We start from the raw sequence: 115343 nt of genomic DNA, 5'->3' as shown, positions 1-115343 counted from the left end.
CAGATTCACCGCAGTCGTCGTCTTACCGACGCCACCCTTCTGGTTCGCGACCGTCATGACGCGGGGCTGTGGGGGCCGGGGGAGTTGGCCTGCTCCGCCAGGAGTCAGCACCTGACTGGCTCGTGCTGCTGCAGCAGCGATGGGCGTGTCGTCGAACTGGTCCGCTGTCGGCGCGGACGGCGGGATGGTTTCACGTGAAACCTCCGGCTGTGGGTCGGTCACGCTCTGGCTCCTCTGTGGTATCTCGTAAGCTTCGTCGGCGTCCACAATCGTCTAGCCCCTCCACCCGTGCATGGCACACGGTCCCTCGCTCGCACACCCATACTCTCGTTCATTTTGCTCCCTCATGGCATCCCGAACCAACCGCACACGTCAGGCATACCCGGGCCCCGCCCTCACTTCACTCGACGGCGCTGAGGAGTTCCGCGCTTGTCACCGATCACGAGCGTCGTCGCCGGGTCGACAATGGACTCACCTACGGATTCGACGCGCAAACCCACGATTCCGTTCCGCTCGGCAGCCTTGCGATCCCGCTCTATCTCATCAGCAGCCGACGATCCCTTGAGCGCGATCAGCCGTCCGCCGTCCTTGATCAGCGGTGCCGACCATCTCGCCAATCGCTCCAGCGGTGCAACCGCCCGCGACGTAACCACATCTGCACGAGCCACGTCCGACCGAACCGCCTTCTCCTCCGCACGTCCCCGGACGACGTCGACCGTCAGACCCAATGCGGAAACCGTGCGCAGCAAGAAATCGCTGCGACGGAGAAGGGGTTCGACGAGAGTGATCCTCAGGTCCGGTCGCGCTATTGCGAGAGGGATTCCCGGGAGTCCGGCCCCGCTGCCGATATCGATAACCGACTGCCCCTCGTCGATGGCCTCACCCAGAACTGCACAGTTCAGTATGTGGCGGTCCCACAGTCTCGGAACTTCGCGCGGGCCCATGAGTCCATGATCGATGCCCTCGGTGGCGAGGATCGCGCAGTACCGCTGGGCGAGTCCCAGTCGATCGCCGAACACAGCCGCCGCAAGTGGGGGAGGGGATGACGCCACCGCGGCGCGCTCGGCGTCATCTACGTCTGGGTTCTGTGTCGTGCCAGCTTCGTCTCCCGAACCGTCGTGTTTCACGTGAAACCACGCCTTTCCGTCCAGCACCGCCAGGCCTGTGTTTCACGTGAAACCACCGACCCGCGAACTACATGAATGTGATTCACTCGCCCCAAATGACAAAGTCCCGGCCATGACCGGGACTCTGTCGGTTGCGGTCCTCCCGGGTTGGTCGGACGGACCGCCTCGCACGCGGATCGTTGGATCCTCGTGCCTCTGTTCAGTTCTTGATGACGACGACGCGACGCTTGGGCTCGGCGCCTTCGCTCTCACTCATCACACCATCGACCGCCGCGACGGCATCGTGGACGATCTTCCGTTCAAACGGAGTCATCGGGTCGAGCTGCTCGCGCTCACCAGAATCCCGGACACGTTCAGCTACTTCCCGACCGAGGCGCGCCAGGCGCTCGCGACGATCCGCGCGCCATCGAGCGATGTCCAGCATCAGGCGGCTCCTGTCACCGGTTGCCTGCTGCACCGCGAGGCGAGTCAGCTCCTGCAGTGCGTCGAGCACCTCACCCTTGCGTCCCACCAGCTTCGTCAGATCGTCACCGCCATCGATGCTCACGACCGCGCGATCGCCATCGACATCCAGGTCGATGTCGCCGTCGAAGTCCAAGACGTCGAGGAGTTGCTCGAGGTAGTCACCGGCGATCTCTCCCTCTTCGACGAGTCGATCCTCCTCGTCCTCATCCTCGTCATCCGCATCGTCGACTTCATCCGCGGCGACGTCATCCGTGTCCTCGACGCCGACAGCAGTCGTCTCGACGGCACTGTCGTCTGCACCTGTGGCCTCGGAGCCGGCATCGAGCGTCGAGTCCTGTTCCGTCGACTCGGCGTCTGCGTGTGTTGCAGTCTCGGCTGTCATTTCAGTTGCACCTCGCTGTGTATTCATCGGTGAAGTATTCGGTCGGGGAGGGGAGGGGTCGCGCCTTCACGGGAAACTCCCGGCGCGCTGTGCTCGGTCGCCGCTACCGCGCGGCCGGGCCGATCACCGTCGACCCTTCTTCCCGCCCCTCTTGTTGCGTTGATTCGATCCCTGTTTCTTAGGACCTGACCCCGAGTTGCTCGTACTCTTCGACGACGCCCCGCCAGACGGTTTCGCGCCCGGCTTCGGTTTGCTCCCCACCACGTGCTGCGTCGACGACTGCCCTGCGTCCTTCGTGCCATTCCCGGCAGCAGAATCCGACGAAGCATCCCCTGAATCGGTCACATCGGCATCTGGTGCGGCACCGTCGAGAGCGACGGCATCTCTCTGAGCGGTCCCACCGCCCTTGTTCTTCTTGGCCCGGTCGGGGCGTGCCCCCGGCTTCGGAGCGTTCGCTTTCAGCTTCTCCTGCTTCGCCAGGCGAGCCTCTTCTTCCTCCTTGGCGATTCGTCCGAAGACGATGTGCTGCTGACCGTAGGTCCAGATGTTGTTACTCATCCAGTAGAGAAGGATCGCGACAGGAAAGAACGGTCCCGTGACGAGGATGCCCAGGGGGAAGACGTAGAGCGCCAGCATGTTCATCATGCGGGTCTGCGGGTTCTCCAGCGCGGCTTCGGGCTGGCGCGCCACCGATGCGCGGGAGTTCATGTGCGTTGCGATCGACGCGATGATCATCATCGGGATCACCACGATCGCGATGTTCATGCGGGTGAAGTCGATCGCATGACCCTTTTCGACGAACGCCTGGAATTCGGTCGTCGGTTCGGTGATGTAGGAGGACAGCGGAACCCCGAACAGACGCGAATCCAAGAAGTTGCGCACCTGCTCGGCACTGAAGGCGTAGTTGCCCGTGCTACGCGTCTGCTCGGCGGTCATGTGCAGCTGACCCATACCGGTCGCCATGCGGTTGAACGAACGCAGCACGTGGAACAAGCCGATGAACACCGGGATCTGCAGCAGCATGGGCAGACAGCCGAGCAGGGGATTGAACCCGTGCTCCTTCTGCAGCTTCTGCATCTCCTCGGTCATCTTGACCCGATCCTTCGCGTACTTCTTCCGGATCGCCTGGAGCTGAGGATTGATCTCCTGCATCTTCTTCGTGGTGCGGATCTGCTTCACGAAGGGCTTGTAGAGAATGGCGCGCAGGGTGAACACGAGGAAGATCACCGACAGCGCCCAGGCGATGCCGTTGCCGCCCGGCGTGTTCGGCGTGATGTGGTCGAACACCCAGTGCCAGACCCACATGATCCAGGAGACAGGCCAATAGATGAAGTTCAGCACGGGCTGGTTACCCCTCACTCTTCGCGGAGACACCCACGCTGGTCGTGGTGTTCTCCGTGATTACACGTCCGCGCACATCCGAACCGCCGTCAGCGGACTCGTCGCGCGATGATGAAAAATCTTGATCCCGGTCCTGCTCACCGCTACGCGCCGACCACGGCCAGCGGAACGATTCCTCTGGCACCGGGTCGTAACCCGGCTTATGCCAGGGTCCGCATTTGAGCAGCCGAACCACTGCCAGTGTGCCGCCGTAGAAGAATCCGTGTCGCTCGAGCGCCTCGACGGCGTAGCCCGAGCACGTCGGTTCGAAACGACAGGTCGGTAACCGCAGCGGCGACACCCAGGTCCGATACAGCTCTATCAGGAAGATGACCGTACGCCGTGGCAACAGATGGCAGAACCTGATGAACGCTTCGGTCGACATTCGATTCGACATCACGACGCCCCGGTCCGGCACTCGACACCCGTCAACGGTTGTGCTGTGGTGGTGCTCTCGGCACCCGTGTCGACGAGCCGACGGACCTTTCCACTACGAAGCGCCTTGCGGAGTTGCGCAGCGAGTTCGTCACTCGACACACTCACGGCACTGGGAAGGGCGCGCACGACGACCGACGTCTCTGTCGGGCACTCGTCACGGACCTCGTCGAACGCAGCACGGATCCGGCGGGCCACCCGATGTCGCATCACGGCGTTGCCGACAGATTTGCTGACGATCATGCCTAGCCACGGTCCACCGGAGCTGGCGATGTCGATTCGACGACCCGTCGGATCCGGCCACTGTGCCGGCAGCACCGACACCGTGAGCTGGAGGTCACGCGACGATACCCGCACGCCCTTCTTGAGCGTGCGGGAGAAGTCGGATCGTGTGGAGATCCGATGGATTGACGCCATCACCGACCCAATCGCCACCGAAGGGTTCCGACGACCGGCGTTGCCGGAGTCGAGACCTGCGGTGTTGCGCAGATCAGGCCGAGAGCTTTGCGCGGCCCTTGCTGCGACGGGTGTTGATGATCGAACGCCCCGCGCGGGTACGCATACGCAACCGGAAACCATGCACGCGAGCACGACGACGGTTGTTCGGCTGGAAAGTCCGCTTGCCCTTGGCCACGGCTGGTACTCCTTGTGTTCGTACGTGAGCACGCCGAATACACGCGCACCCACGATCCTGAGTGGTCTGCTTATCAAGGCAGCGGTGCCGGACTCGTGCCGGTTAGGTGGCCCCGCCCCACCGACGAGCCCGGAGTGGGCCGCCGATCAGCGACGGGATTGTCACCACGCAAATCCGCATACCTGGATGACCAGTCGAGACTACTGGACCGGCCGTATTCAAATCAAACGAGCGGATCCTCACCAACCCCGTGACCAGCAGTGACAGGCGCCACCATGTGCATCGATGCAGCTGAGCGGCACATCTCAGAACGTGGCATCCTCGCGCGAAATCACCACCTTTGGGATCGACACGAGCGAATTCGACACTTGCGTTGTCGCCTTCGGAAGCGGTCTGTTAGCGTCGACTCCCAGTGACGGCGACCGATCCGCCATTCACATCACCACGACGCGTGCACGGCGTCACCTCTTCTGCCCAGGTTGTACACATCTGTGGATAAGTGTGTGGACAAGTCGGTTCCCGTCCCGGCATCGTGAGTCCCCGGTATCTGATCGGTGGTAATTTTCTCCGGGTGGGAAGGCCTGACCGTGACTTCTGATCGCGACTCGTTCGGCGAGGTCTGGCAACAGGTCGTCGCAGAGCTCAACAACGATTCCGCCGGTGGCGACCACGAGCCTCTCACACGGCAGCAGAAGGCGTGGCTGTCACTTGTCCAGCCGTTGACCCTCGCGGAGGGATTCGCCCTCCTCACGGTGCCGACGCCGCTGGTCCAGGAGCAGATCGAACGCACGCTACGCGACACCATCCGCAGTGCCCTGTCACGCCACCTCGGACAGCCCGTCGACCTCGGGGTTCGGATCGCGACCCCGCCACCGACCACCGAAACACCAGTCGAGCAGACCACGCAGGTTGCGACCTCGACGTCTGCCGCCGCGGCACCCTCTGTCGAAGTCGCAGGATTCGGCGTCAACCAATTCGGGGGCGATTCGTTCGTCGGCCAGCAACCGAATCCCGCGTTCACCTCGCACGGTGTCGGCGGTGCCGGACAGGACACCGCGACACGCAGCGGTTCCGCCAACTGGCCGTCGTACTTCGCCGAGCGACCCACCGCGGCGCCGACACCCTCGGGCGCCAACCTCAACCCGAAGTACACCTTCGACACCTTCGTGATCGGCGCCTCGAACCGTTTCGCACACGCCTCGGCGGTCGCCGTTGCCGAAGCACCCGCGCGCGCGTACAACCCGCTGTTCATCTGGGGCGAGTCCGGCCTCGGCAAGACACACCTGCTGCATGCGGCCGGCCACTATGCGCAACGACTCTTCCCCGGCATGCGCGTGAAGTACGTGTCCACCGAGGAGTTCACCAACGACTTCATCAACTCTCTGCGTGATGACCGCCGGGTCGCCTTCAAACGTCGCTACCGCGACGTGGACGTGCTCCTTGTCGACGACATCCAGTTCCTGATCGGCAAGGAAGGTATCCAGGAAGAGTTCTTCCACACCTTCAACACGCTGCACAACGCGAGCAAGCAAATCGTCGTTTCCTCCGACCGACCACCGAAACAGCTTGCGACACTTGAAGATCGACTTCGCACACGGTTCGAGTGGGGTCTGATCACCGACGTCCAGCCGCCCGATCTGGAAACGCGCATCGCAATCTTGCGCAAGAAGGCGCAGATGGACAGCATCGCGGTGCCCGACGACGTGCTCGAGTTGATCGCGTCGAAGATCGAACGCAACATCCGTGAGCTCGAGGGTGCTCTGATCCGTGTCACCGCATTCGCATCCCTGAACAACGCCGACCTCGACAAGTCACTCGCCGAGGTCGTTCTCCAAGCGCTGCTGCCGAATTCGGGCACGCTGGAGGTCAGCGCGGCGTCGATCCTGGCCATCACCGCCGAGTACTTCGACATCTCGGTCGACGAGCTCCGCGGCCCCGGAAAGACCAGAGCCATCGCCCAGGCTCGTCAGATCTCCATGTACCTGTGCCGTGAACTCACCGACCTCTCACTGCCGAAGATCGGCGAGACGTTCGATCGCGACCACACCACGGTCATGTACGCAGAGCGCAAGATCCGCAAGGAGATGGCTGAGCGCCGCAAGGTCTACGACCACGTCCAAGAGCTCACCGCGCGTATCAAACAGCGCGCCGACGGCTGACCCGCTCCACCCAGCCCGGCCGTCGACGACGGACCCTTGCATGTCTGCCACCGCGCAGATGCCTGTCTCTGTGGCCTCGTCTCGTCCATCTCCCATCTGGGCGAAGGGGAGATGGCATCCTCACGACACCTCATACCCGTACCCGTCACGCTGTCAGTAGGCCCGGTGTCCGCGGCGTGCTTCGGTAACTCTCAACTACAGCAACCCTCAACCACAGCCCAAGGGTCTTCGACGGTCATTTCACCTCGATTCACACCGCCGGGTGACGTCGACTCGGGCCGCCGCAATCCACTCGAAGTCTTGTGGATGGGTTGTGAGTAACAGACGAACAGATGTGTACAGAACGTGGACCGCGCTCGAACAGAATCCGACATGTGCACAACCATCCTCGCGGACGACCAATCGGTGCACGCTCGATGCACAGCGTCGCAGTGCTCTGACATGGGATCCGACGTGTTGTCCACAGATTGCACAGGACCTACAACTGATATGGATCCCTTTCTCTAAAGAACTTCTTTTAAGAAGCCCTTGTGCACACTCGCCCTGAAGGCCGGGTCTCAGCGGGCGCGGCCGTCGCATGCCGGCCGACGTCAGCGGCGTGGCGACTTGACCCCAACGACTCCCCGTCACGCGATCGCGCTCTAGAGTGGGAACTCCTGGCGGATACCGAGAGAAGGGCAACCACCGAGCATGAAGTTCCGTGTCGCGCGTGACGAGTTCGCCGATGCCGTCGCCTGGGTGGCGCGCAGTCTGCCGTCTCGCCCGCCTGTTCCCGTGCTCGGTTGTGTGGTTCTGCTCGCCGACGACGCAGGGTTGACCGTCTCCGGCTTCGATTACGAGGTCTCCGCCCAGCAGCAGATCGCTGCAGAGGTGGCAGAACCCGGCCAGGTCCTGGTCTCCGGTCGGCTGCTGGCAGACATCACCAAAGCACTGCCGAACAAGCCGGTCGACGTCTCGCTCGACGGCGCCCGCGTGGCCATCACCTGCGGCAGTGCGAAGTTCTCATTGCCCACGATGCCGGTCGAGGACTATCCGCAGCTTCCCGATGTGCCCGCCGTGACCGGGGTCATCCCGGCGCAGGTGTTCGCCGAGGCGATCTCCCAGGTCGCTGTCGCCGCTGGTCGCGATGACACGCTGCCGATGTTGACCGGTGTCCGTGTGGAGATCGACGGGAAGACCGTCGTCCTCGCCGCCACCGACCGTTTTCGTCTGGCCGTGCGTGAATTGGAATGGGAGCCAGCCGATACCAGCGCGTCGGGTGCGGTTCTCGTCCCCGCCAAGACACTGTCCGACAGCGCACGAACAGCGAGTTCGGACTCCGGCGACGTGAAGCTCGCCTTCGGCAGCGGCACCGCTCTCGGTGGCGAAGGGATCCTGGGCATCGTCGGTGCGACCAAGCAGAACACCACACGTCTGCTCGATGCGGAGTTCCCGAAGTTCCGCCAGCTTCTGCCTGCCAGTCACACGGCGATCGCAACCATCGAGAGTGCACCGTTGATCGAGGCCATCAAGCGTGTGGCCCTCGTCGCCGAACGCGGCGCCCAGGTGCGCATGGAGTTCCGCGACGGATCCGTGCTACTCACCGCGGGCGGTGACGAAGCCGGGCGTGCCGAGGAAGAACTCCCGGTGCAGTTCTATGGTGAGCCGCTCACGATCGCATTCAATCCCACGTATCTGCAGGACGGACTGTCGGCGATCGGGGTCGCTACGGTCGACTTCGGTTTCACGACGCCGAGTCGTCCAGCTGTGCTCCGGCCGTCGACCGGCGATGAGCCGGTTGCCGACGAGTCCGGTGCGTTCGTTGCTCCTGACAGCGTCTTCACCTACCTACTGATGCCCGTTCGACTACCCGGATAACGCATCGGGCCGGCGTCGAAGCGCAGGAGTCGACACACGACGGCTCCGAACCACCAAGCCAGCACTGATCTTTCACGCACACAAGCGAAGGGAAGCCATGCAGCTCGGACTGATCGGCCTCGGCAAGATGGGCGCGAACATGCGCACAAGGATCGAACGTGGGGGTCATACGGTCGTCGGCTACGACCCGCGACCGGAGGTGTCTGACGTCGCGTCGATGGCCGACATGGTCTCCGCACTCGACGCGCCGCGCGCCGTCTGGATCATGGTGCCCTCCGGCGAACCCACTCAGCAGTGCGTCGCGGAGCTCGCCGGTCTTCTCGCCGTGGGCGATGTGGTTGTCGACGGCGGCAACTCGCGGTTCACCGACGACGCTCCGCACGCGAAAACCCTGGGCGAGAAGGGAATCGGCTACGTCGATTGCGGTGTGTCCGGCGGTGTGTGGGGGCTGGAGAACGGCTACGGTCTCATGGCCGGCGGATCCGACGCCGACATCGATCGTCTGATGCCGATCTTCGATGCATTGCGACCGGAAGGCGAACGTGCCGACGGTTTCGTCCACGCAGGGCCCGTCGGGGCAGGGCATTACGCGAAGATGGTGCACAACGGCATCGAATACGGACTGATGCACGCCTACGGCGAGGGGTACGCGTTGCTCAGTGCCGAGCCGCTCATCACGGATGTCGAAGGCACGATGCAAGCGTGGACTCACGGCACCGTCATCCGGTCGTGGCTGCTCGACCTGTTGGTTCGAGCGCTCAAGGAAGACCCAGGGCTCACCGAGATCTCCGATTACACACCGGATTCCGGCGAAGGACGGTGGACGGTGGAGGAAGCGATTCGGCACGCGGTCCCGGCAAATGTGATCTCTGCGGCGTTGTTCGCCCGTTTCGCGTCGAGGGAGAAGGGCGGCTCACCCGCGCTGAAAGCCGTGTCGGCACTGCGTAACCAGTTCGGGGGCCACGCCATGCACAACACGGCGGGCAAGAATGTCGGCGAAACCGGATCACCCGTGTCGGATCAGTCGAAAACCTCGCCGCCCAACTGATTTCGGCTCTCTTGTGTTTGTTCGTGAACTGCATCTGCGTGACTACCGGTCGTGGCCCTCGGCTGATCTGACGCTTGGTCCGGAACCGACGATCTTCACCGGACGTAACGGTTTCGGTAAGACCAATCTCCTCGAAGCTCTCTTCTACGTGGCCACGTTACGGTCGCATCGGGTGAGTTCGGATGCGCCCCTTGTGCGTTCGGGTGCGAGCTCGGCGTCGATCGGTGCAACGGTGGAGAATTCCGGGCGCGAGTTGAGTGTCAGTCTGCAGATCGCCACCGAGGGATCGAACAGGGCCTGGCTCAACGGATCCCCCTGTCGACGTCCTCGCGAGATTCTCGGCGTGCTGCGAACCGTCCTTTTCGCCCCGGAAGATCTGTTGCTCATCCGCGGTGATCCGGGTGATAGACGTCGATTCGTCGACGAACTCGTCGCCCAACGCGGACCACGTTGGGCTGCAGCACGTTCGGATTACGACCGTGTGCTCAGACAGCGCTCGGCGCTGTTGAAGACAGCCGGTGCCTCGCTGCGTCGCGGCGGATCCGACGCCGAGTCGGTGGTCAGCACCCTTGACGTCTGGGACGGCCAGCTCGCCGACCTCGGTGGACAGGTGACTGCTGCCCGTGTCGAGGTACTGCGTGAACTCGAACCCCACTTCACACAGTCCTATGCCTCGATCGCCCCTCACTCCCGACCGGCAGCGTTGCGTTACCGATCGTCGGCAGGACCCGACATGGTTCCACCACTCGATGTCGAACCCGATGCCCGGGCGATGGCGACGCAGCTGCTCGAGCGATTGTCCGAGACCCGCACGAAAGAGATCGAACGGGGTGTGAGTCTGGTCGGGCCGCATCGAGACGACATCGACATCGTGCTCGGTTCGGAAACGGCGAAGGGTTTCGCCTCGCACGGCGAGTCGTGGTCGCTGGCCCTGGCACTACGACTCGGGTCGGTCGAACTGGTCCGCGCCGAGGGCATCGAACCGGTTATCATGCTCGACGACGTCTTTGCCGAACTCGACGCCGCGCGACGTCGGAAACTCGTGGAGTTCACTGCCGGCGCCGAACAATTGCTCATCACCGCAGCTGTCGCAGAGGACATCCCCGACGGAATCGGCGGCAGACGGATAGGCGTGGACGTGGTCGACGAGCCGGACGGCACACGCCATTCCGAATTGATGTCCGACGTGACTGAGAGCATGGACTCATGACGAACCCCGTCGGAGCGCAGAACACGGGAGAGCCCGACAGGGACTCAGACCGATATGACCGGGCCGGAAGCGAATACATCGGGCGTGACCAGCACAACAGCGGTTCGCCGACCGCCGGCGTGCCGGCCGAGTCATCCAGCGGCTACGAGCGCGCGCGGCGCGCGCTCGAGGAGGCACGGGCTTCTGCGCGTGCGGCTGGCAAGTCCGTCGGTCACGGAAGGGCCTCGCCCGTCCGGCGGCCTCGAGGATCGTCGAGTCGGCGTCGCTGGTCGGGAGCGGGCCCGGACTCACGCGACCCGCAACCCTTCGGACGGCTCGTCGGCAGTCTCGCCCGGGACCGCGGATGGGAGCCTCAGATCGCGGAGGGCACCTTGTTCGGGCAGTGGCTGCAGATCGTCGGACCCGACATCGCTGCGCACGCCCAACCAGAAGCTTTGCGCGACAAAGTACTTCATGTGCAGGCTGAGTCGACCGCATGGGCGACTCAGCTTCGCTACGTGCAACGACAGATCCTCGCGAAGATCGCGGCGGCCGTCGGCGACGGCGTCGTGACGTCGCTCCGGATCTCGGGACCCAAGGCTCCCTCGTGGCAGAAAGGCCGCCGACACGTGCCGGGCCGAGGCCCCCGCGACACATACGGGTGATGCTCGTCCGGGTGGTCGAGTCGACATCATGGTCGACGCCACCGACAAATCTGGTCCGGTGCCCCTGTGAGCCGAGTTTTATCCTCAGACCACCGCCGATCGCGCAAGATGTGGAAAAAATCGATCTGAGCGCGCGTTAGCGGCCCCAGATGGTGCTTCCTGGGTGATTGAGGCAGTACACTGAGGAGAGTTGTCCCGGCAGGGGAGATCAGCGGCCGTGGCCGGCGGTCACACATCGGAGCGGGCGAAGGCCCCGTTCTCGTCGTGTGCTCGTTGGTCGCCGCCTGGTCTCGACCCCCTGCCGACCGTGACCGACTGGAACCCCAGCCGTGACCGAGGCAGCGCACAACTGTGTGAGCGCATCAGGTTATAGCCAGCCCTGAGGCTGAGTACAGCGCACACGCGTCGTGACCAGCGCAGCCGAGAGCAGAAGAGGAGCGGACGCACCCCGTGGCCGACACGAATGACAAGAAGAGCCGGAAGAAGCCGGGCGAATACGGTGCCGAGTCGATCAGCATCCTCGAAGGTCTCGAAGCAGTCCGCAAGAGGCCCGGCATGTACATCGGCTCCACGGGTGAGCGGGGCCTCCACCATCTGATCTGGGAGGTCGTCGACAACTCGGTCGACGAGGCCATGGCGGGTTATGCCAGCAAGGTCGACGTGACGCTCCTCGAGGACGGCGGCGTCGAGGTGATCGACGACGGTCGTGGAATCCCGACCAGCATGCACGCGACGGGCGTGCCCACCGTCGAGGTCGTCATGACCCAGTTGCACGCCGGTGGCAAGTTCGACTCCGACGCATATGCGGTGTCCGGCGGTCTGCATGGCGTCGGCATCTCGGTGGTCAACGCCTTGTCGACCAAGGTCGAGTTGGAGATCAACTACGGCGGCTACCACTGGGAACAGACGTACAACTACGCGAAGCCCGGCCCGCTGATCAAGGGCGACGCCACCCGCAAGACCGGGACCACGGTGCGCTTCTGGGCCGATCCCGAGATCTTCGAGACGACGACGTACAGCGCCGAGACCGTGGCGCGACGTCTGCAGGAGATGGCCTTCCTCAACAAGGGCCTCACCATCACGCTCACCGATCGTCGACCCCAGACCGCAGCCGCAGATGCTGTCGTCGAGGGTGACGAGGATACGGCCGAGAAGCCCAAGACCGCCGAGGAGGAGACCTCCGCTCCGGCCGTCAGCAAGCCGCGGACCAGGACTTATCATTACCCGGACGGTCTCGTCGACTACATCAAGCACCTCAACCGCACCAAGACCCCGATCCACCAGTCGGTGATCGGGTTCACCGCGAAGGGTCCCGGACACGAGGTCGAGATCGCGATGCAGTGGAACTCCGGATACTCGGAGTCCGTCCACACCTTCGCGAACACGATCAACACGCATGAGGGCGGTACTCACGAAGAAGGTTTCCGCGCCGCGCTGACGTCGACGGTCAACAAGTACGCGCTCGACAAGAAGCTCCTCAAGGAGAAGGACGGCAAGCTGACCGGCGACGACATCCGCGAGGGTCTCGCAGCTGTCATCTCGGTGAAGGTCGCCGACCCCCAGTTCGAGGGACAGACCAAGACCAAACTCGGCAACACCGAGGTGAAGAGTTTCGTGCAGCGGACGTGCAACGAGCACCTCGGACACTGGTTCGAAGCGAATCCGGCCGAAGCCAAGATCATCGTGAAGAAGGCCGTCGACTCCGCCCAGGCGCGTATGGCTGCCCGCAAGGCGCGAGAGCTGGTGCGTCGCAAGACCGCGACAGATATCGGTGGCCTTCCCGGCAAGCTCGCCGACTGCCGCAGCAACGATCCCACCAAGTGTGAGGTCTACATCGTGGAGGGCGACTCCGCAGGCGGCTCGGCCAAGTCCGGCCGCGACTCGATGTACCAGGCGATCCTGCCGATCCGCGGAAAGATCATCAACGTCGAGAAGGCTCGCATCGACCGTGTTCTGAAGAACACCGAGGTGCAGTCGATCATCACGGCTTTCGGTACCGGTATCCACGACGAGTTCGACCTCGCCAAGCTCCGGTATCACAAGATCGTGCTCATGGCCGACGCCGACGTCGACGGTCAGCACATCTCGACGTTGCTGCTGACCCTGCTGTTCCGCTTCATGAAGCCCCTCATCGAGAACGGGCACGTCTACTTGGCGCAGCCCCCGCTGTACAAGCTGAAGTGGCAGAAGCGCGAGCCGGAGTTCGCATACTCCGACCGTGAGCGTGACGGTCTGCTCGAGGCAGGCAAGGAAAAGGGTTGGAAGATCAACACCGACGACGGCATCCAGCGGTACAAGGGTCTCGGTGAGATGAACGCGAAGGAACTCTGGGAAACCACCATGGATCCCGCTGTGCGCGTGCTCCGACAGGTCACCCTCGACGACGCAGCTGCCGCGGACGAACTCTTCTCCGTGCTGATGGGCGAGGACGTGGCCGCGCGCCGCAGCTTCATCGCCCGCAACGCGAAAGACGTTCGCTTCCTTGACGTCTGACGCATCTCTCACGTGAGTGAGGGACGCGCGACGTCTACCCATAGATTCGAAAAGGATGACAGATGACTGACACCACACTCCCGCCGAGCGGGGGAGCGGGCGATCGCATCGAGCCGGTCGATCTCGGCCAGGAGATGCAGAACAGCTACATCGACTATGCGATGAGCGTGATCGTCGGTCGCGCACTACCCGAGGTGCGTGACGGGCTCAAGCCCGTCCACCGCCGGCTGCTCTACGCGTCCTACGACGCCGGCTTCCGCCCCGACCGTGGATACGTGAAGTCGGCGAAACCCGTTGCGGAGACGATGGGTAACTACCATCCGCACGGTGACAGCGCTATCTACGACGCCCTGGTGCGCCTCGCACAGCCGTGGTCGATGCGCTATCCACTCATCGACGGCCAGGGCAACTTCGGTTCCCGCGGTAACGACGGCGCCGCAGCCATGCGGTACACGGAGGCCCGCCTCACACCGCTCGCGATGGAGATGCTGCGCGACATCGACGAGGAGACAGTCGATTTCACGCCGAACTATGACGGCAAGACCAACGAGCCCACGGTTCTTCCTGCGCGCATTCCAAACCTGCTGATCAACGGGTCCGGCGGTATCGCCGTCGGTATGGCCACCAACATTCCGCCGCACAACCTCAACGAGGTTGCCGACGCAGTGTTCTGGGCGCTGGAGAATCCCGAGGCCGACGAGGAGACGACCCTCGCAGCGTGTATGGAGGCCATCAAGGGACCCGATTTCCCCACGGCCGCACTGATTGTCGGCAGTCAGGGTATCCGCGACGCCTATATGACAGGTCGCGGCAGCATCCGTATGCGCAGTGTCGTCGACATCGAGGAGAACAAGGGCACCACAACCCTCGTCGTCACCGAGCTGCCCTACCAGGTCAACCCCGACAACCTGATCGCGTCGATCGCCGAACAGGTCAACGAGGGAAAACTCAAGGGAATCAGTCGAATCGAGGACCAGTCGTCGGACCGCGACGGCATGCGCATCGTTGTCACGCTTCGCCGTGACGCCGTCGCCAAGGTCGTGCTGAACAACCTCTACAAGCACAGCCAACTGCAGACGAGCTTCGGCGCCAACATGCTGTCCATCGTCGACGGCGTGCCGCGCACGTTGCGACTCGACCAGATGATCCGGCTGTATGTGGCGCACCAGATCGACGTCATCGTGCGTCGGACCCGGTACCGGTTGCGCAAGGCCGAGGAGCGCGCCCACATTCTGCGCGGACTGGTGAAAGCCCTTGACGCCCTTGATGAGGTCATCGCACTCATCCGTGCGTCGGCGAACACCGACGAGGCGCGACAGGGCCTGATCGGGCTCCTCGAGATCGACGAGATCCAGGCCGACGCCATCCTCGCAATGCAGCTGCGTCGATTGTCTGCCCTCGAGCGACAGAAGATCATCGACGAGTTGGCCGAGATCGAGCTCGAGATCGCCGACCTCAAGGACATCCTCGAGAAGCCCGAGCGTCAGCGCGCGATCGTGCGCGACGAGTTGAAGGTCGTCGTCGAGAAGTTCGGCGACGAGCGTCGCACCAAGATCATCGCCGCCGACGGGGACGTCACCGACGAGGATCTGATCGCTCGCGAAGACGTCGTCGTCACCATCACCGAGACCGGGTACGCCAAGCGCACCAAGACCGACCTGTATCGCAGTCAGCGACGCGGCGGCAAGGGTGTGCAGGGCGCCGGACTCAAACAAGACGACATCGTCAAGCACTTCTTCGTCAGCTCCACGCACGACTGGATCCTGTTCTTCACCACGAAGGGCCGCGTCTATCGGGCAAAGGCCTATGAGTTGCCCGAGGCCAACCGCACCGCCCGCGGTCAGCACGTCGCCAACCTGCTGGCTTTCCAGCCGGAGGAGCGCATTGCACAGGTCATCCAGCTCAAGACCTATCAGGATGCGCCGTATCTGGTGCTCGCGACCCGCAACGGCCTGGTGAAGAAGTCCAAGCTCGAGGACTTCGACTCCAATCGTTCCGGCGGTATCGCGGCGATCAACCTGCGTGGCGAGGACGAGTTGGTCGGTGCACAGTTGTGCAGCTCCGACGACGATCTGCTGCTGGTGTCCCAGAAGGGGCAGTCCATCCGGTTCCACGCCGACGACGAGACACTGCGACCGATGGGTCGTCAGACCTCCGGCGTCCAGGGCATGCGCTTCAACGGCGATGACGAACTGCTCTCGCTGAACGTCGTGCGCGAGGGCACGTACTTGTTGGTCGCGACGTCCGGCGGCTACGCCAAGCGCACGCCGATGGACGACTACCCGGTCCAGGGCCGTGGCGGCAAGGGAGTGCTGACCATTCAGCACGACCGCAGGCGCGGCGAGCTCATCGGCGCGATCATCGTCGACGACGATTCGGAGCTGTACGCGATCACCTCCGGTGGTGGTGTCATCCGCACAGCGGCCAAGCAGGTGCGCAAGGCAGGGCGACAGACCAAGGGCGTCCGTCTGATGAACCTCGACGAGGGCACCACGGTCATCGCCATTGCACGTAATGCGGACGAACCCGAAATCGACAGCTCGGAGTAACGGCTCACCGCGGCGTGACGTTGCAACTCCGCGGTGAGAGGTTCAGCCGACGAGCGCGGTTCACCCGTTAGTGTGGTGTGCAACGCCAGCCTCGTTGTGCTCGGTGACCCCGCTGTGTTCGACAGCGCGGTGTGGTCAGCGAAGTGCAGTTGGTTGGAAGTGCACGCGTAATGGAGTGAGGAATACGAGTGAGCACACCGAACGACCCGGACGACAAGACGTCGACGACCGGCCGGCCCGCGGGGCCCACTGACTCCGGTAATCCCGGTGGGGCGGCGCGGTCGTCGGGTCCGGGTTCTTCGGGCGCGCAGTTGTCGGGATCCCCGAAGACAGAACCCGTCGCTCATCCGTCCATGCCGTCGAAGGATCATGGCCCGGTCGGAGGTCCCACGCAGCGCGGTCTGGTTCCGCCGTGGCAGCGCGGCGGAGTACCCCCGCAGGCGGGTAAGCCCCAGGGCGGCAATCCGGTCGCCGGGTCAGGTGCAGCGCCGGTCAACGGGCAGTCGAGTGGCCCTGCGCAGGGGCCCAACGGACGCAGCGGACCGCCGCGTGGCCAGGTGAGCTCCGATCCCGCGTCGGGTCAGGCCCCGGTCACGAAGCTGGGCAACACGCCTCGGCCGTCGGCGCCGAATCGCCCCGGGGACTCCGGCACGGGCGCTCGCACCGGATTCGTCGAGTCTCCGACGCGGACGATCGTGCGGGATCCCTCCGAGGACGATCAACTGCCCGACCTCGACGAGATCCACCACACCGCGGAGGTCCGCCAGCCCGCCGAGGCTGTCGCAGCGCCGGCCCCACGGTCGGCGCCGGCGCAGGTCGGTCCGGCAACAGCACTGCGTGCCGCGGTCCAGGTCCGTCGTATCGACCCGTGGGCCACATTCAAGATAAGCGCGGTGCTCTCGATCGTCGGTTTCTTCGTCTGGATGATCGCCGTGGCCGTGCTGTACCTGATCCTCGACGGCATGGGTGTGTGGGATCAGATCAACAGCTCGTTCGGCACACTGGTGACCGCGGACGGGTCGTCGAGCGAAGGCGACATCATCGGGGCGGGCACGATCTTCGGTTACGCGGTGCTGCTCGGCGCGATCAACGCGATTCTGCTGACAGCCCTCGCCACGGTCGGCGCCTACATCTACAACCTCTGCGCCGACCTCGTCGGCGGCGCCGAGGTGACTCTCGCCGACCTGGATTAGCTCACGTTTCGCCGGTCGCCGTCCTAGCGTGGTCGCGTTCCAAGCAACCGCTCTGACCAGCCGTTTTGGTTGTTGGTGACCTCGTCGGGTAACCTCAATCCTCGGTTCACGGGCCTATAGCTCAGGCGGTTAGAGCGCTTCGCTGATAACGAAGAGGTCGGAGGTTCAAGTCCTCCTAGGCCCACTGCGAGTGGTTGACTTGCTTCAGCCCTTTTTCGCAACCCACGCCGGGTGATCTCGGCACGGGGCCTTAGCTCAGTTGGTAGAGCGCTGCCTTTGCAAGGCAGATGTCAGGAGTTCGAATCTCCTAGGCTCCACAGTTCAATTCCAGAAATGTCCCCGTTGATCGCCGAGCGCAATGCAGGCTTGGCGCCCCGGACTTCTCCGAGAGCGCGATCTCGACCGGATCCGCGCATCCGCAGCCGTCGTTTCACCGCCCCGTGCCCGTGTAGCAGCGTCGTTCGTCACGGCGGTCACACGGCAGAGGACAGCGTCGTCGACATCGAGCCGGGAAGTGGCTGTCAGCACGTACTCTCATCGCATGCATTTCGAGGACGTGTTCAACGGTGTCGCCGTGGGGTTCGAGGCGATAGGCGCGCTGACCATGGTGGTCGGGTTCGTCATGTCGCTGGTGCTCGCAGTCCGAGCGCTACGGCGTGGCGAGGGTGGCCAGATCGCGTATTCGACGCTGCGCAACACCCTTGGTGCCGCGATCCTGTTGGGTCTCGAGGTTCTCGTCGCCGCCGACCTGATCCGGACGATCACCTCCAAACCGTCCATAGAGGATGCGGTGATCCTGGGGATCATCGTGCTCATCCGGACCGTGCTGTCGATGTCGATTCAGATAGAGATCGAAGGCGTGGTTCCGTGGAAACGCGCACTGCTGACCAGTGGCGCGTCGGTCGCAGGACGAGAACTGGCACGTGACGCGGCCGCGCAGGCCGCGTCACGCACGCGCACCGACTAGAGTCGCGCGGCCGCGTACTGCGCAGCCTGGACGTTCATCCCATTCACGCCATAGAGGACATGTAGTGCGTTCGGTTGGCCGACGGGTGCACCGTCGCATACGACATCACCGGGGATGCAGTACGTGACGGTCTTCGGTCGGTACCGCGGCCCGACATTCATCTCGGGTGCGCCGATGTCGCGAATCCAGCGATCCGACGGCGGCGCGAACAAGACGACGGCCTTCACGCGCGGCTCGACCGACTCGGGCATGGGCTTGGGAGCCTGGGAGGCGTACTCGGCGTAGCGGGCGGGCACTGCGATCCCACTGTTCGCCGCGTAGGCGGCGACGGCAGCGCCCTGCGAGTAGCCACCGAGCACGATCCCGGTGTTCGGACAGCGAGCCGCGGTGGCCTTGATGTGGTCCTGTGCCGCGGTGATGCCGTCGACGACGTTGCGTACGAAGGCAACGCGATTGTTGAAGTTATTGCTGGCCGGGTAGTCGACTCCGTACACCGACACCGTCTTGCCCGGTAGTTGGCTGCGCAGCGCCTGCGCGAACGACAAACCCGTCAGTCCGACCGGGGGTGCCGTTTCGGCGGTCCCGCGCGCGAACACCACCTCGACGTCGGGGCACGGAGCTGCGGCGGCCTGAGGTGCGGCAACAAGAGCCCCACTTGCGGCGACGAACAACGACCCTGCGAGCACTGCAACCCGGCGTGCGGCACGCAGGGTTCTAGCAGTCGGAACACCGTGGTCCCGAGAGGTTGGTCGGTCAGAACGTGCGCGGGGAAGAGCGAACTTCGGCATGGAGATCCTTTGCGGAGGTCGTTCGCCGGCAAACGTCGAGCACAGCCGACTGTGGATGAGAGTACTCACGGTATTCGGCTGATGTGCGGCTCCGGATGGGACTGCGCGCAGATCAGACCACAAACTCGTGAGCAGGATGCCGTCGCCGCTCACCGGAAGACCCTCGACGTTCGTTCAGCCCGTCAGAACACGAAGATGAACAGATACACCAGCACCGCGACCACCGCGACCGCGATCCAGGCCCAGCCGAGGCGAATGGCGACTGTCGCGAACGGTGCGCCGTACTGTCGAGTTTTCTCGATCTCGTCGCGCGACTTGTATCCGAGGTAGATCCCGACGGGCGACGTGATACCCAGCAGCGACAACACGAAAGCCCAGATCGCTGTGCGATTCATCGTCGGCGACGACGTTGATCCTGCGGTCCGAGGCGGGGCCACGGGCTCCTCCTGGTCTTCGACACGAGAACCGATGGTCTGCCGGTTCGACGGTTCTTTCACGGCCGAGTATGCCTGGGTCGCGGATTCCGCTCGTGCAGCTTGCTGCCCACCACGGACGGAATCGTTCGACGGCTCGGGGCGCCTGGGCGGCACGAACAACTTCTGTCCAGACTGGCCGTAATCGTTTGTTTCAGAACGCTTTTCGGTCGGGTTGTCTGTGTTTGCCGACGGGTTCCGCCCCACCGGAGAGTGTGGCCCAGGCGGGCCGACAGGCCGGCCTGGTGCGCTGGTGCGGTCACCCGAGCGCGGCGGGAGCCCTGCCGGAGCGGCGGTGTTCGGGCCTCTCATGCCCGGCGGCGGGGGTAGCGGGGCGCCGGGGCGCCGGGGAGGACCACCGGGACCCGATGTGCCCGGCCTGTTCGATGGCTGTCCTGCGCCGTACGCCTGCGCAGGACCCGCGGCCCGTCCGGTACCCGGTGGCTGTCCCTTGCCTGCCGGCTGTCGGGGGCCGGTGTGGGGGCCTCGCGAGGGCTGCCGCTGCGACGGCGGCCCGACCTGCCAACCCGGTCGAGGCCCCGCATTCGGCGGCAGTGGACGATCGGCTTGCGAGGGTTGGTCACCGTGTGGCGGGCGGGGGCCCTGCGACGGTCGCCCCTCCTGTGTCGGCCGGGACGGTCCACCGCTGGTGGGGCGAGGCGTCGACGTGTCGGCACCTGCTTTGTCCGGGGTCGCGCTCCATCCAGCTGTGCTCGACGGGCCGGTGGCACGCTCCCAGGGGGCCGGCGAAGCAGGCGCCACATCACGCTGAGGCCCCGATTCACGTGCGGCAGTGTCTCGTCCCGCCGAGTCACGCTGTGGGGTGTCTGTCGGAGGTGCCGGCCGTGGCGGCAGCGCGGATTCCGGCTGTGACGGCTTGTCAGCGGCCTGCGCATCGTCGCCCGACGCGGGAGCAGACCACCCTGACGCTCGATGCGCGCCGGACTCGCTGTCGGCGTCGTCGGCTCGGGTGTCGTCGGAGTTCACGGGTCCAAATTACCTGCACCGGTGTCGTGTGACCGCACGGACCGTCGACAACAGCGACTCGACTGCGGCTTATCCGGCGTCGGAATCCACGCTGATCGTCGTGGGCAGTTCGTCGATCCGGGGGACCGTCGCCGAGATGGGCGGCGGCTCCTGACGGCTACGCCGCACCACGACGAGAACGACGGCCACCACGGCCGAGAGCAGCACGAGTCCCCCCGCGACGGCAAGCACCTGCTTCTTCTGCATGTGCACAGCGTGCCAGTTCGCTGCGGGCGGATGCCACTTCTGACACCTGCCGCTGCTGAGGTGGTTGTATGGAGGGCGTGAGTATTGAAACGCAGACCGCGACCATCCACACCAACCGCGGTGACATCGTTGTCGACCTGTTCGGAAATCACGCACCCAAGACCGTTGCCAACTTCACCGGCCTCGCCGACGGCAGCAAGGACTACTCCGAGCCCAACGCATCCGGGGGCAACTCGGGACCGTTCTTCGACGGTTCGGTGTTCCACCGCGTCATCGAGGGATTCATGATCCAGGGTGGCGATCCGACGGGTACCGGCCGCGGTGGCCCCGGGTACCGCTTCGAGGACGAGTTCCATCCGGAACTGTCCTTCGACCGCCCGTACCTCCTCGCGATGGCCAACGCCGGGCCGGGGACCAACGGCTCGCAGTTCTTCATCACCGTCGGTCCGACGCCGCACCTGAACCGTCGCCACACGATCTTCGGTGAGGTCACCGATCCGAAGTCGCAGCAGGTCGTCGACGCGATCGCGACGACCGCCACCGACCGCGCCGATCGACCGCTCGAGCCGGTCGTCATCGAGAAGATCGAGATCAACTGAACGCACCGCAGCAACCGGCGCACACCACCCAGGTCTGCTACCGGCACCCCGACCGCCCGACCCTGCTCTCCTGCAGCAGGTGCGGGCGGTCGGCGTGTCCGGAGTGTCTCGAACCTGCCGCGGTCGGGCAGCACTGCGTCGAGTGCCGCCGTGGTGACGGCACACAGCGCGCGGCGCCGGCGGCTGTCGGCGCGCAGACGATCTCTTCGCCTGCGGTCGCTCGCAGATCACCGATCGGTACGTACGCACTGATCGCGGTCAACGTCGTGATCTTCGCACTGTGCGTGATCCAGGCGAAGTCGTTCGACGCCGGCCTCGCTCCGCTGTTCCAGCACGGGGATCTGGTCCGTGCCTACGTCGCCGACGGTGAGTACTGGCGGCTGCTCACCGCGGGTTTCCTGCACTTCACCGTCGCTCACATCGCGCTCAACATGATCTCGCTCTACATTCTGGGACGCGATCTCGAAGCCGCTCTCGGCCTGGGCCGATACCTGATGGTCTACTTCATCGCATTGTTCGGTGGAAGCGCCGCGGTGATGCTCTTCGAAGCCGCCAACGTCCGCAGCGCGGGAGCGTCGGGAGCCATCTACGGGCTCATGGGCGCAGTGCTCGTGGTGGTGCTCAAGGCTAAGGTCTCACCGACCGGGGTCATCACGATCATCGTCATCAATCTGGTGTTCTCGGTGACCATGCCGGGAATCTCCCTCGCAGCCCACGTCGGCGGACTCGTCTTCGGTGCCGCAGCAACCGCAGCGATCATCTATCTCCCGGGCGTTGTGCTGAGCCGGGAATCGCGCACCCAACAGAACGCGTCGCGCGTTGGTTGGATCGCCCTCGTGGTTCTGCTCGTCATCGCCATCGGGCTCGGTGTGGCTGCCGGCAGCTCGGTGTCGGGATTGGTCTGACGCCGACCTCGCTGAGACGCGTACTTTTTCATCGAAAACCCCTGTGGACCGCAGTTGTCCACAGGGGTTATTCACAGTGGGGATGAATTACACACATGTAATTCACTTGTTCACGCCGAGCGACGTGAAGATGAAAGCAGGCGCTCAGCGCGCGTCGTCGACGTCGAATCCGGCTCGACGGAGCTGCTCGGCCACCGATGAGGGTGTTGCGCCGAGATCCCATCGGCCGAACACATACAGCTTGGTGTCGAGTCGGAGAGCCGGGTCGTCTGGGTCGTGGGGCGGGCCGTCGTCGGGGATCACGTCGATCTCGAGCTGCCCGCTGCGTCGGCCGATGCGTCGAATGTCGAGCACCTTGATCTGCTCGATCTGCGCAGGCGCGCAGTGCCGAGTGCCGGAGAGGGTTCTGATGTGCAGGATCGGCCCCGCGCTCACCGACAGTCGTGGCCGGATCGTCCAGGCATAGGCGCCGAACCCGAGAAGCAGGATGCCCGCGAGGCACATCAGCACCATTCCGGCGGGATCCGACGCCGCGACCACACCCAGGACCACGAGCAGCGCCCCACCTACCACCAGGGCCGCAGCGGCCGAGCGGGGCGTCGACCATTCACCTGTGGACAAGTCGGCATGGTTATCCACAGGAGTTACTCACAGTGGGGATGAATTACACACATGTCATTGGCATGCGCGACGAGGTGAATACAGCTGTTGACGCAGGTCAGCGCCATCTCATCGTCATCAACAGACCGGCGACCATCAAGGCGAAACCGATGAGGAAGTTCCACGATCCGAGGTTGGCCATCCAGTGGAGAACCTGGCCCTCGCCGCCGTACGTGGTCGAACTCGCCGCGAGGTAATAGACGATCAGCCAGGCGAGGCCGAGGAGCATCAGCCCGAGCATGACGCCCACGTAGATGCTGCTGGAGGGCCCGGTCTTGACCTTCACCGGCGTACGCGACGCCGGATTGATCGTGTAATCGGTCTTCTTCCGGACTTTAGACTTCGGCATGACTTCCTCTGTTGGGTGCAGATCACTCGACACCTACGGTATCTCACCTGGTCGAGCGTGCTACCCCGCTGGTCGAGCTTGTGTTCGTTCGCGGGGCGGTCCAGAGCCCACGTCCTGGTGGTGCCCGTCGCGCCCCCGCAGGCCGGGGCCGGGCCCCCGTGCCACCGCTGGTCGGGACCAGCCTCCCAGACGCCCGGGTAATCTGTCGTCTGTGAACAAGCCCGACGATGAGTCCGCGCCAGCGCGCGGCCGTGTTCTCGTCATCGACAACTACGACAGCTTCGTCTACAACCTGGTCCAGTACTTGGGTCAATTGGGCGGCTCCGCCGCGGGACAGTTAGGCGGCTCCGCTGGTCAGTTGGGCGGCTCCGCCGCGGGGCAACCGGGCGGGCTCGACGTCACGGTGTGGCGCAACGACGATCCCGCACTGACGGACGAGAACGGCGAGATCACCCAGGAGTCGCTGCGGCAGGCGGTCGACGGATTCGACGCCGTGCTGCTGAGCCCCGGACCGGGAACGCCGCAGCGCGCGGGCGCCACGATCCCGATGGTGCAGCTGGCGGCGTCGGACGGCATTCCGCTGCTCGGGGTCTGCCTCGGACACCAGGCGATCGGTGCCGCGTTCGGCGCGACCGTCGATCGCGCCCCGGAACTGCTGCACGGCAAGACGTCTCAGGTCATCCACGACGACGATGGTGTCCTCGCCGGACTGCCGGATCCGTTCACCGCGACCCGGTACCACTCGCTCACGGTGCTCCCCGAGACGATTCCCGACGAACTCGTGGTCACCGGCCGCACCGACAGCGGCATCGTCATGGCGATGCGGCACCGCGAGCTGCCGATCCATGGGGTCCAGTTCCACCCGGAGAGTGTGCTCACCCAGGGCGGGCATCGGATGCTCGCCAACTGGCTTGCCGTCGCCGGTATCGACGTCGACGCCGGCTTGGTCGACGCGCTCGAGTCGGAGATGGCCGCCGCACTCGGGTGACGCGGGGCGCGGCAGTGTCGGTAACCCTGCCCGACGGCGCGCTCGGTCGGCGGCGTGACTAGTTCGGCAGCAAACTGAGCTGTCCGACCGTGACCGACACTGCGTCGTCGCGCGAGATCTGCGACCCGGCGGCCGGTTGCTGAGAGACGATCTTGCCTATGTCGGGACTGCCGAGCGGCACGCCCTTCGTCGACTGCGTCAGCGTCGAATCCGACCATCCGCGCGACTGCAGCGTGGCTCGTGCCTGTTCCGGGGTTTGTCCGCGCAGGTCGGGCATGGTGAACTCGTTGCCGCGTGAGACGGTCACCTGAACGGTGCTGCCCTCGTCGACGGACGTTCCCGCCGACGGCGAAGAGCTGATGACCTCGCCGACCGGGCGGTCGGAGTCACCCTGCACGACGACCATCTTCAGGTTCGACTGCTCGAGCAGACTGCGCGCCTGGTCCTCACGCATACCGACCACGTCGCGCACGGTGACCTGTCGCGGACCGCTTCCGACGTGGAGCACCACCGGACTGTTGACGGCAGCATTCGTACCCGACGCCGGGGTCGTGTTCACGACCTTGCCGTCCAGTGCGGCAGTCGAGTCGACGGTGTCGGTGCGGATGTTGGTGAACCCGAGCACCTTCAGTGCCTCGGTCGCCTCCTCGGGCGTCTTGCCCTCCATCGACGGCACCTGATGCCGCGGCGGACCCGACGACACGTACAGGGTCACCTCCGACCCGTCTGGCGCGAGCACGTTGGCACCCGGCGCCGATCGGGTCGCGGTGCCCGCCTTCACGTCGAGACTGGGCTCCTGAAGTTGTTTGACCTTGAACCCGGCGCGCAGCAGATTGTTCTCGGCGTCCTGTGACGACAGTCCACTCACCGAGGGCACCGCGATCTGACGTGCACTCTCCGTCGCCCACGGCGCCCACCAGAGCAACAGTCCGGCAAGCAGCAACACGACCGCAGCAACCGATCCGAGGATCAGACCCCGCGAGCGTCGTCGAACAGGGGTGTTGTCGGACGTGTCTCCGGGCTCGGAGCCGCCCGTACCGCCCCCGGAGCCGTCGCGGCCACTGCCGCCGCCCCCGTCACGGGAGGCCCGACGAGGCCCGGTGTCGAGGAACTCGGTACGGTCCTCGTCGGTGAGCAACAGCGGTGCGGACGGGCGGCCGCCCGCGAGTACCCGGATCAGGTCGGCGCGTAGCTCCGCGGCCGACTGGTATCGGTTCTCCTTGTTCTTGCTCATCGCCTTGAGGACGACGGAATCCAGCTCGCGTGGGATCTCCGGTCGGATCGACGACGGCCACGGCGGATCCTCGTGGACGTGTTGGTGCGCGACGGCCACGGGCGAATCCCCGGTGAACGGGGGCTCGCCGGTCATCAGCTCGAAGAGCACACAGCCCATGGAGTAGATGTCGCTGCGCGGGTCGACCTTGATGCCACGCGCCTGCTCGGGCGAGAGGTACTGGGCGGTGCCCATCACGGTCGACGTCTGCGTCATCGTCGACGTCGAATCGCTGATTGCGCGGGCGATGCCGAAGTCCATCACCTTCACCGCGCCCGCCTTGTCGATCATGACGTTGGCGGGCTTCATGTCCCGGTGCACGATCCCGTTGCGGTGGCTGAAATCCATGGCGGCGGCGACATCGGCCATCCACGTCATCGCTTGACGAGGTGAGACCGGACCGTTGGCTCGCAACACGTCTCGCAGCGTCTCGCCGTCGACGTACTCCATCACGATGAACGGCAGCGGCCCGTCGGCCGTCTCGGCTTCGCCGGTGTCGAAGACCTGGACGATCGTCGGGTGATTGAGTTTCGCCGCGTTCTGCGCCTCACGGCGGAAACGCAGATAGAACGACGGATCGCGCGCGAGGTCGGCGCGCAGCACCTTGATCGCGACGTCGCGGTTGAGCAGGAGGTCACGCGCGAAGTGCACCTCCGACATGCCGCCGAATCCGAGCGTCTCGCCCAGTTCGTAGCGGTCGGAGAGATGGTGCGGTGTCGCGGTCATCGGCTCGGCAGACAGAAGGGCGGACAGAACTGCCCGGTGACGGTCGGCGCCCCGGTGTCGCCCGCCGTCGTGGTGGGCTCCTCCGGTTCCGGTTGTGTCGTCTGTTCCTCGGTCGTCGGTTGTTCGGTCGTTGTGGGGCGTTCACGCGTCGTGGTGGTGCGCTCGCGCGTCGTCGTCTGCGGCTCCCGCCGTTCGACGGTGGTCGGCTCGGCAGTGGTGGTCTGGGTAACCGTCGTCGACGGCACCGGCGTCTGCGCCGAGCCGGAATCGAGGTTCGCCAGCCAGTAACCGATGAGTCCGATCGCGCCGAGCAGCAGCACACCGGCGATACCGGCCAGCACCTTCTGGCCGGTGGTCCATCCGTTGTTGTTACCGGGAGGCGTCGAGGTGGTCTGCGTGTACGAGGTCGGTGTACGGCCAGTTCCCTGCGCGACACCGGCGGTTCGCGCGGTCGCGGTGGGCGGCACACCGCCTGTCATCGCGCGGGTCGCACCAGTGCCACGAGCGAGAGCGGCACCACCGGCGGCCCCGGCAGCAGCGGCTCCGGCAGCACCCGCCGCACCGATCCCACCGGGCGGCGGAGGTCGACGTCCCGCGCGGACGGCGGCGACGGCATCGGCGAACTCACCGCCGTTGGCATACCGCTGCTTGGGATCCTTCGACAGCGTAATGTCGATCAGTTCACGGACCGACGCGGGGATGTTCGCCGGCAGCGGTGGCGGTGTCTCCCGAATGTGCTTCATCGCGACGGTGATCGCGCCGTCCCCGAGGAACGGTCGACGCCCCGTCAGGGCCTCGTAGCCGACGACGCCGAGCGAATAGACATCCGACGCCGCGGTCGCCTCGTCACCGGTCGCCTGCTCGGGCGAGATGTACTGGGCGGTGCCCATCACCATGCCCGTCTGGGTCACCGGGGCGGCGTCGACCGCCTTGGCGATACCGAAGTCGGTGATCTTCACCTGACCCGCGGGCGTGATGAGGATGTTTCCCGGCTTCACGTCGCGGTGCACGAGTCCGGCGCTGTGCGCGGCCTGCAGGGCGCGTCCGGTCTGCTCGAGCATGTCGAGCGTGTTGGTCAGCGACAGTCGGCCGAGTCGGGAGATGACCGAGTTCAGGGGCTCGCCGTCGACGAGTTCCATCACCAGGTAGGCCAGCGGGCCACCGCCCGCGCGGTCGGGGGTCTCGCCGTAGTCGAAGACGTTCGCGATCCCGGGGTTGTTCAGTTTGGCCGTGGTCTGCGCCTCGGTGCGGAACCGGGCGGTGAACTCGGGGTCGTCGGAGTACTCGGCCTTGAGTACCTTCACCGCGACACGACGATTGAGCCGTGTGTCGATGGCCTCCCAGACCTGTCCCATTCCGCCGGTCGCGATGAGCCTGATCAGGCGATACCGGTCGGCGATGATCGTGCCGTTCTGCAGGCTCATCGTCCACCTCCCACCAGTGAGTTGATCACAGCTCGTCCAATCGGCGCGGCAACGGTTCCGCCGACCGAATTCACACCGTAGTCGCCGTTCTCCACGATCACGGCAACGGCGATCTGCGGATTCGACGACGGTCCGAACGCGATGTACCAGGAGTACGGGGTCTCCGAGTCGCCACCCGCGCTCGTGTCGGAGTGCTCGGCCGTGCCGGTCTTCGACGCGATCGAGACCGGACCACCCGCTCCCGCGGTCGCCCGTTCCGACTCGACCATCATGCTGGTGAGCGTCGCTGCCTGGTCGGAGGTGATCGGTTCGTTGATCGTCGTCGGCTGAGTTGTGCTCAACGTGCGCAGATCTGCCGATTGCAGTTTATCCACCAGGTAGGGCTGCATCCGCACCCCTCCGTTGGCGACGGTGGCCGCGATCATCGCGTTCTCCAGCGGGGTCAGGCGCACGTCACGCTGTCCGATCGCCGACTGCGCCAGGGCCGGGCGGTCGGGGATGGCTCCGACGGTCGAATCCGCGACGGGCATCGGTATCTCCGGTCCCGACTCGTCGAGGCCGAAGCGTCGAGCGGTGTCCTTGAACTTCGACGTCGCGTCGGGCATCTTGTTCGTCACCAGATCGGCGAAGGCGGTGTTGCACGAGTACTTCAACGCCGTGGCCATCGAGACAGTGCCGCCCGACGAGTCGGGGCACGTCTCACCGCCGTAGTTCGGCAGTGAGATCGTCGTGTCGGGCAGCGGGAACTGCGAGGCAGACGTGAGTCGGACATCCTGCGACACACCGTCGCGCAGCGCAGCCGCCGACGTCACCACCTTGAACGTCGAGCCGGGCGGGTAGAGCTGGTTGATCGCCCGGTTGAGCATCGGCTCGTTGCCGTTGGGATCGTTCCACCCCGCCCATGCCGTCTCGCGTACCGACTGGTCGTGGCTGGCCAGCTTGTTGGGGTCGAAGCTGGGCGTCGAGACCATCGCCAGGATCTTGCCGGTGTTGGGCGCGATCGCGACGACCGCACCGCGACATCCGCCCTGGCAACCGTTGCGCATCTGGTTGTAGGCGACGCGTTGCAGTCGGGGGTTGATGGTCGTCACGACGTTTCCGCCACGGGGATCCCGACCCGAGAACATGTCGGTGAAGCGCTGTCCGAAGAGCCGGTCGTCGCTGCCGGAGAGGAACGAGTTCTCGTAGCGCTCGACCTCGGTGCTCCCGTATTGGTAGGAGAAGTAGCCGGTCACCGGTGCAAACGCCTCGGCGCCCTCCGGCGGATAGCTGCGCAGGAACTTGAGTCGGCTGTCGGTGGGCACCGACACGGCGATCACCTCACCGCCCGCGGTGATCGCACCGCGTTGGCGCGAGTACTCGTCGAGCAGTACACGATTGTTGCGTGGATCGGACTTCAGCGCGTCGGCTTTGAAGACCTGGACGTAGGTGGTGTTCGCGAGCAGCACCACGATCATCACGATGACCACCATGGACACCCGGCGGATCGGATTGTTCATGCCTGCCGCACCGCCTGGGTGGGTAGGGACTCGATGGGCTTGGGCGTGGGTCGACGCTTCGTCGGGTCGGGTTCACGAGCAGCGTTGGACACACGGATCAGCAGGGCGAGCAGGATGTAGTTCGCGAGCAACGACGACCCGCCGTACGAGATGAACGGTGTTGTCAGGCCTGTCAGCGGGATCAGCTTGGTCACGCCGCCGACGACGACGAAGATCTGCACGGCCATCGTGAACGAGAGGCCTGTCGCGAGGAGTTTGCCGAAGCTGTCGCGGACCGCCACGCCCGTGCGCAGGCCGCGCATCACGAAGATCAGGTAGAGCATCATCACCGCGGTCAATCCGACGAGGCCGAGTTCCTCACCGATGGTGGCGATGATGAAGTCGGTGTTGGCGAACGGCACGATGTTGGGTCGTCCGGAACCGAGGCCGGTCCCGAACAATCCTCCGGTCGCGAGCCCGAACAGGCTCTGGCCCACCTGATATCCGGTCGTGTCGAAGGTGGCGAACGGGTCCTGCCACACCTGCACGCGGACCTGCAGGTGGGGGAACAACTGGTACGCCAGTACCGCTCCTGCGGCGAACAGGGTGACGCCGATCGCGACCCAACCCGCACGGCCGGTGGCGACGTAGAGCATCGCGAGGATCGTCGAGAAGATCAGCAGCGGGCCGCCGAGGTCGTTCTCGAGAGCGAAGATGCCGATCGTCACGATCCAGGCGATGAGCAGTGGTCCGAGGTCGCGGACACGCGGTAGGTCCATACCGAGGAAGTGCTTGCCCGCCGTGGTGAACAGGTCACGCTTGGACACCAGCAGAGCCGCGGTGAAGATGATGATCAGGATCTTGGAGAACTCACCCGGTTGGATGTTGAAGATCGGGGTGCGGATCCAGTTCTTCGATCCGTTGATCTCCGACATCGACGCGGGCAGGATCGCCGGGATCGCCAGGAAGATCACACCCCCGAGACCGAGCGTGTAGGCGTAGCGCGAGAGTGTCCGGTGATCGCGGATGAAGATCAGGATGACTGCGAACGCGATCACGCCCAGCAATGCCCAGAGCAACTGCTGGTCGGCATTGTTCGTCTGCTCCGTCGGGCTGATCTCCTCACCACGCGGGCCCGACCCGAGGTCGAGACGGTGGATGAGCACGAGTCCGATCCCGTTGAGCGCAGCCACAATTGGCAACAGCACGGGATCGGCGTGCGGTGCATACCGCCGTACGACGAGATGCGCGATCGCGAACAGTGCTGTGTAGGCGGCCACGTACTTGAGCAGATCCCAGGTGAGTGACTGCTCCTGCGCGGCCTGCACGATGATCAGCGCGACCGTCATTATCCCGATGGCGAGGACGAGAAGGATCATCTCGGCGGTGCGACCGGTTTGGCGGGCGGGTTCACGTGGCGGAGCGTGCTGGGTGGCGCTCGCCTGCGGATTCGACGGGTGCGACATCTACGGTTCCCGACACGGTCCGTCGTCGAACCCCGGCTGGGCTGGCGTGGATTCGGCTGGGGTGGACGGCGGCGCCGACGTCGCAGGACTCGACGGATCGGCAAGCGGTTCGAGCGGGTACCTGGCGGGCAGCGCGGTGTTGGGCGCGGGGCTCGCAGGAGGCGGCGCGCCGGGTGTCTGTTGTCCGGGTTGGCCCGGTGTCTGGGGTGCCGGTTCGCTGGTCGACGGCGCGGGAGTGCACAGGGGAAGGAACGTCAGGCGACGCACCCGGTTGCGGGCGTCGTCGAGGTCGACCTTGCTCACCCCGAAGGTCCGCACTGTGTTCACGCTCGCCGAGTCGAGGTCGGAGAGCGCGAGTCGACGACATTCGTTCTTGTCGTCGAACGACTGGAAGCTCACCGTGGGGGCGTCGGTCGCGGCGTTGGTGACGCACACCTTCTCGGCGGCGCTACTCGATGAGAAGAACAGGATCTTGTCGGGCGAACCCTGGAAGATGGTGACCTTTCCGTTGTCCTCGCCGACGTAGTACGTGCTGCGCAGCAGTCCGCGCGTCAAGAAGAACCCCGCGATCAGCGCGGCGATCACCAGCGCGACGATCCCAGCGAAAATCCAACGGCGCCAACGGCTTTTGCGTGGCTGCGGATCGGGGTCGTCGGTGAGGATCGTCGGGCGCTGCGGTGCTGCGGCTGGTGGGCGCAGTGCCGCGGCCCTGCCGGCTGCGGTGGCGGGGTCGGGGGTATAGCTCTGTTCGGCGTCGTCGCCCGCAGCTCCGCCGACGATGGGCCGCGACTCGCCGTATTGGGTGTCGACGACGTCGGCGAGCACGACGCTGACGTTGTCAGGGCCACCGCCGCGCAGCGCGAGCTCGATGAGACGGTCGGCGCACTCCTTCTCGTCCTCGATCGAGCCCAGGGTCTCGGCGATCGTCTCTTCGCTCACCACGTCCGACAGTCCGTCGCTGCAGAGCAGGTATCGATCACCTGCGCGGGCCTCGCGGATCGTGAGGGTCGGCTCGACCTCGGTGCCGGTCAGCGCACGCATGATCAACGAACGTTGTGGGTGGGTGTGTGCCTGTTCGGCGGTGATGCGGCCTTCGTCGACGAGGGTTTGCACGAAGGTGTCGTCGCGGGTGATCTGGGTCAGCTCGCCGTCGCGGAACAGGTAACCGCGTGAGTCGCCGATGTGGGCGAGTCCGATTCTGCTGCCTGCGAAGAGGATCGCTGTCAGGGTTGTGCCCATACCGTCGAGGTCGGGGGAGCGCTCGACCTGTTCGGCGATCGCCGCGTTGCCGCGGTGGGTGGCACGGTCGAGAGCGGCGAGCAGATCGCCGCCCGGCTCGTCGTCGTCGAGGGTGCGCAGTGCCTGGATGACGAGCTGGCTGGCAACTTCGCCCGCCGCGTGGCCCCCCATGCCGTCGGCGAGTGCGAGAAGTCGGGGTCCTGCGTAGAAGGAGTCCTCGTTGTTCGCACGGACCAACCCACGATCGCTCCGCGCGATGTAGCGCAACACCAGTGTCACGGGCGCAGCTCGATCACGGTCTTACCGATGCGGATCGGTGTGTTCAGCGGGACCTTGACGGCGGTGGTGACCTTGGACCGGTCCAGGTAGGTGCCGTTCGTCGAGCCGAGGTCTTCGACGTACCAGTCGTCGCCGCGGCGCGAGAGTCGCGCATGGCGCTCGGACGCATAGTCGTCGGTCAGGACCAGTGTGGAGTCGTCGGCGCGGCCTATGAGGACCGGTTGGGTGCCGAGCGTGATGCGAGTGTTGGCGAGTGCGCCGTGCGTGACGACGAGGTAGCGCGCGGATCCCCTGGCCGTGGCGGCTTTCCGACGACGACGGTCGGCCCCGGTGTAGCGGGAGAGTGTCGAACCCGACGCCGTCGCGATGTCAGCACGGACGACGCGGATCACTGCGTAGACGAACAACCAGAGGAGGACCAGAAACCCGATACGGGTCAACTGCAGAACCAAGCCCTGCATCTGGTCCTCACCTCCCTATGCCATCTCGTCTGTGAACGTGGGTCGCGAGCCGACGCTTAGCGCGCCACAACGGATCCCGACTGCATCTTATGGGCCAGAGTCGCGATCGCCGTCATTCGGAAGTGACAGTTGTGTATCGACGCCCGGCCATCACGAGGATGCCACGGGCGTCGATCCGGCGAACGTTGCTGGTCTTGTCGGTCTTATTGGAAGCGGACGGTGATGTCCGAGTGGCCGATGCGAATCCGGTCACCGTCGGCGAGTTCCCAGCTATTGACCTGGACGTCATTGACAGTGGTGCCGTTGGTCGAGTTGAGGTCGGTGAGCATCGCGGTGCTGCCGTCCCAGCGGATCTCGACGTGTCGACGCGAGACACCGGTGTCGGGGAGGCGGAACTGCGCGTCCTGGCCACGGCCGACGACGTTGGAGCCCTCACGCAGCTGGAAGGTGCGGTTGCTGCCGTCCTCGAGAAGCAGGGTGATCGCCGCGGGAGCGTAGCCGCCGGGGTGGCCGTAGCCCTGGTCGTATCCGTAGCCGGGTTGCTGAGCGTAGCCCTGGTCGTACCCCTGCTGTGCGTAGCCCTGGTCGTAGCCCTGCTGGGGGTAGCTCTGCGCGTAGTCGTAGTCCTGCTGGCCGTAGCCGGGCTGCTGTGCGTAGCCCTGGTCGTAGCCCTGCTGGCCGTAACCCTGCTGCTCGTAGCCCTGGTCGTATCCGTAGCCGGGCTGCTGGCCCTGCGCCGGGTAGTAGCCGCCTTGTTGCCCGTAGCCGGGAGCCTGCTCGTATCCCTGGCCGTAACCGCCCTGCTGGTAGTCGTAGCCCTGCTGGGCGTACTCCTGACCGTATTCCTGCTGGCCCTGGCCGTAGCCCCGGGCGTCGTCGTAGGCGGGTTCTGCGCCTCGCCGCTGGTCGTAACCGGGATTCTGCGTCATGGCTGGGACTCCTACTTGTTGTGATGCATGTGGTTGTGGTGGCGGACCAGGTGTCGGCGGTAGCGGTTGCGGCACCTGGGGCCGACCACGTGTGGACTGTGGTGGCTGCCCGACGTCGCCAAGCTGGTCGGACGCGGTCGGAGCCGGACGTGGTCTCGCATCCGGATCGACGCGACCACGCGCACGGAAGATACCGGTGTGCAACGCGGGGGACTGGTCGAACTCTACGACGACCTTCCCATACGTTTGCCAACCATTGTCGGCGATGAAGTTCTCCAAGTGTTTGGAGAACGTCTTGCGATTCAGCTCGTACTCGGCTGCGATGTGGTCATGGTCTGTCGGGCTGAACAGCAAGGAGTAGCTGTTCGCAGCCAGGATCGTGCCGTCGCCGAGTGATTCCAGAGACTCCTCCGCCTCGCGCTGCAGACCGTTCTCGATCTCCTGCGGAGCCACCTGACCACCGAAAACGCGCGCAAAGCCGTCGTCGACAGCTCCTTCTAGTTTGCGCTCAAAGCGTTGCAGGATTCCCACCGTCGACCTCCCTTCGCAGCAGTGGTGGCGTGTCGTCGTGCATGTGACCTTGATTGATGATACCGATACTTACGGCTAACACCGTCTCAGATCAACTGCTGCACCATCAACACCAGAACTTTCAGAGGGCAGCACCAGTCGCCGTCCTCCCGCTTCCCGAGCGGGTTGGCTCGCCGGGCGCGCCTTCGCTTACTGGGCGCGTCTTCGCTTGGCGAGCCCGTCTTCGCTTGTCGAGCCCGTCGAGGCACCCCGCAGCATCGAGTTTTACATCGACGCCGCATTGTTGCTATCGTTCTCCAGTCGTCGGGCAACCCAGTTCGACGGCTTGCCCGCCGAGTCTTCGGCGGCCACGGGCGAGTGGCGGAATGGCAGACGCGCTGGCTTCAGGTGCCAGTGTCCTTCGGGACGTGGGGGTTCAAGTCCCCCTTCGCCCACCACCACGAGCAGTTCAGCTCAAGGCGGTACATGAGGTCAGGTTGCGGAAGTGCAGCCTGACCTTTTGTCGTTCCGTCTGCAGTACTCATCCGAGTTCAGTCGCGAGCCCAGCCGGCGGGTGTTGCCGTGCCGGTGGGCCATCGAGCTCGGTGATCAGATCCAGTCCACGAGTCGCCCACTCTATTTCGGAGTTGCTGCGGGCGATCATGCCCTCGTAGGTGTGTGCCTTGTACGCGATGATCCGTTCATGCTCGTGTGTGGGTCGGGCTGCGAGCCGACGAATGATCGCCGGATCTGTAGCCGCTTTGATCCCATCGCGAACAGCGGTCAGCAACTGCACCTGTGACGTGTGGTGTTCGATATGGCGGCGCAGTATCTCGCGCGCTTCATCGGGCTCCGCCCATTCGAAGTACGCCGCCTGCAGGTGATGGGCATCGCGCTCAGGTGCGAAGCCGTGCGGTGTGTTCATCCATTCCCGGAAGTCGGCAAGACCCTCCTCGGTGATCCGGTACTGGGTCTTGGTGCTGTTGGGGCCCCAGCGGACTTCCTCGCCGTCGATGAGGCCGGACTTCTGCATCTTCCGCAACTCGGGGTAGATCTGCGAGTCGGGTGCCTGCCACAAATGCCCGACCGACGCTCCGAAACGCTTTGCTGCGTCGTAACCGGTGAGTGGGCCCGCGGTGAGCAGCGCGAGAAGTGCGTAGCGAAGACTCATGTCTCCCTAGGATCGGGGGTGTGTTGCAAAACACTATATCGATAGATAGTGTGTGCGTCACATCACCGACTACCTATCAACATAGTTATTCGGCGATGATCACACAGTCACATGTCCAAGGACTTCACATGACCGATCTCGGCCCTGGCGGCGCGACCGCCAAGAACATGGCATTCCCCCTCAACGCCTGGTACGCCGCAGCGTGGGACTACGAGGTGACCTCGTCGAATCTGCTGGCCCGCAGGATTGCCGATACACCGCTGGCGTTCTATCGCACCAGCGATGGAAGACCCGTCGCACTGGCCGACGCCTGTTGGCATCGGCTCGCGCCGTTGTCGAAGGGCGTCCGAATCGGCGCGGACGAAGTGCAGTGCCCCTATCACGGATTGCGATTCAACTCTGCTGGCCGCTGTACCAAAATGCCCGCCCAGGAGACCATCAATCCCTCGGCGATGGTCACCTCGTACCCCGTCGAAGAGCGGTACCGCTACGTGTGGGTGTGGCCGGGGGACCCGACGCTCGCTGATCCTGCTGATATCCCCGACATGTTCCAGATGGACTCACCTGAGTGGGCGGGTGACGGTCGCACCATCGAGGTCGAGGCCAATTATCAACTGGTACTGGACAATTTGATGGATCTGACCCACGAAGAGTTCGTGCACTCCTCCTCGATCGGGCAGGAAGAACTCAGTGAGTCGGACTTTGAGGTCACCCACGACGACCGCACTGTCACTGTCACCCGCTGGATGCGCGATATCGACGCGCCTCCCTTCTGGCTGAAGAACATGCGCGACAAGTTCCCCGGATTCGACGGTCGTGTCGACCGCTGGCAGATCATCGAGTTTCAGGCCCCGAGCACTATCCGGATCGATGTGGGCGTGGCAAGAGCCGGGACCGGAGCGCCCGAAGGCGACCGTAGTCAGGGAGTCAACGGTTTCGTCATGAACACCATCTCACCCGTCGACGAGAAGACCGCCCTGTACTTCTGGGCATTTCAGCGAAACTACCGTCTGGAGAGTCAAGTGATCACCACCCAGCTGCGCGACGGGGTACACGGGGTCTTCGGTGAAGACGAGGCAATGCTCGCTGCTCAGCAGACCGCGATCGAGGCGAATCCGGACCACGAGTTCTACAACCTCAACATCGATGCAGGCGGAATGTGGGTGCGTCGCATCATTCAGCGCATGATCGAGAATGAGCGCACCCGGACCACCAACATCGACGCACTCACAGCAGAACCGGTGAAATGACATGGCCGACAACCAGATCGTCTGGCACAGGGGCGAGGTCATCGACGTCGGACTGGTGGCTGACGACATCGCACGGATCGTGATCTCGACCGACGCTCCACACAAGGCACCACCGGGATCCCACATCGATGTGCGTATAGACAGCGGGGACGTCCGCTCGTATTCTGTCGTCTCCGGTTCCTCCGACGGCCGCGAGATCACCCTTGGAGTCAGGCTCTCGCCCACGTCACGCGGGGGATCCCGATTCATGCACGCTCTCCGTGTGGGTGACAAGCTCGACGTCACGGCTCCGCTGCAGAACTTCGCGCTGCGCGTTGGTGCACCGCGGTACATCCTGCTCGCGGGCGGAATCGGGGTGACCGCTATGGCCGGTATGGCTGCGGTACTTCGTCGTGTGGGGGCCGACTATCGGTTCGTCTATGCCGCACGCAGCAGATCGGCGATGGCTTTTCTTCCCGAACTGCTCGCTGTGCACGGAGACCGGCTCGAGGTCCACCTCGACGCGGAGAAAACGACACTCGACGTCGCTGGTCTCGTGTCCGAAGCGGACGAGCAGACCGAGTTCTATATGTGCGGTCCCATCCGATTGATGGATGCCGTGCGCCGCAGCTGGATCGATCATCGGCTGCCCATGCCGAACCTACGCTATGAAACCTTCGGGAACAGTGGGTGGTTCAAGGCCGAGGAGTTCCTCGTGAGCGTGCCCGCACTCGGCGTCGAAACGACCGTCCGATCCGGTGATTCACTTCTCGATGCGCTCGAACGTGCGGGCGCCGACATGATGTTCGACTGCCGGAAGGGTGAGTGCGGACTGTGTCAGGTCGACATCGTCGACGTCGCGGGCACTGTCGACCACCGTGACGTGTTCTTCAGTGATGACCAGAAATCTACTGCGAAGAAGATGTGCGCCTGCGTTTCCCGTGTGGTGTGTACTGACTCCCCGGGAGCCGGCCGCCTGACCCTCGACGTGCAATGACAGCCGATACGACGCCGCGTGTGGATCTCCAAACCGGATTGACCTGGGGCATCAAGCGCAGCTTCATCCGCTACATCGCCACGCTGCCAGACGGTCAGTACGCACTGGGAGGCGCTGCCTACCTGGGGGAGTCGAGCTATTTCACGTTCCCGGAGGTCGAGTGCGCGGGTGCGCCGTCCGTTCGACGCTTCTCCGGCACCATTCGAATGGGCGGCCATGGCGGACTGCTTGACCTGCTGATCGCCGATCCGTGGGTGGAGCGATCGGTTTCCGGGGTGGAACTGACCGTCGTCGATCCTGCGTCGTGGCCTGCCGGAAACCGCCGAATCGTGTTGGCGCGATTGGTAGGGCGCGGAACTGAATCGGATTCGGCAACACAGGTATTCGACGCGCACCTCGCCGAGCCCGGTGTGGCACTGTTCGGCGATCAGTACCCGGTCGGTACGGCGCTGGACACGGTGGTCATTGGCGCACAGCTGAATTCAGCGGTTGTGTCGACGGTGTGACCGCTCCCGTGAGGACTGCCTGCCATTGGGCGGTGACGACATCGATTATCGCAGCAGGGTCCGACGGTGCAGAACGCACGAACACGAAATAGAGCGTGCGTTCGAAACCGAGCATCGTTGTGATGAGTAAGAGACGTGCCCGGTCGCGTTCAGGACCGATCGGATGGCGGTTCAGGAAGCCGACCATCGCGTCCGCGGATTCACCCAGAGTCTGATACCACCGTTGTGCGACAAGGGGTTCGACGGACAATGCATGCTCGAGTGTCTCAAACTGTTTCCGTCGTCGAGTCCAGAGAATCGAGGTGGTCTCCACCCATTCTCGAATGGCATCATGATCGGAGGCGTCGAGTGAGTCCAGTGCGCCATAGGACTTCACAACCTCTGGGCTGAGCTGCTCGAGCATGGCGGCGACCAACTCTGCTTTCGCGCTGAAATGTAAGTAGAGGTTGGCGCGACTGACGCCGGCCGCTTTCGCTATCGCATCCATGGTGATGGTGTCGTAACCGGCCTCGGAAAACAGTGGAATCGCGCTGTCGACGATACGGGCACGTGTGGCCTGCTTCTTACGTCCGGTGCGCGGGGACGATCCATCCGTGCCCGGTGTCGGTTCGGAGTCGCTCATACGACCATCGTAATCGGGGCGCTGAACTGCAGATATCTAGAAACTGGACTCGAATCCAGAAAAAAACTAGACAGCGATCTAGTTTTGGGTAATATGTGTCCTACACCACTTGCCGACCGCGATCGCGGTCACCTCACTCTCCAATTCCACTCGAGGAGTTCCCCGTGAAACTTGCCGGAAGAATTGCGTTCATCACCGGAGCGGGCTCCGGAATCGGCGCCGCGACAGCTCGCCTGTTCTCCGAGGAGGGTGCGACGGTCATCGGAGCCGACATTTCCGAAGCGAATGTCAAAGAGGTGATGTCGGACATCGAACGGGGTGAAGGAATCGCTCTCGACGTCGCCGACAGCACGGCTGTGAGAGAAGCGTTCGACTACGTCGAGAAGCGTTACGGCGCTTTGCATGTACTGGTGAACGGGGCGGGAATCAACGCACCCACCCGTGAGGAGAACCAGCGACTGGTGGATGTCAACGTGGCCGTGGCCGCCGCGCACAAACGGGGGGAGACCCTGCACCCTGACTTCCTCTCGGGTGTCACGGACGAGCATTTCGACCGAGTGCTCTCCGTGAACCTCAAGGGTCCATTCTTCACGATTCGCGAGGCGGTTCCGCTGATGAGACGGTCGGGCGGTGGCTCGATAGTCAACATCTCCAGTGTTTCCGCTCTCGTCGGAACTCCGATGCCCCTGTATTACCCAGCCTCCAAGGCCGGTGTGTTGGGGATGACCCGCGCCGCCGCCGGCGAGTTGGCGCCACACAACATTCGGGTCAACGCTGTTGCACCGGGTGCCGTCGACACTCCGCTTCTGCGGGCACAGCCGGACGAGATCGTCGATTCCATCGCAGGCGTACAACCCATTCCGAGCCTGGCACAGCCAGAAGACCTCGCGCAGACGATGCTCTTCCTCGCCTCGGACGACAGCAAGTACTACACCGGTCAAACCCTGTCGCCGTCCGGCGGCCTGTACATGTGACCACCGGACTCAGCCCACCAGAAGGAGCCACATCATGAGCACAACCCTGACCCGACCGACATCATTCGACCACTCCGCGTTGGATCGAATCCGCGAAACCATCAGCTCCGACGTCGAGGCCGGAAGATACGACGGTGCGGTGATAGCCATCGCCCGGCACGGCGAAGTCGGTATACATGAGGCGATCGGTTACGCCGACCGCGCTACCGGTCGGGCGGCCGACCTCGACGACGTCTTCTGGATTTTCTCGATGACCAAGGCGTTCACCAACATTCTGGTTCTGCAGGCAATTGATCGTGGACAGCTGGATCTGACCACCCGCGTGGTCGACGTGATCCCCGAGTTCGTCGGTCGTGATCCGTTTCGGGCGGCGAAGAAGGACCGCATCAACGTCGGTCACCTGCTCACCCACAGGGCCGGACTGGTGGTGACACCGACCCCGCTTCCCTACGCCGAACTGGGAAACCTCCACGCTGTGATCGACGCGATCAGCCAACTCGACGTCGTCGGCGAACCAGGCGGCACCTTCAACTACTCGCCGACGCTCAATCATGCGCTTCTCGGCGAGATGGTCCGCCGCGCCACCGGTTACGGCAGCTACGGAGAACTGCTTCGGAGCGAACTCCTCAGTCCATTGCAGATGAACAACACCGCGCTGGGAGCACCCGAGGCCTGGGCTTCGCGCATGGTGCCCATCACCGCCAGCTATCCGCCCGGTGGCTGGCTGAAAGCTGCCGACATCGAGATCATGCAGGAGATCGTCGTCGAGGGCGCCGAGATGCCGTGGGTAGGTGCAGTGTCAACCACCGGAGACATCCTGCGCTTTGCCGAAATGATCAGGTGCGGAGGAACACTTGACGGAGTGCGTGTTCTGTCACCACGCATTCTGGACCTCGCCACCACCCTGCAGACCGGCACGGCACCCAACGATCTGTACGCGATGCTGTGTCAGGCCCGTGGGTGGGAAGTGCCCCCGGGGAACTTCGGTCTCGGTTTCGCGCTGCGCGGGGAGGGTGTCTACCCGAGCTTCTTCGGCGCATCGACCAGTCCGCGTACACATGGCAACTACGGCGCAGGGTCCACGCTGTTCTGGGTCGACCCCGAAAGTGACCTCACCTTCGTATGTCTGACCGCCGGGGTGATGGAGGAAGGCGACAATCTCGCCCGCTTCCAGCGCCTGTCCACCATGGCCAGCGCCTCCGCCCTCTGAGAAGGAATCCCGACAATGACCAGCATCTTTGACCAACGACCGGTTACACCAGCGGATTTCGACCCCCTCAGTGAGACTGCGCTGAGCGATCCGGCGTCGATGTACGACCGGATCCGCACCGAACAGCCCGTGTTCTGGCATGACCAATTGCGGACATGGGTCGTGACCGACCGAGCTGACGTCGACAGAGTTCTGATGGACTGGAAGACGTTCTCGTGCAAAGGGAACGGCAGCAGCATTCCGGTACCAGACCAGTTCGCCTCCGTCGTCACCTCTGAGCTGATGGCGCACATCTCCGTCAGCATGGATCCACCAGTGCACACCGAGATGCGCCGCGTTGCCCAGCGCGGGTTCCTCAAACCCGTCATCGAAGCACTCGAACCGCAGATCGTTGCGCGTGCCAACCGGATCATCGACCGCTGGGCGGAACGGGGATCCGCCGAACTGATGGAAGACTACTGCCTCGAGCTCACCACCCAGACGCTGATGGCGCTGATGGATCTGCCGGATTCGTACGAGCCGATGATGCGTCAGCTACGCGACGACCATTTCGCGGTGCTGGCCAGCGGGCGAGAACCCATGGAGGAGCCCCGGCGTACCGAGGTGTGGTCCAGGTACATCGCTGCGCAATTGGCCTTGCGTGAGCTTGTTGTCGAGCGCCGTGACAGCACGGCGACTGATCTCATCTCGGTGATGTCCTCGGCTCGCAATCGCGACGGCGAGCCAGTCCTGTCGGTGGAGCGTGTCGCACTGCATCTGTGCGAATTCTCCGCCGCGGGCACCGATACGACGGCGCAGGGAATGGCCAATGCAGTCATCTTCCTGTCGCGCAATACAGATCAGCTCCGCGAGGCGCAGTCCGACCCCACTCTATGGCCGCGGGTTTTCGAGGAGACTCTGCGACGACGACCTTCCGCACCATTCGCCTCACGGCAGGCGACCGTCGATGTCGAGCTGTCGGGAGTCACCATCCCGGCCGGGGATATGGTGTGGCTCGCGTTGGCGAGCGCGAACAACGATCCCGAGTACTACCAGGAGCCGAGCAAGTGGGACATCCACCGTGCCGAGCCCACTGATCACTATTCGTTCACCAAAGGTCGCCATACCTGCCTCGGGCAGCCACTCGGACGCACCCAGGGAACCGCGGGGGTCCGCACGCTCTTCGAGCGCTTGCCGAGTCTGCGGATCGCTCCCGATTTCGAGCAGGACTTCCTGCCGTTGATCATGCTCCCGATCCGGCGCAGCCTTGCCGCGACCTGGAATCCAGCTGACGCCGCCCACGAGTCGGTCACCGAGTAAGCCTTACCCGTTTTCTTCCTCAGCGACACAGGACCACGACATGAACACGAATGCCTCGACCGATACGGTCGCGCCGCCGATGGTGGCGGACACGCAGATGACGTTGACCGTCACTGAACGGAAAGTAGTCGCCGACGGTGTCGTGGAGCTGACCTTGGCTTCGCCCGAGGGCGCCCCGCTTCCCGAATGGACACCCGGTGCACATCTGGACCTGATCCTGCGGCCGGACCTGGTACGTCAGTACTCATTGTGTGGCGATCCTGCCGAACGCGGGTCTTACCGGGTTGCAGTCCTCCGTGAACCAGAGAGCCGCGGCGGCTCTGTCGCGGTCCACGACACTCTTGCCGTCGAGTCCGAGCTCGCCACACGAGGCCCGCGCAACAATTTCACTCTGGTCGACGCCGACGAATACGTCTTCGTGGCCGGCGGCATCGGCATCACTCCATTGGTCCCCATGATCGCCGCGGCCCACGCACAGGGGATTCCGTTCCGCCTGTTCTACGGAGGGCGATCCCGGTCGTCGATGGCGTATGCGCGAGAGCTGAGCGAGCGGTATCCGGGCGAGGTCACGATCTGCCCTCAGGACGAGGTCGGCCACTTGGATCTGCCGACGATTCTGGGCGAACCCAGGCCCCGATTGCGCGTCTACACGTGCGGTCCCGGCCCACTGCTCGACGCCGTCGACTCCTATTGCGCCACATGGCCTTCCGGCTCGGTGAACACGGAGCGTTTCCGGGCGATCCGCCCCACCCCGGACATGTCGGACACCGAATTCGAGGTCGAGCTGGCTCTTACCGGAGTGACCGTGTCGGTACCTGCTGGACTGTCGATCCTCGACGTTGCCGAGGCAGCGGGCGCGATGGTGGTGTCGTCTTGCCGAGAGGGAACCTGCGGTAGCTGTGAGACCCCGATTCTCGAAGGGACTGCCGACCATCGGGACTCGCTGCTGACGCAGGACGAGAAGGACGCTCAGGAGACGATGTTCATCTGTGTGTCGCGGTCGTGCTCGGAACGGCTTGTTCTCGACCTCTGAGCCCGCGCCCGAGTCGAGTAGACAGAATGCTCACACGGAGTTAGGGGGTGGGAGAGGAGAACTACCGCCGCCTCACTGCCCGCCGCGATGAGCGAACTCGCGCTGTACTCGACGCGCTCGATTCTGTCCGGGCCCGACGACGAGTAGTCGCACCGAGCAGGACTAATATCACTCGTAAGGCTGGCTAACTTCAGTAGCTGAGGTGATGTGAGATGACGTTGCGCACTCGAGTAGCAGATCGCATTCTTTCTGCGGCGGAATCCCTTGTCGGGGTCCCGATAGGCCTTCGTGTCAGAGCCTGGGACGGGAGTACGGCGGGGTCTTCGGACGTGCCCGGCGAGGTTGTCTTCGAGAACCGTCGAGCCCTCCGCCACATCCTCTGGGCGCCCAACGAAATCGGACTCGCCCGCGCGTACATTTCCGGCGACCTCGACATCACGGGTCCCGTTGTCGACGTCCTCGACCGCCCGGAGGTCATCAACCGCTTCGGACATCATGAGCTGGCACACGTCGAGCTCGGTTCGATGCTGAAACTGTTCGCGACGCTGGCGCGACTCGGCGGCATCGGGCGTCGACCCCTTCCGCCGCGCACCGAGGTCAGAACTCAACGAGGGTCACGACACAGCCGCGCCCGCGACGCGGCGGCCATCTCGCATCACTACGACGTGGGTAACAACTTCTACCGACTCGTTCTCGGACCGAGCATGGTGTACTCGTGTGGGTATTGGCGGGACGGCCGCGAAGGCACGCTCGAGGCAGCCCAGCGCGACAAGCTTGACCTCATCTGCCGCAAACTCGACCTCGCGCCGGGCAAGCGGTTACTCGACGTCGGATGCGGTTGGGGTTCCTTGGCCATTCACGCCGCGCAGCACTATGGCGTGGACGTCGTCGGCGTGACTCTCAGCGAGGAGCAACAGCTGCTGGCCAAGCAGCGCGTGCACGACGCTCGGCTTGACGACCGCGTCGAGATCCGACTGCAGGATTATCGGGATGTCGACGACGGTCCGTTTGACGCGATCGCATCGGTGGGAATGAGCGAGCACGTCGGAGCAGCTCAGATGGACGGTTACGCAGAGCATCTCGCCGAACTACTCGTCCCTGGCGGACGACTGCTCAACCACGCCATCGCCGCCATCGGGCCTGTCGCCGCACGCCGTCGCTGGGCCCCGAGCTTCATCGAGAGCTATATCTTCCCGGACGGCGAGATCCTGCCGCTCAGTACGGTTGCCGCATCGCTGGAGAAGGCGGGGCTGGAGATTCGTGACACCGAATCGCTTCGGGAGCACTATGCGCTGACCCTGCGGGCTTGGGTCGACAACCTGCAAGCTCACTGGGCGAAGGCGGTCGAACTCGCGGGGGTCGAGGTGACCCGCACCTGGTTGCTGTATCTAGCTGTGTGCGCGTTGGCATTTCACCGAGGGCGCGTCACAATCCATCAAGTGGTGGCGATCAAGCAGCACTCTGACGCAGAATCGGGGATGAGCTGGACGCGTGACGGCTGGTCACTGTCATCGACCAAACAGCGCTCACGCTGAGAAGTTGCATGCGTGCCTACGACACCAACGCCCGCAACACCCGCGCCATGGTGTCGACCGAGAGCACGTGCTCGCCGTCGCGCCCGATGTACTCGAGCGAGAGTCCGTTGATCAACGCGAGCACCACGACGGCGGCCTCGAGCGCCGGCACGTTGAGCCGTAAACCTCTGACAGCCACCACGTCCTCGATGTTCGCCGCGAGCGACTCCGCGAGGTGGACGCGCGCTGCGGTGTAGTCCTTCAGTAGTTGCGGGTCGCGATCGACCTCGGAACGGAACTCGGCGAACACGACGTTGGTGCGATATGTGTCCCGTATCTGTTTGAGGAGCACGAGAGCGAGCACTCGCATGTCGCGCTCGGCGTCGGCGTCGTCAGTCGGCGGCACCAGCCCCGGACCGGTGAAACCCGTTGCCCGCTCGGTGAACACCGACGACGTCAGGTCCATGAACAAGGCGCCCTTGCTCGCGAAGTTCGAGTACACCGCACCCTTGGAGTAGCCGGCACGGCCCGCGATCATCTCCAACGACGTATTCGCGTAGCCGCGTTCGAGAAACACGTCGCGTGCGGCGGCTCGGATATCGGCCTGCACGTCCGCACGACTCGGACGACGTCTCGGCTGGTCGTCGACCTCCGTCCCGGCGTCGGAGGTGGTGGAGCTTGACGATTCCGCTGTCATCGGGACATTATCGACCACGGTGACCAGTACCAGCGGTATCGAGAAGGTTCGGTTCACTCAGGCAAGTCGGGGGCGTCGATGAGTTGGCGGTCCCGCTCGTCGACGTCATGGCGCGCCTTCTCGATACCGCTGCCGCGTACCCTCGTCGTCCGAGTGGTAGCGACTGCGCTTCTGGACGATGATCCCGGCTCCGATGATGATCACCGCCGAGATCGCGGAGAAGATGATCGCCTGACGCTGATCGTTGTCGAAGACCATCAGGATCAGCACCGCCAGGATGAACAGCATCACCACACCGGTCAGGTACGGGAACAGCCACATCCGCACCGGCGGCCGTTGCCCCTCGGCGCGCAGCACCCGGCCCAGCCGCCACTGGCTTGCGGCGATGGTCAGGTAGACGAACAGTGCGATCGCACCGCTCGTCGCGAGCAGCCACGCAAAGATCTTGTCCGGCAACACGTAGTTGCCGATGACGGCGAGGAATCCGACGACCATCGACATCAGCACAGCCACCCACGGCACGCCCTTCGGAGTCAGGCTGCGCACGACCTGCGGGGCGTCGTGCCTGGTGCCGAGCGAGAACATCATGCGCGACGCCGTGTACAGCGCCGAGTTCAGACACGACGCCACAGCGGTCAGGATCACGATGTCCATGATGATCCGCGACCCCGGAATGCCGATGGCCTCGAGCACCGACTGATACGAGCCGTCGTCGAGTTTGTTGTACGGCATCAGTGCAACCACAACGAAGATCGAACCGATGTAGAACAACGAGATCCGCCAGATCACCGAGTTGACGGCCTTGGTGATCCCCTTCTCCGGGTTCGGCGATTCGGCGGCAGCGATGGTCACGATCTCGGTGCCCATGAACGAGAACATCGTGATCAACATGCCTGCGATGACCGCCCCGAATCCGTTGGGCATGAAGCCATCCGGTTCCCACAGATGGTTCACGCCGCTCACCGTCGAATCAGGGATCCAGCCGAGAATGGCGGCGACACCGACGAGGATGAACGCGACGATCGCCACGACCTTGATGAGCGCGAACCAGAACTCGAACTCGCCGTAGTTGCCGACGCTCGCCAGGTTGGTCACCGTCAGCAGCAACGTGACCGCCAATGCCCAGATCCATTGCTGGCCGCCGACGAGGTCGGTGAGGATCTTCGCTGCGGCCGTCGCCTCGACCGGGATCACCAGCACCCAGAACCACCAGTAGAGCCAGCCGACGGAGAAACCTGCCCAGTGGCCGAGCGCGCGGTCGGCGTAGACCGAGAACGAACCCGTGTCGGGATTGGCGGTGGCCATCTCGCCGAGCATCCGCATCACCAGCACCACGAGTGTGCCCGCCAATGCGTAGGAGATCAGGACCGCGGGCCCGGCCTTCTCGATGGCGTTCGCCGACCCGACGAACAGACCCGCGCCGATCACTCCGGCGATCGAGATCATGGTGATGTGGCGGGGTTTGAGATTCGACCCCAGGGAGGTGGGTGCTTCCTCCGTGGATGTGTCCGGCTTGGTGGTTGCCATGGTCCTGCGACGTCCCTTCGCGACGGTATTGACCCGATGTGGTGCGGGTGCTGTTTGTTTGGCGGTGCGCCCGATGGTGTGGGGCGACGATGACGACCCGATGTGTGTGGGTATGTCAGTTACCGACGGCTAACCCTACGGAACGCCGCGCTGCCGCACGCAGGAATCCCGCAACGTCGCGAATGTCCGAGTCATGGCAGTACCCCGAGGGATTCGAATGCCGACAGCGCGGCATCGCCGGTGGTCCAGAGTGCGGTGATGTCCGCGACCGACGCATCGTGGCTGCGACGGTCCTGCAGTGCGAGGCCGTTGCCGAAGGTCAGCACGTTGTATCCGACGTCGGCGGCGCGCAGCATCGGCCCGGTCGCCTTCCCGGCACCCACCAGCCGATCGAGGCCGTCGCCGACGAAGTAGAACCGGAAGGTCGGTCCGAGATCGACGTGATACACCCGATTGGTTTCGCGGACTATCGAATCACCATGCGCGGCAATGGCATCGACGAGACGGAAGAAGTCCGACGCATCGTCGGGTGTGGTCCGTGCATCTGCGGTGGCATACGCGAGGTCGACGGTGATGTGCGCGTTGTACCCCGTGAGCGCCGCCCGCGCTCCGGAGACACCGCAGTCCCGCGTCAGCCCGAAGTACCGCGCCCACTGCGGTGGCACGTGCTCGCCGGAGAACTCGGCGTGCGTCGCGTCGAGGAATCGGTCGAGCAACCGCAGACTGATCACCGGTGCCCAGCGCGGATTGCGGAACGTCGCGGGTCGTCGTTGCAGCGGCATCACCGCGTCGCGTTCGACGGCCGCCAATCCGAGTGCGAACAACCCGCGCCGGTCCCGATGGGTGGTCAGGATGTCGGTGATCTGCCGGAGCTTCCCGACCTGTCGCTCCAGCGCGGGTAGTGCCGAGCCGGTATCGCCCGCGGTGTCCGACAACTCGACGATCCGACGAACATCGCTCGCCGACAGCGGGTCGCCACAGGCGCGCGTGACGTCGGGGCGGCCTGGCGGCGCGGCCGACACCGATCCGGCGACCGTGCCCGCGGCGGTGAGGCACACGAGCACGCTGACCGCCGTGACCAGCATGAACCTGGGCGAAACCATCATCCGATGGTACTTTCGACGGCGCCTGTCGGCAGGGCTTGCGAAGATTCCGCAAGCCGGCGCTGCTTCTGTGCTCCGAGCACAACAGGTCCGTGAAAGTCTGGTGCGCGGGGCCGTTCTCCGTCACAGACTTCGCCGTTAGTGTTCTAGCTCACATCCACCGAGCAGAGGACACATTCACAGTGAGCGCCACGTCGTATTTTCCCTGGGAACTTGCCCACCGCGGCACCGCCCCGTGCGTCCGCGACGACTCCACCACCCTCGACTACGCGGGCTTCGCCGATCGGGTCGACGCCGTGGCCGAGCAGTTCGAGGCCCTGGGCCTACGACGCGGCGACGTCGTCGCGACGTTCCTGCCCAACCGCGTCGAACTGCTCATCGCCCTCGCCGCGGCGTGGCGTCTCGGCGCCGTCGCCACCCCGGTCAACCCGGCGTTCACAGCGTCGGAGGCCGAGTACCAACTCGCCGATTCGGGTGCCCGTCTGGTCGTCGTCGACGACGCCGCACTCAGCGCCACACCCGACCGCGCGGTCGTGCACGTCGACGATCTCGCCACCAACACCTCGTCCTGGACACCGCCAACGTCCCCTTCCATGTCCGACGACGCTCTGCTGATCTACACGTCCGGGTCGACCGGCAGGCCAAAGGGTGTGCGACTGGCCCACGAGAACCTGCACTACATGGCGTCGACGATGAAAGAACTACTGTCGCTCACCACAGCCGACCACGCGCTTCTAGTGCTGCCGCTGTTCCACGTCAACGCGATCTGCGTCAGCTTCCTCGCGCCGATCCTCGCGGGCGGCCAGCTCAGCATCACCGGGAAGTTCTCACCCTCACGCTTCTTCACCGACCTGTACACGCTGCGCCCCACCTACTTCTCGGCCGTTCCCACCATCTACGGGCTTCTCGTCTCCCACCCCGACGTCAGCGCGGAGGCTTTCACGTCACTGCGCTTCGCGATCTGTGGTGCCGCACCGATCTCGAAGGAACTCCTCGACCACGTCGAGTCGACGTTCGGCATCCCGATCCTGCAGGGTTACGGCCTGACCGAAGGCACCTGCGCCTCGGCGTGCAATCCGCTCGACGGAGAACGGAAGTCGGGAACCGTCGGGCCGGCGCTACCTGGCCAGACCATCCGCATCGTCGGTCCCGACGGCGCCGAGGTACCGACCGGCGAGCCGGGTGAGGTGCTCATCTCCGGAGCGAGCGTGATGCGCGGCTACCTCAACCGGCCCGAAGCGACCGCCAGCACCGTCGTCGACGGGTGGCTGCACACCGGCGACGTCGGAACCCTCGACGCCGACGGCTACCTCACCCTGGTCGACCGCATCAAGGACATGATCATCCGCGGCGGAGAGAACCTGTATCCCAAGGAGATCGAGAACGCACTCGCCACACATCCGGCGGTGCTGGAATGCGCAGTCGTCGGAGCCCCCGACCCGGTCTACGGCGAGGTTCCCGTCGCATTCGTCGTCGCCTACCCCGACAAACCTGTCACCGAGACCGAACTCGCCGACCACGTCGCAGGCATCCTCACAAAGGCCAAGCGCCCCAGCGAAATCAACCTCGTCAACCAGCTTCCGCGCAATCCGGTCGGCAAGATCGACAAACCCGGTTTACGACGCCGCGTCCGCGAACCCCAGCCGACGTAGAGCCGAGCCGACGGGTCCGCGCGACCCAGTCCACCGCCGAGCACACGACAGCACCGTCAACCACCACCCGACGCCACGTCGGGCCGACCCCGCACGCCCACACGAGCCCGTTTAAAGGAGAAACACCATGGGTCTTGTACAACCCGACTTCCCACCAGTCGACCCGGACACCTTCCTGGAGAAACCGTTCTTCGACCGCATGCGCGTGCTGTCCACGCACTGGGCCGAATACGGCTTCGGTACCCCGAAGATGTTGCAGGTCATCTACCTCGTGAAGATCATCGTGCTCTACTTGGGCATCGGTCTGACCATCGCGACCTTCACGTCGGGACTCAACGTGTTGCACGTATCGCAATGGTGGAACGAGCCGATCATCTATCAGAAGGCCATCCTGTGGACCCTGCTGATCGAGGCCCTCGGACTCGGCGGCTCCTGGGGGCCGCTTGCAGGACACTTCAAGCCGATGACCGGCGGGTTGCTGTTCTGGCTGCGTCCGCAGACGATCCGGCTCCCACCGTGGCCTGGCAAGGTGCCGCTGACCAAGGGCGATTCGCGCACGGTGTTCGACGTCGCGATCTACGCGCTGCTGCTGATCACTACCGCTGTCGCTGTGGTGCTTCCAGGTGTGCAGTCGAGTTGGCTCAACGAAGTGGCACCCACCTCGCACGGCCTGGTCAATCCGGCTCTGATCTACCCGGTGATCGCGCTGCTGGTCATCATCGGTTTGCGCGACAAGGTCATCTTCATCGCCGCGCGTGGTGAGCAATACCTACCCGCGCTGGTCTTCTTCGGCTTCCTTCCCTTCGTCGACATGATCCTCGCGCTGAAGCTGCTGATCGTGTCGGTGTGGGTCGGCGCGGGTATTTCCAAGCTGGGACACCACTTCTCGATGGTCATCCCGCCGATGATGTCGAATACGCCGTGGCTGACGATCAAGGCACTCAAGCGCGCCAACTACCGCGACTTCCCCACTGACCTGCGCCCGTCGAAGGTTGCAGGCGGTATCGGCCACGTGCTCGGCACGATCGTCGAGGTCGCGACACCCCTGGTCCTGCTGTTCTCCACCAACAAGTGGCTCACCCTCGCCGCGGTGGTGTTGATGGTGGGCTTCCACCTGTTCATCTTCTCGACGTTCCCCCTCGCGGTTCCGCTCGAGTGGAATCTCCTGTTCGCCTATGCAGCAATCTTCCTCTTCTGGGGCTACCCCGCATGGGACGGCTTCGCACTCAGCGACACGACGATGCCGTGGGCACTGGTCCTCATCGCGATCGCGCTCTGCTTCTTCCCGGTGCTCGGCAACCTGCGCCCGGACCTGGTGTCGTTCCTGCCATCGATGCGTCAGTACGCCGGCAACTGGGCATCGGCCACCTGGGCCTTCGCGCCGGGCGCCGAGGAGAAACTCGAGCAGCACATCGTCCGATCCTCGCCGAACACCCGCACGCAGCTGCTCGCGTCCTACCCACCGGAGGTCGCCGACGTCGTGATGCATCAGATGCTCGCATGGCGGTCGATGCACAGCCAGGGTCGCGCGCTGTACTCGCTGATGAGCCGCCACCTCGGCGACGACATCAACACCTACACCCTGCGTGAAGGCGAGTTCGCATGTAACTCGTTGGTAGCCTTCAACTTCGGTGACGGACACCTGCACGACGCGAAGATGATCGCCGCACTGCAGCGACGCTGTAACTTCGCTCCCGGCGAGTTCCTCGTCGCGTGGATCGAGTCGCAGCCCATCCACAAGGGCACCCAGCAGTACCAGGTGATCGATGCGGCACTCGGCGTGATCGAGCGCGGTTCCTACCGGGTCACCGATGCCATCGCCGAGCAGCCGTGGCTGCCCAACGGGCCGATCCCGATCGACGTCGAATGGACGCTCGACGTTGACGCGGCCCGTGCGTTGACTGATCCTGAGGTGATGACCGAACCGAAGATGCGCGGCGCCGACGCGCAGGAGCAGGTGTAGCCGGTGACCTCTGCGGTCATAGTCGGCGGCGGGCCCAATGGGCTCGCCGCCGCCCTGCACCTTGCTCGCAACGACGTCGAGGTCACCGTGCTCGAAGCCGCCGACACCGTCGGCGGTGGCGCGCGGTCGGGAGAGCTGACGCTCCCCGGCGTCATCCACGACCACTGCTCGGCATTTCATCCGCTCGCCGTCGGCTCGCCGTTCTGGCGAGACGTCGGACTCGAGCAGCACGGACTCGTCTGGCGGTGGCCCGAGATCGATTGCGCCCACCCGCTGGACTCGGGAGACGCAGGCCTGCTCTATCAGTCCATCGACGAGACTGCCGCGGGGCTCGGCGAGGATGGTCGACGCTGGCGACTGTTCTTCGGTGATGTGGCAAGCGGATTCGACGACCTGTCCGCCGACCTGCTTCGCCCGATCATCAACGTACCTCGACATCCTTTGCGGCTGGCGGCATTCGGGCCGCGCGCACTGCTTCCCGCTTCCGCTGTTGCGCGCGTGTTCCGCTCACCGCGGGCACGCGCGCTCTTCGGAGGTATCGCTGCGCACGCGTTCAACCGCCTCGACCGTCCGATGACGGCGTCTCTCGGCATGATGATCGCCGCGAGCGGCCATCGCTACGGATGGCCCGTGGCAGAAGGCGGTTCGGGCGCGATCATTGACGCCGTCGTGTCGGTGTTGCGCTCGTACGGCGTCAAGATCGAGACCGGTGTCCGGGTCAGCGCGCGCACCGACATACCCGACGCCGATCTCGTCCTCCTCGACCTCTCGCCCGAGCAGGCCCTGGCGATCTACGGCGACGAGATGCCGTCGCGGATCGCGCGGTCATATCGGCGATACCGCGTCGGATCGTCGGCGTTCAAGGTCGACTACGCAATCGACGGCGACATCCCGTGGACCAACCCCGACTGCGGTCGTGCAGGAACTGTGCACCTCGGCGGAACGTTCGACGAGGTGGCCTCCACCGAAGCCAGTCGCGCCGGCGGCGTCATGGTGCCGAATCCCTTTGTGTTGCTGGGTCAGCAGTACGTCGCCGATCCAACGCGGAGTGCCGGCAACGTCAATCCCGTCTACGCCTACGCGCACGTTCCCAGGGGCTACGAGGGTGACGCCACCGACCTCGTCACGCAGCAGATCGAGCGTTTCGCACCGGGTTTCCGCGATCGGATCCTCGCGACGCGCAGCACGGGAACCCGCCAATTACATGACTACAACGCCAATTTCGCCGCGGGCGACATCATCGGCGGCGCCAATGACGGGCTGCAGATGTTGATGCGCCCGCGTGTGGCCATCGACCCGTACTGGCTCGGCGTCGACGGCGTGTACCTGTGCTCACAGTCGACGCCGCCCGGCGCCGGTGTGCACGGGCTGTGCGGTGTCAACGCCGCCACGTCGGCGCTGAAGAGGCTGGGTCGCAAGCGGTGAGTGCCTCGATACCCGGACTGACGCCGGGGCTGCCCCTGCATGATCCGCAGTTGCCGCCGTCCATCACGCCCGAGATGCGCGCGGCAGTGGCGCAGGTGGGTAAGCGGTTGCGCGAGAACGAGTCCGAGATCGTTCGGTATCTCACCTCGTTGATGACTCGCGATATCGATCAGCTCGACGTCGATCCCGCCCTGGTGGAGATGCTCGAAGCGAGCGTGCACGGCAACGTCTCGACGATCCTGCACGTGCTGAGCAACGACATCCCCGTCGAGCACCTCCAACCGACGACTGCCGCGGTCGAGTACGCGCTGCGCCTCGCCCAGCGCGACGTACCGTCGAACTCATTGGTGCGTGCGTACCACATGGGGCAGAACGAGATGCTGCGCATCATCTTCGGCTACGTCGACGAGCTCGATCTCACCAAGCACGAGAGCCTCGTGGTGATGCGTCGAATCTCCGACGTCATCTCGCAGTACATCGAGTGGATCACCCTCTACGTGTTCCAAGCCTACGAGGATGAGCGTCGACGCTGGATCGGCGCCGAGGGCAACGTCCTGTCGTCGCGCATCCACGAGATCCTCCGCACGCCCGATGTCGACACCGACTCCTTCGAGCGGGAGTCCGGCTACCCGCTCGACCAGCATCACGTCGCGGCCATCATGTGGTCGGCAGACGAGGGCTCGAGAGATCTCGCTGTGCTCGACCGCGCCGCGCGGATGATGGCCACGAGGCTGTTCGCCGAGGGACCCCCGCTGATCACCGCGATCGATCGCAGCACCGCCTGGGTATGGCTGCCGCTGGGGCGCAGCGACCGCGTCGTCGAGACGTCCGACGTCGCGCAGCGGGTGACCCTCCCGGCCGGTGTGCGCGTCGCGCTAGGACTCAACGGGTCCGGCATCGCAGGTTTTCGACGCTCCCACGAGCAAGCACTCGCCGCCTGGGGCCTCGCGACGATGCCGGGCAGTCTGGTCGCCGATGTCGTCGGCTTCGGTGATCGGGGAGTGGCCGTGGTCTCTCGGCTGGCCCGCGACCTGGAGTTCACCCGCGCGTGGGTGCACGAGATCCTGGGTCCGCTCGCCGAGGATTCGGCGAACGCGGCAGTCCTGCGCGAGACGTTGTCGGTGTACTTCGCCACGGGCGAGAGTCACCTGCACACTGCGGAACGACTCAACCTGCATCGCAACACGGTCAAATATCGCGTCGACAAGGCGATGCGCGACACCCGCACCACCGATCGCCTCGACCTCGCGCTCGCCCTCACCGTGTGCGAATTCCTGGGCGCGGAGGTCCTGGCTCAGGCCTGACCGCCGACCGTGCGCTCCCTGCTGTCGACTGTGCGTCTCCTGCTGTCGAGCGTGCGTTGCCTGCCGCCGACTGTGCGCTTCCTGCTGCCGACTGTGCGCGAAGGGTCAGCCGACGAGGTGGTGGTCGCGACGCTGTTCGACGTCCCACCGGTCGCCGTCACGGCTGCGTGCGGCGGCAGTACGGTTTCCCGATTTGAACGCGACCAGGATCCCGACACAGACTCCCACCACAGCGGCGACGAGCGCGGCGATCACGACCTGCTCGATCCGCGGGTAGTACACGGCAACCGTGATGGATGCCGCGACGACGATCAGCGCACTCACGCCGAGGCCGACGACCCGCGGGATGACCGTCGTCGACCCGCGGTGTGGATCAGGGAGCAGAACCCCCGCACCGACGATCAGCAACGTCGAGATGGCCACGTCGCTGGGTCGGTGCCAGCCGGCGGCGACGAGGCCGAAGTCGATGATCGCCGCCCACGTACCGCCCACCGCAGCGATCCACGGGCGCAGCAGCGGGGGAGCGGCGAGCGTGACCGCGACGACCAGTGCGGCGATGGCGGCAGCGTGCCCACTCGGCGCGGAATTGTTGGTCTCCTCGATCCAGTCGTGGAAGTGCGGACGATACGTACCGTCACGAAGTGCACGCACGATGATGATGGTCACCGGCGGAAACAGCAGCAGAGCAGAGGTCGTGGCGATTCGCGATCCAACACCGCGCTGGCCGCGCTCCGACGGTAGGACCGCACCGAGAAGAACGAATCCCACGACGATCGCCGCTCCGACGATCCAGGTCAGCGGGTTCGACACAACACTCATCGACAACCAGTGGGGCACCTGCGACGCGGCAGGCAGTTCGCGTCCGTATTCCAGCAGACGCTGATCGATGACCTGCCCGACCGATGTCCTGACAGCGAAGACGAATATGCCGCCGGCGGCGGCGAACGCCAGCAGCGCTGCGAGGACAGCGGTCACCACATACCCGACGGGTCGGTGGCCACGTGCCTGGCGCGCTGCGGACGGAAAACTCACCGGCTCACCGTATCGAGACAACCTGGGAAGAGTCTGGGACGCTGTCGGGCGCGTCGTGAACGGATATCGCGCCAGCGTTCGTTTGGAGTGGGGCGACTCAGGTGTTGATCGTGACGATCCACCGGGCGAGACCGTCGGCGACGTAGTCACGGACGACGTCGCTCGCGACGGTTCCGATCGCGGCGCCGTAATCGAGCGTGAACCAGTCGCCGGTCAGATCGCTCAGTTCGTCGGCGACATCTGTCGCGTCATGAGTCGAGACCGCGTGCGAGAACTGATAGAGGTCGATCACGAGGCTGACGGTGGCGACACCGCGCGCTGCACCGGGAATGAGCACCAAGGCCGACGATGTGAACGACTCCCACGATTTCTCCCATGCAGGGTCGAGGAGTTGTGCCGTGCTCGTTGGGAATTCGACCGTCGGGATGTTGAGCCAGGCCAGTAGACCGGACGACGCCGTGCCCGATCGCGGCGACTGTGCCGAGCCCGCGAGTGCGGCTTGCGCCAGGGCGGCGAGCGACAGCGTCGTCGACGAACCCTCCGAGCCCAGCGACGCCCGCGCCGAGACGGCTTCGGGTGCGATCGAAGCGGGCGACAGCACCGCGACCTCCGGAGCGGACGCGGAACCGCTCGGCACGTCGTCCGCGCTCGCTTCGGCATCAGGGGTGGTGACAGCGCTCGGAGAATCGGTGGTCGTCGGTGACGGCATCGGGTTCGTCGACGACTCCGGCGCGGTGGGCGAGACATTCTGATGAGCCGAGTCGGCGCGGGACGTCGGAGCAGACGAAGCATCGGACGTACCGGTCGCAGGTGGCGTCACTGTCGCGGAGGTCGGTGGGGCCGCAGTCGCAGGGGACGGCGCGGACGGTGAGGAACTGGAAGACGGTGAGGAACTGGAAGACGGTGAGGAACTGGAAGACGGTGAGGAACTGGAAGACGGTGAGGAACTGGAAGACGGTGAGGATTCGGAAGACGATGAGGATTCGGGAGGCGGTGAGGATTCGGGAGGCGTGGGCGCCACGGATGTTTCCGCAGTCGTGCCCGGGTCGGGTGCCGGTGAAGCTGGACTCGGCGGTGCCGGTGAGGCAGCGTCGGCAGTGGGCGCGGTCATGTGTGAGCCCGTGGGGGTCCCCACCGCTGTGGGCGTTTCGTCCGCGCGGGCGTGGCCGGCGCCGATCAACAGTAACGGTGCTGCCGAGAACGCAGCAGCGGCGCAGAGAATGCGTGTGCGTGTGAGCACAAACCCCCGGGTCATGCACCGATTGTCAGCTACCCGACGGTTGGCGTAAACCGGTCGGCGACGAGCAAATGCCATGTCGCGCTGTGACTCTCGTTACCACGCAGTCGGCACGCGGAAGCTGGGTGCTCGGGTTACCATCCGAGCATTTCACGCCGAAGTTTCACTGCAGTAGACAAAGTGTCACACACGTCAACGTTGATGTCATCCAGCCGAAACACTCGAGCGGTCTCATATAAGGGAACGAAGTCCACTCACATGAATCACCACCACGATTCGCCGGATCGGCCCACTCGGGGCGAACGGGGTGAAACGGACTATCTCTCACCAGAATAGGAGAAAACATGTCGATCGACAGCACGAGTGCCCTCGAATTCCGCGTCACGCCCGGTGCCTGGGAGAACCTTCCGAAGATGCCCGATGCCGAATATCCCGGTACCGAGGGTTTTATCGGTGACGTCTACGAGAACCCGGACGGCAGCGAGATGTGCAGCGGCTACTTCGAACTCCGCCACACCGACGCCCCGCTCTACTACGAGTACGAGTACGACGAGATGAAGGTCGTCCTCGAGGGCGAGTTCCTTCTCGAGAACAAGGAAACGGGACAGAAGACCGTCGCCAAGGCCAAGGACGCGATCTTCTTCCCCAAGGGCTCCAAGATCTACTTCAGCACTCCTGACTACGCTCTCGCGTTCTACGCAGGCCACCGCGACTCGACGCTCCTGTAGATCCGATGTCGCAGCTCGCATACTCGAGCGTGCCGGCGTGGGCACGCACGCCGGGCCGGTCCACACCGACCAACACCGCTCTCCCCGACACGACGGGTCGCTTCTACGTGCTCGTCGGCGTGGGCGACCCTCACGCCCCGTCAGTTCAGTCGCAGTCAACGTCCGACGACCCCTCGGCAGTCGATCTTGTCCGCGGCTGGACGCAGACCCTGGACCCCGGTGTGGGGCGATCGGTGTTGCTCGGTGATCAAGTCGACACTCTTGCAGCGCAGCTGCGAGACACGTTGCGCACCAGTGCAGTCGGTGTGCGTGTGGTGCTTGCCGGACCGGTCGGATCGTGCCTGCGGTTGCGAGCCACCGCGATCGACGCTGGACTCGAGGACGACGAGATCAGTGTTGTCCCCGTCGGTACCGGCCCCGTCGACGTCTTCTGCTCACACTGTCGCACCACGACGCACTCCGTCGCGGCTGTCGACGACGTGATCTGCTGCGACGGCTGCGACCGTGACCTCCTCGTCTACTACCACGTATCCCGACGTACCGGCGCCTTCCTTGGCTTCATGGTCGACGCCGAGACGGCCCCCTCCGGAGGAGCAACGCGATGACCGCACTGGCCGACACCGGCGTCCCGGCGACGCCCGCACCTCGGCGGCCGACAACGCTGGTACTGACGGTAACGTCGATAGTCAACAGTGCCAACGGAATACGAACCATCACGCTGTCAGCACCCGACGGCGCTCCGCTACCCGGGTTCGTGCCGGGCAGCCACCTGGTCGTCCAGGCGGGCGAGTACTCGAATGCCTACAGTCTCGTGTCCGACGGAGCGCATCCCACCGAGTACACGATCTCGGTACTGCGGGTGACCGACGGCAACGGTGGGTCACGGTGGTTGCACGACGTCCTCGCCGAAGGTGACCAGCTCGAGGTGCGGCCACCTCGAAGCGCGTTCGCGCCAGCGGCTCGGGCCGGAAAACACCTGCTGATCGCGGGCGGTATCGGAGTGACACCCATCGTGTCGCATCTGCGAGCAGCCGCGCGATGGCGGCGAAACGTGCAGGTGCTCTATGCGTTTCGACCGGGATACGCCGCCCACGTCGACGAGGTCTCGCGCCTGGCCGGCGGCAATGCGGAGCTGTTCACCACCAGGGACGAGTTCGCCGTACGTCTCGCCGACACCCTGCTCGAGCAACCCGTTGGCACCCATCTCTACGTCTGCGGCCCAGCAGGTTTCATCGACCACGTTCTCGAGTCCGCGAGTATCGCCGGCTGGCCGGCGTCTAGGCTGCACTCCGAGCGCTTTGGTATCGACGCCCTCGACGCGGGCGACCCGTTCCGGGTGACACTCACGCGCAGTGGACGCACCCTCGACGTCCCGTCGGGGACCAGCCTGCTCGAAGCGCTGGAGACCAACGGGATAGCAGTGCCCAATCTCTGCCGACAGGGCGTGTGCGGCGAATGCCGTATCGACCTGTGCGGCGGTGACGAACCCATTCATCGCGATCTGTTCCTCACCGAGGAGGAAAAGCAGTCGCGCACCGCGATCATGCCCTGCGTCTCACGCGCAGGCGACGGATGCACCCTGGAGGTACCGCTGTGACCACGGCAGCCACGCGACCAGATCTGATCGCGCACTTCCCCTTTCCCTTCGTCGACGACATCTACCGGTACAGCACCAACGTCGAACCCGCCGGAGCACAGGTGAGCACACCTGCTGGTCAATGGGGGGATTCGGTGGTCGTCGTCGACTCCGAATACCACGCAGAGCTTGCCGAGCGTGCTGCGATCCTCGACGCCGACCCGACACGTCGAGCAGTGCTGCCACACATGCGCCCCGCGGCATGGGACGCCATGCTCACCATCCTGCGTGAGCTAGCCCAGGCGTATCCCGAGACGATGCACCTCACCTCACTCGGAGGCGACGAATGGCGCTGGCGCAACGACCTTCTCGATGAAGAACGCACCTTCCGTTACGGTGACGAGTCGAGCCTCGGCGACGACCCGTTGCACTACATCTCCACCCAGGTGCAAGAAGACATCGCACTGCTCGACCAGCGCGACGAGCAGCTGTTTGTCGATGCCGGCATCATCACCTTCGCAGCCGACTGGAGTTTCGGATTCGACGTCGGGATGAGCTTCCTCGAGATCCACGGCCCTGTTCCGCGTGTGCGCAAGATGGGTGTCATCACCCGGGCCCACGAGTTCCTCAAGCGGCTCCAACCACATGAGCCCTACCGTCGTACCAACTGGACGATGACCATCGGACGCCGACTCGATGTCTCCACCGAGCGCTACCCCGAATGGGGACCCGACAGGGAGATGATCCAACACGTCGACGACGCCGAGTTCGGGCGACTCGTCCATCTGCGGGTCGAGGTCCAGCATCTGATCCGGTTGCCCGATTCCGGCGCGGTGATGTTCCTGATTCGCACCTACCTTCTGCCCCTCGAAGCGGTGGCGACCGTCGACCCGTGGCGTGCACGCGCAGCAGAGGTCTTCGCCGAGCTACCCGACGACATGGCCGACTACAAGGGCATCATCAAGTACCGCACGCGCGCCGCGCAGTGGTTGCGTTCGTACGAGGCGCCGCAATCGCCGATCTCGGAACCGCAGATCGACACTGGCTCTGCGCCAACCGAACCCGTGCACGGACTGCCCGACTGGCCGTCACGGCCCCCCGAGGTCGACGCCGCAGGATCGGAGTTCCTCATCGTCGCAGTGGGCCCACACGACGAGACCGCACACGTCGCGCGCGCGTGGGTACGTGTCGCGGAGAGTGTCGGCCCCACGCGCCTTCTCGTCCTCGACTCACTGACACACGACGACGACCGGGCCTTACTCGACGAAGCGCTCACGGCAACGCACACCGGGGCGAGGATTCTGGTGACCGGGGGCCAGTACGACGTGCTGACGGCTCTCGGTGCTGCCCGCTCGGCAGGAGCGATCGCCGACGAACTGTCGGCGTTCGTGACCGACACCGCCGACCTGCCGGTGTACTGCGCCCACTGCCGCGATACCTTCCGCGCTATGGGCGCCCCCGGCGGGATCGTCGAATGTCCCGGCTGCACCCGGCGTCTGGAGATCCACGAGCATCATTCGGCCTCGCGCGGCAGCTTCCTGGCCTCCGCCGTGGACGCGCGCACCCTCGAGGAACTGTCATGACCGCCGCAACGGAGGTCGGCGGACACCTGCACGACGGCTATCGGACGGGGTCGCGCACCATGCGAGTCGTGGAGGTCCGCCCACTCACGGACGCGATCACGCATTTCCGTTTCGCACCACTCGACGGCGCCCTGACCCCCTACCAACCCGGCAGTCACCTCATCGTGCAGGCAGGCGCCACCCGCAACGCCTATTCGCTGGTCGACGACGGCATGTATCCCGACTCGTACGGGATCTCGGTGTTGCGCAAAGACACCGGCGGAGGATCGGAGTGGTTGCACGCCAACCTCGTGGAAGGCGAGCTGATCGAGGTCGAGGGACCACGACCGATGTTCGCGCCCGTCCTCGACCAGCGGCACGCCCTGCTGGTCGCCGGAGGTATCGGGGTGACACCGATCCTGTCGCATGCACGCGCCGCGGCACGTGACGGTCTGACCATCGAGATCGTGTACTCCTACCGTCCCGGTCAAAGCGCGCATGTGGAGGATCTGCGGGCACTGGCCGAACAACCCGACGTCACACTGCACGAGGTGACCGGAGTCGACGAGACTATTGCTCTGCTCACGCAGCGGTTTGCAGCGCAACCACTCGGCACGCACGCCTATGCATGTGGCCCGGCGCCGCTGCTCGACACCTACCAGCGGATCGCTGCATCGGCGGGCTGGCCGTCGGCGCGGATACACCTCGAGAGGTTCACCGCGCCAGAACAGGATCCGGGAGACCCGTTCTCGGTCAGTCTTGCCGATGGAACGGTCATCGACGTGCCGCCCGGTGTCTCGCTGCTCGAACGACTCGTCGACAACGGCGTCGAGGTCACCAACATGTGCCGCCAGGGGGTCTGCGGAGAGTGCCGAATCCCGGTGCGTGCCGGACAGATAACGCACCGCGACTACGTCCTGTCCGACGAGGAGAGAGCATCCGGCGACAGCATGCTCTGCTGCGTCTCCCGCGGCGCAGGCGACCTCGTGCTCGACCTCTCCGCTGACTGAACCAACCGCTCTCACCGCTGATCCAACCCCGACCGACGACATCCGAACGCTTTCGAGGTGACCACATGACACTCACCACCGACCAGTCAGCCGCGCACACACCGACAGGTGCGGCCGCCGAATTCCTCGCCCAGCCTGTCGACCATCTGTCGAACATCCCATGGCCGTTCCCCGACGAGCTCGCAGAATTCAGCTACTCCGTCAACGTCGAACCGGCCCGGGTTCCCCACCGCACCCGGGGCGGCGAGTGGGGCCGCAACCTCGTCGACCTCGGCGGAGCCGAGTACCTGTCGATCATGGCCGAGCGCAGGCGGATTCTCGACGCCGATCCCTCCCGCGTGCGGATCCGCCCCGGCATGGAGATCGCATGCTGGGATCTGCTGCTCTACTACCTGCGCGACCTCGCGCTGGCCTACCCGCAGTTCATGCGACTCGACGAACTCGGCGCCGGCCGATTCCATTGGCGTAACGACCTTCTCGGCACCGATGCCGCGTTCACACTCGGCGACGGCGAGACGCTGCCCGGCGGCCCCATGGAGTTCCTTGCGCGGGAGGTTCCCGACGATCTGCTCCTTGTCGTCGAACGCGACGGCAGACTCTATTTCGATGCCGGTGTGGTGACCTTCGCCGCCGCGTGGTCGGTGTCGTTCGACGTCGGCATGGACATGTACGAGATCCACGCTCCGGTCCCAGGTCTCATCCGCGACGGGATCGTGGCACGCGCCGAGCAGTTCTTGCGTAGACTCCCGGCCGATCAGGTCTACCGGCGCGTGAACTGGACGCTCTCGGCGTCGGACTCGCACAAACTCGACGTCAGCCTCGAAGAGCTTCCCGAGTGGGGCCGCGACATCCCGGCCATGGTGCGGGACAAAGACTTCGGCTCCGCCCGTCTGCGGATCGAACTCGAGCATTTCATCCGCCTGCCGATGTCGGGGGCCGTCACCTTCAACATCCGCACGTTCATGGCGTCGCTCGACGAGGTGCGACGAATCCCCGAGTGGTCGGCCCAGCTGGCCACAGTCATCGAGACCCTCGACGAGCGCATCGCCACGTACAAGGGGTTCTTCGACTACCGCGACGACGTCGTCGCATATCTCCGCCAACCCGTTTCCGACTAGTCCACGCTTCCAGCCCTCGTCCACGCTTCCAGCCCTCGTCCACGCTTCCAGCCCTCGTCCACGCTTCCAGCCTTCGTCTCCGTCTAGCCCTGTCCGCCCCGCTGATCGAACTCGTCACCAACTCAAGGAACACCCATGGAACAACTCGCCGCACATGCGGATCTGTCGTGGATGCTTGCCGCATTCGTCTTCGTTCTGCTCATGTTCCCCGGACTCGCCTTCTACTACGGGGGCATGCTGGGGTCACGCAATGTACTCAACATGATGACGATGGTGCTCATCACCCTCGGCATCACCAGCGTGCTCTATGTCCTGTACGGATACGGACTCGTCTCGGGCCCGTCGGTCAAGGGTTGGGGGCTGATCGGTAATCCGACCGACTACATCGGACTCATCAACCACCAGACCGACGACGGGTCGGGCGGCACCCAGGTCCTGTACTACGCAGCATGGTTCATCCTGTTCGCCGCCATCACCGTCGCAATCGTCGCGAGTGGTGCTGCCAGTCGGATGAAGTTCTCTGCGTGGCTCGTCTTCGTGCCGATCTGGCTGACGCTCGTGTACTTCCCGGTCGCACACTGGGTGTTCACCGCGGACACCGCCGACGCCAAGGGCGGCTTCTTGCTCAACAGGATCGGCATCCATGATTTCGCGGGAGGCACTGCGGTGCACATGAATTCAGGTGTCGCAGCGCTCGCGCTCGCGTTGGTGCTCGGTGCACGACGCAAGCGCATGGAACGTCCGCACAATCTGCCGATGGTGCTGCTCGGCGGCGGTATCCTGTGGTTCGGCTGGTTCGGGTTCAACGGTAGCTGCGCGTTCGGTGCCACCTTCCTCACCCAGTTCGTCATTCTCAACACCCTGCTCGCCGGTAGCGCGGGCATGATCGGCTTCGCCGTCATAGAGAAGATCCGTGAAGGCCACGTCACCTCGCTCGGCGTCATCACCGGCGTCGTTGCGGGTCTGGTCGGTATCACGCCGTCCGCCAACGCGGTCAGCTCGCTGGGCGCGCTCGGTGTCGGACTCCTGTCCTCGGCGGTCGTGGCGTTCCTGATGAGCATCAAGTCCCGTTTCAAGGTCGATGACAGTCTCGACGCGTTCATCGTCCACGGCATCGGAGGCATCGTCGGCACCCTGTGCATCGTGCTGTTCGCGGCGTCGTCGGCACCGGCCGGCGTCCAGGGAATCCTGTTCGGCGGTGACATCGATGTCCTGTGGCGCGAACTGGCGGGCATCGTGATCACGTGCGTCTTCTCGTTCGTCATGACGTGGCTCATCGCGACGGCGATCGACAAGACGATGGGTCTGCGCGTCGACGCCGAGACCGAGACGCTCGGACTCGACTCCACGATCCACGCCGAGACCGCCTACGAGATCCCCGCAGCAGGCGTCGGACATGCGCCAGGCGGCTTCTCCGGCCTGCACCCGGAGCGCGCCGCAGAGAGTCTCGAACGCGAATTGCCCTCCAGCACAGCGGCAGCAGGAGCGAGCACGGCTGCCCCTGCGGCAGCTCCCGCCACGACGACGTAGTCCTGACGTAGCCCTGCAGAATCCATCACCTGCCCACAGAACGCCCGTGAGTACGCATCGACGCCCGCGCACTCACGGGCGTTCTGTATTCCTGCCGCCGACCGTGCACCTCCTGCGGCCGATCGTGCACCTCCTGCGGCCGACCGTGCGTCTCCTGCCGCCGACCGTGCATCCGGCACGGCCGATACCACCACCTCACGCGCGCTTAACGGAACCGCAATAAACCGAGTGTCTACTAGGACTAGACAACGGTTCACACGAGTAGACATACTGGACTCACTCCCCCGAACACCCCGGAGCAACCCATGACTGACACCAAGACCCTCGCGGAACTCTGCGAGACCAACGACACCAAGTTCATCCTCGCCATGTTCGTCGACCTGCGTGGCAAGCCGTGCGCCAAACTCGTCCCGGTCGAAGCCATCGACGAACTGGCCAACGACGGAGTCGGTTTCGCCGGCTACGCGGTCGGCGCCATCGGCCAGGAACCCAAGGACCCCGACCTCGTCGCCATCCCCGACGTCTCGTCGTTCCTGCCGGTTCCCTTCATCAAGGAGGGCCTGGCGATCGTCCACTGCGATCCCCACGTCGAGGGCAAACCGTGGCCGTTCGCTCCGCGGAATATTCTCAAGTCGCTGATCGCACAGACCGCCGACGCCGGATTCGAACCGTGGGTCGGTGCGGAGGTCGAGTACTTCCTGCTCAAGCGTGACGCCGACGGCAAGCTCATCACCGCCGACGCGGCTGACGATTCCGACCGGCCCTGCTACGACGTCCGCGGACTCACCCGTATGTACGACCACCTCACCACCGTGTCGACGGCGATGAATCAGCTCGGTTGGAGCAACTACGCCAACGACCACGAGGACGGCAACGGACAGTTCGAGCAGAACTTCGCCTACTCCGACGCCCTGACCACCGCCGACCGCGTCATCACCCTGCGCTACTTGCTCTCCACCTTCGCGTCCGAGCGCGGCATGGTCGCGACGTTCATGCCCAAGCCGTTCGCCGAACGCACCGGTTCCGGTCTGCACCTGCATCTTTCGCTGACCTCGGCGGGCAATCCGGTCTTCCCGAGCTCGACCGACGAGGACGAACGCGGCCTCGGGCTCTCGCCCGCCGCATACGGATTCGTCGGCGGCATTCTCGAGCATGCCCCCGCGTTGCAGGCTGTGATGGCGCCGACGGTCAACTCCTACAAGCGAACCGGCGCAACGGCCACCCGTTCCGGAGCATCCTGGGCGCCGCGCGTTCCGACCTACGGCGGCAACGACCGTACCCACTACGTCCGCATCCCCGACGAGCAGCGTGTCGAACTCCGTGGCGGCGACGGTTCGGCCAACCCGTACCTCGCGATCGCTGCGGCACTCGGCGCAGGCCTCGACGGCATCAAGCGCAGCCTCGACCCCGGCGCCCTCGGCACCTGCCCGGGTCACATCTCCTCGCTGCCGCTGACACTGCTGCACGCTGTCGAGGCGCTCGAAGCCGACGCGGTGGTCACCGCAACACTCGACGCCGCGATCCCCGACGAGTGGCCCGACGACGCGCAGCGCGTCTCGCAGTATTTCTCGCACCTCAAGCGCGAGGAGTTCTTCGCCTGGCACTCGGCCGTCTCGCCCTGGGAGGTCGAGCAGTACCTGACCGCCTTCTGACCCCCAGCAGATCGAGCTTGCCGCGATCAGCATGACGCGGATCGAGCTCGTCGAGATCACCCCACTACACGGAAAGGCACACATCATGTGCGGAATCGTCGGGTTGCACCTGCGCAACCCAGAGCTGTATCCCCAACTCGGCCAGTTGCTCACGGGCATGCTCGGCGAGATGCAAGACCGCGGAGCCGACTCCGCCGGAATGGCCGTCTACGGCAACGAAGCATGGGCGCCGGCAGGACACGGTTGCGTCAGTCTGCTCGAGATCGACGTCGAACCCGCTGAGGCTGCAACGCAATTGACCGATGCGCTCGGCACCGACGTCGCAGCCCAGCTGGTCGATGACACCCTCGTCCTCTCGGCACCGATCGACGCCGGCGACCTCCTCGACGCCGCGCGGGCCGCATTCCCCTCGGCGCTCGTCGCAGGCTTCGGTTCGGATCTGACAGTCCTGAAGGGTGTCGGTGCGCCGCGCGACCTCGCGCAGCAGTGGGGCCTCGCGTCCGCGCAGGGCTGGCAGGGCGTCGGACACACCCGCATGGCGACGGAGTCCGCCGTGACCCCGTCGGGTGCACACCCCTTCGCCGTAGGCCCCGAACAGTGCCTCGTCCACAACGGGTCGTTCTCCAACCACGCGACCATCCGACGCGAATTGCGCGCGCAGGGAGTGCACTTCGACAGCGAGAACGACACCGAGGTCGGCGCCCGCTTCGTCGCCTACCAACTAGCGCAGGGCAAGGATGTCGAGACCGCACTCAAGGAGGTGTGCGCGACCTTCGACGGCTTCTACACCCTCGTGGTCTCCAACCGCGACTCCTTCGCCGTGGTCCGTGACGCCATTGCCTGCAAGCCTGCCGTGATCGCCGAGACACCCGACTGGGTGGCCATGGCCAGTGAGTATCGCGCCCTTGCCCATCTTCCCGGCGTCGACGATGCCCGCATCTGGGAACCAGAGCCCGAGGTGGTCTACGCATGGACACGCTGACAGCCACCCCATCCACACCCCCGTCCACGGAGATCCCCATGAGCGACCTGCATTTCGACCTCGACACCACTCCACTGCGTGACGTGAACTCGGTTCTGCACGGTGATGTGTCCGGTGAGGTGGTGATCGACAACCCGCACGGTGCACACAGCGTGGCCGCCGGGGTCAACGCCCCCGTCAAGATCACCGTCAACGGTCACGTCGGCTACTACGCCGCAGGCATGAACCAGCAGGCGGAGATCATCATCAACGGCAACGCGGGCACCGGCGTCGCCGAGAACATGATGAGCGGCACCGTCGTCGTCAAGGGCAACGCGTCGCAGTCCGCCGGCGCCACCGCACACGGTGGGCTGCTCGTCATCGAGGGCGACGCCGCAGCGCGGTGTGGCATCTCGATGAAGGGCGTCGACATCGTCGTGGGCGGCAACGTCGGCCACAACAGTGCGTTCATGGCGCAAGCCGGGCGCATGGTGGTCCGCGGCGATGCAGGCCAGGGGCTTGGTGACTCGATCTACGAAACACGTCTCTACGTACGCGGTTCGGTTGCCTCGCTCGGCGCCGACTGCATCGTCAAACCGATGCGGGCCGAACACCTCGAAGAACTCGCCGGACTACTCAAGGCCGCCGGGTTCAAGGACGACGACCCCGCCGAGTACACCCGCTACGGCTCAGCGCGCGAGCTCTACCACTTCCACGTCGACAACTCTTCGGCCTACTGAGCCGGTCGCGCTGCACGCCCTCGGTGGCGGCTCGACGAGCACAAGGAGAATCCCATGACCAACCTCAGCAACTCCCAGCGCGGCCTGCGCGAGTCGGCGACCTTCGACCGCAACACGATCGCCGCAATCCAGCGCGCCGCAGAAACCGGAATCTACGACATCCGCGGGTGGGGCGCCAAGCGTAAACTGCCTCACTTCGACGACCTGCTCTTCCTCGGCGCATCCATGTCGCGCTACCCGCTCGAGGGGTACCGCGAACGCTGCGACACCGACGTCAAGCTGGGCACCCGCAACGCCAAATTCCCGCTGCACCTGCAGACCCCGGTCACCATCGCCGGAATGAGCTTCGGCGCGTTGTCCGCCGGGGCCAAGGAGGCTCTCGGCCGCGGAGCGTCGGAGGTCGGCACGTCGACCACCACCGGTGACGGCGGCATGACGCCTGAGGAACGCGGGCAGTCGAAGAACCTTGTCTATCAGTATCTTCCGTCGCGCTACGGCATGAACCCCGACGACCTGCGCAAGGCCGACGCGATCGAGGTCGTGCTCGGCCAGGGAGCGAAGCCCGGCGGTGGCGGAATGCTGTTGGGGCAGAAGATCTCCGAGCGCGTGGCCGCTATGCGCACGCTGCCCGAGGGCATCGATCAGCGCAGCGCGTGCCGTCACCCCGACTGGACCGGCCCCGACGACCTCGCGATCAAGATCAACGAGCTGCGCGAGATCACCGACTGGGAGAAGCCGATCTACGTCAAGGTCGGTGCCACACGCACCTACTACGACGTCAAGCTCGCCGTGCACTCCGGCGCCGACGTCGTCGTCGTCGACGGCATGCAGGGTGGCACCGCCGCGACCCAGGACGTCTTCATCGAACACGTCGGCATCCCGACCCTGGCGGCCATCCCGCAGGCCGTGCAGGCGCTGCAGGAACTCGGTGTGCACCGTGAGGTCCAGCTCATCGTCTCGGGCGGCATCCGCAACGGTGCCGACGTCGCCAAGGCGATGGCACTGGGCGCCGACGCCGTCGCGATCGGAACGGCGGCGCTCATCGCGCTCGGCGACAACGATCCCCGATACTCCGACGAGTACGCCAAGCTGGGATCGGCCGCGGGCTTCTACGACGACTTCCAGGATGGACGCGATCCCGCGGGCATCACCACCCAGGATCCCGAGTTGTCGGCGCGGTTCGATCCGGTCGAGGGCGGTCGACGCCTCGCCAACTTCTTACGGGTCATGACCATGGAAGCCCAGACCATCGCGCGTGCCTGCGGTAAGGCGCACCTGCAGCATCTCGAGCCCGAGGACCTGGTCGCCATCACGATAGAGGCGTCGGCGATGGCTCGTGTCCCGCTCGCGGGCACCAGCTGGATTCCGGGAACGGGGGCCGGGCTATGAGCACCCAGACCGCGTCGATCGTCATCATCGGTGGCGGTCTCGAGGGCGTCGCCACGGCGTGGGCCCTGGCGCAGCGCGGTATCACCGATGTCGTTGTCTGCGAACGGGACACCGTCGGCGGTGGCATGACCGGCAAGTCGTCGGGCATCGTGCGCTGCCACTACGGGGTCAGTTCCCTGGCGGCGATGGCCGCGACCGGCCTCGAGGTCTTCGAGAAGGCCGAGGAGATCTTCGGGACCGACATCGGCTTCCGGCAGACCGGCTACGTGGTCGGTGTCGGGGAGGCGAACGTCGACAACCTCAGGAGAAGTCTTGCCGCGCAGCGCGAGGTCGGCGTGCAGACCGAGGAGATGGACGTCTCCGAAGTCGCAAAGCTCTGGCCTGCGGCCGATCTCGCACCCTTCGCCGCGTTCGGTTGGGAAGAGCGTGGCGGGTACGGAGACGCCTATCAGACGGCACAGGCGTTCGCGGCGTCGGCGCGTGCCGCCGGGGTCACGATCAAACAGGGCACGACGGTGAAGGGGTTGCTGACCGACGGTGACCGCGTCACCGGCGTCGAACTCGCCGATCGCTCGACGATCTCCGCCGACACGGTCGTGGTGGCGACCGGAGTGTGGACCAAGCCGTTCCTGGACGAGTACGGGATCGACGTACCGATCCGAGTTCATCGCGAGCAGATCGTCATGATCCATCCCGGGATGGAACTCGGTGCCGTACCGGTGTTCTCGGACCTGGTGTCGCTGCAGTACGTCCGGCCGGACGTCCGCGGAGAGATCCTCTTCGGCAACTCCGACCTCGCCGAACTCGAGATCGCCGATCCCGACGGCTACCTCAACCGTGCCGACGAGGCGTTCCTCGACCTGACCGTCGACAAGGTCGGCACGCGCTTCCCCGCATTCACCGACGCATCGATCACCAGCAGCTACGCCGGCTGCTATGACGTGACACCCGACTGGAATCCCGTGATCTCACGCGGGCCCCTCGACGGTCTCGTCATCGCCGCCGGCTTCAGCGGTCACGGGTTCAAGATCTCGCCTGCGGTCGGTCGTCTCGTCGCCGACCTGGTCGTCGACGGCCGCAGCAACGACCCCCGCATCCCCGAGTCCGACTTCCGACTGTCCCGCTTCGCCGAGGGAGACCTGCTCACCACGCGGTTCCCCTATGTCGGTGCGGGCGAGATGCGGTAGCCGATGTGTGCACTGCACGGCGGGACGCCCGTCGGGGCGGCGTCGTTGCCGCGAATCCCTGCCGGGCCACGGCGTTCACCGGGAGTGAAGTCCGTCTACCGATATGCTGGCGGAGTGACCGACGACGCTCTGATCCGCAACCAGTCGGGGACCGCGCGTGAACGCCCCGTCGACCAACCGGTCGAAGAACTCGAACTCGAATCGGCAATCGCGCACAACGTCCGTCGGCTACGCAGGCAGGTCGGGCTCTCCATCGGCGACATGGCAGCCAAGGTCGGGATCTCCAAGGCCATGCTCTCCAAGATCGAGAACGCCCAGACCTCATGCAGTCTGAGCACTCTCGCGGCGCTGGCCACAGCGTTCGACGTCTCGGTGACCTCGCTGTTCCGCGGCGCCGACCTCGAACGCTCGGCGGTGTTCGTCAAGGCCGGTGAGGGTTCGCAGATCGTGCGCGAGGGCTCCCGCGAGGGGCACGAGTACGAGATGCTCGGCTCGCTGCGCGGCGAACACAAGCGGCTCGAGTGCCTGCTCGTGACGCTCACCGAGAAGTCGGTGACCCAGCCGCTGTTCCAACATCCGGGCACCGAGTTCATCTACATGCTCGACGGCTCCATGGATTACGCCCACTCGCGGTCGGTGTACCGGCTCAGCCCGGGCGACTCGCTGCAGCTCGACGGTGAGGGCGCGCACGGCCCCGTCGAACTGGTCGAGCTGCCGATCCGTTTTCTCTCGGTGATCGCATTCCCGGACTCGGCCATCTGACCAGGCCCGATGGTCGAGCTTGTCGAGACCCCTCAGCTCGAGTACACGCGGATCCAGTCGAGCGTCATGTACGACGGATTGGGCGTCGTCAGATCGGGTGCGCCCGGCCAGTCGCCGCCCACTGCCAGTGTCAGCAGCAGGTACGTCGGCTTGTTGAACACCCACTTCTGGTTGGCGTTCAACTGGGAAGCGCTGTAGCTGCCGACGGTTCGGCCGTCGAGCGACACGGTGATGGCGTCCTTCGACTTGGTGACCGAGTATGTGTGGAAGTCTGCCGAGAGGTCGGCCACGGCACCGGAGTTACCGAGCTGCCACGTCCCGCCAGCTGTTGTCGGTCCGTGCAGGTGGTTCGTGTATGAGGTTGTCACCGAGGGAGTTTCGATGACATCGAACTCGCCGCTGTCCGGCCAGCCCGCGGAGTAGATGTCGGTGCCCATCAGCCAAAACGCAGGCAGTAGGCCCTGACCTGCGGGGAGTTTGATCCGCGCCGGTGCCGTAGGTGAAGGCGAACTCGCCCAGGGTGTTGAGTCGCGCCGAAGGCCAGCCCTGCCGACGCGGCGAGAACGACCCCGAGCACCGTCGAAGCGGACAGCTACGCGTGATGCAGCGGGCGCCAACGGTATTCAGCGACCTCCCAGTCGACGTCGAGAGAGCTGCAAGTCCCCGTTGGCATTGTCGGTGATGTCAGAGCGAGCACTCACCGAGGAGCGCTCCACCGAGAAGAAAGAGGACACCATGCCCACACCGAACCAGCCCCGTCAGCAGAACCCCGCTCCGGCGCAGCGTCGTCGTCGCGTCCGTCGCTTCGACGCACGCACCCGCCGGTGGAACTGGGTGTGGGTCAACTACTGATCCGACCCTCCCACTCAGGCCTGCACCGGCCCTACCCCTGCACGAGAGACCCCGCCTGATCAAGGCGGGGTCTCTCGCGTCGCGACGGCGTGGAGACCCGACGCAGCGCCAGCACAATGGTCCCGGTGACCGATACATGCGGTGGCAGTTCGGCATGCACGGTGCGTCGGTGACCGGAGGTGTCGACGATCGTGATGTCGGCCAGTCGTGCACCTGAGAGTTCGTTGCCAGGAAACGCGACGTCGGCGATGGCCGTCGTCAGCGGGAGCGCGGCGTCGACGTGGAGTACGGCGCGATCGGCGGTCAGGTGGGCGCTGCTGATCCTGGTGACCAGCACTGGGAACCAGAGCGCTTCGGGGCATAGAGCCTGGCTGACGGGTTCCCCGGTTTCATCGAGGAAGGAGGCGACCTTTCGCCGCAGCGATTCCTGCCGCAGGGAGAGGTCGTTGACCCGGATGTCGGTGCCGGCACACCGAATGGGCAAGCGCCACATCGTCGAATCGAAGGATCTGGCCACGGTGACCCCTTTCAAGGAGGGCAGTGCGTCGAATAGCGTCACTCCTTCGGTCTACGCCGGCCACACAGCGACGAGAAGGCTTCGGCCCGCTAAGAGTTCGTCAATTCAGCACGGGCAGTCGGCAAGCGTCACGATCGGGCCGGTACGTACGGTGGTGGCGAGTAGTCTGACCTGCATGTCACGTGCCCCGGTCAAGCGTCGAACCTCGTCACGGGCACGGATCATCGAGTCGGTGACCACGATCCTGGAGTCCGGTGTGCGTTACGCCGACGTTCCGGTCGAGCGGATCCTGACTACCGCGAACGTCTCCCGCTCGACCTTCTATCAATGGTTCGCCGACAAGGGCGACCTCATCGAGAGCGCGGCCGAGCCCTTCTTCGCAGCGTTCTGGGATGTGTCGGACAAGTGGTGGATGCGCACGGAGGCTCTCGGACCCGACGACCTCGCCGACATCATCACGCGTATGTTCCAACTCGGTCGCGAGCACGGACCCGTCTGGCGCGCGTTTCTCGAAACGGTCGACGCCGACGCGCGCCTGCGGAACCAGTTCGGCAGCTTTCTCGAGGTCTACACCGCCAAGATGGCCGACCGTCTCCGGCGTGATCGGGACGAGGGCGTGGCGCCCGCCGACATGGATCCGGAGCAGACCGCACGCTTCATCACGGTCACCACACGGGGTAGTCTGCTCGATCTGATCAATGCTCCCGAAGAACGCGACGCCGACTTCGCCGCGGCTCTCGCCGGTGGATTCTGGCAGGCGATGTACGGATCACCCTCCGACGCCCCGAAAAGTGTTGCAGATCAGTCGAACTCGATCGCGAGCGATCCCGATGACGGGGTCGCCTGACACGTGAGGATGTAGCCGTCGTCGATGTCCTCTGGCTCGAGTGCCACGCCGTCGCCCGGTATGACCTCGCCGTCGACAAGACGCGCCATACACGATCCGCAGTCACCCTCCCGGCACGAGTACGGTGCGTCGACGCCGTGCGACAGGAGTGCGTCGAGAATTGGGGTGCTGCGGCCGCATGCCACCGATGTCGTCTCCCCGTCAATGCTGACACTCACGTCGACGGATGCATCGTCGCTGTCGGTCCGGTCGAGCGTGAACGGGTCGCCCTCGAGCGACACGTAGCGCTCGACGTGTATCCGCGAGTGGGGTGTACCGCGTCGACGCAGGGCGGCCTCGACGAGATCCATGAACGGTGCAGGCCCGCAGATGAATGCCTCATCGTCGTCGTCAAGGTCACACAGTTCGTCGACGGCCGCGGCGTCGGGCATACCACGTTCGGATTCCAGCCAGTGGCTGATCCGCAGCCGGTCGGGATGACGGCGCGCGAGGTCGGAGAGAACCCCGGCGAAGATCACGGATTCGCGGTCACGATTGGCGTAGAACAGTTCGACCGAGCACTGCTGGTGCGCCAGAGCATATTTCGCTATCGACATGACGGGTGTGATACCGCTACCGGCCGCGAACAGGCGAAGTGTGCCGTGCCATTGCGACGGGGTGAACACCCCGGAGGGCGAGAGCGCGTGCAGCGTGGTCCCTGCTGTGACGTTGTCGCACAACCAATTGGAACCGTAGCCATCCTTGGTGCGCTTGACGGTGATCGCCGGGAGGTCATCCACGCCGGGCGCCGTGCTCAGCGAGTAGCAGCGCGCCACCCAGCCCGTGCGTTCGCTCGGTATCCGTAGCGTGACGAACTGACCCGGCAGGTACGAGACCTCGCCGGGGAAGCGCAGCACGAGTGTCCGCGAATCGGCGGTCTCGGCACGGACCTCGTCGACGACGACGTCGACGCCGAGCGTTGTCGCCGAGGGCCGGCGGCTCGCTTGCACGGTCATCGCGAAACCCCCTTGACGCTGACGAGTGGCAGTGAGCGGTACCAGAACTCGCCCAGTGCAGTACCCAATTCGGTGATCTCCTCGGGTCGTGGAGTGCTGACGGGCAGGCCGACATGGACGTAGGCCATCTGCTCGGTCGCACACCCCAACGTCTCGGCCAGCATGTGCGGATGCGCCTCGTCGATCACACCCTGGTGGTTGAGGCGGTCGAGCCACCGCTCCGTTCGTCGGACGAAGTCGGCGCGCAGGTTGAGCCAGAGTTGTTGGAACCCCTTGTTCTCACTGGCCGCTGCCGCTTCACGAAGCAATCGGAGCATGTGGCGGTTGCGGGCATAGGCCTGCAGATACGTCGTGTTCACCTTGATCAGGGACTCGCGTTCGCCGTGCGCGTGGTCAGGGCGCAGCCGCGCGGCCGCGAGTTCCTCCAGGGAGGGACGCAGCGCCGCGAGGAAGATGTCGTCGAGCCCGGTGAAATGACGGTAGAAGTTGCCCTGAGCGGTGTTGGCGCGGTTGGTGATGTCGGAGATACGAGTGCGTGTGTAGCCGTACTCGGTGAAGCACTCGACCGCGGCGCGCACCAGTTTCTCCCGTGTCTGCTCGCCACGCCTGTTGGGGCGTTTGGGGGTGGCTGCTGAATCGTCGAGGAGTCCGGCCGCGGTGTACACCGCATCGATTCCATCGCTGTTCATGTCGTCTCCACGTCTGTCGAATGCGTCAGTCACGCAACGCCCGTCGCTGGTGCAGGACGCTCAGGGGATGGTCGTCGGGTACCGTCTCGGGAAGGAACGACAGCAGTTCGTCGAGATGGGGGTCGGTGGCATTCTGGTCACCGCGGGCATCCCCCGCGTACACCACTCCGTTGGTCCCGTCGACGGTGACCGTCGACCCGGCGAGTGCGGTCGTCACTCCTGGCCCACAGCCAACCACGCACGGCAGCCCGATCTCTCGACACACCAGCGCTGCGTGGCTCGTCGTACCGCCGACCTCGGTCACGACGGCAACCGAATCGAACATCGCCGGAACGTCTGCGGGCGAGGTCGACGGCCGGACGAGCACGACGGGGGTGCCCTCCGCCGCGGCAGCCGACGCCTCGTCGGTGTCGGTGAACACCACACCAGACGCGGCGCCGGGTCCTGCGCCCACCCCTCGTGCGAGTTCGTCCGCGTCGTGGGTCACCCCTACCTCGTCGGCCAACAGCCGTGCCTGGTCGGCGCTGATGCGTGCGCATGCCTCGTCGGGGGTGAGGAGCCCCTCGCGCACGAGTTCGACGGCCACGCGCACGGCGGCTCGCGCCGACCGCTTGCCGGAACGGCACTGCAGCATGTACAGGGTGCCGCTCTCGACGGTGAACTCGATGTCGACGAGGTCGCGGTGCTCGCGTTCGAGGACCGTTGCGATACGGGCCAATTCGCTGTGCAGCTCCGGGTCGTGCGTGCCGAACTGCGTGATGTTCTCGGGCGTGCGCTCACCGGAGACGACGTCTTCGCCCTGTGCCATCGCCAGCCATTCCCCGAAGAGGGTCGACTCCCCGGTGCCGGGATCACGACTGAACACGACGCCGGTCCCGGAGTGCGTGTCGCGGTTACCGAAGACCATGGCCTGCACGGTGACTGCCGTGCCGCCGCCCTCGCCGAGACCGTGACGGTCGCGGTAGGCGCGCACCCGTTCGTTGGTCCACGACCGGAAGACCGCGCCGATCGCTTCGCGTAGCTGGTCGTAGGGATCAGAGGGTGGGGCGAGCGTCGCGTCGCCGAGCACGATCTCCCCATATCCGACGCAGAAGCGCTGCCACGTGTCCTGTGCCCATGCGACGTCGCCGGTGGCGTCACCGAGTTCTCGCGCCAGTTCCTCGGTCAGTCCGAGGTTGAGCACGGTATCCATCATTCCCGGCATGCTCTGTGCTGCGCCGGAGCGTACCGAGACGAGAAGCGGGAACGGTCCGATGCCGAACCGCTTTCCGGTCGTCGTCTCGAGTTCACGCAGATGATCGAGAACAGCGGCCCAGACGTCGTCGGGCAGTGTTCCGCCCTCGTCGTGGAAGCGTCTGCACACCGCGGTGGTCAGCGCGAAGGCGGGTGGCACCGGCAGATCGAGGGACCGCATCTTGTTGATGCTGTACGCCTTTCCGCCGAGAAGCTCGCGATCGGCGGGTGCTGTGCCGTCCAGCGTCAGCACCGACAGAGCGGTTCGTGCGGGAAGTGTGGTTCCAGAAGTCATCGGAGTGCTCCCTTCACGGGGGTGGATGTGTTGTCGGGTGCGACCACAGCGGGTCGTTGCGCGGCAGCTCGAAGTGCGGTCAGGCCGCCTTCGACCGGGATGTCGACGCCGTTGATCCACGACGCATCGTCGGAGAGGAGGAAGTCGACGGCAGCGGCCGATTCGGCGGCGGTGCCGTGCCGACCCACCGCGCCTGCCGACCGGGCGATGGCGTCGATCCCCATCGATTCCTCGAAATCGGAGAGGATGGGCGTCTCCGTCGGACCGGGGCTCACCGAGTTGACGCGGATACCGCGCGACAGCAGGTCGGCACTGAGCAGCACGGTCCAGTCGGTGAGTGCGCGCTTGGACGTGTCATACGCTGCGGGGCCGTCGAGTCGATGCATGGTGAGCCATCCGCTCAGTCCGTTCCGATCGGTGACGGCGAGCAGTTCGTCGATGGCGTTGGACGGCAGTGTGTTCCGGTGCGCGGCGATCGACGAGACGTTGACCACGGACGCGCCGGACTCCATCGATCCGAGCGCTCTCGCGGTCAGTGCTCGTGCGCCGAGGGTGTTGACCGCGAGGACCAGTTCGGCAGGCGCGGTACCCGGAACGCCTGCGACGTTGGCCAGTCCGTCGATACGGGTGGGCAGATCCAACGACGCGATGGCGTCTGGGTCGGACAGGTCGCAGCGCACCGACTCCACGCGGGGGTCGGGGCAGTCGGTGAGGTCGATGCCGACGATCCGGATGTTTCCGTGCGATCCCAGGAGGCGGGTCACCAGCGCCAGGCCGATTCCCGATGCCGCACCGGAGATCACGTACGTTTTCGTGGTATTCGCACTCACGACATCACCGCCTGGATCTCGGTGAACTCGGCCAGCCCGGTCGCGCCGAGTTCGCGTCCGTATCCCGACTGCTTCATGCCGCCGAACGGCACAGCGGGACGTTCCCGGGTGCGTACTCCGTTGATCTTCACCTGGCCGACCTCGAGTGCTGTGGCGACGTCGCGTGCGGCATCGGTGTCCGCCGACCAGATCTCCGCGGAGAGTCCGTAGTCGGAGTCGTTGGCGATCTCGACGGCCTCGTCGACTGTGTCGTAGAACTGGGTGACCAGTACGGGGCCGAAGATCTCTTCCCGTACCGCTCGTGCGGTGGGTCCGAGTTCGGTGATGATGGTGGGCGCGATGAACCCGTCGCAGGAATCGACACGTCGTGTGTGGCCGGTTCCGGTGAGTAGGTGGCCGCCATCGGCGCGCGCCTTCTCGATGTGGTCGAGGACCCGGTCGGTCTGCAGCCGTGACGCGAGCGGACCCATCGTGGTCGACTGGTCGGCGGGGTCTCCGAGCACCGACGCCTGCGCGGCGTCGACGAGAAGCTGCTCGATCTCGTCCTGGTGGCTGCGGGGGAGTACCAAACGTGTTGTGGCATTGCATGCCTGGCCCGAATTCACGATTCCGCTCGCGACCACGCGGGGTATCACCGTCGTCAGATCGGCATCGGGCAGGACGACAGCGGGTGATTTACCGCCGAGTTCGAGTGTGGCACGCACCAGGTTTCCGGCCGCAGACCGCGCGACGGCTCGGCCCGCATCCACCGACCCCGTGAACGACACGTGGCCGAGACCGGGATGCGAGGTGAGCAGGCTGCCGGTCTCCGATCCACGTCCGTTGACCACGGCGAAGAGTTCGGGTGGCAAACCGGCGTCGACGAAGCATCGGCGGACGTCGAGGGCGTCGAAGGGTGTGAGCTCCGATGGCTTGAGCACCACGCCACAGCCTGCGGCGAATGCGGCGGAGACCTTCGCGACGATCTGGTGGACCGGCATGTTCCACGGAGTGATCGCCGCGACGACTCCGGCCGGGACGTGACGCAGCGTGGCGCCGTCGATCGTTCGTTGCCAGTCGAATGTTCCTGCGGCGTCGGCCATTGCGCGGAGCACCGTTGCAGGCATCACCTGTTGCGTGGCCGCGGCGAGCGTCGTCGGCATACCCATCTCACGGGTGACGGTCGCGGCGAGCCCGCGCCGCGCGTCCTCGATGAGCGCTGCGGTGCGACGCAGTACCGCAGCCCGTTCGGCCACCGCAGTATCTGCCCACGCGGGCACCGCGTCGGCGGCGACCGACACCGCTTCCGACACCGCTTCGGCATCGGCGCATTCGACGGTGCCGACGAGGTCGCCCCGATAGGGGTCGACAACGTCGATCCGGTCGTCCGACCGGAATTCGTTGCTGCCGATGGCCGCTGCCGGCGCCGTCCGACGTGCCGTCACCGGCTTGCCCTGACCGAAACCGGGAGCGTCTTGATACCGCGGAAGAAGTTGCTCTGCAGTCGATTCGGGGCGTCTAGTACATCGATCTGCAGACCGCGTTCGATCACACGGGTGAAGAAGAGCCTGGCCTCCATCTTGGCGAGATTCGCGCCGAGACACGCGTGGGCGCCCCACCCGAATCCGACGTGCTCGTTGGGGAATCTGTTACCGATGAATGTCTCGGGGTCGTCAAAGATGCGGTCGTCGCGGTTGGCCGAGCAGAACCACATGACCACCTTGTCGCCGGCGGAGATCGTCTTCCCATGCATCTCGACGTCGCGCGTGGCGGTGCGACGCATCGAGAGAACAGGCGAGACCCAGCGGACCATCTCTTCGACGACGACCCGAATCTTCGCCGGATTCTCGCGCATGAAATCCCACCACTGGGGATTCTCCGCCAAGACGTTGACCCCGCCGGACAACAGGTTTCGGGTGGTCTCGTTCCCCGCGACCATCAGGATCAGGTAGTAGGCGTCGAGGTAGCCCCGCGACAGGGGGACACCGTCGAGTTCTGCTGCGGTCAGCACGCTCACGAGGTCCTGCGCCGGGCATTCGCGTCGCAACTTCTCCAGAGCACGGAAGTAGCCGAAGACCTCGTCGCGCGCTTTCACGGCGGTCTCGGGCCCCTCGGAGTAGTCGGGATCCTCGCTGGCCATCTGGTTGGTCCAACGCAGCAGGTTGGGGCAGTCCTCGAGCGGTGCGCCGAGCAGACGGCCGATCATCACCAGGGGCAGTTGGGAAGACACCTTGGCGACGAAATCGATGTCGCCCGCCGCCACGGCACTGTCCAGGAGATCGTCGACCACCGCGGCGATATCGGATTCGAGAGACTTGAGTTTGACCGCGCGCACATGCGGGGTGACGATCTTGCGCAGCGAGTCGTGTTCAGGTGGATCGAGGTGGTGGATGCTGCGCGCACCCTCGCCCTCGGCGCGACGACTCGGGATCTGTGTGCCCTCGGTGACGGTGAAGGTGGCATAGTCCGAGGCCACCGTCTTGACGTCGTCGTACCTGGTGACCGACCAGAACCCGGGGCCATCGCCCGGCTCGGCGTTCCAATGGAGCGGATCCTCGTCGCGAAGGTGCGCGAACAACGCCGCGTCCCTGCCTTCCGCGAAGGGTCGGAGGTCCATCAGGTCAAGGTTCTCGACCGTCGTCATGTCGACTCCCGTAAGTGGTACGAACTGGATCTGGTTTGCGACTGCAATTTCACTAAATCATAGACTATCGTGTGCTGTGAACCACAGCAACGATCAAAAGTGAACCAGCAACCAACCTGATCGCGCGCACAAAGCGTGCTCACCAGCACCTTTTGCAATGTGACCAGAAGTTCGCAAACTAGGGGAGTTCGTGTATCCACCGACCATCGCTCGCGACCATCCAGACGCACAGGCCTATGTGATGGCGGATTCTGGGGAGTCGCTGACCTACGGGCAGCTCGACGCGGCGTCGAACCAACTAGCCCACCACTGGCGAACGCGGGGAGTCGGTCCAGGGGCCTCGGTGGTCATCGCCATGGAGAACAACCTGGCATGGCCGGTCGCCGTCGCCGCTGGAATGCGCAGCGGGCTGTACGTGACGCCGGTGAACTGGCATCTCAAGCCCGCCGAACTCGCCGCGTTGCTGGCCGAAGCGCGACCACGCGCTGTGGTCACCAGTGCGATGCTCGCCGACGACGTCGTCGAAGCGCTGCGGCTCGCCGGGCTGGGCGACGTTGGAGGCAGTGACGTCGACGTGACCGTCGTCGGGGGCTCGGCATCCGGCCACATGTCGATGGCCGATGCGCTGCAGCGACAGCCGACCACCCCGATCGCCGACGAGCGTCTCGGTGCGCGAGTGCTCTACAGCGGCGGCACGACGGGCCGTCCGAAGCGGTTCGCCCAGCAACTGCTCGACGTACACCCTGCACAAGCACCACAACGACATTCGGGGCTCGTCCAGAAGCTGGGCATCGACGAGAGCACGGTACTACTGTCCCCGGCACCCAACTATCACGCGGCCCCGTTCACGTTCGGACTCATCACCCTCGCCGCGGGCGGGACGGTGATCTGCATGGAACGATTCGACGCGCGCGCGGCGATGGATGCGATCACGCGATACGGCGTCACCCATTCCCAGTGGGTGCCCACCATGCTGATCCGACTTCTTCGCCTATCCGATCGCTCCGACGTCGAACTCTCGCAGACGCATCGGACCGCGTTCACCTCCGGCGCGCCGTGTCCGCCGGAGGTCAAGGAGCAGCTCGCGCAGTGGTGGGGTCCGATCCTGCACGAGTATTACGGCGCCTCGGAGGGATACGGGCACACCTACATCGGTCCCGACGAGGCTGCGAGCCATTCCGGTTCGGTTGGTCGGCCGCTCGGCGCCACGCGTATCAGCATCGTCGACGACGACGGACACGAAGTTCCCGAGGGCGAACGCGGCCGCGTGTGCTTCGAGCAGACGACGCCGTCCGCCTACGACAACGCCGGTCCGCGCCCGGCGCGACGTCAGATGGGCGATATCGGGTACCTGCGTGACGGCTACCTCTACCTCGTGGGCCGTGCCGGGCACATGATCATCTCCGGCGGAGTGAACATCTATCCCGAAGAAGTCGAAGAGGTGGTGCTCTCTCACCCTGACGTCCTCGACGGTGCGGTTCTCGGAGTGCCCGACCCCGAGTTCGGAGAGTCGGTGAAGGCCGTCGTCCAGCGCACCCCCGGGTCAACCCTGACCGCGCAGGAGTTGATCGACTTCTGCCGAGATCGGTTGGCCCACTACAAGACCCCGCGGGTCGTCGACTTCGTCGACGAATTGCCCAGGCTGCCAACGGGCAAGCTCAACAAGAAGACGCTCGCCGACACCTATGGTCAGACGCCAACCCTCGAAGGAGAAAAGGTATGACAACGACGACAGACACGACCGTATTGGAACTGCTGCACGCTCTGGCGGTGAAGGGGCTCGCGTCCGACGCCGTGCTCTCGGCGATGACCGGCCTCGACGACGCCGCGCTGACCGAGGTGATCACCGCGGCGCTCGACGACGGTCTCGTGCTCCGCCGTGAAGGACGCGTGTCGGGCACACTCATCACGCCCAAGGGCCGCGAACGCCTTGCGGAACTCCGTACGGCACAACCGTTGTCACCCGAGGAACGTGATGCGATAGACGCGGCATATGCGGCGTTCCTGCCGGTCAACGGTGACTTCAAACGGGTGTGTGCCGCGTGGCAGATGAAGGACGACGTCACCCCCAACGACCACTCCGACACCACGTACGACGCCGCGGTGATCTCCGATCTCGACCGGGTACACGAGCAGATCGTCGGGGTCCTGGCACTGGCTGCGGCCGTGGTGGCACGTCTGCATCGATACGACGAGCGTCTGGCCCGTGCCCTCGAGCGGGTGCACGAGGGCGATACCGCAGCCTTCGCGCGACCGATGTACGACAGCTATCACGACATCTGGATGGAACTGCACCAAGACCTGTTGCTGACGACGGGGCGTGAGCGCGGGGCCGACGACGAGGGGTGACGGCCGCGCCCCGGTTGGCCCACGCCAGGTCCTGGTTCTTTCAGGCCGACGTGGGCCAGGCGCCGGGCACCTCGGTGTCTGGCGTGGTCGGATGCTTGTCGGCGCGAAATGCTCGTCGGCGTCAGATGCTCGTCGGCGTCAGATCAAGGGCGCGCGCCAATGCGCGGGCATCGGCTTCGGAGAGAACGCCATTTGCATCCGCGACGGTGTTCAGGCTGGTGATCGACACGTGACCGTCGACCACTGCGGCACCGTCTGTGCCGGGCCGGAATCCGCCGTCGCGTTCCTCGCGGTGCAACACCAGATCGTTCTCGGTCCGCGAGATCCGCAGGGAGAACATGCTTTGCGCGGCGAGGGTGGTGATGACGGCGCGGTCGAGATCGGCGAGGTCGACTGCGGGGACGTTTACGTTCAGCGTGAGGCGAGGCGAGCCACGGTCGGACATCCAACGCACCACAGATCGCGCAACGGCTGCGGCAGTGTCGTAGCGATGGTGCGGCTCGAACGCGGTGCTGATCGCGACGCCGCTCACACCTGTCACGCGTGCCGCGAGGACAGCCCCGACCGTGCTGGAGAAGAGGATCGAGCGGCCGGTGTTGTGGCCGGGATTGATCCCGCTGACGACGAGTTCGGGGGCGGGTCCGAATGCGCCTGCGCATGCGGCGATGACGGCGAGCGCGGGCGGACAGTCGACTGCGAACACTGGCGTCGTACCGAGAGCGTCGATGTGCCTTTCCTGCACAGCGATGTGCGTACCGTGCTCGATGGTGCCGATCGAACTCCCACTGCCGCTACGTTCCGTGGTGGGCGCCGCGACGACGACGTCGTGCCCGTCGTCGACCAAAGCTGTTGCGAGAACGATCAATCCCTCGGCGTCGACGCCGTCGTCGTTGGTGACCAGCACGCGCATGCTGCACTCCCTTCCGCGTCGGGCATCGAACAGGGCCGAGAATCGGTGCCCCAACAAATAGTGACTCAATGATCACATACATGTCCAGTGATCGGTGAACAGGACAGCGCCAATCTCACTCGAATTGCGTGACATGGCTGCTCAGAAACCGTTGACACAGTGAGCGCCATCACATAATAATGTGACGACGCATTCGCTAATGAGTCATCGCAGACTACTGAGTGATGACGACGCCGCCCGATCCGAACCGGAAGGAGGCCACCGGATGACCGACTGGCCGCTCATGGACGAGACCTCCAAACTCTTCCCCCTGTACTCACGTGCGAATGTCGGGGAGATCTTTCCCGACCCGATCACGCCGCTCAACGCGTCGGTGGGCTTCCAGCACTGCCTGGAACCGGGTTGGCGGGACGCGTTCGTCGCCTGCCGCGTCTGGGACGACGACCTCTACGACGAGACCGTTCCGTTCAACGTCCTCCCTGCCTTCGGTAGCTACCTGTACATCAACATGTCGCTGATGCGACTGTTCGGCGTTCGCGTGCCGGGAATGTCGGCCGAGGCCGTCGATCTGCAGTACTTCGGAGACATGCCGGGCATCCCGAGCTACGAGAGCGAGAAGCGCGACTTCGACGAGAACCCCGAGTACGAGGAGAAGGCGGGCGCATGGCTCGCCGAGCAGGTTCTCGGCGCCACCGATCTCGCCGCATACGACACCGACCGCGCCGAGGTCGAGCAGATCAGGTCGAACCGCCCCGACATCAGCACGCTCTCGGATACCGAATTGGTCACGCGCATGCGGTCTTTCGAACTGCTGCTGAGACGACTCTTCAAACATCACATCGAGGCGAGCCTGAAGAGCGGCGTGGGGCTCGGTGCCATCGCGCAGCTCGCGGAGGCCGTGGGCAAGCCCGAAGAAGCGCTCACGCTGGTTGCCGGACTGGGCAATGTCGACTCGGCGGGACCGTCGCTGCGTATGTGGGAACTGAGCCGAGCGGCTCAGGACCCCGATGTCGCGGCACTGTTCGACGCAGGAACCAAGGGACTCTACGAGCGGCTGCAGACCTCGACGGTGCCCGCCGTCGTCGACTTCACCAAGGCGCTCGACGGATTCCTCGCCGATTGGGACTTCCGAGGTCCGGCCGAGTGGGAGATCCGGGCGATCACGTGGGGCGTCGATCCCGACCTCGCGCTGGCCACGATCGACCGCATGCGCGATGTCGCCGAGAGCGAAGCGCCGGCCAGCAAGTCAGCGGAGCGATCATCGCAGCGTGATGCATCGGCGCAGGCGATCAGGGAGATGTTGGCGGCCGACGCCGAGGCGTCCGCCCAGTTCGAGGCGGTGCTCAATGCGTCGGCGCTGTGGATGCGCGGTCGTGAAAGAGGACGCACCACGGCCGCGATGCTGATGCACGAACTCCGCCTGTGCGCCAACGAACTCGGTAGGCGATATGCGGAGAAGGGTGCCCTCGCGTCGCCGCGGCAGATCTACATGCTGTTCGACAGCGAGCTCGACGACTTCCTGAACAACCCGGAGAACTACACGGACACGGTTGCCGACCGCGAGCGAAGCTACCTCGACTTGTTCGACCGCACACCGCCATTCGTCGTCGACGGCACGCCTCCGCCCGTCACGGAGTGGGCTCTGCGCGCCGATCGGACGGCAGAAGCGGCGTCATCAGGTGACGTCATCTCGGGCGTACCCGCATGCGGCGGAACAGCGACCGGCCGCGTACGCGTGATCACCAGCCCCGACGACCCGTCCGCTCTCGAGCCGGGTGACATCCTGGTTGCTCCGATCACCGATCCCTCCTGGACCCCGCTGTTCGTCGCGGCGTCGGCCGTGATCGTCGACGTCGGTGCACCCTTCTCACACGCAGCCATCGTGAGTCGTGAGTTGGGTATCCCGTGTGTCGTATCGGCGACAGACGCGACGAAGCGCATCACCGATGGTGCGACCGTCGAGGTCAACGGCACCGCGGGAACCGTCACCATCCTGTAGCGCACAGTCTTCGCTCGGGTCCGGAAGCCAGCGATGGCCCGGGCCCGAGCGAATCCAGGGCGCAGACTCCACGTGCCGTAAACCTTTGAGATACATCAGGTTCCACTCACAGATCGGGTCCGCGCAGTACGCGTGCCAGCGCCCATCGTCTCGCACACCCACGAGGAGCCCTCATGCATGCTTCCACAATCAGTTCTGACGGGCCTACCGCGCAGAGCAAGGTGGCTCATGTCTGAGACTGTTGTCGGGCTTCACACGCCGCGGGATCCGCGAATCGGAACCGACAGACTGGGATTCTATGCGCTCGGTGGACACGTCGAGAGCCCCCGACAGATGCTCGACGAGCTGGCGCTCGCGGAAGAGATGGGTCTCGGCCAGGCGTTCATCTCGGAGCGCCTCAATGTCAAGGAGGCGTGTGCACTGTCGGGAGCTGCGGGAGCAGTCACCGACACGATCGGCATCACGACCGCCGCGACGAACATCAACACCCGTCATCCAGCGATCACCGCAGCCTTCGCGACCACCATGCACCGCCTCACCGGCGGGCGGTTCACTCTGGGTGTAGGCAGGGGTCTGCGCCCACAGATCTCTGCCATGGGCCTGCCACAGACGACCACCGCCGAACTGGAGGAGTTCGCGCACCTCATGCGTCGGCTCTGGCACGGTGAAACCGTGCTCGACTACGAGGGCAGGTTGGGCAACTTCCCAGCGCTCAAGCTCGATCCCGGATTCCATGAGGACATCCCGCTGGCGACAACAGCATTCGGCCCCGCCACCCTGGCGATGGCAGGGCGCGCATACGACGTGGTGGTTCTCCATACCTTCTTCGCCGACGACACCGTTGTGCGTGCGGTGGACACCGTCCGGACCGCGGCTGAGCAGGCGGGTCGCGACCCACGCTCGGTCACGATCTGGTCGTGCTACGCGACGGTCACAGACGAGGTGGACGACCAGACGTTCATCAAGAAGACCGTCGGCAGGCTCGCGACCTATCTACAGGTGTACGGGGACCTTCTCGTGAAGACCAACAACTGGGATCCTGCGCTGCTGGAACGTTTCCGATCCTCGAATGTGGTGTCAGGACTCGACGGCTGGGCCGACGCCGTTGGCGATCAGGAGACGCTCGAGCGACTTCGCGAAGTGCTGCCTGCGGAATGGCTGGACTGCGCTGCCACCGGCTCGCCCACACGCTGCGCCGAACTCGTACGTCGTCAGTTCGACCTCGGCGTCGACGGCGTGATCATGCATGGGGCGACTCCGAGTGAACTCGTCTCCACCACAGCTGCTTTCGAGAAGATCGAGGAAGATGGTCGAGGAGGGTCGTCACCGTGCAGCGAGGTACGCCGCGCGTAGGTCTGCCGGTATCCGACCTCGATCCGAGACCGGAACACGGCGTCCCGGCAAACCGCTAGAAGCTGGGCGGCGTGCTCACGAACAAGAAGACCGTCTCGGCGTCGGAGTCGTTGTGCCAGCGGTGTGTTGCCGTGGCGGCGTAGTGGATGGTGTCACCGGGATGCAGAAGGTAGTCGCGTCCCTCGATGCTCATGCGGAGTTCACCCGAGATGACGTAGACGAACTCCTCTCCTGCGTGCGAGGTGGCCGCCTCGGATTCGGAGCGCGGTCCCGCAGTCACTTCGTTGCAGTCGAGAAGCCGTCTGCCGGAGATACAGAATCGGACACGTGCGTCCGGCCCGAGGCTGTACCCGTTGGTCTCCCCGGCGCGCGACACCACGGTTGGCAGCCTGTTGCTCTGTTCGAGCAGGGCGTGCGCGGTCGTTCCCAGGGTCTGGGCGATCTTGTGGAGGTTGATGACGCTCGGCGTCGTGTTGCCGTTCTCGATCTGACTGAGGAAGGGCTGTGACAGTTCGGTCGACCTGGCCACCTCGGACATCGTCAGTCCGAGACCCTTTCGCGTCTCTCTGATTGCTGCGCCGAGCGCGCGGGCGATCTGGGCCTGGTCGTCGTCCACGTCTGCAAGGTAGCAGGCCTGCCACAGCGTCTCGGCGATGTGTCTGGGCGCGAGGATCCGTCAGAGTGACCGGCGCAATGGCCGCGGTTAACGCAGGCGTAACAGATCGAAACCGTGCCGCAACACTATCGACACAGCTAATAAAAGATTAATCAGCACTATATGTAGTGCAGCTCGCGCCTTGCAGTATGCCATCGCCTCGGCGGCTTCACCACGCCTAGAGGCGATCTCTCACAACATCACGAGGACCCGTTTCATCATGTCAACCACACAGTCCAGCAGCACCGCGTTCGAGGTGCCAGTCATCGACATCAGCCCGTACACCGGCAACGGCACGGCCGAAGATCGTGCCCGGGTCGCAGAGGAGATGGATCGCGCGTGCTCCACGGTGGGATTCGTGCAGGTCCTCGGCCACGCGGTCCCCGACGACGTCTGGCGTGGTTTGGGCGAGGCGGTCGACGACTTCTTCGGTCAGTCGCTAGAGGAGAAGAAAACCTATGTGGCCCAGGGGAATCGCGGCTACTCTCCGCCCAAGAGCGAGTCTCTGAGCCTCAGCTTGGGTATCGAGGCGGCCAGCCGGATGAACGATTTCTTCGAGGCGTTCAACGTCGGCACGGAGGCGCGGTCCTTTGCCGGACTCGACCTCTCCGAGGATGACTACGGGATCAACGTCTGGCCTGATCTCGACGGCTTCCGACCCAAGATCGAGGAGTACTACGCGCACGCTGCGCGGGTCGCGCGGGTGCTGACCAGCGTTTTTGCCGACGCCTTGTCGCTGCCGTCGGACTTCTTCGAGTATCTGACCGACCATTCGGTCGACGTGCTGCGCATGAACAACTACGCGCTGCCCGAGGGCACGGTGACCCTCGACGGCGATCTGACCGGAATGGGTGAGCACACCGACTTCGGGCTGGTCACGGTTCTGTGGGCGGATCAAGTCGCAGGCCTACAGGTGCTCGGTCGCGATGGCGTGTGGCACGACGTCTCGCCCATCGACGGTGCGCTGCTGATCAATCTCGGCGACCTGACCGCCCGGCTCACCAACGATCGCTGGATGTCGACGCTGCACCGCGTGAAGCCGCCGATCGTCAACGGGACGATCCAACGCCGCCGATCTGTCGCCTTCTTCCACGACGGAAACATCGACGCCACGATCGAGACGCTGCCCAGCCATCTCGAATCCGACAATGGTCTGGCATACGAGCCGATCACCGTCCGCGAGCACATAGCCGCGAAGCTCGCAGGCTCCCGACAGGGCAAGGCCAACACGAGCGCCGTCCGCGAAGCAGCGCGCGTTCGTTCCGCAGCGGAAGCGGCGAGATGACCGAGCCCGCTGCAGTGCCCACGCCCGACGACGGGGGCTCGCCCACCATCGTTCTGATCCACGGCGCGTGGGCGGGCACCTGGGTGTGGGATCGACTTCTCGAACCGTTGGACCTGGCCGGAATGCGGCCTCTTCCGGTACGGCTGCCGGGCGTCGGTCCTACGTTGGACAGACCCGCAAGCCTCGGCGAGGTCGTCGACGAGGTGCTGCGTCAGATCGACGACGTGGACGGACCACTGCTGCTCGTCGGTCATTCGGGAGGGGGAGTCGTTGCAACCCAGGTGGCCGAGCGCATCAGCGAACGGGTCTGCGGTGTCGCCTACATCGCCGGGATGATGCTGCCGTCCGACTGGAACTTCGGCGACCTGTGCGACGCGGCGGGACTGCCCGCACCCGTCGGTATCGCCGCATTCCTGACGGTGAGCGACGACGGTGAGACGACGTCCGTACCGCCGGAGGCCGCGGCCAGCGTGTTCTTCCAGAAGGCGGACCCGGCCGACGCCATCGCGGCGTCGAGATCTCTGTGCCCGCAACGGGAATCGGGACGGCTCATCGCCCCGCACTGGACCGCGGAGCGGTTCGGACGAATCCCGAGACTCTATGTCGAGGCCACTGACGACCGTTCGGTCCCAGTGGCCGCACAACGGCGAATGCAGCAACTCGTTCCCGGCGCGGAGGTCATCACCCTCGGCAGCGACCACGCACCGCAGCTGTCCGAACCAGCGTCCGTGGTGCGCGCGATCACGGAGTTCGCGCGCAAAGCCACAGCAACCTGGCGTCACCAGGATCGAAATGCTTTGACTGAGTAGTCATCGCGCGGGCAGGTAGTGCTGTGCTGCGAACTCACGTACCGGCATGCTGATTCGATTCCTCCGCGCGCTTGCGAGATTGGGTGTCGACGGGTTCCAAGCCCGTTGCTCCCGACATCGAAGCACTGGAGGAACCATGTCCGACAAGACAATCCGCAAAGCAGTACCCGGGCGTCGCACCCGCCGTGCCACCGTGGTGGCGGCGTTGACCGCCGGTGCGGGTGCGCTCACCATCGCGCTGGCAGCGCCCGCGTCCGCAAATGTGCAGAATCCCGTGGTCACACCGGGTATCGACGGCAAAGTCGCAACAACCTGCGAGTACAACGTGACAGTCCCGCTGATCCCCGGTGCATTCAAGGGACCGGTCACCCTGAAGGACGGCAACCAGCTGGTAGGGACACTGCCGACGCAACCGAACGACTCGAAGGTCGTGTTCAGGTGGACGCCGAACCAGACCGGAAATCGCACTCTCACTGCTTCGCAGACGTTCGTCGGCAACATCGTGATGACCCGGACAGCCGACGTGTTCGTCGTTCCCGGGCTGAACCTCGGAAGTCTCTGCATTGCGCAGTGATCTCGGCGCCGCCATTTCCAGCGTGAACGGTTCGACAGGCGAGGTCGAACCGTCCACGCAAGCGCCGTCCGACCGGTGCCGTCGTCCCGGCTAGTGCTCGTGGCTGGAGCGTGCCGTGAACGACGCGTCGAACGAATTCTGTGCGATGGCGCGGAGGTGATCGTCGCTCAAGTCCAACTCACGTCGCACCTCGACGAACGCATCGCCGACGTACCCGCCGAAGTAGGCCGGATCGTCGGAGTTGATGGTGACGACGAGTCCGGCGTTGAGTAGATCGAGCAGCGGATGGTCGGAGAGTTTTTCGACGCCCCGCAGGCGCACGTTCGAGAGAGGACAGGTCGTGAGTGGGATACGGTCGGCCGCCAGCCGTGTGAGCAGTGCGCGATCTTCGAGAGCGCGGACACCGTGATCGACACGTTCGATCCCGAGGACGTCGAGTGCCTCCCAGATGTACTGCGCAGGCCCCTCCTCGCCCGCGTGCGCCACGACATGGAGTCCAGCATCACGGGCACGGTCGAAGGCGGGTGCGAATTGGCTTGGGGGAAAGCCGAGTTCGGCGGAATCGAGTCCGATCCCGATGATGCTGTCGAAGAACGGTTCCAGAGCATCGAGGGTTGTCATGGCATCGGCGACCGGCTTGTCACGCAGGAAGCAGGCGATCAGGTCGGCGTGAACACCGGTTTCCGACGACGCCGCGTCAAGGCCACGACGCAGCCCCCGCACGACGACGCCGAGGTCGACGCCGCGCGACGTGTGCGCCTGCGGATCGAAGAAGACCTCGGCGTGCGTGACTCCCTGTGTCGCGGCCTTGCGCAGGTACGCCGCCGCGAGGTCGGCGAAGTCATCCTCGGTACGCAGCACAGCCATGCAGGCGTAGTACAGGTCGAGGAAGTGTGGAAGGTCGGCGAAGGCGTGTGCGCTGCGCAGCTGATCCACAGACGCGTAGGGCAGCGCGACGTTGTTCCGAGCGGCGAGAGCAAACACCATCTCGGGTTCGAGAGTGCCCTCGATGTGGATGTGCAGTTCCGCCTTCGGCAGGGTCAAAAGCTCGGCATCGTCCATGATGTCCATCCTGCCCGGCGGGTCATCACGGCCGCTGCACGGACTGGAATACGGCCTCCCGTCGGTGCGTGAATCCCAGGTTCTCGTAGAGCCGTATTGCCGCGGCGTTGTCGACTGACGCGTGTAGGAACGGCAGGTCGCCGCGACGGCGGATCGCCTCGACGACCGCGAGCATCACTCTGCTCGCCAGCCCCTCTCCACGAAACTCGGGATCGGTGCACACCGCGCTGATCTCGCTCCACCCCGGCGGATGCATTCGCTCGCCCGCCATCGCGACCAGGGTGCCGCCATGGCGGATACCGAGGTAAGTGCCCAATTCGACGGTGCGGCGTCGAAAAGGCCCGGGGCGGGTGCGTTGCACGAGGTCGAGCATGTCGTCGACGTCGTTCGCACCCAACTCGACGACCTCGGCGTCGGACTGTCCACGCACGGTGTCGCCGATCATCTGCACGCCTGCCATGCGCATGCGGCTGATCCAGCCCTCGGGCGGCTCGACGGTCACGGTGGCGAGCGTGATGGTCCCGTTGCGGCCGACGAGCTCGGCGGCGTCATCCCAGTCGGCTGTCGACGGATCGTCGGGGAGTGCGACCCACGGCGACACATCGACCGGGTACCGGAGCGCAGTGCCGTACCTCTCGGCGAAGCGCGCATGCGGTCCGAGCAGTGCCGAGTGGGCGGGATTGTCGAGAACCGCGCTGTCAGCAGCCGGATCGACTCGACGGTCGGAATCGGGGATGCTCGCCACGCCCTCGACGATATGTGGCGCACGACGTCACGCGCCCTTCGGGGTTGCGCGGTCTATCGCCTCCTCCAACAGAGCGCAGAAGTGTCGGTAGAACTCGGTTGCGTCGCTGTGTAGCCGGATCTCACCGAGATCGGCACCACGTTCGCGTGCTGCAGTCGCAGACTCGGCTGCGTCGGTGGCCAGGCCGCGGCACACCCGCAGGTACTCGCGAAGGCGGTCGGTCTTGCCGTTGGCCAGATGAACGATGCGTGAGGATGAGAGGTTGTCGCGCATAGCGAGATCGAACAACGTCTGCAGCCCCACGGGCACCGCGCTGTAACCGCAGTTGTGTGCGCCCGGCCCGCCGGAGTTCAACACCTCGACCAGTCGACGCGCGGCGTCGGCGAGAAACCTCCGCCACGTCGAGAGTGCCGATGCGACGTTCTGCGGTTGAAGCACGGCGGCGTCGACGACACGTTGCGCATAGACGTGGTCATGATCGACGGTGAGCGCGATGTCTGGCCAGCGAGCCGAGTGGTCGACCACGAGCCGGCCCAGCAGCGCGGAGTCGAGCAACCGGTGCGAAAGGGTCGTCGTGAACACCAGGCTCGGCCCTTGAGGTGATGCGAAGATGCGCCACGGCACGACGTCGAGCGCGGGTAGTTCGATGCATCCGTCGACGATCGCGACCTGCGATCCCAACAGTGTGGCCACCACGTCACGCGTGATGGCGAGGAGCTCGGCTTCACTTTCGACGACGTATCCGGTGGCGACACAGTCGGGTAATGCGTCGAGTGCAGCGGTCAGGTCATGAAGCTCGCCGAAGGAGGTGCGTGCGGCTGGTCGGAACGGATCATTGATCATGACGAAGACGGGGTGGGCGTGACCGAAGACCTCCCGCAGTGTGCTGACCGCAAGCTGAGTCAGGCGAGGGATGTCGCCGTGTCCCGCCTGCGCCATGTGGTTGTCCTTGCGAGGTAGGAATCGCCAGCCGAGCTGGGCCAACTGGCCGCGCGTACGGATCCACTCGGCTCGATCTGACGATCGGAGAAGCGCGCTGTCGAGCGTGCAGCGGATCTTCCCGGAGTCGGCCGCAGTGAAGGCAACCAGTACCCGATGACGCTGTCCGTCCTGCCGTGTGACCTCGATGTACTGCCCGGTTTCGAGGCGGGGCAGCCGGAGCGCGAGCGTGCTGGCGAACTCGCGCCAGGCATCCTCGATGAGATCGTCGAAGCTGAGGTCGGACATGCTGTTCCCCATCTCTCCTGTCGGCCGCCTGAGCGCCCGTAGTACGAATGTGTGTTCGAAGAGAACGGTATGTGAGGGGTATGACATCCGACGTTTGCGCAGTTCAGTGGTAGTAATGACGCGATATCTGGATCATCCGATCGGTCTCGGACGGAATGCGCCTCCGCCTGTGAGTGTTGGCAAATACAAGTAGCAATGAGGAGAGTGACATGACAGCGGAGATGTTGACAGTGCCGTCGACAACCGCAGCACCGGTCGCCGATGTCGCGGGTGGCCCACTGCTGCCCACCGAGGACAGCTTCTACGACGCTCCGTCCGACTTGGGTTCGTACGGTCCGGGGGAGGTCATCCGCTCTCGGCAGGTCGAACTCAAGAACTTCTGGGTGTCCCATCACCAGGCATGGCAACTGCTGTATCGGTCGACCGATCTCGACGGCAAACCCGACGCGACCGTCACGACGGTCGTCGTACCCGATCGGTCGAAGCATCCCAATCCCGCAGTGCTGTCCTTTCAGTGTGCGATCGACGCGGTGACGTCACAGTGTTTTCCGTCCTATGCCCTGCAGAAGGGCGCCGACGCCTCGCGTGCGGTTGCTCCGTTCGAGTTCATGGTGGTCCGACGCGCGCTTGCGAAGGGCTGGGCAGTCTCCATTCCCGACCACGAGGGCGCAAAGGGTGCCTGGGGCGCTCCCCGCGAGCCGGGTTACCGTGCGCTGGACGGGATTCGGGCCGCACTCTCCTTCGAACCCCTCGCGCTCGACCCCACGAGTCCGATCGGCATGTGGGGATACTCGGGTGGCGGGCTGGCAACGTCGTGGGCTGCCGAGGTGGCACCCGACTACGCACCTGAACTCAACATCGTCGGGGCCGTGCTGGGCTCACCGGTCGGCGACATGGCGTCGACGCTGCTGCGACTCAACGGCGGTCTGCATGCCGGGCTACCGATTCTCGTGATTGCCGGTTTGCGTCGGGTCTATCCCGCTCTCGATCGCATGATCAACGAGCATGCGACCGACTTCGGTGCACGCAACCTCGACGAGGCGACCCGGCTGCCGACGCTCGCTGCCATTCGGCGCTTCCGCAATCACGACCTCGACGACTACTTCGACATTCCGCTCGCCGACCTACTCGCCGACCCCGGCATCGTCGAGATGATGGACGATCTGCAACTCGGCACCCACCCGCCGAGCGTGCCGCTACTGGTGATGCAGGCCGTGCACGACGAGGTGATCGACGCCGACGACGTCGACGCCCAGGCACAGCGGTACCGCGACCTGGGTGTTCCGGTCACCTACGTACGCGACCTTGTGACAGAACACTATTCGCTACTGCCGCTCTCGGGGCCGCTCGCGATCAGCTGGCTGACGCATCGACTCGACGGTCGGCCGGGCGAGGACAAGACGATCACTGCGATTGCCGGTCAGCGGATGTTGCTGTCCAGGTCACGCTGACCGGGACCTCGTCGTCCCACGGCTGTCGGGTCACGAGATCGGCGACGCGTACGTAACCTCTCTCGAATTCGCCTGTCGCGGCGTCGATCAGCCGGTATTGCTGAGTCTGGGTGTGTATGGGCTGGGCGTCGACGAGCACGATCCGTACCTCACCCGGCTCGAACCCGCATCGTTTCTGGAGCGAGGCGATCAGCTGTTCATTGGAGAGGTGGCCGTCGCCGAAGTTCCAGCCCATCGCCGTCGAGCAGATGCGTTCACCGTCGGTCAGCATGTACTGGGATTCGTCGTGGTCCGCCATCGCTCGATGCGCAAGGGTGAACAAGGCGCGGCCATGACTGTGGAAGGCGCGGAACGCATATCCCATGTAGAGCGCGACCTGGGCGGCTTCCGGGGTGCCGTAGATGCGCTGCAGTTGCGATGCCGGTAGTGCCGCGATGGCCACCACGTTCTTCTCGAGCTTCTCCGACGCCGACGGCGTCATACACCAGATGCCCGTGTCCCAGTTGCCTGCGTAATAGCGCATCCCCGGCAAGAACGACACCTTGCGCGGAAACAGATTCCCGATGACCACGGTGCCGGCGACCACGACGAACAGCAGCGCAACCCACCATGGATGCTCGAGGTCGGTGAGTCCGAGGTCGGCATGCCCGACGAACAGTGCGAGCACCCCGAACATCATGAAGACGTTCCACTCCAACGGAACTCCCATCGGAATGGAACTGAGGATTCCGAAGTGGAAGATCAGCATGACAGCCGCGGCGACCCAGGTGAGCCACCCGCCGTGCGAGAAGAACAACACGATCGGCACGAGGCCCTCCACCGCGGTGGAGAAGTGCGCTATCCACCGCGACGGTCTGCCCGGCCGCAGATCGTCCGGAAAGCGCTCGAAGAACAGACGTTTCATCTTCGGCGATCGAATCACCGCGTTGTTCGACATCATCGTGGCGATCACGAACGGAAAGTGCTTGTTCAGCTTCGACGTCGCCGCGCCGAGCCAGATCACCAGGAAGACGATCTTCGCCGCGACGATCATGTCGACACCGGTGAACAGGAACGTCACACACAGCGCGCCGTACACCTCACCGCGTGCGGCGAGAAAGACTGTCTTGTCGCGTAATCCGACCACGGCGAGGAGCGCGAGAATCGTCCAGACCTCCCATACCGGTAGCGCACCGGTTGCCGTGTCGAGGTCGGGCAGCGGTCTGCTGCCGGGACTCGCGAGGCCCACCACGAGCATGACGAGGAGTGCGGCGTAGAGCGCGATGTCGACGGGTCCGCGTACGTCGCCTCGGGTCAGTGGTACCCGAGTAGGCCACGGTGGCTGGCGAATCGTGTTGGGGCGCAGCCAGTACAAGATCGATCCCAGCGGCGGGAAGAACCTGTTGTTGAGCGGTCCGAAGCCGCAACCGAGCCCGACGACCTCGAAGAGCATCGTGTACAGAACGATCTTCTGGAACACGACCGGCTCGTTGTACCAGGACGCGACGTCGAAGAATCCGCCGATGCCGGGCGTCGCTGCGACGATGGCCCAACCGACGGCGATGTACGCGAGGATCTTGACCACGTAGAAGAGATGAAGAGCAACAGGGGTGCCGAACCCGACCTCGGCCCACTGCCGTGCCATGGGGCGGATCTTCTCGGCTCGCGTTCCCTGACTCCACGTCGGGAAGTCGACTTCGGGACTGGTTTGCTTGAAGAACCCCATGTTCGCCTCGCTGCCTATCGCTGCCGCAGCCTGGACCGTAACAAACCAAGCGAATGCTTGGTTGGGTTTCGAGCTATCCGTCCGTGTCAGCGGAACGAACGGAAGAACGCACGTAGTTCCGAGGCGTAGCTGTCGGGTACCTCGAAGGGTGCGAAGTGACCACCGCGGGCGGGGTCGGAGTGATAGACGAACGGATCTAAAGTAGGCGCCCTGCCGTGGGCGCGCCATCCTTCGGTGGAGTGGTCCGCCGTTGCGCGTACGGACATTCCCGACAACCCGCGATTCGTCCGGCCTGATGGTCTGTGCGGGCGTACCGTGACGCCTGTACCAGTGACAACCCAATGGAGTGTCCCATGTCTGATGCCCTGGAAACCGTCAAGAAGTACGTACCCGACGCCGACCCCGCCGTGGTCGAGAAGATGGCGTCGACCTACCGCCTTGCCCTGTCGAACGCCGACGCCGCGCTCGTCTCGGCCAGCGATCCGGAGGAGCTCAAGACGGTTCGCGAGAACTTCCTCAAGAAGAAGCTCGGTCTGACCGAGAACGATGCCTACCTCGACAACGCGATCAAGGATGTTCTCGAGGAAATGAAGGACGGCAAGTCCAATCCCCGGCTGGCGGTGTACTACAAGCTGGCCGACAAGTTCGGCAAGCTCGGGGTGTTCAAGTAGAGCAACCCGCATCAGCGGATTCTCGGCGGCCCGCGCCTCCGTGACGGTGAGCTCGTCACGGGGCGCGCGGGCCGCCATCTGCGTTGAATACCTCGTCGCGCTCGACACCGGAATCATCTCCTGCAGTGAGGACGTTGAGACACAGCAGGATTGGGTGTAACTGCGGAGGCGGATCAGCGCGCTCATGCCTGTTCTCACGGAAGCGACAGCTGCCTCGGCGGATGTCAACGGGGCGGGAGGCGGGAGGCGGGTGGCTAGCCGATCCGAAGGCTGCTCTCAGGTCGTGTTGATCGAGTGGCAAGGGTCGACTGGCAGAGTCGACGACGTGAACGAGACAAGATCACCTCGTCGATAGACCACACCCTCGCGATGTGACCCCGTCGTAGACGACAATGTCGCGGCGGGGTCGCTGCCTTCCCTAGACGTAGTGCCAGCGGCACGAGCAAGGAGATGCACATGGCAACACCTTCCGGACCGATCCCGCAGTCCTGCCAAAGCGGGGAACAGGCAGATCCGAACTCGCCCACGGAGATGTTCGCGGTTCCGACGGCGCATCGCGGAGTCGGACCGAGCACTCGCACGGAGCGCTTCCCGCAGTTGCGTGAGGACCACGATCTTCCCAAACCCGTACGCGACGAACTCGTCTCGTTGCTCGGTTCACACGGAGCCGACCCTGCGCTGCGCCTGGGTCTCTCGCCTGACAGCGACCCGCGCGAGATCGCAGCGACAGCGCGACGCATGCTGCAGGTGTGGCGCGACCGATCGACCGATCCTGCACTCACCGCTCGTGGTCGGAAACTGTGCGGGATCGCGGTCGCTACGTGTGAGGAGATCCTGAAGGAGATCGAGAAAGGCGCACCCGGACCGCTCGTTTCGCCGCCGGCTGCCGATGACAGGCCGATCGCGAGTCCACCGGAGGACTCCAATGCGCCCCGGGACTCGGCTGCGGCGCGAGAGACTACCTCGACGCCAGGCCCGAAAGTGCGATCTGCGCATCCGAACTCGCTGCAGGCAGTCCCTCGCGCACGAGCCGGTTGGTTTCGCTTTGGACGACGGCGTTGACCGGCGTCGGGACGTCGTGCAACCGGCCGAGCAGCACGATCTCGCCAGACAGGTAGTCGGTTTCGACGCTGCCCGAACCACGCGCGACGCTCTGCCACGTCGAACTGCCCAGCGAGTCCTCGCCCGTGTCGCGGCGCACGATGGCGTCGCCGCGGCGCTGCTTGTCGGTGGCATCCGAAATGATGTCGATACCTGCCGCCGCAATGACCTGCTCGCCTTCGGCCCGTGCACGCCGCACGAGTTCGCTGAACGCCTGGCCGTCGTCGCGGAAGCTGGCGTCGATGCCGTTGACCAGGTTCATGATCAGCTTGCGGTACTTCCACGCCATGATGTCCGAGCGCGGCTCGGACAGGAACGTCGCGGTCCGTAATGCCGACGAAATCGCCTGTGCCACCTCGTCTGTACCCGACGGATAGCGGCCGACGTCGAGGATTCCGGGACGATTCGACGACGCCTGCACCACGACGCCCGGTTCGAGATGGAGCGCGGGCAGCATCACGCACAGGGAGTACACGTGCGGGAACACGCGCAGCAGTTCGCGTTCGTTGGCGACGCCGTTCTGCGCGGAGACGACTGGAGTGTTGACGGGCATGTGCGCGCGGAGGTCATCGATCGCAGCGGCGGTTTGCTGTGATTTGACGGCGAGGAGAACGACGGTGTCGTCGTCCCAGCCGACCTCCGAGGCATTCGACGCAAGGGCGGTTGAAACCGATTGTCGCCCGTCCGCGGTGTCGAGGACGAGTCCGTGTTCGCGCATTGCACGCAGATGCTCACCACGTGCGACCAGAGTTGTGTCGGCTCCGGAAAGTGCCAGGTGAGCACCGATGACGCCGCCGATGGCTCCTGCGCCGTAGATGACGAACCGCATGGTTTCAGGGTAGGTGCGAACGGTGCGATGGCGGGGGGTACGCGGCTGTCGATTCCTGCAGGCGCCCCGTGGGCAGGGGGATTGTACGACGGTGGGCGGAGTGAGCACTTGCGCGTAGCGTGAAAACCATGACTGCTGACAACACCGAATTCGAGCGCATCGGCGAACTGATCTCCAAGGCCAACGTCGCCTTCGTCACTACCAGTGAGTCCGACGGCCGGCTGCTGAGTCGGCCGCTCGCCGTGCTGGACAGGAAGTTCGACGGCGATCTGTACTTCTTCACCGTCGACCCATCGCCCAAGACCGGCCAGGTTGCTGAGGACTCACACGTCAACGTGAGTCTCCAAGCCGACGACAGCTACCTGTCGATCGCGGGAACGGCGTCGGTCACCCACGACCAGAAGCTCATTGACGAGCTGTGGAACCCTCACGCAGAAGCCTGGTTCGAGAAGGGTCGGGAGGACCCGGGCGTCGCGCTGCTGAAGGTGCACGCAGACTCCGCCGAGTACTGGACTCTCGACAGCCCGAAACCCGTTGCGCTACTGAAGTACGCCAAGGCGATCGTGTCCGGCGACCAGCCCGACGTCGCGAGCAACAAGTCGGTCGACCTCTGACGGTCTGGTAGAGCCTGACTCGTAAATCAGTCGACGCCGAGTCGACGCGCAACCTCCGTTCCTCCGACGGTGCGCACGAACTCTGGATCACCGCACACCACGAGCTGGTCCCGCGCCCGCGACAGCCCCACGTAGAGGCGCTCCGTCGACCTGTCTCTCGGCTGTGATTCGTTGAGTGCGAGCACGATTACTCGACGCTCCAGCCCTTTGAAGCCGAGTACGTGGCCATAGAAGACCTGGTCGTCGTCCCAGAACGTGGCCCAGTACGACTTGTTGCCCTCAGCCTGCCGTTCGATCTGTTCCGGATGGCGGCTACCGGTGGTGAGTAGCGCGATGTCCTCGGGACGCCAGCCGTCGTCGAGGAGGGCGTCGATCTGGTCGTCGGCCGCCTCGAGTGACTCTTCTGCGGTGCACGGAACAAATCGAACGTCGGGCCCTTCGCCACCCTTGAGTAGCATGCGTTGTCCGACAAGCGAACTGAATGATCTGGCGATCTGGCGCGTGTTTCGGAGGTTGTGATCGAGGACGATGGGTACGAGCAGGACCGGCGGTGAACCCTGCCTGTCGAAGACGCGCTGTGCCTCGTCGCTGAACACGTAGATTCCGCTGGTTTCCTGGTCGCGCAGGCTTGCGAGGAGAGGCGGCCACCACTCGTCTGCGAAATCTTGCGCCTCGTCGACGATGATCGAGTCAAATCGCTTGCCGGGTGGGAGCGTGTCGGCCAGATCGCGCATCTGTTGCGGCAGTTCGTGTTCCCAGAACTGCGACGCAGCCTCGCTGCGCACAGACTCGTCCGGTCCGGCAGCGGCACCCCATTGCATCCCGAGGTCGTGGAACTCGCCGACGTACGACGGTCTGTCTTTGCGGTTCCACGCCGACGTGATGCGTTCGAGGTATGACGCGAGACCATGCGAGTAACAGACCAACGCGACGCGTTGCCCCGCTCGCGTGAGGCGACGCGCCTGTTCCAGTGCGAGGAAGGTCTTTCCGCTCCCGGCGCCGCCTCGGATCTCGACGCGCGGCAACGCGTCGATAGCGCGCAAGATGACCGCTTGATCTGCTGTGAGTGCATCGGCGACGTTCTCGTTGTCGATCGCGCGTGCGACCACGTCGCGTTGAGGAAGGCCCCGACCGCCGAGCGCCACCATGAGTTGCTCAATACCGCTGCTGTCGAGGAACGGTAGATCGGACGTCTTCTGCAACAGCACCCGTCGGACCAGCGGCATCACCTCGTCGAGTTGGGTGCGATCGATGATCTTCCACCGTGGGCAGTCCGGTAGCGCGAAATCGGCGGGGACCTGCGAGTGCGGAAAGACGACGAGATGATCCCAGCGTCGGCGGCCCTGCGTCCACCGCGGATCGGCCTCGATGAAATCGCGAAGCGAATAGCAGCCCTCCAACGCTTGCCGGACTGGCGCTATCCGTTTCGGTGGTCGGCCGCTACGCGTCTGCCACCACGACTCGCCGTCGTGCCACACCTCGCCGCCCTTGACCTCGAGACAGGCGATTCCCGCGCCCTCGATCGCCACCACCAGGTCGATCTCGTGGTCTTTGTCATGGTCGGTAACTCGTTGATTCGCGATGAGCAGGTCGGCGTCGGAGAGTTGCTCGTTCAGCCGTTCCCAGATCGCCTCTTCGGCATTCGATGCGAAGCGAGGTGCCTGCGGGATCGTGTGCGGCATGCGTCAACCCTCTCGACTGTGGTGATGCGCAGTGCGTCCGTGATGCATGGCGCGTCGAGTAAGTGTGCCAGGCGAGTCCGACATTGCGGGCGATGTACGGACTCAGACGATGAGCCGAAACATGTTCGACAAATCCTTGAGGATGTCGGATTAGTCCGCTATCATAGAACACACATTCGATCAACCGTCGGCCAATCACCGGCGTGTTTGCTTAACTACTCAGCATTGTTCTCTACTCAGCATTGTTCACCGATCAACAGTTGTCGACGGCACAGGTTAGGGGGCGGGGGTGGCGCCAGGTGCAAGGAAATGATGACGAAGTCCCAAGCGGGCGTGTCGGTTTGGGATCAGGGTCGATGACTTCGGCCGTGTTCGACGCTGCCCTCCCAGGTTCCCCGGATGCTGCCATCGCCGAGAAGCTGGGCCAGTTGGCGGTTGTGCTCGACGAGTTGGCACAGGTCGACGTGTCGACATTGTCGGATGCCGCCGTGGCGGAGGCCGCAGTTCACGCTGAGCGGTTGGCGAGGCGGACGTCGAGCGCGGTTACCGATCGGTTGGTGGTGGAGGCATCCGATCGAGATGTACCCCGCAAGCTCGGATACCGCGATGTCCGTGCCTTCTTGTCACACCATCTGCATATCGGAGACCCGGCGGCACGTCATCGATTGATCACGGCGACAGGAACATTCACCTCATACGGCGGTGAACGGCTGGCGCCTACCTGTCCCCGCTTGGCCGAGCACGTTGTCGAGGGCACGATTGCCGGTGCGCATGCCCAGGCCGTGCTGGACATCCTGAAAGCAATCCCACACGACATCCCCGACGACACCAAGGTTGCCGCCGAGGCGCAGATGGCCGACTACGCAACACAGTTCACACCAGCCGAGGTCACCAACCTGGGCATGCGATTGTTGGCTCATCTGGACCCGGACGGCTCAATCACCGACGACAAGGATCGCAAACGACGTCGTCGTCTGTGGGTGAATCGTCAGAACGCACAATTGATGTCGCGCCTGACCGCCGATCTCGATCCGGTGGCTCGGGCCCGTCTCGATGTGGTGTTGGAGGCATGGGCCACCCCCGGGATGAACAATCCCGACGATCCCGCCTCGCCGTCAGGTCCGGCCACGGCCGCCAATGCCGAAGACGTGGCGGCTGCAGCTGAACGTGACACCCGCTCGCGTGCGCAGCGCAACCATGATGCGCTCTCAGCGCTGTTGGAGCGCGTCTTGGCGTCGGGGATGCTTGGCAACACCCACCGGGGACTGCCGATCCAGGTGATCGTGAAAACGACATTGGCTGAGCTCGAAGCAGGCGCCGGGGTGGCGCAGACCGCGACCGGGTCGCTGCTGCCGATCGCCGATGTGGTCGAGATGGCCGCTTCCAGTGGCGCCCAGCCTTTTCTGGCGGTCTTCGCCGATCACACCACGGTTCCGCTGTATCTGGGTAGGTCCAAACGGATCGCCACTGTGGGACAGCGCTTCGCGTCGTTCGCCTCCGACGGAGGCAGCATGTGTTCGGCTCCGGGATGTACGGAACCAGCCTCCCGGGTGCAGATGCATCACGCGGCAAAAGATTGGGCCGACGGTGGACTGACGGATATCGATCAGTTGGTGCCGGCCTGCGCCATCCACAATCGCCGGGTTGGGCCGAAGCCCGGCCAGTACACCACGCGCATCATCGCTGACGGACCAGACACCGGCCGAGTCGCGTGGCGACTCAATTCCGCGCCGGGTATGCCGCTCAACCCTGAGCACATCAACCGTGCTGCCGACGTCGCCGTTGACTTGCGCGACTACCTCGCTCACCGTTCAGCGTCTGTCACAGGTCATGTCAGTGGCACCGACGTTGGCTACTCCTCCCATTCGGTGAGCCCTTCACGCATGGCGGACGGCGAGGGTACGGACAACGCCGGAGACTCGAGACGTAACACCGATGCCGCGCGCAGTTCGGTCGAGGCCTCGCTGACCTCGGCAGTGCCGAGCGGGCTCGTCCTCGTCAGCGACACACGAGTCGACTTCAGTTGGCCCCCGTCCGGCCCCGACGCCCCCGATCCGCCCAAGCCGCCGAGTCTGCCGGATCCACCGGGCCCTGCGAGCGGCGTCGACTCGCCGGGCGGGACCGACCCACCGTCTCTGCCCGACGCGGCCTGACACACGCCGCGGGAACTCAACCGAGTCGTCGCGCGAAGCCCACCCCGCCACCACATGAGGTGGCGGGGCATAGGGAGTTTGTTTCGGTGCGCGCGAACGATTCGACGTTGCAGCATTTCTTGACGGGACCAGGGAAATGCTGCGCGGCTAGCGTGAGGACTGTCCGGGTTCGGGGGCCCTACATCCCGCTCGGTTCGGGCGCCTCCGCGTGCCGCAGTGGTGACCTCTGCTGACTGAGTGCCCGCCGGTTGAGGGCGCTCAGCCAAGTTCTTCGTCTTCGAGCGCGGCGTCGGACTTCACCTGCTCCATGTGTTCGCGCATGGTCTTCTCCGGCAGCCGGTAATGCACGGCGACGTAAAACACGATGATGCTGAACACCACAGTCACGATGTTGGCCGGCCAGAACCCGAGGATGGCGGAGTCGTCGAGATCGCCTGCGAGGTAGGAGATCAGGGCGAGGCCGGCCAGCCAGATGATGATCCACGAGCCCGAACGCATCTCGAGCACCGGCTGGTCGTAGACCATCTCGAGGACGGCGAGCAACACCAGGCCGATGAGGACCGCGATGAACAGCTTGAAGTTGATCGTCCACGTCGACCAGATCACGATGAGATTCGACGAGACGAACGCGAGTACCGGGATCACGTCGCCACCCGGGACACGGAAGGGGCGGTCGAGTTCTGGTGCGGCACGACGCAGCGCGGCAACAACCACCGGTCCCGCAGCGAAGGACAGCACGGTCGCGGACGTGATGAACCCGACGAGCTGCTGCCAACTCGGGAACGGCAGCAGCACGATCAATCCGAGCACGAACGCGACCAGCAGACTGACGAGTGGGACGCCGCGGTGCGTCGTCTTGGCCAGGGGTCGTGGCGCGTTGCCGTTGCGCGCCATGGCGTAGGAGACGCGCGCGGTGACAGTGGTGTAGATCAGGCCGGTGTCGGCGGGCGACACGATCGCGTCGATGTAGAGCAGCGTGGCCAGCCATGCCAGTCCGAGAGCGGTGGCGATGGCGGCCAGTGGACCGAAGTCGTTCTTGAAGCCCATCTCCGACCAGCCTCTGGCGAAGTCGGCGGGATTGAGTGAGCCGATGAACGCCACCTGGAGGGCCACGTAGATGACGCCGGTGAGCACCACCGAGCCGATGACGGCGATGGGCACGTACTTGCGTGGGTTCGACGTTTCTCCGGCGAGTTCGATTCCCTGGCGAAAACCGAGAAAGGAGAACACGATTCCCGACGTCGCGATGGCCTCGAAGACGCCCTGCCAGTGGTTGGGCATGAAGCCCTGCGAGGTGAAGTTGTCGGTGCGGAACTGGGTGGCCAGGAAGGCGATGATGACGATCAGGATGATCGCGAGCTTCCACCACACCAGCACGTTGTTGATGCGGGCGAACCATCGGACGCCGACGTAGTTGATGACCACGAACAGTGCCAGCAGCACGAATGCGACGATGTAACCCAGTCCGGTAAGTGTGTGCACCGTACTGCCGTCGACGGTGCTCTTCTCTGTGAACGCCGCGTATTTGGTGGCGTACTGCAGTGCGCCCTCGACCTCAATCGGAGCTACAGTGCCGCAGGCGATCCAGAGGATCCAGCCACCGGTGTAGCTCGCGAACGAGCCGAAGACGATGTGCGGGAAGCGCACCACACCACCCGACACCGGGAACATGGTCCCGAGTTCGGCAAACGTGAGTGCGATCAGAAGGATCATGAAGGCGCCCAACGCCCACGAGATGATCGCGGCGGGACCGGCCTTCTGCGCGGCGTTCATGGCGCCGAACAACCAGCCGCTGCCGATGATCGATCCGACGCTGGCGAACAGAAGTCCGATGAGCCCGACGTCGCGACGCAGCGTGTGTTTGGCTGCTTCTGGTGAGTCCGAATTGGTTTGAGTCATCTCGCCTCCCCGTTACGGCACTGTGGTCTTGAGCCAACCTAACCGCCGAGGTGCCTTCGGACTGCTGGAACGAGTCCATTGCGGCCGAAACGTGTTGCAATAGTGCGTAAATCGGTCATATCCGACTGTGTGCGTCGTCGTGGGGCGGCGTGCAACTCACAGATCGATATCGTGTTCGTCGAACTCGACGTCGACGCGTTTCAACGGTTCGATGTGCTTGCGGCCCAGCCAGACCGGTGTGGTGTCGGGCTGGGTTGAGTACAGGCCGTGTGATGCCGATCGGACGCGGTCGTACTGGCTGGGCCAGCGAATGCTCTCGGCCAGGGTGTCGATGACGTCGCGGCCGCGATCGAGGACCCGGACTACGTAGAAGGGTGCAGGCAGGACGTCGGATTTGCTTGTGTTGCACGGATGGCAGGACAGGACGAGGTTCGCCAGGCCGTCGATCCCGGTACGTGACCACGGGAGGACGTGGTCGACGTGACGTCCGGCGCGCAGGCGGGCGTTGCAGTAGAAGCAGTCGTTGCCGAACTGGTCGGCGAGGATGCCCGCGGGTCTGATCAGCGAAACGCGTTCGGTGCCGAAGAGGTGGTCGGCGATGTCGGGGCCGTTGTCGAGGACGTCACGGTTCATGTGCCGCACGTCGTCGACCCATGCGAGCTGGAATGCGGGCTTCACCAGTGGTGCGAGCCGAGCGAGTGTGTGGCAGACGCCGGCGAAGAGTAGGAGTCGGTTGCCGTGGTCGGCGATGACGCGGGTCGAGTCGGTGCCCATCCACGAGTCGTCGTAGAGGAAGCACTCGTGCGTGTGGGTGCCGACCTGCTGCAGCAGGTGTAGCGGGTAGCGGACGAGAGTCTTCTTGATGGTGTCGTGCGCCGCGGAGTAGTGCTGTGGAGCAGCCATTTTCGCGGTCTCGATGGGGACTTCGCGTAGGGAGCGGCATTCGGCGCGGAGCTGTTCAAGTGCGGAGAAGATGACGCCGCGGCCGTCGCGCGATTGTCGGAGCACCAGCTGATCTCGTTCGCTGAGTGGTCGCAACTGGGTCCAGTAGAGTGCCATCACGCGGTCGGTCAGGTCGTCGAGGTCGATGGATACCTCGGCCGGGGGGTCGTCGGGAACGGATTCGACGGCAAGGTCGAGGAGCGCGACCATCACCGCGAGCTTGTACGTCGACGTGCGCCTGCCACCCTCCAGCACCGCGACCAGCTGCTGGCCGAGCGTCAGGGGGTCGGAGGGCATGGGGTGAGTGTAGGACTGCGCCCGTCCCGAACGCGGCCCTAGTTCGCAGACGCGGTCGGTACACCAGCCGCGTCTGCGAGGTCGGGCGGCGTCTGGGGGGTGACGGTTGTGGGTGCGATCCGCGACGCGGCGTCAGACGAAGACCATGCCGCCGTCCACGAGAATTGCCTGGCCGGTGACGTAGTCGGAGTCGGGTCCGGCGAGGAAGGACACGAGTTTCGCGACGTCGATCCCCGTGGACACGCGGCCGAGGGTGATGCCGGCCGCCATTGCCTTCATCGACTCGCCCTTACCCACCTTGTTGATCTCGCCGAGGTCGCGGTCAATCTCCTCCCACATCATCGTGTCAACGATTCCAGGGCAGTATGCGTTGACGGTGATGCCGTGGACCGCCCACTCCTGGGCTGCGGTTTGGGTCAGGGCCCGCAGAGCGAACTTCGACGCGCAGTAGACGCCGAGCAGTGGGAAGCCTTTGTGCGCAGCGATCGAACCAGCGCCGATGATCTTGCCGCCATGTCCCTGCTTGATCATCTGTCGTGCTGCCTCGGTGTAGCAGAGGAAGGCACCGCGGGCGTTGACTGCCTGCACCGCGTCGAACTCGTCGGGGCTGACGTCCAGCAGTGCTTTCGTCTGCGCGATCCCGGCGTTCGCGACCATCACATCGAGCGAGCCGAGTGCTTCCGCGGTGTCGACCACGAGTTGTGTGACCGAATCATGCTGGGAAACATCACCGTTCAATGCGACTGACTTGACTCCGACAGCTTCGATCTCGCCGCGCGTCGATTCGAGTTCCGCGCTCATCGACGGCAGATCCGATACCGCGACGTCGTGTCCGTCCTGTGCGAGTCGTAGGGCGATCGATCTACCGATGCCGCGAGCTGCACCTGTCACATGGGCCACGCTCATGATGCACTCCATCCTCGTTGATGTGTAACAGGTCACACGCTAGGGATGAGGTGCGTTGCGGCAACAGGGTTGCAGGAGGTTGCGGCGCCCGACAGTGCTATCGATCCTGGCCTCGAAAGGGCCAGAGTTGCCTCCGCATTCTCGTCACGCGGCTGTTGTGGTGCTCTGAGAAATTCATCTGATTGGTGGACGTTAATCTCCCATGGACGTCGACCGAGCGCGACACAATTGAGCGGCTGTTGTAACGCAGTAGTGAACCGGGCGCCTCGACGTGAGGCGGCCTGATAGTTACCAGAATCGGGGGGCCAGTGAACGGAAGAATTGCCGCATTCGTAGGCGTGCTTGTGTCGTTGACGGCGATTGCCTTGAGCGCGATGGGCGCTGGCAAGGCATCCGCTCGCGCCGTGAATCCGGGTGATTTCGTCCAGTACACGTGGTGCGGGTCAGGGCCCGTAGAGCTCGAGTACTGGGACAGCAAAGGCGCGCCGCAAGATGAATTCGTGAACATGCGTAATGGTTGCCGCGACTACGGATACAGGGCTACGTCGAGTTCTACCTATGTGTCGACGTTCATCACCGATGACCGTGGAGGACGAGTCATGTGCGTGATTCGGGTCAACGGGCTGTTGGTCAGCCGCAAGCAGGCGCAAGCCAACGGCGCCTACACCTTTCAGTACTGTCACTGATCGATTCGAGAGAACGGGTTATAGATGAACAAGAAGTACTCGGCTGTTGCCGGTCTGATCGCGGGTGGCGTGGTCACCGGATTTCTGGCAGTGGCGCCCGTAGCGTCGGCTGCTCCGACTCCGGTTGCCTACTACAAGAACTGCCAGGCAGCGCGTGATGCGGGCGTCGCGCCCATCTATCGCGGACAGGACGGGTACCGATCCGCACTGGACCGGGACGGCGATGGCGTTGCGTGCGAGGGTGGGTCGCGATCCAAGCCGGCACCGCAATCCGCCCCGCAGGCACAGCCTCAGCCGCAACCTCGCCCACAGCCGAAACCGCAGGTTAAGCCACAGCCGAAACCCAAGAAGAATGCTCCGAAGTCGAAGCCCAATCCGTGGAGCTGGGGATCGGTCGAGTTCTTCTCGTAGATCGACAACAGCGACCGGGGGCTCGCGTCGTCACAACCGTGTGACGTCGAGGCCTCCGTCGTGGAACGTCGACCGCAGGCGCTTCTTGTCGAACTTGCCGACGCTGGTCTTGGGGACCTCGGGGATGATGGTCCAGTTCTCCGGGAGCTGCCACTTGGCCACCTTGTCGGACAAGAACTCTCGCAGCGACTCAGGCGTCGCGTCGGAACCCTCGCTCAGCACCACGGCGACCAGGGGCCGCTCGTCCCACTTCGGATCGGGGACGCCGATGACTGCTGCTTCGAGGACGTCGGGGTGGCCCATGACAGCGTTCTCGAGGTCGACCGAGGAGATCCACTCACCGCCGGACTTGATGATGTCCTTGGTGCGGTCGGTGAGTGTGAGGTAGCCGTCGGGCGTGATCGAGCCGACGTCGCCGGTGCGCAGCCAGCCGTCGTCGAACTTGTCGGGAGCGTCGACGCCGTAGTAGGCGCCGGTGATCCACGGGCCGCGGACCTCGAGTTCGCCGACGGTTTTTCCGTCGTGGGGGAGGGTTTCGCCGTTGTCGCCGACGAGTCGCGCCTGTACAGACACCGGGAAGCGACCCTGCGTGTAGCGGTAGCGCCACCTCTCGTCGCCTTCGCTGCCGGCGGGCGGCCGGGCGACCGAGCCCAGCGGCGAGGTCTCGGTCATGCCCCAGGCGTGGAGTACCTCGACGTTGTGCTCGTCCTCGAAGATGTGCATCAACGACGGCGGCACCGCGGAGCCGCCGATCAGCACGTCGCGCAGCGAGGAGATGTCCTGTGGGTGCTGGGTGAGGTACTGGTGCAGGCCGAGCCAGATGGTCGGGACGGCTGCGGCAGTGGTCGGCTGTTCGGCGGCGATCAGCGCGGCGAGCGGTTCGGGCTGCAGGAAGCGGTCGGGCATGATGAGCGACGCCCCGATCATGAACGCCGCATAAGGCAGACCCCATGACATTGCGTGGAACTGCGGCACGACGGCGAGTGCGCGGTCGCCCTGGCTGAGCCCCGGTCCGTCGGTCATGCAGACCTGCATGGAGTGCAGGTAGATCGAACGATGGCTGTAGGCAACACCTTTCGGATCGCCGGTGGTGCCCGACGTATAACACATCGCAGCGGCGGAACGCTCGTCGACCTCGGGCCAGTCGAAGTCGACGGGCTGCTCGGCGATCAGCGCCTCGTACGAGTGCACCTGCACGCCGTCGGGAGCGTCGACGCCGTCGGCGGAGTCGCCGGTGACGACGATGTGCTTGACGGTGGTGAGCTGCGGGAGCTGTGGGTTGAGCAGGGGCAGCAGCGACGCGTCGACGATGATGACCTGATCCTCGGCGTGGTTGGCCACGTGGATCAGCTGCTCGGGGAAGAGTCGGATGTTGAGGGTGTGCAGGACCGCGCCCATCGACGGCACGGCCAGGTAGGCCTCGAGGTGCTCGGCGTTGTTCCACATGAAGGTCGCGACGCGCTGGTCGCCGTCGATGCCGAGCCCGCGCAGGGCGTGTGCCAACTGTGCGCAACGTCGTCCGACATCGGCGTAGCTACGACGCCGCGAGCCGTCTCCGGTCCAGGTCACGACCTCGGCATCGCCGTGGACCGTGCTGCCGTGGCGCAGGATCTGCGCGATCTGCAGCGGTGCGTCTTGCATTGTGCTCTGCATGGGTGCTCCTGGGTCTCGCGTGGCTCGGTGTGGTGTCCTGGGGTTCAGGGTCGCGGAGTGACTCCGGTCACGGTGTCGATTATGCAGAATCGGACAGGCGTGTGGAGCAGTGGCCCCAGCTATCGCCGCGTTTGCGGGCCTTTCGGTTCGCGTGCGGATCCGTGAGCCTCTATCTACGCTGCATGTCAGTGCAGAATGGGAGGATTTGGACATGACTGGGGACGAAGTACAAGGCGCGACAGCACGGGTTGATGGCGAGTTGTCACTGTTGGTCGACGAAGAAGGCTTGGTGCTGGCGGGGGATCGGGAGAGTGTCGATGGATATGTCGCACACATACGAAGTTTCGTAGGTGAAGCCTCAGATGTTGTGGATCTCTCCAAGAGCAGCGCCACGAACGCAGCAGCGACTGCGGCCGGAATCGGCAACGCTGCCGTTCAGGCCGGAGAGTTCGTCAGACTGTCGCCGGCGAGTATGAAGCTCTTGCGCATGCACAAGGTCATCCCGGGCACGGACGGCTACAACCGGATGACGGTGGTGAACTCTGGTGGAAAGTTCGCGGGCCAGCTGCAATGGCAGCGGGTTCCGCTGGGTCCATCGCAGGCGATGGCGCTGCAGATGTTCGCGGTGCAGATGGCACTCAAGTCGGCTATCGCCTCGGTTGAGGAGGCTGTCGAGAGAGTGGAGGGCAAGGTCGACGAATTGCTTGCCCTCGCCAAGGCCGAAAGGGCAGGAGACGTCGTCGGGCAGCACGAAAGCGTGTCGCGCCTGGCCGAATATCTCGATAAATACGGATCAGTGACATCCGCGGACTGGGATGCGATTGCCGCCCTTGGTCCGCAACTCGAGATCACTATTGAGAAGTTGCGTTCACACATCAAAGACGCGCTGGATGGATTCGACTCCGAACAGCCGGTCCAGGATCGCGCCGCGTATTTGGAAAGAGTGGTCGGCACAAGCAGAATCGGCGAGACGCTAAGGCTTATGGTGATTGCCGAAGACGCGCTATATCAGTGGCAACGTCTGCGAATTGCCCGGGTCCAAGCTACGGAACCGCAACACCTTGAGAATGTCATTCAGGATTCGCGGAATCTTCTGAGAACCCAGCTCACTCGCGATGGTGAGATCCTTGGTCAGGCGCGAGAGGGTCTTGTCGAGTTCGCGCAGGTTCGTCCGCTCGAGATCGTCAGGTTCATGTCTGTCGACCAGCTCAAGTCCGACATGAAGTCACTGCGTAGTGACTTTGACCAATTCGCCGTTGCACGGCGCAGTCAGGTCATGGGATGGGCCGAGAAGGAAGACCCGAGCATCCAAGATGCTCTCGCTGAGGTCGGTGACCGGGCCAAGCTCGCAGCCGACAGCGCACTCGCAATTGGCGCAAAGGCAGTCGACTTTGGGTTCATGGGAATGGGCCGCGCCGGGAAGTGGATGCAAGGAGTTTCGGACTCACGCGAAAAAGCGCGGATTCAAAGTCCATCCGCATCGATGCCCGATCCGCTGGAACAGACGTCGGATTAGCGAGACGGTCCAGCTGTGGTTCGACAGTCGCGGACAAACGGGACTGAGTTCGTCTAAGACTCGTTGATCCGTGGCTAGTGATTCGGATGACTATCGACTGCGACGCGCAGCCCTGTCGGCGAAGGCATCGAGTGCGGCGGTAACCTCGACGGCCTGCCACATTCGATTCCTGTTGAACCCAGTGAACTCCTGCAGAATCCCGGCATCGACGAGCGGTCGGATTGCTCTGCCAGAGTTGTCGGCGGAGATGTCCAGCTGTGCCGCAACCTCCTTACTGTCGATGACTGGGCGCCGCGGCAGGACGTCGAGGAGTCGTTGGGCCGCAGACCCGCGCCGGGCGCGAAGTCGGGCGTCCCAGCCAGCCCGTATTCGGTGTAGGTCGGCGACTAATGCTCGTCCGTTGTCCACAGCCAGAATCGCTGCGTGCGAGATCCTTTCGACTACTGGCGAGACGTCGCCGTTGCGGTAGGCGTCCAGTGATGAGAAGTAGCTGGAGGTGTCCGACAGCAATCCAGCAGACACCGGGATGGTGACGTTGCGGGTGACGCCGTGCTTGCGCAGCATTGACTGCAGGAGAGCGCGCCCCGTGCGCCCGTTGCCGTCTGGAAACGGATGGATTGTCTCGAATTGCGCGTGCGCTATGGCCGCGACGATAAGCGGAGGTAGGTCGACGCGGTGTGTGAAATCGATCAGATCGTCAATCAGCCCGGGCACCTTCGCGGCGACAGGCGCCACGAAATCTGCGTCGTGCGGGCCAATGCTGCTGCCGCCAATCCAGACCTGATCTCTGCGCAAGCGCCCAGCAATTGTCGGGTCCTGTGACTCCATCAGGGCACGATGCATGGAAAGGATGGCTGCAGGATCGAGGTGGTCGGCGAGCTCGACCGCGGCGGACATTGCAGCGACGTTCGCGACGATGGCCGATGCGTTGCGCTTGTCGCGGCTGCCCAACTCTGCGAGTGCGATCTGCTTGGCGCCTGACGAGAGATTCTCTATCTGGGACGATGCCGCCGACTCCGAACGCAACAGAATGGACGAAAACGGTGCGATGTCACGCCCGAGTTCGGCGTCGAACCGGGTGAGGGTCAGCGCGGCTTCAGAGGCCAGTGTGACGACATCGTCGGGAAGCGAAGGGGAGCGTTTGGCGATGGCCGGTACGACGGCTGCGGAGTACGGTCCCCGGTAACGCTCACGCTGCGCCCTAGTCAGCAGATCGACGGGAACGGTCGGCGACCAGTCGACGGATTCGAAGTCGAGGGCAGGCCATCCGTTGTCTGGCAGATCTGACGGCATAGCCCCATCTTACCGTCGGTTGTCACATAAGTGAGGGTATGGTTGGCGGACGATCCGCAGCGTCACGCCCCCGCTCTGATCGCACCACGGACGCGCAGCAAGCGACCCGACTCGATCCCGTAAACAATGCACGCGCGCAGTCGTTCACGATTCTGCTCCGTGAGTCGTTTCTGACCGAACAGCGCGAGTGTCTCGCGCATCAGTGTCTCGTCGTCAAGTTCGCACCCCCGACAAGCGAAAGCCATTGCGTTGGCAATCTCCTCGGGTGCGATGTCGGGAAGAAGGCGGGTCAGGTCGGCCGGGGTCGATCGGAAGCCGCGCCAGCCGTCAATGTCGACGTCGTGTGGCCACACGAACTTCCCCAGCGGTCCTTTTCGGACAAGTGAGTCCGGCACGCACGAGGTGATGAACTCTTTACGTGCAGCGCTGACACGGTCGTACCCGAAGCGCCTCCCGATGTCCTTCGCCAAGCGGTCGAGTTCGATAGGACCCTCGGCGGCCACCGTGCGGCGTGCAGCCTCGGTGATGGTGGATCGGACCGACTTCGAATTGACTCGGTCGAGGTCGTCGCGAGAGCCAAGAACTGTGGACGGTCCGGACACATATTCCGCCGGGCAACTGTCCCAATCGCGTTGAGCTTGAGACGAAGCATCAGTATCGATCAGTGCCTCAGCAGCACCTGCTTGCTGAGGTGCCAAGGTCGTAGCTACACGAGGAGGTGAGTCGCGCGAATCGCTGTCGACGACAGATGGGCTGTTCGTGTGCAGTTCTCCGCGCCGCTTCTCCCAATGCAGTTCCAAATGCTCAGTTGTGTCAACGCTTTCGGCCTCGGAATCCTCCGTGTCTTCGTTGTTGGTGCTCTTGGCTTGCTCGATTGCCGCTGCTTGAGCCGCGGCCTCTTCTTCGATCTTCGCTTCGAGTGCCTTTTGTCGTTCATTGGCGCGTGCCACGGCTTCGTCGACGCGCTTGATTGCAGCGTCGGGTGACTCGATCCACTCGGGGAGCCATATCCGAGTTACCGCACCCCAATGCATCATCGGTTCCAGTAGACGCGGTGTCAGATCACGATCGGCCACCGTTGGACGTGACGCCCAACGCGGCCCGTCGAGCATGATGGCGACCTGCCACTTCGGTGAATGTGTTTCTCGCACCACCAGATCAAGGACAAAGTCGGACAATCCGTAGTTGAGTTCGACCTCGTAGCCGCGTTCACGTAAAGCCGCACAGACCGCTTCCTGTACTGCGCTGGGAGCGTCGCTGCGCGAGTCGTTGCGCGACTGATTCGGTTGCACTCCGTGCCCCGCCATCTCGAGGTATCCGCGAAGGTGTGCAAGCCCAACAGAACGGGTACGCGCGAGATCGATATCGGAGGGGTCGAAGGAGGTGAAAATGACGACCTTGCGCCTGGCCCGCGTGATCGCGACGTTGAATCGCTTCTCGCCTCCGGTTTGCGATAGGGGGCCGAAGTTCAGTGGGAGATTGGACTCGCCCGGCCGCTTCGAGAACGCAGCGGAAAATAGGATGACGTCACGCTCGTCGCCCTGCACGTTCTCTAGGTTCTTCACGAAGATCGGTTCGTCCAGCTCGGGCCGAAGGTGCGCGCGAACCAGGGGATCATCACTCGCTTCAAGCAGGTCCTGAACGAGAGTCTGCTGCTGCTTGTTGAAAGTGACGACACCGATGCTCTGAGCGCCGAGCCTCGGGGATGCCAATCGCGCACGAATTTCGGCGACGATCTCCTCCGCTTCAACGCGGTTGGTCCGGAACTCGGTCTTGCGATCTTCGCGATTGAACTGACCGTTCACGCGCCGCCACTCGACTCCCGCGGTGTCGTCACCACCGGGAGAGGGGAGGCTCGCCAGACGGCCTTCGTAGTACTTCTGGTTGGAGAAGTTAATGAGCGATTCGTCTTGCGAGCGGTAGTGCCAAGAAAGCCAGAGACGCGGAACCCCGGAGTCGACGCACTCCGAAAGAATGCTCTCCATGTCGGCCGGCACGACGACGTCATCGTCATCGGTATCGTCATCATTCGCAGTCACCTGACCGATCGATGTCGGAGGCATCTGTTGCGAGTCGCCTGCGATGACGGCCGTCCGTCCACGTCCAAGCGCGCCAATCGCCTGGGGAACCGTAACCTGCGACGCCTCGTCGAATACAACGAGGTCGAACGTAATCGAGCCAGGGGGTATGAACTGCGCCAGCGAGGCGGGACTTACAAACATCACCGGGGTTGCAGCCTGGATATGCTCGCCGTACCTGCTGACAAGACTGCGGAACGACGCGCCGCCGCGCTTCCTGTCCAGCGCACGACGAAGCTCGCCAACCTCGCCGCGAAGACCGCCCTCCTTGAAGGGGCGACGTGCGAGTAGTTGCGCCGGAAGGGCTTTGGTCTGTTCGTCGCGTAGTGCCGCGGACGCCCGAGCGAAGTCGTCGATTTCGCCGTCTCGTAGTGCGGCGTCGAAGATCGCCAGTCCCTCGGTGTCGAGTCGCTCTCGGACCGACATCTTCGCTGCGCCCCTCATGAATGCCACAGGGGCATCGGATGCTGGCAGCTCGCCGTCGAGCAGAGAACTGACCACATCGTCCATCCCGGCCGATCGTAAGGGCTCGAGGAACGCTGATGCGCGAGACCACCCGAGTATGTGTCGCGAG

103 protein-coding genes and 3 tRNA genes (2 of these 106 cut by a window edge) are annotated in these 115343 nt (G+C 64.6%); 56 read left to right on the top strand and 50 right to left on the bottom strand.

Annotation, left to right across the window (positions count from 1 at the left end; genetic code table 11):
- The 7 genes from LK459_RS09380 to rpmH form a co-directional block, all read right to left on the bottom strand.
- Positions 1 to 222, bottom strand: the start of a protein-coding gene (locus LK459_RS09380; protein ID WP_007239597.1) for a ParA family protein. 753 nt of this gene lie to the left of the window's left edge; 222 of the gene's 975 nt are visible here — the first part of the coding sequence; it begins with the start codon at positions 220 to 222; its stop codon lies beyond the left edge, outside the window.
- 173 nt (positions 223 to 395) lie between these two features.
- Positions 396 to 1127, bottom strand: coding sequence for a 16S rRNA (guanine(527)-N(7))-methyltransferase RsmG (gene rsmG / locus LK459_RS09375; RefSeq protein ID WP_407648758.1), 732 nt, complete (start codon positions 1125 to 1127; stop codon positions 396 to 398).
- 199 nt (positions 1128 to 1326) lie between these two features.
- Complete coding sequence (locus LK459_RS09370) at positions 1327 to 1974, bottom strand: Jag family protein (protein WP_227922961.1); 648 nt, start codon at positions 1972 to 1974, stop codon at positions 1327 to 1329.
- Between the two features lie 123 nt (positions 1975 to 2097).
- Positions 2098 to 3315 carry a membrane protein insertase YidC gene (yidC, locus tag LK459_RS09365; protein WP_227922959.1) on the bottom strand — a complete coding sequence of 406 codons (1218 nt, stop codon included), beginning with the start codon at positions 3313 to 3315 and terminating at the stop codon, positions 2098 to 2100.
- 7 nt (positions 3316 to 3322) lie between these two features.
- Complete coding sequence (gene yidD, locus LK459_RS09360) at positions 3323 to 3751, bottom strand: membrane protein insertion efficiency factor YidD (RefSeq protein WP_227922957.1); 429 nt, start codon at positions 3749 to 3751, stop codon at positions 3323 to 3325.
- Positions 3751 to 4206: a ribonuclease P protein component gene (gene rnpA, locus LK459_RS09355; RefSeq protein ID WP_227922955.1), complete on the bottom strand. Its 456-nt coding sequence runs from the start codon at positions 4204 to 4206 to the stop codon at positions 3751 to 3753. The genes yidD and rnpA overlap by 1 nt, the downstream gene beginning before the upstream one ends.
- A gap of 73 nt (positions 4207 to 4279) precedes the next feature.
- Entirely contained in the window at positions 4280 to 4423 is a 144-nt protein-coding gene (gene rpmH, locus LK459_RS09350) for a 50S ribosomal protein L34 (protein WP_005176005.1), read from the bottom strand.
- Positions 4424 to 5010: 587 nt separating this feature from the next.
- Here rpmH and dnaA point away from each other — a divergent pair.
- From dnaA to LK459_RS09295, 11 genes are all read left to right on the top strand, one after another.
- Positions 5011 to 6582 (top strand): chromosomal replication initiator protein DnaA, encoded by a 1572-nt coding sequence (gene dnaA, locus LK459_RS09345; RefSeq protein ID WP_039994211.1) that lies wholly within the window; start codon positions 5011 to 5013, stop codon positions 6580 to 6582.
- Positions 6583 to 7272: 690 nt separating this feature from the next.
- Entirely contained in the window at positions 7273 to 8439 is a 1167-nt protein-coding gene (dnaN, locus tag LK459_RS09340; protein WP_007239590.1) for a DNA polymerase III subunit beta, read from the top strand.
- A gap of 97 nt (positions 8440 to 8536) precedes the next feature.
- Positions 8537 to 9487, top strand: a complete 951-nt coding sequence (gnd, locus tag LK459_RS09335; protein WP_227922953.1) for a phosphogluconate dehydrogenase (NAD(+)-dependent, decarboxylating) — start codon at positions 8537 to 8539, stop codon at positions 9485 to 9487.
- Between the two features lie 13 nt (positions 9488 to 9500).
- Positions 9501 to 10697 carry a DNA replication/repair protein RecF gene (gene recF, locus LK459_RS09330; RefSeq protein ID WP_227922952.1) on the top strand — a complete coding sequence of 399 codons (1197 nt, stop codon included), beginning with the start codon at positions 9501 to 9503 and terminating at the stop codon, positions 10695 to 10697.
- Positions 10694 to 11341: a DUF721 family protein gene (locus LK459_RS09325; RefSeq protein WP_227922951.1), complete on the top strand. Its 648-nt coding sequence runs from the start codon at positions 10694 to 10696 to the stop codon at positions 11339 to 11341. The genes recF and LK459_RS09325 overlap by 4 nt, the downstream gene beginning before the upstream one ends.
- Positions 11342 to 11791: 450 nt before the next feature.
- Entirely contained in the window at positions 11792 to 13834 is a 2043-nt protein-coding gene (gene gyrB / locus LK459_RS09320) for a DNA topoisomerase (ATP-hydrolyzing) subunit B (RefSeq protein ID WP_227922950.1), read from the top strand.
- 62 nt (positions 13835 to 13896) lie between these two features.
- A complete protein-coding gene (gene gyrA, locus LK459_RS09315; RefSeq protein ID WP_227922949.1) occupies positions 13897 to 16383 on the top strand; it encodes a DNA gyrase subunit A in 2487 nt (828 codons plus the stop codon).
- A 188-nt stretch (positions 16384 to 16571) separates the two neighbouring features.
- Positions 16572 to 17576 (top strand): DUF3566 domain-containing protein, encoded by a 1005-nt coding sequence (locus tag LK459_RS09310; protein WP_227922948.1) that lies wholly within the window; start codon positions 16572 to 16574, stop codon positions 17574 to 17576.
- A 110-nt stretch (positions 17577 to 17686) separates the two neighbouring features.
- Positions 17687 to 17760, top strand: a tRNA-Ile gene (locus LK459_RS09305).
- Positions 17761 to 17820: 60 nt separating this feature from the next.
- Positions 17821 to 17893, top strand: a tRNA-Ala gene (locus tag LK459_RS09300).
- A 224-nt stretch (positions 17894 to 18117) separates the two neighbouring features.
- Positions 18118 to 18543, top strand: a complete 426-nt coding sequence (locus LK459_RS09295) for a DUF1622 domain-containing protein (RefSeq protein ID WP_007241285.1) — start codon at positions 18118 to 18120, stop codon at positions 18541 to 18543.
- On the opposite strand, the gene LK459_RS09290 is transcribed toward LK459_RS09295, so the two are convergent.
- The 3 genes from LK459_RS09290 to LK459_RS09280 form a co-directional block, all read right to left on the bottom strand.
- Positions 18540 to 19331, bottom strand: coding sequence for a cutinase family protein (locus LK459_RS09290; RefSeq protein ID WP_227922947.1), 792 nt, complete (start codon positions 19329 to 19331; stop codon positions 18540 to 18542). The genes LK459_RS09295 and LK459_RS09290 overlap by 4 nt on opposite strands.
- A gap of 182 nt (positions 19332 to 19513) precedes the next feature.
- Positions 19514 to 19726, bottom strand: coding sequence for a DUF4190 domain-containing protein (locus LK459_RS09285; RefSeq protein WP_227922946.1), 213 nt, complete (start codon positions 19724 to 19726; stop codon positions 19514 to 19516).
- A 1134-nt stretch (positions 19727 to 20860) separates the two neighbouring features.
- On the bottom strand, positions 20861 to 21037 hold the full coding sequence (locus LK459_RS09280; RefSeq protein WP_227922945.1) for a hypothetical protein: 177 nt from the start codon (positions 21035 to 21037) through the stop codon (positions 20861 to 20863).
- Positions 21038 to 21105: 68 nt separating this feature from the next.
- Between LK459_RS09280 and LK459_RS09275 the strand changes: the two genes are divergently transcribed.
- Together LK459_RS09275 and LK459_RS09270 are read left to right on the top strand one after the other, a co-directional pair.
- Positions 21106 to 21636, top strand: a complete 531-nt coding sequence (locus tag LK459_RS09275) for a peptidylprolyl isomerase (RefSeq protein ID WP_007241281.1) — start codon at positions 21106 to 21108, stop codon at positions 21634 to 21636.
- A 266-nt stretch (positions 21637 to 21902) separates the two neighbouring features.
- Positions 21903 to 22541, top strand: coding sequence for a rhomboid family intramembrane serine protease (locus tag LK459_RS09270; RefSeq protein ID WP_322590819.1), 639 nt, complete (start codon positions 21903 to 21905; stop codon positions 22539 to 22541).
- Between the two features lie 144 nt (positions 22542 to 22685).
- On the opposite strand, the gene LK459_RS09265 is transcribed toward LK459_RS09270, so the two are convergent.
- The gene (locus tag LK459_RS09265; RefSeq protein ID WP_227922943.1) at positions 22686 to 23180 is read right to left on the bottom strand and encodes a PH domain-containing protein; all 495 of its coding nucleotides are present in this window, start codon (positions 23178 to 23180) and stop codon (positions 22686 to 22688) included.
- A 79-nt stretch (positions 23181 to 23259) separates the two neighbouring features.
- Positions 23260 to 23550 carry a cell division protein CrgA gene (crgA, locus tag LK459_RS09260; RefSeq protein ID WP_005175908.1) on the bottom strand — a complete coding sequence of 97 codons (291 nt, stop codon included), beginning with the start codon at positions 23548 to 23550 and terminating at the stop codon, positions 23260 to 23262.
- A 202-nt stretch (positions 23551 to 23752) separates the two neighbouring features.
- Here crgA and LK459_RS09255 point away from each other — a divergent pair, with 202 nt between their 5' ends.
- Entirely contained in the window at positions 23753 to 24538 is a 786-nt protein-coding gene (locus LK459_RS09255) for an aminodeoxychorismate/anthranilate synthase component II (RefSeq protein WP_407648790.1), read from the top strand.
- Between the two features lie 58 nt (positions 24539 to 24596).
- On the opposite strand, the gene pknB is transcribed toward LK459_RS09255, so the two are convergent.
- The 7 genes from pknB to LK459_RS09220 form a co-directional block, all read right to left on the bottom strand.
- Complete coding sequence (gene pknB, locus LK459_RS09250; RefSeq protein ID WP_227922940.1) at positions 24597 to 26537, bottom strand: Stk1 family PASTA domain-containing Ser/Thr kinase; 1941 nt, start codon at positions 26535 to 26537, stop codon at positions 24597 to 24599.
- Positions 26534 to 27961: a protein kinase domain-containing protein gene (locus LK459_RS09245; RefSeq protein ID WP_227922939.1), complete on the bottom strand. Its 1428-nt coding sequence runs from the start codon at positions 27959 to 27961 to the stop codon at positions 26534 to 26536. Before LK459_RS09245 ends, pknB begins: the two co-directional genes overlap by 4 nt.
- A complete protein-coding gene (locus LK459_RS09240) occupies positions 27958 to 29460 on the bottom strand; it encodes a peptidoglycan D,D-transpeptidase FtsI family protein (protein ID WP_007241275.1) in 1503 nt (500 codons plus the stop codon). The genes LK459_RS09245 and LK459_RS09240 overlap by 4 nt, the downstream gene beginning before the upstream one ends.
- Positions 29457 to 30905, bottom strand: a complete 1449-nt coding sequence (locus LK459_RS09235) for an FtsW/RodA/SpoVE family cell cycle protein (RefSeq protein ID WP_227922937.1) — start codon at positions 30903 to 30905, stop codon at positions 29457 to 29459. Before LK459_RS09235 ends, LK459_RS09240 begins: the two co-directional genes overlap by 4 nt.
- Positions 30906 to 32423, bottom strand: coding sequence for a PP2C family protein-serine/threonine phosphatase (locus LK459_RS09230; RefSeq protein WP_227922935.1), 1518 nt, complete (start codon positions 32421 to 32423; stop codon positions 30906 to 30908).
- Complete coding sequence (locus tag LK459_RS09225) at positions 32420 to 32884, bottom strand: FHA domain-containing protein FhaB/FipA (RefSeq protein ID WP_007241272.1); 465 nt, start codon at positions 32882 to 32884, stop codon at positions 32420 to 32422. Before LK459_RS09225 ends, LK459_RS09230 begins: the two co-directional genes overlap by 4 nt.
- Positions 32885 to 33087: 203 nt before the next feature.
- On the bottom strand, positions 33088 to 34344 hold the full coding sequence (locus tag LK459_RS09220) for a DUF3662 and FHA domain-containing protein (RefSeq protein WP_227922933.1): 1257 nt from the start codon (positions 34342 to 34344) through the stop codon (positions 33088 to 33090).
- Between the two features lie 351 nt (positions 34345 to 34695).
- Here LK459_RS09220 and LK459_RS09215 point away from each other — a divergent pair.
- Positions 34696 to 34781: transfer RNA gene (locus LK459_RS09215), tRNA-Leu, on the top strand.
- A gap of 83 nt (positions 34782 to 34864) precedes the next feature.
- Here LK459_RS09215 and LK459_RS09210 read toward each other — a convergent pair.
- Positions 34865 to 35494, bottom strand: coding sequence for a PadR family transcriptional regulator (locus LK459_RS09210; protein ID WP_227922931.1), 630 nt, complete (start codon positions 35492 to 35494; stop codon positions 34865 to 34867).
- Between the two features lie 128 nt (positions 35495 to 35622).
- Between LK459_RS09210 and LK459_RS09205 the strand changes: the two genes are divergently transcribed.
- From LK459_RS09205 to LK459_RS09195, 3 genes are read left to right on the top strand one after another with little or no spacing between them, the layout of a single operon-like run.
- Entirely contained in the window at positions 35623 to 36744 is a 1122-nt protein-coding gene (locus LK459_RS09205; RefSeq protein ID WP_227923641.1) for an aromatic ring-hydroxylating dioxygenase subunit alpha, read from the top strand.
- A 1-nt stretch (position 36745) separates the two neighbouring features.
- Positions 36746 to 37720 carry a PDR/VanB family oxidoreductase gene (locus LK459_RS09200; RefSeq protein ID WP_227922930.1) on the top strand — a complete coding sequence of 325 codons (975 nt, stop codon included), beginning with the start codon at positions 36746 to 36748 and terminating at the stop codon, positions 37718 to 37720.
- A 20-nt stretch (positions 37721 to 37740) separates the two neighbouring features.
- Positions 37741 to 38226, top strand: coding sequence for an HtaA domain-containing protein (locus LK459_RS09195; RefSeq protein WP_227922928.1), 486 nt, complete (start codon positions 37741 to 37743; stop codon positions 38224 to 38226).
- On the opposite strand, the gene LK459_RS09190 is transcribed toward LK459_RS09195, so the two are convergent.
- On the bottom strand, positions 38183 to 38848 hold the full coding sequence (locus LK459_RS09190) for a TetR/AcrR family transcriptional regulator (RefSeq protein ID WP_227922926.1): 666 nt from the start codon (positions 38846 to 38848) through the stop codon (positions 38183 to 38185). The genes LK459_RS09195 and LK459_RS09190 overlap by 44 nt on opposite strands.
- Positions 38849 to 39012: 164 nt before the next feature.
- On the opposite strand from LK459_RS09190, the gene LK459_RS09185 reads away from it, so the two are divergent.
- From LK459_RS09185 to LK459_RS09165, 5 genes are all read left to right on the top strand, one after another.
- Positions 39013 to 39822: an SDR family NAD(P)-dependent oxidoreductase gene (locus tag LK459_RS09185; RefSeq protein WP_227922924.1), complete on the top strand. Its 810-nt coding sequence runs from the start codon at positions 39013 to 39015 to the stop codon at positions 39820 to 39822.
- A 34-nt stretch (positions 39823 to 39856) separates the two neighbouring features.
- Positions 39857 to 41032 carry a serine hydrolase domain-containing protein gene (locus LK459_RS09180; RefSeq protein WP_227922923.1) on the top strand — a complete coding sequence of 392 codons (1176 nt, stop codon included), beginning with the start codon at positions 39857 to 39859 and terminating at the stop codon, positions 41030 to 41032.
- 15 nt (positions 41033 to 41047) lie between these two features.
- Positions 41048 to 42331 carry a cytochrome P450 gene (locus LK459_RS09175; protein WP_227922921.1) on the top strand — a complete coding sequence of 428 codons (1284 nt, stop codon included), beginning with the start codon at positions 41048 to 41050 and terminating at the stop codon, positions 42329 to 42331.
- 40 nt (positions 42332 to 42371) lie between these two features.
- On the top strand, positions 42372 to 43364 hold the full coding sequence (locus LK459_RS09170) for a PDR/VanB family oxidoreductase (RefSeq protein WP_407648756.1): 993 nt from the start codon (positions 42372 to 42374) through the stop codon (positions 43362 to 43364).
- Between the two features lie 212 nt (positions 43365 to 43576).
- Positions 43577 to 44899 carry a class I SAM-dependent methyltransferase gene (locus LK459_RS09165; RefSeq protein WP_407648755.1) on the top strand — a complete coding sequence of 441 codons (1323 nt, stop codon included), beginning with the start codon at positions 43577 to 43579 and terminating at the stop codon, positions 44897 to 44899.
- Between the two features lie 16 nt (positions 44900 to 44915).
- On the opposite strand, the gene LK459_RS09160 is transcribed toward LK459_RS09165, so the two are convergent.
- From LK459_RS09160 to LK459_RS09150, 3 genes are all read right to left on the bottom strand, one after another.
- The gene (locus LK459_RS09160; protein ID WP_227922918.1) at positions 44916 to 45575 is read right to left on the bottom strand and encodes a TetR/AcrR family transcriptional regulator; all 660 of its coding nucleotides are present in this window, start codon (positions 45573 to 45575) and stop codon (positions 44916 to 44918) included.
- Between the two features lie 105 nt (positions 45576 to 45680).
- Positions 45681 to 47102, bottom strand: a complete 1422-nt coding sequence (locus LK459_RS09155; protein WP_227922916.1) for an amino acid permease — start codon at positions 47100 to 47102, stop codon at positions 45681 to 45683.
- 191 nt (positions 47103 to 47293) lie between these two features.
- Positions 47294 to 48205 carry a DUF5995 family protein gene (locus LK459_RS09150; RefSeq protein WP_227922914.1) on the bottom strand — a complete coding sequence of 304 codons (912 nt, stop codon included), beginning with the start codon at positions 48203 to 48205 and terminating at the stop codon, positions 47294 to 47296.
- A 182-nt stretch (positions 48206 to 48387) separates the two neighbouring features.
- Between LK459_RS09150 and LK459_RS09145 the strand changes: the two genes are divergently transcribed.
- The 4 genes from LK459_RS09145 to LK459_RS09130 all read left to right on the top strand — a co-directional run bounded on the left by LK459_RS09145 (position 48388) and on the right by LK459_RS09130 (position 54549).
- Complete coding sequence (locus LK459_RS09145; RefSeq protein WP_227922912.1) at positions 48388 to 49857, top strand: class I adenylate-forming enzyme family protein; 1470 nt, start codon at positions 48388 to 48390, stop codon at positions 49855 to 49857.
- A 127-nt stretch (positions 49858 to 49984) separates the two neighbouring features.
- Entirely contained in the window at positions 49985 to 51820 is a 1836-nt protein-coding gene (locus tag LK459_RS09140) for a DUF3556 domain-containing protein (protein ID WP_227922910.1), read from the top strand.
- A gap of 3 nt (positions 51821 to 51823) precedes the next feature.
- Positions 51824 to 53245: a phytoene desaturase family protein gene (locus LK459_RS09135; RefSeq protein WP_227922908.1), complete on the top strand. Its 1422-nt coding sequence runs from the start codon at positions 51824 to 51826 to the stop codon at positions 53243 to 53245.
- 74 nt (positions 53246 to 53319) lie between these two features.
- The gene (locus LK459_RS09130; RefSeq protein WP_407648789.1) at positions 53320 to 54549 is read left to right on the top strand and encodes a PucR family transcriptional regulator; all 1230 of its coding nucleotides are present in this window, start codon (positions 53320 to 53322) and stop codon (positions 54547 to 54549) included.
- A 105-nt stretch (positions 54550 to 54654) separates the two neighbouring features.
- On the opposite strand, the gene LK459_RS09125 is transcribed toward LK459_RS09130, so the two are convergent.
- The 3 genes from LK459_RS09125 to LK459_RS09115 form a co-directional block, all read right to left on the bottom strand.
- Positions 54655 to 55581 (bottom strand): phosphatase PAP2 family protein, encoded by a 927-nt coding sequence (locus tag LK459_RS09125; RefSeq protein WP_227922905.1) that lies wholly within the window; start codon positions 55579 to 55581, stop codon positions 54655 to 54657.
- A 97-nt stretch (positions 55582 to 55678) separates the two neighbouring features.
- Entirely contained in the window at positions 55679 to 56290 is a 612-nt protein-coding gene (locus LK459_RS09120; protein WP_227922903.1) for a hypothetical protein, read from the bottom strand.
- Complete coding sequence (locus LK459_RS09115) at positions 56241 to 56840, bottom strand: hypothetical protein (protein WP_227922901.1); 600 nt, start codon at positions 56838 to 56840, stop codon at positions 56241 to 56243. The genes LK459_RS09120 and LK459_RS09115 overlap by 50 nt, the downstream gene beginning before the upstream one ends.
- A gap of 322 nt (positions 56841 to 57162) precedes the next feature.
- Between LK459_RS09115 and LK459_RS09110 the strand changes: the two genes are divergently transcribed.
- The 13 genes from LK459_RS09110 to LK459_RS09050 all read left to right on the top strand — a co-directional run bounded on the left by LK459_RS09110 (position 57163) and on the right by LK459_RS09050 (position 71033).
- Positions 57163 to 57546, top strand: coding sequence for a cupin domain-containing protein (locus LK459_RS09110; protein WP_227922899.1), 384 nt, complete (start codon positions 57163 to 57165; stop codon positions 57544 to 57546).
- A 5-nt stretch (positions 57547 to 57551) separates the two neighbouring features.
- Positions 57552 to 58151: a dimethylamine monooxygenase subunit DmmA family protein gene (locus tag LK459_RS09105; protein WP_227922898.1), complete on the top strand. Its 600-nt coding sequence runs from the start codon at positions 57552 to 57554 to the stop codon at positions 58149 to 58151.
- Entirely contained in the window at positions 58148 to 59143 is a 996-nt protein-coding gene (locus LK459_RS09100; RefSeq protein WP_227922896.1) for a PDR/VanB family oxidoreductase, read from the top strand. Before LK459_RS09105 ends, LK459_RS09100 begins: the two co-directional genes overlap by 4 nt.
- On the top strand, positions 59119 to 60705 hold the full coding sequence (locus LK459_RS09095) for a heme-dependent oxidative N-demethylase family protein (RefSeq protein WP_227922894.1): 1587 nt from the start codon (positions 59119 to 59121) through the stop codon (positions 60703 to 60705). Before LK459_RS09100 ends, LK459_RS09095 begins: the two co-directional genes overlap by 25 nt.
- On the top strand, positions 60702 to 61694 hold the full coding sequence (locus tag LK459_RS09090) for a PDR/VanB family oxidoreductase (RefSeq protein WP_227922891.1): 993 nt from the start codon (positions 60702 to 60704) through the stop codon (positions 61692 to 61694). The genes LK459_RS09095 and LK459_RS09090 overlap by 4 nt, the downstream gene beginning before the upstream one ends.
- Before the next feature lie 65 nt (positions 61695 to 61759).
- The gene (locus tag LK459_RS09085) at positions 61760 to 62812 is read left to right on the top strand and encodes a heme-dependent oxidative N-demethylase family protein (protein WP_227922890.1); all 1053 of its coding nucleotides are present in this window, start codon (positions 61760 to 61762) and stop codon (positions 62810 to 62812) included.
- Between the two features lie 135 nt (positions 62813 to 62947).
- A complete protein-coding gene (locus LK459_RS09080; protein WP_227922888.1) occupies positions 62948 to 64342 on the top strand; it encodes an ammonium transporter in 1395 nt (464 codons plus the stop codon).
- A gap of 305 nt (positions 64343 to 64647) precedes the next feature.
- The gene (glnT, locus tag LK459_RS09075) at positions 64648 to 65994 is read left to right on the top strand and encodes a type III glutamate--ammonia ligase (RefSeq protein WP_227922886.1); all 1347 of its coding nucleotides are present in this window, start codon (positions 64648 to 64650) and stop codon (positions 65992 to 65994) included.
- A gap of 85 nt (positions 65995 to 66079) precedes the next feature.
- Positions 66080 to 66976 carry a class II glutamine amidotransferase domain-containing protein gene (locus LK459_RS09070; RefSeq protein ID WP_227923639.1) on the top strand — a complete coding sequence of 299 codons (897 nt, stop codon included), beginning with the start codon at positions 66080 to 66082 and terminating at the stop codon, positions 66974 to 66976.
- Positions 66964 to 67695, top strand: a complete 732-nt coding sequence (locus LK459_RS09065; protein WP_005175793.1) for a GltB/FmdC/FwdC-like GXGXG domain-containing protein — start codon at positions 66964 to 66966, stop codon at positions 67693 to 67695. The genes LK459_RS09070 and LK459_RS09065 overlap by 13 nt, the downstream gene beginning before the upstream one ends.
- Positions 67696 to 67749: 54 nt before the next feature.
- Complete coding sequence (locus tag LK459_RS09060; protein ID WP_227922882.1) at positions 67750 to 69084, top strand: FMN-binding glutamate synthase family protein; 1335 nt, start codon at positions 67750 to 67752, stop codon at positions 69082 to 69084.
- Positions 69081 to 70271: an NAD(P)/FAD-dependent oxidoreductase gene (locus LK459_RS09055; protein ID WP_227922881.1), complete on the top strand. Its 1191-nt coding sequence runs from the start codon at positions 69081 to 69083 to the stop codon at positions 70269 to 70271. The genes LK459_RS09060 and LK459_RS09055 overlap by 4 nt, the downstream gene beginning before the upstream one ends.
- Positions 70272 to 70385: 114 nt before the next feature.
- On the top strand, positions 70386 to 71033 hold the full coding sequence (locus LK459_RS09050; RefSeq protein WP_227922879.1) for a helix-turn-helix domain-containing protein: 648 nt from the start codon (positions 70386 to 70388) through the stop codon (positions 71031 to 71033).
- A 32-nt stretch (positions 71034 to 71065) separates the two neighbouring features.
- Here the strand turns inward: LK459_RS09050 and LK459_RS09045 are convergent, their stop codons facing one another.
- Entirely contained in the window at positions 71066 to 71470 is a 405-nt protein-coding gene (locus tag LK459_RS09045; RefSeq protein WP_265416862.1) for a glycoside hydrolase family 16 protein, read from the bottom strand.
- A 244-nt stretch (positions 71471 to 71714) separates the two neighbouring features.
- On the opposite strand from LK459_RS09045, the gene LK459_RS09040 reads away from it, so the two are divergent.
- Positions 71715 to 71885 carry a hypothetical protein gene (locus tag LK459_RS09040; RefSeq protein ID WP_227922875.1) on the top strand — a complete coding sequence of 57 codons (171 nt, stop codon included), beginning with the start codon at positions 71715 to 71717 and terminating at the stop codon, positions 71883 to 71885.
- Positions 71886 to 71916: 31 nt separating this feature from the next.
- On the opposite strand, the gene LK459_RS09035 is transcribed toward LK459_RS09040, so the two are convergent.
- Positions 71917 to 72402: a hypothetical protein gene (locus tag LK459_RS09035; protein ID WP_227922873.1), complete on the bottom strand. Its 486-nt coding sequence runs from the start codon at positions 72400 to 72402 to the stop codon at positions 71917 to 71919.
- Between the two features lie 175 nt (positions 72403 to 72577).
- On the opposite strand from LK459_RS09035, the gene LK459_RS09030 reads away from it, so the two are divergent.
- Entirely contained in the window at positions 72578 to 73249 is a 672-nt protein-coding gene (locus LK459_RS09030) for a TetR/AcrR family transcriptional regulator (protein ID WP_227922872.1), read from the top strand.
- Here LK459_RS09030 and LK459_RS09025 read toward each other — a convergent pair.
- From LK459_RS09025 to LK459_RS09000, 6 genes are read right to left on the bottom strand one after another with little or no spacing between them, the layout of a single operon-like run.
- A complete protein-coding gene (locus LK459_RS09025) occupies positions 73204 to 74244 on the bottom strand; it encodes a ferredoxin--NADP reductase (RefSeq protein ID WP_227922870.1) in 1041 nt (346 codons plus the stop codon). The genes LK459_RS09030 and LK459_RS09025 overlap by 46 nt on opposite strands.
- Positions 74241 to 74933: a TetR/AcrR family transcriptional regulator gene (locus LK459_RS09020; protein ID WP_227922868.1), complete on the bottom strand. Its 693-nt coding sequence runs from the start codon at positions 74931 to 74933 to the stop codon at positions 74241 to 74243. The genes LK459_RS09025 and LK459_RS09020 overlap by 4 nt, the downstream gene beginning before the upstream one ends.
- Positions 74934 to 74958: 25 nt before the next feature.
- Positions 74959 to 76461 carry a pyruvate, phosphate dikinase gene (locus tag LK459_RS09015; RefSeq protein ID WP_227922866.1) on the bottom strand — a complete coding sequence of 501 codons (1503 nt, stop codon included), beginning with the start codon at positions 76459 to 76461 and terminating at the stop codon, positions 74959 to 74961.
- Complete coding sequence (locus tag LK459_RS09010) at positions 76458 to 77291, bottom strand: SDR family oxidoreductase (RefSeq protein WP_227922865.1); 834 nt, start codon at positions 77289 to 77291, stop codon at positions 76458 to 76460. Before LK459_RS09010 ends, LK459_RS09015 begins: the two co-directional genes overlap by 4 nt.
- Positions 77288 to 78715, bottom strand: a complete 1428-nt coding sequence (locus tag LK459_RS09005) for an aldehyde dehydrogenase family protein (RefSeq protein WP_227922863.1) — start codon at positions 78713 to 78715, stop codon at positions 77288 to 77290. The genes LK459_RS09010 and LK459_RS09005 overlap by 4 nt, the downstream gene beginning before the upstream one ends.
- A complete protein-coding gene (locus LK459_RS09000; protein WP_227922861.1) occupies positions 78712 to 79914 on the bottom strand; it encodes a cytochrome P450 in 1203 nt (400 codons plus the stop codon). The genes LK459_RS09005 and LK459_RS09000 overlap by 4 nt, the downstream gene beginning before the upstream one ends.
- 190 nt (positions 79915 to 80104) lie before the next feature.
- Between LK459_RS09000 and LK459_RS08995 the strand changes: the two genes are divergently transcribed.
- Complete coding sequence (locus tag LK459_RS08995) at positions 80105 to 81637, top strand: AMP-binding protein (RefSeq protein ID WP_227922859.1); 1533 nt, start codon at positions 80105 to 80107, stop codon at positions 81635 to 81637.
- Positions 81634 to 82263, top strand: a complete 630-nt coding sequence (locus LK459_RS08990) for a MarR family transcriptional regulator (protein WP_227922857.1) — start codon at positions 81634 to 81636, stop codon at positions 82261 to 82263. The genes LK459_RS08995 and LK459_RS08990 overlap by 4 nt, the downstream gene beginning before the upstream one ends.
- A gap of 121 nt (positions 82264 to 82384) precedes the next feature.
- Here LK459_RS08990 and surE read toward each other — a convergent pair whose 3' ends face one another.
- A complete protein-coding gene (gene surE / locus LK459_RS08985) occupies positions 82385 to 83173 on the bottom strand; it encodes a 5'/3'-nucleotidase SurE (protein ID WP_227922856.1) in 789 nt (262 codons plus the stop codon).
- A 265-nt stretch (positions 83174 to 83438) separates the two neighbouring features.
- Here surE and LK459_RS08980 point away from each other — a divergent pair, with 265 nt between their 5' ends.
- Positions 83439 to 85172, top strand: coding sequence for a PEP-utilizing enzyme (locus LK459_RS08980; RefSeq protein ID WP_227922854.1), 1734 nt, complete (start codon positions 83439 to 83441; stop codon positions 85170 to 85172).
- A gap of 228 nt (positions 85173 to 85400) precedes the next feature.
- Entirely contained in the window at positions 85401 to 86525 is a 1125-nt protein-coding gene (locus LK459_RS08975; RefSeq protein ID WP_227922852.1) for a TIGR03857 family LLM class F420-dependent oxidoreductase, read from the top strand.
- On the opposite strand, the gene LK459_RS23390 is transcribed toward LK459_RS08975, so the two are convergent.
- Together LK459_RS23390 and LK459_RS08970 are read right to left on the bottom strand one after the other, a co-directional pair.
- On the bottom strand, positions 86496 to 86576 hold the full coding sequence (locus tag LK459_RS23390) for an Lsr2 family DNA-binding protein (RefSeq protein ID WP_456071403.1): 81 nt from the start codon (positions 86574 to 86576) through the stop codon (positions 86496 to 86498). The two genes, LK459_RS08975 and LK459_RS23390, sit on opposite strands and share 30 nt — an antisense overlap.
- A gap of 4 nt (positions 86577 to 86580) precedes the next feature.
- On the bottom strand, positions 86581 to 87141 hold the full coding sequence (locus LK459_RS08970) for a helix-turn-helix domain-containing protein (protein ID WP_227922850.1): 561 nt from the start codon (positions 87139 to 87141) through the stop codon (positions 86581 to 86583).
- 259 nt (positions 87142 to 87400) lie between these two features.
- Between LK459_RS08970 and LK459_RS08965 the strand changes: the two genes are divergently transcribed.
- The 3 genes from LK459_RS08965 to LK459_RS08955 all read left to right on the top strand — a co-directional run bounded on the left by LK459_RS08965 (position 87401) and on the right by LK459_RS08955 (position 89848).
- Entirely contained in the window at positions 87401 to 88465 is a 1065-nt protein-coding gene (locus tag LK459_RS08965; protein WP_227922848.1) for an isopenicillin N synthase family dioxygenase, read from the top strand.
- Positions 88462 to 89274 (top strand): alpha/beta fold hydrolase, encoded by an 813-nt coding sequence (locus LK459_RS08960; RefSeq protein ID WP_227922847.1) that lies wholly within the window; start codon positions 88462 to 88464, stop codon positions 89272 to 89274. Before LK459_RS08965 ends, LK459_RS08960 begins: the two co-directional genes overlap by 4 nt.
- A 136-nt stretch (positions 89275 to 89410) precedes the next feature.
- Positions 89411 to 89848, top strand: coding sequence for a hypothetical protein (locus tag LK459_RS08955; RefSeq protein WP_227922845.1), 438 nt, complete (start codon positions 89411 to 89413; stop codon positions 89846 to 89848).
- Between the two features lie 90 nt (positions 89849 to 89938).
- Here LK459_RS08955 and LK459_RS08950 read toward each other — a convergent pair whose 3' ends face one another.
- From LK459_RS08950 to LK459_RS08940, 3 genes are read right to left on the bottom strand one after another with little or no spacing between them, the layout of a single operon-like run.
- A complete protein-coding gene (locus LK459_RS08950) occupies positions 89939 to 90910 on the bottom strand; it encodes an adenosine deaminase (RefSeq protein ID WP_227922843.1) in 972 nt (323 codons plus the stop codon).
- A gap of 25 nt (positions 90911 to 90935) precedes the next feature.
- Positions 90936 to 91655 carry a GNAT family N-acetyltransferase gene (locus tag LK459_RS08945; protein WP_227922842.1) on the bottom strand — a complete coding sequence of 240 codons (720 nt, stop codon included), beginning with the start codon at positions 91653 to 91655 and terminating at the stop codon, positions 90936 to 90938.
- 27 nt (positions 91656 to 91682) lie between these two features.
- A complete protein-coding gene (locus LK459_RS08940) occupies positions 91683 to 92894 on the bottom strand; it encodes a TY-Chap domain-containing protein (protein WP_227922840.1) in 1212 nt (403 codons plus the stop codon).
- A gap of 197 nt (positions 92895 to 93091) precedes the next feature.
- On the opposite strand from LK459_RS08940, the gene LK459_RS08935 reads away from it, so the two are divergent.
- Positions 93092 to 94333: a lipase family protein gene (locus tag LK459_RS08935; RefSeq protein WP_227922838.1), complete on the top strand. Its 1242-nt coding sequence runs from the start codon at positions 93092 to 93094 to the stop codon at positions 94331 to 94333.
- On the opposite strand, the gene LK459_RS08930 is transcribed toward LK459_RS08935, so the two are convergent.
- Positions 94287 to 96038: a DUF3556 domain-containing protein gene (locus LK459_RS08930; RefSeq protein WP_227922836.1), complete on the bottom strand. Its 1752-nt coding sequence runs from the start codon at positions 96036 to 96038 to the stop codon at positions 94287 to 94289. The genes LK459_RS08935 and LK459_RS08930 overlap by 47 nt on opposite strands.
- 353 nt (positions 96039 to 96391) lie before the next feature.
- On the opposite strand from LK459_RS08930, the gene LK459_RS08925 reads away from it, so the two are divergent.
- Positions 96392 to 96709 (top strand): DUF2853 family protein, encoded by a 318-nt coding sequence (locus tag LK459_RS08925; protein WP_007239096.1) that lies wholly within the window; start codon positions 96392 to 96394, stop codon positions 96707 to 96709.
- A 958-nt stretch (positions 96710 to 97667) separates the two neighbouring features.
- Here the strand turns inward: LK459_RS08925 and LK459_RS08920 are convergent.
- On the bottom strand, positions 97668 to 98639 hold the full coding sequence (locus tag LK459_RS08920) for a ketopantoate reductase family protein (protein ID WP_227922834.1): 972 nt from the start codon (positions 98637 to 98639) through the stop codon (positions 97668 to 97670).
- Positions 98640 to 98767: 128 nt separating this feature from the next.
- Between LK459_RS08920 and LK459_RS08915 the strand changes: the two genes are divergently transcribed.
- A complete protein-coding gene (locus LK459_RS08915) occupies positions 98768 to 99253 on the top strand; it encodes a pyridoxamine 5'-phosphate oxidase family protein (protein WP_227922832.1) in 486 nt (161 codons plus the stop codon).
- Between the two features lie 26 nt (positions 99254 to 99279).
- Here the strand turns inward: LK459_RS08915 and LK459_RS08910 are convergent, their stop codons facing one another.
- Positions 99280 to 100935, bottom strand: coding sequence for a nuclease-related domain-containing DEAD/DEAH box helicase (locus LK459_RS08910; RefSeq protein ID WP_227922830.1), 1656 nt, complete (start codon positions 100933 to 100935; stop codon positions 99280 to 99282).
- 356 nt (positions 100936 to 101291) lie between these two features.
- On the opposite strand from LK459_RS08910, the gene LK459_RS08905 reads away from it, so the two are divergent.
- The gene (locus tag LK459_RS08905) at positions 101292 to 103088 is read left to right on the top strand and encodes an HNH endonuclease signature motif containing protein (RefSeq protein ID WP_227922829.1); all 1797 of its coding nucleotides are present in this window, start codon (positions 101292 to 101294) and stop codon (positions 103086 to 103088) included.
- A 258-nt stretch (positions 103089 to 103346) separates the two neighbouring features.
- Here the strand turns inward: LK459_RS08905 and LK459_RS08900 are convergent, their stop codons facing one another.
- The 3 genes from LK459_RS08900 to LK459_RS08890 all read right to left on the bottom strand — a co-directional run bounded on the left by LK459_RS08900 (position 103347) and on the right by LK459_RS08890 (position 107132).
- Complete coding sequence (locus LK459_RS08900) at positions 103347 to 104987, bottom strand: APC family permease (protein WP_227922827.1); 1641 nt, start codon at positions 104985 to 104987, stop codon at positions 103347 to 103349.
- Positions 104988 to 105143: 156 nt separating this feature from the next.
- Positions 105144 to 106226, bottom strand: a complete 1083-nt coding sequence (locus LK459_RS08895; protein ID WP_227922825.1) for an HNH endonuclease — start codon at positions 106224 to 106226, stop codon at positions 105144 to 105146.
- Between the two features lie 132 nt (positions 106227 to 106358).
- The gene (locus LK459_RS08890) at positions 106359 to 107132 is read right to left on the bottom strand and encodes an SDR family oxidoreductase (protein ID WP_227922823.1); all 774 of its coding nucleotides are present in this window, start codon (positions 107130 to 107132) and stop codon (positions 106359 to 106361) included.
- A 374-nt stretch (positions 107133 to 107506) separates the two neighbouring features.
- Between LK459_RS08890 and LK459_RS08885 the strand changes: the two genes are divergently transcribed.
- Together LK459_RS08885 and LK459_RS08880 are read left to right on the top strand one after the other, a co-directional pair.
- Positions 107507 to 107818 (top strand): hypothetical protein, encoded by a 312-nt coding sequence (locus LK459_RS08885; RefSeq protein ID WP_227922821.1) that lies wholly within the window; start codon positions 107507 to 107509, stop codon positions 107816 to 107818.
- Positions 107819 to 107842: 24 nt separating this feature from the next.
- Positions 107843 to 108229 (top strand): excalibur calcium-binding domain-containing protein, encoded by a 387-nt coding sequence (locus LK459_RS08880; RefSeq protein WP_227922820.1) that lies wholly within the window; start codon positions 107843 to 107845, stop codon positions 108227 to 108229.
- A 30-nt stretch (positions 108230 to 108259) separates the two neighbouring features.
- Here the strand turns inward: LK459_RS08880 and LK459_RS08875 are convergent, their stop codons facing one another.
- On the bottom strand, positions 108260 to 109882 hold the full coding sequence (locus LK459_RS08875) for a long-chain fatty acid--CoA ligase (protein ID WP_227922819.1): 1623 nt from the start codon (positions 109880 to 109882) through the stop codon (positions 108260 to 108262).
- 211 nt (positions 109883 to 110093) lie between these two features.
- On the opposite strand from LK459_RS08875, the gene LK459_RS08870 reads away from it, so the two are divergent.
- A complete protein-coding gene (locus LK459_RS08870) occupies positions 110094 to 111398 on the top strand; it encodes a hypothetical protein (RefSeq protein ID WP_227922818.1) in 1305 nt (434 codons plus the stop codon).
- Positions 111399 to 111488: 90 nt separating this feature from the next.
- Here the strand turns inward: LK459_RS08870 and LK459_RS08865 are convergent, their stop codons facing one another.
- Together LK459_RS08865 and LK459_RS08860 are read right to left on the bottom strand one after the other, a co-directional pair.
- On the bottom strand, positions 111489 to 112691 hold the full coding sequence (locus tag LK459_RS08865) for a Fic family protein (RefSeq protein ID WP_227922817.1): 1203 nt from the start codon (positions 112689 to 112691) through the stop codon (positions 111489 to 111491).
- Between the two features lie 62 nt (positions 112692 to 112753).
- Positions 112754 to 115343, bottom strand: partial view of a DUF4011 domain-containing protein gene (locus LK459_RS08860; protein WP_227922816.1) — the 3' portion only. Its footprint extends 3461 nt past the window's final position; the window shows 2590 of its 6051 coding nt (coding positions 3462–6051); the start codon falls outside the window, past its right edge; its stop codon occupies positions 112754 to 112756.

Source organism: Gordonia otitidis, assembly GCF_020735545.1.
GTDB classification, from domain to species: Bacteria; Actinomycetota; Actinomycetes; order Mycobacteriales; family Mycobacteriaceae; genus Gordonia; species Gordonia otitidis.
This window is presented reverse-complemented; position numbering and strand designations above follow the sequence as displayed.

Excerpts from the sequence above, each read along its gene's own strand:
- LK459_RS08925 (WP_007239096.1), top strand. The coding sequence starts at position 96,392 with ATGTCTGATGCCCTGGAAACCGTCAAGAAGTACGTACCCGACGCCGAC.
- LK459_RS08920 (WP_227922834.1), bottom strand. The coding sequence starts at position 98,639 with ATGCGGTTCGTCATCTACGGCGCAGGAGCCATCGGCGGCGTCATCGGT.
- LK459_RS09275 (WP_007241281.1), top strand. The coding sequence starts at position 21,106 with ATGGAGGGCGTGAGTATTGAAACGCAGACCGCGACCATCCACACCAAC.
- LK459_RS08885 (WP_227922821.1), top strand. The coding sequence starts at position 107,507 with ATGGGCGCTGGCAAGGCATCCGCTCGCGCCGTGAATCCGGGTGATTTC.
- LK459_RS09165 (WP_407648755.1), top strand. The coding sequence starts at position 43,577 with ATGACGTTGCGCACTCGAGTAGCAGATCGCATTCTTTCTGCGGCGGAA.
- LK459_RS09080 (WP_227922888.1), top strand. The coding sequence starts at position 62,948 with ATGGAACAACTCGCCGCACATGCGGATCTGTCGTGGATGCTTGCCGCA.
- surE (WP_227922856.1), bottom strand. The coding sequence starts at position 83,173 with ATGCGCGTGCTGGTCACCAACGACGACGGCGTCGACGCCGAGGGATTG.
- LK459_RS08980 (WP_227922854.1), top strand. The coding sequence starts at position 83,439 with ATGACCGACTGGCCGCTCATGGACGAGACCTCCAAACTCTTCCCCCTG.
- LK459_RS09245 (WP_227922939.1), bottom strand. The coding sequence starts at position 27,961 with ATGAGCCTGCAGAACGGCACGATCATCGCCGACCGGTATCGCCTGATC.
- LK459_RS08895 (WP_227922825.1), bottom strand. The coding sequence starts at position 106,226 with ATGCCCTCCGACCCCCTGACGCTCGGCCAGCAGCTGGTCGCGGTGCTG.
- LK459_RS09225 (WP_007241272.1), bottom strand. The coding sequence starts at position 32,884 with ATGCAGGGCTTGGTTCTGCAGTTGACCCGTATCGGGTTTCTGGTCCTC.
- LK459_RS09205 (WP_227923641.1), top strand. The coding sequence starts at position 35,623 with ATGACCGATCTCGGCCCTGGCGGCGCGACCGCCAAGAACATGGCATTC.
- LK459_RS09175 (WP_227922921.1), top strand. The coding sequence starts at position 41,048 with ATGACCAGCATCTTTGACCAACGACCGGTTACACCAGCGGATTTCGAC.
- LK459_RS08915 (WP_227922832.1), top strand. The coding sequence starts at position 98,768 with ATGACTGCTGACAACACCGAATTCGAGCGCATCGGCGAACTGATCTCC.
- LK459_RS09280 (WP_227922945.1), bottom strand. The coding sequence starts at position 21,037 with ATGCAGAAGAAGCAGGTGCTTGCCGTCGCGGGGGGACTCGTGCTGCTC.
- glnT (WP_227922886.1), top strand. The coding sequence starts at position 64,648 with ATGACTGACACCAAGACCCTCGCGGAACTCTGCGAGACCAACGACACC.
- LK459_RS09295 (WP_007241285.1), top strand. The coding sequence starts at position 18,118 with ATGCATTTCGAGGACGTGTTCAACGGTGTCGCCGTGGGGTTCGAGGCG.
- LK459_RS09140 (WP_227922910.1), top strand. The coding sequence starts at position 49,985 with ATGGGTCTTGTACAACCCGACTTCCCACCAGTCGACCCGGACACCTTC.
- LK459_RS08935 (WP_227922838.1), top strand. The coding sequence starts at position 93,092 with ATGACAGCGGAGATGTTGACAGTGCCGTCGACAACCGCAGCACCGGTC.
- LK459_RS08960 (WP_227922847.1), top strand. The coding sequence starts at position 88,462 with ATGACCGAGCCCGCTGCAGTGCCCACGCCCGACGACGGGGGCTCGCCC.
- LK459_RS08950 (WP_227922843.1), bottom strand. The coding sequence starts at position 90,910 with ATGGACGATGCCGAGCTTTTGACCCTGCCGAAGGCGGAACTGCACATC.
- LK459_RS09240 (WP_007241275.1), bottom strand. The coding sequence starts at position 29,460 with ATGAACAATCCGATCCGCCGGGTGTCCATGGTGGTCATCGTGATGATC.
- LK459_RS08910 (WP_227922830.1), bottom strand. The coding sequence starts at position 100,935 with ATGCCGCACACGATCCCGCAGGCACCTCGCTTCGCATCGAATGCCGAA.
- LK459_RS09210 (WP_227922931.1), bottom strand. The coding sequence starts at position 35,494 with ATGAGTCTTCGCTACGCACTTCTCGCGCTGCTCACCGCGGGCCCACTC.
- LK459_RS08990 (WP_227922857.1), top strand. The coding sequence starts at position 81,634 with ATGACAACGACGACAGACACGACCGTATTGGAACTGCTGCACGCTCTG.
- LK459_RS08955 (WP_227922845.1), top strand. The coding sequence starts at position 89,411 with ATGTCCGACAAGACAATCCGCAAAGCAGTACCCGGGCGTCGCACCCGC.
- LK459_RS08875 (WP_227922819.1), bottom strand. The coding sequence starts at position 109,882 with ATGCAGAGCACAATGCAAGACGCACCGCTGCAGATCGCGCAGATCCTG.
- gnd (WP_227922953.1), top strand. The coding sequence starts at position 8,537 with ATGCAGCTCGGACTGATCGGCCTCGGCAAGATGGGCGCGAACATGCGC.
- LK459_RS09105 (WP_227922898.1), top strand. The coding sequence starts at position 57,552 with ATGTCGCAGCTCGCATACTCGAGCGTGCCGGCGTGGGCACGCACGCCG.
- LK459_RS08880 (WP_227922820.1), top strand. The coding sequence starts at position 107,843 with ATGAACAAGAAGTACTCGGCTGTTGCCGGTCTGATCGCGGGTGGCGTG.
- LK459_RS09040 (WP_227922875.1), top strand. The coding sequence starts at position 71,715 with ATGTCAGAGCGAGCACTCACCGAGGAGCGCTCCACCGAGAAGAAAGAG.
- LK459_RS09160 (WP_227922918.1), bottom strand. The coding sequence starts at position 45,575 with ATGACAGCGGAATCGTCAAGCTCCACCACCTCCGACGCCGGGACGGAG.
- LK459_RS09025 (WP_227922870.1), bottom strand. The coding sequence starts at position 74,244 with ATGACCGTGCAAGCGAGCCGCCGGCCCTCGGCGACAACGCTCGGCGTC.
- LK459_RS09000 (WP_227922861.1), bottom strand. The coding sequence starts at position 79,914 with ATGACGACGGTCGAGAACCTTGACCTGATGGACCTCCGACCCTTCGCG.
- LK459_RS09110 (WP_227922899.1), top strand. The coding sequence starts at position 57,163 with ATGTCGATCGACAGCACGAGTGCCCTCGAATTCCGCGTCACGCCCGGT.
- LK459_RS09085 (WP_227922890.1), top strand. The coding sequence starts at position 61,760 with ATGACACTCACCACCGACCAGTCAGCCGCGCACACACCGACAGGTGCG.
- dnaN (WP_007239590.1), top strand. The coding sequence starts at position 7,273 with ATGAAGTTCCGTGTCGCGCGTGACGAGTTCGCCGATGCCGTCGCCTGG.
- LK459_RS08930 (WP_227922836.1), bottom strand. The coding sequence starts at position 96,038 with ATGGGGTTCTTCAAGCAAACCAGTCCCGAAGTCGACTTCCCGACGTGG.
- LK459_RS09070 (WP_227923639.1), top strand. The coding sequence starts at position 66,080 with ATGTGCGGAATCGTCGGGTTGCACCTGCGCAACCCAGAGCTGTATCCC.
- LK459_RS08940 (WP_227922840.1), bottom strand. The coding sequence starts at position 92,894 with ATGGGGAACAGCATGTCCGACCTCAGCTTCGACGATCTCATCGAGGAT.
- gyrA (WP_227922949.1), top strand. The coding sequence starts at position 13,897 with ATGACTGACACCACACTCCCGCCGAGCGGGGGAGCGGGCGATCGCATC.
- LK459_RS09150 (WP_227922914.1), bottom strand. The coding sequence starts at position 48,205 with ATGGTTTCGCCCAGGTTCATGCTGGTCACGGCGGTCAGCGTGCTCGTG.
- LK459_RS08870 (WP_227922818.1), top strand. The coding sequence starts at position 110,094 with ATGACTGGGGACGAAGTACAAGGCGCGACAGCACGGGTTGATGGCGAG.
- LK459_RS09060 (WP_227922882.1), top strand. The coding sequence starts at position 67,750 with ATGACCAACCTCAGCAACTCCCAGCGCGGCCTGCGCGAGTCGGCGACC.
- pknB (WP_227922940.1), bottom strand. The coding sequence starts at position 26,537 with ATGACCGCGACACCGCACCATCTCTCCGACCGCTACGAACTGGGCGAG.
- LK459_RS09370 (WP_227922961.1), bottom strand. The coding sequence starts at position 1,974 with ATGACAGCCGAGACTGCAACACACGCAGACGCCGAGTCGACGGAACAG.
- crgA (WP_005175908.1), bottom strand. The coding sequence starts at position 23,550 with ATGCCGAAGTCTAAAGTCCGGAAGAAGACCGATTACACGATCAATCCG.
- LK459_RS09065 (WP_005175793.1), top strand. The coding sequence starts at position 66,964 with ATGGACACGCTGACAGCCACCCCATCCACACCCCCGTCCACGGAGATC.
- LK459_RS08890 (WP_227922823.1), bottom strand. The coding sequence starts at position 107,132 with ATGAGCGTGGCCCATGTGACAGGTGCAGCTCGCGGCATCGGTAGATCG.
- LK459_RS08865 (WP_227922817.1), bottom strand. The coding sequence starts at position 112,691 with ATGCCGTCAGATCTGCCAGACAACGGATGGCCTGCCCTCGACTTCGAA.
- LK459_RS09120 (WP_227922903.1), bottom strand. The coding sequence starts at position 56,290 with ATGCCGTCACCGACGACCACCGATTCTCCGAGCGCTGTCACCACCCCT.
- rnpA (WP_227922955.1), bottom strand. The coding sequence starts at position 4,206 with ATGGCGTCAATCCATCGGATCTCCACACGATCCGACTTCTCCCGCACG.
- LK459_RS09190 (WP_227922926.1), bottom strand. The coding sequence starts at position 38,848 with ATGAGCGACTCCGAACCGACACCGGGCACGGATGGATCGTCCCCGCGC.
- LK459_RS09020 (WP_227922868.1), bottom strand. The coding sequence starts at position 74,933 with ATGAACAGCGATGGAATCGATGCGGTGTACACCGCGGCCGGACTCCTC.
- LK459_RS09015 (WP_227922866.1), bottom strand. The coding sequence starts at position 76,461 with ATGACTTCTGGAACCACACTTCCCGCACGAACCGCTCTGTCGGTGCTG.
- LK459_RS09325 (WP_227922951.1), top strand. The coding sequence starts at position 10,694 with ATGACGAACCCCGTCGGAGCGCAGAACACGGGAGAGCCCGACAGGGAC.
- LK459_RS09095 (WP_227922894.1), top strand. The coding sequence starts at position 59,119 with ATGCACCCTGGAGGTACCGCTGTGACCACGGCAGCCACGCGACCAGAT.
- LK459_RS09055 (WP_227922881.1), top strand. The coding sequence starts at position 69,081 with ATGAGCACCCAGACCGCGTCGATCGTCATCATCGGTGGCGGTCTCGAG.
- LK459_RS09045 (WP_265416862.1), bottom strand. The coding sequence starts at position 71,470 with ATGGGCACCGACATCTACTCCGCGGGCTGGCCGGACAGCGGCGAGTTC.
- LK459_RS09100 (WP_227922896.1), top strand. The coding sequence starts at position 58,148 with ATGACCGCACTGGCCGACACCGGCGTCCCGGCGACGCCCGCACCTCGG.
- LK459_RS09130 (WP_407648789.1), top strand. The coding sequence starts at position 53,320 with ATGCGCGCGGCAGTGGCGCAGGTGGGTAAGCGGTTGCGCGAGAACGAG.
- LK459_RS09235 (WP_227922937.1), bottom strand. The coding sequence starts at position 30,905 with ATGTCGCACCCGTCGAATCCGCAGGCGAGCGCCACCCAGCACGCTCCG.
- yidD (WP_227922957.1), bottom strand. The coding sequence starts at position 3,751 with ATGTCGAATCGAATGTCGACCGAAGCGTTCATCAGGTTCTGCCATCTG.
- LK459_RS09155 (WP_227922916.1), bottom strand. The coding sequence starts at position 47,102 with ATGGCAACCACCAAGCCGGACACATCCACGGAGGAAGCACCCACCTCC.
- LK459_RS09290 (WP_227922947.1), bottom strand. The coding sequence starts at position 19,331 with ATGCCGAAGTTCGCTCTTCCCCGCGCACGTTCTGACCGACCAACCTCT.
- LK459_RS08905 (WP_227922829.1), top strand. The coding sequence starts at position 101,292 with ATGACTTCGGCCGTGTTCGACGCTGCCCTCCCAGGTTCCCCGGATGCT.
- LK459_RS09285 (WP_227922946.1), bottom strand. The coding sequence starts at position 19,726 with ATGAATCGCACAGCGATCTGGGCTTTCGTGTTGTCGCTGCTGGGTATC.
- LK459_RS09200 (WP_227922930.1), top strand. The coding sequence starts at position 36,746 with ATGGCCGACAACCAGATCGTCTGGCACAGGGGCGAGGTCATCGACGTC.
- LK459_RS09090 (WP_227922891.1), top strand. The coding sequence starts at position 60,702 with ATGACCGCCGCAACGGAGGTCGGCGGACACCTGCACGACGGCTATCGG.
- LK459_RS09030 (WP_227922872.1), top strand. The coding sequence starts at position 72,578 with ATGTCACGTGCCCCGGTCAAGCGTCGAACCTCGTCACGGGCACGGATC.
- LK459_RS09180 (WP_227922923.1), top strand. The coding sequence starts at position 39,857 with ATGAGCACAACCCTGACCCGACCGACATCATTCGACCACTCCGCGTTG.
- LK459_RS08900 (WP_227922827.1), bottom strand. The coding sequence starts at position 104,987 with ATGACTCAAACCAATTCGGACTCACCAGAAGCAGCCAAACACACGCTG.
- LK459_RS09170 (WP_407648756.1), top strand. The coding sequence starts at position 42,372 with ATGAACACGAATGCCTCGACCGATACGGTCGCGCCGCCGATGGTGGCG.
- LK459_RS08975 (WP_227922852.1), top strand. The coding sequence starts at position 85,401 with ATGTCTGAGACTGTTGTCGGGCTTCACACGCCGCGGGATCCGCGAATC.
- LK459_RS08965 (WP_227922848.1), top strand. The coding sequence starts at position 87,401 with ATGTCAACCACACAGTCCAGCAGCACCGCGTTCGAGGTGCCAGTCATC.